Genomic DNA, 91063 nt, shown 5'->3' with positions numbered 1-91063 from the left:
AGGATTCGAACCTTCGAAGTCGATGACGGCAGATTTACAGTCTGCTCCCTTTGGCCGCTCGGGAACCCCACCACAATTTTCGTGGTCTTTACTCTTTTAAAATCATCATGCGCTACATGGATGATTTCTCGTTACAGCGGTTAGCTGCGAACGGGGCGCATAATACCAAATGAAACGGATGTGTAAAGCGCTGAAAGCGATAAAAAAGTTCGTTTGCGGTTTTTTTGCCCTTAACGGTGCTTCTCTGAGCGAAAAGCACCGTCAGGCGCGCGGATTACAGAATAACGGTGCGGTTACCGTAAACAAATACGCGCTGCGCCAGCACGCGGTATAACGCACGGCTGAGCACATTTTTCTCAACGTCCCGGCCAGCACGCATCATATCTTCAGCGGTATAGGTGTGATCGACGTTGATAACGTCCTGCATGATGATCGGACCTTCGTCCAGATTGTCATTAACGTAGTGCGCCGTGGCACCAATCAGTTTCACGCCACGCTCGTAAGCCTGATGATACGGACGTGCACCGATAAACGCCGGCAGGAACGAGTGGTGAATGTTGATCACCTGATGCGGGTAATGCTGGACGAAACCCGGCGTGAGGACGCGCATGTATTTCGCCAGAACCACATAATCAGGCTGGTATTGATCGATTTGCGCAATCATGGCGCTGTCATGTTGTTCGCGGGTCAGGCCATCGTGGCTGACCAGATGGAACGGAATATCAAAACGCTCAACCAGTGTTTGCAGCGTATCGTGGTTACCGATAACCGCGGCAATTTCCACATCCAGACCGCCGTAAGCCGCTTTCATCAGCAGGTCACCCAGACAATGCGCTTCTTTGGTGACCAGAATCACGATGCGGCGACGCCCGGTGCTGTTGAGTTCACGCACTGAACCGGCAGGCAGCGCGCTGTCCAGATCGGCGAGCAACGTGTTGTCGTTGAAGATCCCTTCCAGCTCGGTACGCATGAAGAAGCGTCCGGTGCGGTGATCCACAAATTCGTTGTTTTGCACGATGTTGAGTTCGTGTTTATAGCAAATGTTGGTGATTTTGGCGATCAGACCTTTTGCGTCAGGGCAAATGGTGCGTAACACCTTAGTTTGTACGTTCTGTTGCGGCATGAGGGTGTGGATCCTGTCGAATTCTCGTATTAATTAAGCAGCCGGTTTATTTACCGCAGCACTTCTTATATTTTTTACCCGATCCGCACGGGCAGGCGTCATTGCGGCCTGTCTGCGGTTTAATTCCGTCGATATAGTACCAGCGATCGTTCAAACGAAGAAATCGCGAGCGTTCATGGATGAGATGAACTTTTTCATCATCGGGCTCGGTGAAACGCGCCGCAAACTCGACAAAGCCTTCGTTTTCATCACGTCCGTCCTGCGACGCAATAACCTGCAATCCTTGCCAGTGCGTATTGGCGAAGCCTTCCTGTAAACTGCTGTGCCATTGTTCGGGCTGACAGTCCGGATGCCAGGTGGCGATCAGATAACTCGCATTTTGCATTGCATACGCAGTGTACCGTGAACGCATCAAGGCAGACGGAGTGGGCGCCACTTTTGTCTCGGAAAGGTATGGCTGGCAGCATTCTTCATAGGAAAGGTTGCTGCAACAAGGGCAAAGTTGTGACACGGGAACTCCTGAATCGGCTGCCGGTGCGCAGGTTGCGCTATTGAATGCACCAAAGTGATATGTTACCTAACAAACTTGCCGGGTGACAACGCGCTTCCCGGCCGATTCTTCACTATTGCGCAATATTAAGGTCATCAGATGAGCAGAAAAGTCACCATTGGCCTCGCGTTAGGCTCCGGCGCAGCAAAAGGATGGGCACATATCGGGGTGATCAATGCCCTTAAAGACATGGATATCGAAGTCGATGTGGTGGCCGGATGTTCCGTCGGTGCGCTGGTGGGCGCGGCCTATGTCAGTGGCCGGTTACCGTCGATGGAAAGCTGGGTGCGTTCGTTCAGTTACTGGGACGTACTGCGGCTGATGGATTTCTCCTGGAAACGCGGTGGCCTGTTGCGCGGCGAACGTGTGTTTAACGCCGTCGGGCAGATTATCCGCATCACGGATTTCGAAAAGTGTTCGAAGAAATTCGGCGCGGTGGCGACAAATCTGAGCACCGGGCGAGAACTGTGGCTGACCAAAGGGGATTTGCCTGAGGCAGTTCGCGCGTCCTGTAGCATGCCAGGCCTGCTGGCACCGGTGTGGCATAACGGTTACTGGCTGGTCGATGGGGCGGTGGTGAATCCGGTGCCAATCTCGCTGACCCGCGCTTTGGGGGCGGATATCGTGATTGCCGTCGATTTGCAGCATGACGCCCATCTGATGCAGCAAGATTTACTGACCGTACAACCTACGGGCGAAGCACTGGATACTGAGAAAGATCTGAGCTGGCGTGACAGAATTCGTCAGCGCCTGACCCGGCCAAACGCGCGAAAACCGAATGTCAGCCCGTCGGCGATGGAGATTATGTCCACCTCCATTCAGGTGCTGGAAAACCGGCTCAAACGTAACCGTATGGCAGGGGATCCGCCGGATGTGCTGATCCAGCCTTATTGTCCGCAAATCTCGACGCTGGATTTTCACCGCGCTGAAGAAGCGATTGAGGCCGGACGCCTCGCCGTTGAAAAGCAAAGAGAGCATTTGCTGCCCCTGATAAAAAATAGACAGTTCTGAATGGTTTAAAATGTGATTGCCGGAATCTGACAATTCTGCCAAGCAGAAACAGGCTTTATGAGCCACTATTAGAATAAGAAATTCTGGGGGACCCTGATGGACAAGCCACTTACAAGCAAGCATATTCTCATCGTTGAAGACGAAGCGGTTTTTCGATCTATCCTTGCTGGTTATGTAAGTTCCCTGGGTGCCACCTTTACAGAAGCGCAAAATGGGCTGGAGGCGTTGTCTCTGGTCGAAGATTATCCCCCTGATCTCATCCTCTGCGATTTAGCGATGCCCGAAATGGGTGGCATGGAGTTTGTCGAAAACTTAAGATTGCAGGGCAATAAAATCCCCGTTCTGGTGATCTCCGCGACCGATAAAATGACCGACGTGGCGTCGATGCTGCGGCTTGGCGTCGAAGATGTTCTGCTCAAACCGATTAATGATCTTCAGCGTTTACGCGAGGCGCTGCTCTCTTCTTTATATCCCAAACTGTTTTCTTCGCAGGCGATGGAGGAGAGTTCGCTGGTCCAGGACTGGGAAGCGCTGTGCCGTAATCCCAACGAGGCACAGCGTTTATTGCAGGAGCTGCAGCCACCCGTTCAGCAAACGCTGGCGCATTGCCGGATTAATTACCGGCAGCTGACCACGGCGGATAAACCGGGTCTGGTGCTCGATATTGCGGCGCTGTCTTCGAAAGATTTGGGTTTTTATTGCCTGGATGTGACGCGTGCAAATGAAAATGGCGTTCTCGCGGCATTATTACTGCGCGCTATTTTCAACAGTTTGTTGCGGGAACATTTGAGTAATCAGCATCAGCGTTTACCGCAAATGTCGACGTTACTCAAACAAGTGAATCATGTATTCAAACAAGCCAATCTCGACGGACAATTTCCGTTATTGCTGGGTTATTATCACGCTGAACAAAAAAACCTCATTCTGGTGTCTGCAGGATTACACGCTAATGTAAATACCGGGACAAATATGATACAGCTGAGTAATGGCGTTCCGCTGGGCACCACCGGCGCAACGTATTCCAATCAGATCAGTCAACGTTGTGAGGCGTGGCAGTGTCAGGTGTGGGGATCGGGTGGACGTCTGAGATTAATGCTCTCGGTTGAGTGAGCAAATTCTGACGCATTAATAACAATGTCTTCATAATATTGAGTATTTTTTCCGCAGGTTATTTTGCCTTTCTATTTTATCCCCTTCTTCTAAGACCTATCTTATGCAAAATATGCCTTTCCAGCGGCACGCGCGGCTGAAACTGGTATAATCCTGTTCGGAATTTTGGCTGTCTATTTTGCGTTGATTATAAATAACAAATAGGAATTCGCTGATGAAAGTAACAGTTTTTGGTATCGGTTACGTCGGACTTGTTCAGGCGGCGGTTCTTGCTGAAGTCGGGCATGAAGTATTGTGCATCGATGTTGATGCTAAAAAGGTAGAAAACCTGAAAAATGGGCAGATCCCAATTTTCGAACCAGGTTTAACGCCGCTGGTTCAGCAGAACTATGAAGCGGGGCGTTTGTTGTTCAGCACCAATGCGGCTGAAGGCGTGGCGCACGCAACGGTTCAGTTTATTGCTGTCGGTACACCTCCGGATGAAGATGGCTCCGCAGACTTGAAATATGTGACTGCTGTGGCGCGCACCATTGCCGAGCACATGACTGAACCTAAAGTGGTCATTGATAAGTCCACCGTTCCTGTTGGCACCGCCGATAAAGTTCGCGCCGTGATGACGGAGAAACTAAAAGAACGCGGTGTTGATATCGATTTTAACGTGGTGTCCAACCCTGAATTCCTCAAAGAAGGCGCGGCAGTGGCTGACTGTATGCGACCTGAGCGTATCGTTATTGGCACGGATAATCCGGATGCCATTGACCCTATCCGCGAGCTGTACGAGCCATTCAACCGCAATCACGATCGTATGATCCTGATGGATATCCGCAGCGCAGAGCTGACCAAATACGCTGCAAACTGTATGCTGGCAACCAAAATCAGCTTTATGAATGAGATGTCCAATCTGGCCGAAATGTTGGGTGCAGATATCGAAAAAGTGCGTCAGGGCATTGGTTCTGATTCCCGCATTGGTTACCACTTTATTTATCCTGGCTGCGGTTACGGCGGTTCCTGTTTCCCGAAAGACGTTCAGGCGCTGATCCGTACAGCTGAACACATTGGCTACCAGCCAAAACTGCTTCAGGCCGTTGAGCAGGTCAATTATCAGCAAAAATATAAATTGCCAACGTTCATTCAGCGCCACTTTGGTGATGATCTGAAAGGCAAAACATTTGCGCTTTGGGGCCTGTCATTCAAACCAAATACCGACGACATGCGTGAAGCATCCAGCCGTGTATTAATGGAACAGCTTTGGGCTGCCGGTGCAAAAATCAAAGCGTATGACCCGGAAGCGATGAATGAAACTCAGCGTATTTACGGTCAGCGTGACGATCTGGAATTGATGGGGACAAAAGAGTCCGCATTACAAAATGCCGATGCGTTGATTATTTGTACCGAGTGGCAGAATTTCCGCGCGCCAGACTTTGATGCCATTAAAAAGGCATTGAAAGAGCCGGTCATTTTTGACGGTCGTAATTTATACGATCCGGAACGTTTGGAAAAACGTGGATTTACTTACTATGGCATTGGCCGTGGTGCATCAATCAATCCCGTTTTGTAAGGAGACTTCATGAAATATCTGGTAACCGGCGCAGCGGGCTTTATTGGGTTCTTTGTGTCACAACGTTTGCTGGCGGCAGGCCATTCAGTTGTCGGTCTTGATAATCTGAATGACTATTATGACGTCAATCTCAAACTTGCCCGGCTCGCTCAGCTTGAGAATAAAGACGGCTTTACCTTTATTAAGCTGGATTTGGCTGACCGTGAAGGTATGGCGGCATTGTTTGCAGAACAGCGTTTTGAGCGCGTTATTCATTTGGCTGCGCAGGCTGGTGTCCGATATTCCATCGAAAACCCTTTAGCGTATGCCGATTCTAACCTCATCGGTTTTGTTAACGTTCTTGAAGGTTGTCGTCATAATAACGTCGGGCATTTGTTGTATGCCTCTTCCAGCTCGGTTTATGGCCTGAACAAAAAACAGCCTTTCTCGACGGAAGATTCTGTAGATCATCCGGTTTCATTATATGCCGCGACCAAAAAAGCCAACGAATTAATGGCTCACACTTATTCACATCTTTATGGCATTCCTACGACCGGATTACGATTCTTTACCGTATACGGTCCGTGGGGCCGCCCGGATATGGCATTGTTTAAATTTACCAAAGCCATGATAGCCGGGCAGAGCATTGATGTTTATAACCGCGGCGAAATGTACCGTGACTTCACTTATATCGATGATATCGCCGAATCGATTGTGCGCTTGCAGGATGTTATCCCGCAGCCTGATGCAGAGTGGACGGTAGAAGACGGTTCTCCGGCAAGCAGCTCTGCGCCATACGCTGTTTATAATATCGGTAATAACAATCCGGTTAAGCTGATGACGTATATCAGCGCGCTGGAGAAGGCTCTGGGCACGGCGGCGGATAAAAACCTGCTGCCAATGCAGCCAGGTGATGTAAAAGACACCAGCGCTGATACAGCGCCGTTGTATAAGGCTATTAACTTTAAGCCTGAAACACCGGTAGAGCAGGGCGTGCAGAACTTTGTTGACTGGTATCGCGGGTTCTATCAGGTCTGAGTATGTTTTTTCACTGAAGGCTGCCCGCGGGCGGCCTTTTTTATGAATTCAGCTTATTCTGATGGTTATTTAATCATCCTAATTTACTGCTTAGCATAGTTTTAAAAGCGTGAATTGCGAATGAGAAAACGCGCGATTTTAAAAGTAAAAAAAAGCCCGTCAGTGATGACGGGCTTTTTGTATTAACATTGCTGTTAATAAGGACAATTACAGCAGGAAATCGTCCAGTGATTTACCTTGCTCTTCGATTGCTTTCTTGATTACAGCAGGAGTACGGCCCTGGCCGGTCCAGGTTTTGTTTTCGCCGTTCTCATCAACGTATTTGTATTTAGCAGGACGTGCTGCACGTTTTGCTTTACCGGTTGCTTTAGTAGCAGCCATAGTTTGCAGCAATTCGTTAGGATCAATACCGTCAGCAATCAGCATTTCGCGATATTGTTGCAGTTTACGTGTGCGCTCTTCAATCTCAGCAGCTGCCTGAGAATCTTCTTCGCGACGCTCGTTCACAACAACTTCTAATTTTTCCAGCATCTCTTCCAGAGTTTCCAGAGTGCATTCTCTTGCTTGCGCACGCAGAGTACGGATGTTGTTCAGAATCTTTAATGCTTCGCTCATTATACTAGTCTCGAATTATATTGGTGGGGGGCGTTTGGTTAATAATAGAATGCTCTTTGCTATTCTGCAATAGCCAATTTGTTTGCCTGACCTTAATTTACGCATTTAAAGCAAACAATGTTTATCGTATCAAAATATAGTTGGGGCCAGACCGGCTATTTATCTGGGGGTCATAACCCGCGTTTCAATACTTTGCCAGGGGTTATTGTTGCTTTTCATAAGGAGTTTTATAAGCATGCGATTGTTCACAAAATTAAAGGATAAGTGAAGACATTCAATGTAAAGATATGGCAAAAGAGAGCGCGAAGATCCTGCGCGGTGAATGATCAATACATTGGATCTCCATGGGATCACCCATTAATGTATAGACAATTCAATTATGCCGATCCTGTAACATATAAGGAGTACATCCGCCGGTAATGAGTAACGTTAACTAATTATCATCTAATGCTTTTATAATCTCTGTTTGTAAGTTTCTGTGTTTTTTTCAAATGCAATGTCACATCGACCGGAAGGGGAGAATCCCTTTCTACTTATTGTTATAGGCTGGCTGGCGTGTGGTACAATAGCCGCCGAAATTTTATGCCATCCAATACAATATGGGGTCACTGTTTCATGGCTCAGCTTTATTTTTATTACTCGGCAATGAATGCCGGTAAGTCTACCTCGTTGTTGCAATCTTCATATAATTATCAAGAACGTGGTATGCGTACGCTGGTACTGACTGCTGAATTAGATCATCGTTTTGGCGTCGGGAAAGTCAGCTCCCGTATCGGGCTGTCGTCCGATGCAGAGCTTTATAATAAAGACACTGAGCTCTTTAATCTGATAGCGCAGGAGAACCGCTCACAGCGTCTGAGCTGCGTTTTGATAGATGAGTGCCAGTTCCTTACCAAGTCGCAGGTATCGCAGCTCACAGACGTTGTAGATGATCTGGATGTTCCTGTGCTTTGTTATGGGCTGCGGACGGATTTCCGTGGCGAGCTTTTTGAGGGCAGTGAATATTTACTGGCCTGGGCGGACAAGCTGGTTGAGCTCAAAACGATTTGCCATTGTGGCCGTAAGGCAAACCGTAATCTGCGTTTAGATGAAAATGGCAACGCGCTTCACGATGGCGCGCAGGTTGTTATTGGCGGGGATGAAAGTTACGTTTCAGTGTGCCGTAAGCATTACAAAGAGGCGATGGCAGCTATTGACACGAAGGATGACCTAACGTCCGTCTGAGGCCATTACAGCTCGTCTGGAAAGGGTGATGTCGTCAGGATAAACCGTTTAGCCAACTTTGTTCCCTGAAATAAAAAACCCGCCTTCCGGCGGGTTTTTTATTTCAGAATCTCAGCAGATTATTTTTTGCTGGTTTTCTTCTCAGCTTTAGGCGCTGCAACAACCACTTCTTCAGCAACTTCTTCGCTGAATTCGCGACCGTAGTAGGTATCCATCAGAATCTGTTTCAGTTCTGCAATCAGAGGGTAACGTGGGTTAGCACCGGTACACTGATCATCGAACGCATCTTCAGACAGTTTATCTACTTTAGCCAGGAAGTCTGCTTCCTGAACGCCAGCTTCACGGATAGACGTTGGGATGCCGAGTTCCGCTTTGATTTCATCCAACCAGTTCAGCAGTTTTGCAATTTTCTGTGCAGTACGGTCACCAGGAGCACCCAGACCCAGATGGTCAGCGACTTCTGCGTAACGACGACGCGCTTGCGGGCGGTCATACTGACTGAAAGCAGTCTGTTTAGTTGGGTTATCGTTGGCGTTGTAGCGAATCACGTTAGAAATCAACATGGCGTTAGCAAGGCCGTGTGGGATATGGAACTCAGAACCCAGTTTGTGGGCCATTGAGTGGCAAACCCCCAGGAAGGCGTTGGCAAACGCGATACCCGCGATAGTTGCCGCATTGTGAACACGTTCACGAGCAACTGGGTTTTTAGCACCGTCTTTGTAGCTGGCTGGCAGGTTTTCTTTCAGCAATTTCAGGGCCTGCAGAGCCTGACCGTCAGAATATTCGTTAGCCAGTACAGAAACGTAAGCTTCAAGTGCGTGAGTCACCGCATCCAGACCACCGAAGGCGCACAGTGATTTAGGCATGTTCATGACGAGGTTTGCGTCAACGATAGCCATATCAGGTGTCAGCGCATAGTCAGCCAGTGGATATTTCTGACCGGTTGCATCGTCGGTGACAACAGCGAACGGAGTCACTTCAGAACCTGTACCGGAAGTGGTGGTGACGGCAATCATTTTCGCTTTCACGCCCATTTTCGGGAATTTGTAGATACGTTTACGGATATCCATAAAGCGCAGCGCCAAATCTTCAAACTGAGTGTCCGGGTGTTCGTACAGAACCCACATGATCTTCGCGGCGTCCATTGGGGAACCGCCACCCAGAGCGATGATAACGTCTGGTTTGAAGGAATTCATTTGCTCAGCACCTTTACGAACGATGCTCAGAGTTGGATCCGCTTCAACTTCGAAGAACACTTCAGTTTCAATGCCGTGACCTTTCAGAACGCTGGTGATCTGGTCAGCATAGCCGTTGTTGAACAGGTAACGGTCAGTCACGATGAAAGCGCGTTTCGCTCCATCCGTTGCCACTTCTTCCAGCGCGATTGGCAGTGAGCCACGGCGGAAGTAGATTGATTTCGGAAGTTTATGCCACAACATGTTTTCTGCTCGCTTCGCTACAGTTTTCTTGTTGATCAAGTGTTTAGGACCGACGTTTTCAGAGATGGAGTTACCACCCCATGAACCGCAACCCAGCGTCAGAGACGGAGCAAGTTTGAAGTTATACAGGTCACCGATACCACCCTGTGAAGCCGGGGTGTTGATCAGGATACGTGCGGTTTTCATTTTGTTGCCAAAATAGTTCACACGTTCTGGTTGGTTGTCCTGGTCTGTGTACAGACAAGATGTGTGGCCGATACCGCCCATTTCTACCAGTTTCTCAGCTTTGTTTACCGCATCTTCGAAATCTTTAGCGCGGTACATTGCCAGGGTAGGGGACAGTTTTTCGTGTGCAAACGGTTCAGATTCGTCAACAACACTGACTTCGCCGATTAACACTTTGGTGTTAGCAGGAACTTTGATGCCGGCCATTTCAGCAATTTTCACTGCTGGCTGACCTACGATAGCAGCGTTGAGGCCACCGTTTTTAAGGATGATATCAGAAACCGCTTTCAGCTCTTTGCCCTGCAGCATGTAGCCGCCGTGGGAAGCAAAACGTTCACGAACTGCGTTATAAGCAGAATCAACGACGATAATGGACTGTTCAGAAGCACAGATTACGCCGTTATCGAAGGTTTTAGACATCAGAACAGAAGCGACAACACGTTTGATGTCGGCAGTTTCGTCAACAACAACTGGGGTGTTACCTGCACCTACACCGATCGCTGGTTTACCAGAGCTGTATGCGGCTTTAACCATGCCAGGACCACCGGTTGCCAGAATCAGGTTCAGGTCAGGGTGATGCATTAATTGGTTAGACAGTTCTACACTTGGTTCATCAATCCAGCCAATGATGTCTTTTGGTGCACCTGCAGCGATAGCGGCTTGCAGCACGATATCAGCAGCTTTGTTGGTCGCATTTTTTGCACGTGGGTGCGGGGAGAAGATGATGCCGTTACGGGTTTTCAGGCTAATAAGCGCTTTGAAAATCGCAGTAGAAGTTGGGTTGGTGGTTGGAACAATACCGCAGATCAGGCCGATTGGCTCAGCGATAGTGATGGTACCGAAAGTATCATCCTGACCCAGAATGCCACAGGTCTTTTCATCTTTGTAAGCATTGTAGATATATTCAGAGGCGAAGTGGTTTTTGATCACTTTGTCTTCGACGATACCCATTCCGGATTCTTCAACAGCCAGTTTGGCAAGGAGAATTCGAGAATCGGCAGCAGCCAGGGCGGCGGCAGCGAAAATCTTATCTACTTGTTCTTGACTGAAGTTGGCATATTCGCGCTGTGCCTTCTTGACTCGTGCTACGAGTGCGTTTAGTTCAGCGACATTTGTTACAGCCATAATGCTCTCCTGATAAAGTTAAACTCTTTTAGTAAATAATCTGCCAAAGACTAGTATAGACCTGCTATCAGTCACCGTGAGAAACTAATTAATGCTAAAGATCTCAATGTGTTGTCTTTGTCTCTTTATTTGCTCAAAGAGCTTTCAGTTGTGAAGCACCGGGTAAAGTCGATATCTTTTAAATCGCCTCTATCACTGAACGTTTTGTCTTCAAGTAACGCTGAGTGACTATGTACTGAGCTTACCTATTTGTAGGCAAGGTGAATTTGATCTGGATCACTGAATACCGATGCTGACACCATTCAGCAGTGTGTTGTTGAGAATGATTATCAAATTTACCCATGGATAATACAGTTTAGTAGCTAAAGTTATCAATAAAAAAACTCATTTTTAACAAAAGCCTTATTCACTGCCTTTATTTCTAAATCTGGTGATAAAAACTATGAAACGGCGTGGCGCCTTTACGGGGATTCCAGTACATTAGCGCCCATCAAAACCTTCTTCTGCTGGCATATTTGTGCGGAGTTCTGCGTGAGCCAATCTTTATTAGATTTTTCAGGGTATATCAAATTTTTCGTCGGCCTGTTTGCACTGGTCAACCCGGTAGGGATCTTGCCGGTCTTTATCAGCATGACCAGCTATCAGGCAGCGGCGGGACGTAATAAGACCAACATGACAGCCAACCTGTCAGTGGCCATTATTTTGTCGACGGCGCTTTTCCTTGGCGACGCGATTTTGCACCTGTTCGGGATTTCCATTGATTCGTTCCGTATTGCCGGCGGGATCCTGGTGGTGACGATAGCGATGTCGATGATCAGCGGAAAGCTGGGTGAAGATAAGCAGAACAAGCAGGAGAAATCAGAAACGGCAATCCGTGAAAATGTAGGCGTGGTTCCGCTGGCCTTGCCGCTGATGGCCGGACCGGGTGCGATAAGCTCGACGATTGTCTGGAGTTCACGGTACAACGGCTGGCAGAATCTGCTGGGGTTGACCGTTGCAATCATCTTCTTTGCATTCTGTTGCTGGCTGCTGTTCCGTGCGGCACCTTTATTAGTCCGCCTGTTAGGGCAAACCGGCATCAACGTCATTACCCGTATCATGGGTCTTTTACTGATGTCACTCGGTATTGAGTTTATCGTCACCGGTATTAAAGCTATTTTCCCCGGTTTGCTCTGATTCTTAGCCTGCAAATTCTCGCGGATACATTAACCTTATCCGTGAGAATTATTACTCCTTCTTATAATCCTGTGCATTATTATAGTGCAGCTAATGACTTAATTGAGAGCATTTGCACCCTAATGTGGCGTAAATCTACATTTCACCTTCCTTTTTAATCCAAGTCTCCATTTATTCTAATAAACTTAGCTAATTCTTCGCTAAATACCGTTATTTATTGCCCGTATTGCCGTTAATTTACCCACATCATTCTGTAAGGCTTGTGCAGGCCGTACCGAGATGTTATTAGTGTTAACACAGCAGTTAACAGCGCTTTATCCTTGAAATCATCCGATTGTTAACTGATTGTGTCAGAGCAATTCCTGAACAACCGTCTTTACAAAAAAGTGTGAGAAATACCGTATTAACTCAACATATAACAATGGGTTAAGTGCTATTTCTGATGTGAGGTCGCGGGTGTCCTTCCGGCACGCTTAACGCATAAAAGAGAATTACGTAACAAATTTGCAAAATTTATTGGCGCCCGTATCAGGCTTCTGATAATTTTCAAATCGTCTTCAAAAATGGAATTTTGTTTAGAGTCATGCTCTGAGTGAGAATGAATCTTGCCAGGCGTAGAGAGATTGAAGCAATTTCATTTGTTTTGGAGAGTGTCGTGTCATCATGCGTATCACAAAATTATCCTCGCTCGCTTTCCGTGAAAAGAAAGTCAGGCATTGAGATGACGACAATTAACAACCTTGCGTTGACTCTCCCGATTCAACAAAACAAATCTTCAGTACTTCTTCTGATTAAAATGAATGACAGCGCTTAACTGCGACGGATTTTCTATCGCCTTAATCCGGGTTAAAAGAAAATAATCGGGTGAAGTACAGAAATAACAGAATGTGATTGCCTGGTGTGCGACTGAACATTGTGAAGTTACGTACGGGGTTATCAAATGGAGTGGGATCATCCTTAACGATCCCGGAAACCGCACGGCGAATACAGCCTGACGTTTCATCAAACCTGAGATGTAGCAACATGCAGTAATAGGGGACAGCCATCTGCGGGTGGTACTACATGGGGGGCCTTTCTCGAGCAATTCGTTCCTGCTTTTGAAACCCATTGACCCAGCAAGGGTTTATCTTGCACCCGGGCGTGCAAGTTCATAATAAAAATTGGAGTTAAATAAAAATGACCAACATCACAAAAAAAAATCTGCTGGCTGCATGCATCATGGCTGCGGTGGGAACAATTTCTATCAATAACGCAGTTGCGGCCAATGTGCCTGCCGGCGTAACTCTGGCGGCTAAACAAGAACTGGTGCGTAATAACGGTTCTGAAGTTCAGTCACTTGACCCGCATAAAGTTGAAGGCGTGCCGGAATCAAACGTAATCCGTGACCTGCTTGAAGGCCTAGTTAATACCGACAGCAAAGACGGCAGCGTAATCCCCGGCGTAGCAACCAGCTGGGATAACAAAGATTTTAAAGTCTGGACCTTCCACCTGCGTCCGGAAGCTAAATGGTCAAATGGCGATCCTGTCACTGCAGAAGATTTCGTTTACAGCTGGCAGCGCCTGGCTGACCCGAAAACCGCTTCTCCATATGAGAGCTATCTGCAATACGGTCACATCGAAAACATCGATGACATCATCAGCGGCAAAAAAAGCCCTGATACCTTGGGTGTGAAGGCGATTGATGACCATACCCTGCAAGTGACACTGACCGAACCTGTTCCGTATTTCGTAAAAATGCTGTCTCACACCGCGATGAAGCCGGTAAACAAAAAAGTGGTTGAGAAATTTGGCGACAAATGGACTCAGCCTGAAAATTATGTGAGCAACGGCGCGTACACCCTGAAAGCCTGGACCGTCAACGAACGTATCGTTCTGGAACGTAGCCCGACTTACTGGGACAACGCGAAAACTGTGATCAACCAGGTGACTTACCTGCCAATCTCTTCTGAAGTGACAGACGTAAACCGCTACCGCAGCGGCGAAATCGACATGACTTACAACAACATGCCGATCGAACTGTTCCAGAAACTGAAAAAAGAAATCCCGGCTGAGGTTCATGTTGACCCGTATCTGTGTACTTACTACTACGAAATCAACAACCAGAAAGCGCCATTCACCGATTCCCGCGTTCGTGAAGCTTTGAAACTGGGTCTGGATCGCGACATCATCGTGAACAAAGTGAAAGCGCAGGGCGATCTGCCAGCGTACGGCTACACACCGCCTTACACCGATGGCGCAAAACTGACGCCTCCGGCCTGGTTCAAAGAAACGCAGGAACAACGTAACGAGCAGGCGAAAAAACTGCTGGCCGAAGCAGGTTACACTTCCGCTAAGCCTCTGACGTTTGATCTGCTGTACAACACCTCTGATCTGCACAAAAAACTGGCTATCGCTGCTGCCGCTATCTGGAAGAAAAACCTGGGCGTTGACGTTAAACTGGTCAACCAGGAATGGAAAACCTTCCTCGACAGCCGCCATCAGGGCAACTTCGACGTTGCACGTGCAGGCTGGTGCTCTGATTACAACGAACCTTCTTCCTTCCTGAACACCATGTTGTCTGACAGCAGCAACAACACTGCGCACTATAAGAGCCCGGCGTTTGATAAAGACATCGCTGATACTCTGAATGTGAAAACTGACGAAGAACGCGCTGCGCTGTATCAGAAAGCGGAAGCTCAGCTGGATAAAGACTCTGCTATCGTGCCTGTTTATTACTACGTGAACGCCCGTCTGGTGAAACCTTACGTCGGTGGTTACACCGGTAAAGATCCACAAGACAACGTCTACGTGAAAGATCTGTACATCATCAAACACTAATTAAATAGTGCAGAGCAGGGCATCCCCGAGCTGCCCTGCTCGTTGTATTTTGATGAAGGTAAAGTTTTTAGCGCGAAATTTTCGTGCTGAAGCAAAGAGCCACCATGACGGTAATCACCCGATGGCCGTCGTGATCAAGCCATAAACTATCAAGCTGTAGTGACAGGCTTAGAAACAGGTACGGGCAATGTTAAAGTTTATTTTACGCCGCTGTCTGGAAGCGATTCCGACGCTATTCATTCTGATCACCATTTCGTTTTTTATGATGCGTCTCGCACCGGGCAGCCCTTTTACGGGTGAGCGTAATCTTCCGCCAGAAGTGATGGCGAACATTGAGGCGAAATATCACCTCAATGACCCGATGTATAAGCAGTATTTCCACTACTTAGAACAGCTGGCGAAAGGTGATTTCGGCCCGTCGTTCAAATACAAGGATTACACCGTTAATGATCTGGTTGCGGCCTCGTTCCCGGTTTCAGCGAAACTCGGGCTGGCGGCATTTATCATGGCGATTTTCTTTGGTGTGTCGGCGGGTGTTGTTGCTGCGCTGAATCAAAACACGAAATGGGATTATACCGTGATGGGCGTGGCGATGACCGGGGTAGTTATTCCCAGTTTCGTGGTTGCGCCGTTACTGGTGCTGATATTTGCGATTACCCTGAAATGGCTGCCGGGCGGGGGCTGGAATGGCGGCGGAGCGAAATACATGATCCTGCCGATGGTCGCACTCTCACTGGCGTATATTGCCAGTATCGCGCGTATCACCCGCGGTTCTATGATTGAAATTCTGCACTCCAACTTCATCCGTACGGCTCGCGCCAAAGGTTTACCGCTGCGTCGCATTATTCTGCGTCACGCACTGAAGCCCGCGCTGCTGCCGGTACTGTCCTATATGGGGCCAGCTTTTGTTGGGATCATCACCGGTTCTATGGTTATCGAGAGCATTTTCGGATTGCCGGGCATCGGCCAGCTGTTTGTTAACGGAGCATTAAACCGTGACTACTCGCTGGTTCTCAGCCTGACCATTTTGGTGGGCGCATTGACCATTCTGTTCAATGCAATCGTCGACGTGCTGTACGCCGTCATCGACCCGAAAATCCGTTATTAATGCCGGAGTACGTCAATGATCTTAAGTAAAAAAAATAGCGACGTCGTCGAAAACTTCAGCGAAAAGCTGGAAGTTGAAGGCCGCAGTTTGTGGCAGGACGCGCGACGCCGGTTTATGCATAACCGCGCTGCGGTCACCAGCCTGATTGTGTTGGCCTTTATCGCACTTTTCGTTACGTTTGCGCCGATGTTGTCACAGTTTGCCTACGACGATACTGACTGGAACATGATGTCTGGCGCGCCTGATTTCGCCTCTCATCACTATTTCGGCACCGATTCTTCTGGCCGTGATTTGCTGGTGCGTGTGGCTATCGGCGGGCGCATTTCCTTGATGGTCGGTGTGGCTGCGGCCCTGGTGGCGGTGATCCTCGGTACGCTGTACGGATCTTTGTCCGGCTATCTGGGCGGTAAAATCGACTCCGCCATGATGCGCCTGCTGGAAATCCTTAACTCCTTCCCGTTCATGTTCTTCGTTATCCTGCTGGTAACGTTCTTCGGGCAGAATATCCTGTTGATCTTCGTGGCAATCGGGATGGTGTCCTGGCTGGACATGGCGCGTATTGTTCGCGGTCAGACCCTCAGCCTGAAACGCAAAGAATTCATCGAAGCTGCGCTGGTGAGTGGTGTGAACACGCGCAATATCGTTTTGCGTCACATCGTCCCTAACGTGCTGGGTGTCGTGGTGGTGTATGCGTCACTGCTGGTTCCAAGCATGATCCTGTTCGAATCCTTCCTGAGCTTCTTAGGTTTGGGTACGCAGGAGCCACTGAGCAGCTGGGGCGCGTTGCTGAGCGACGGCGCCAACTCGATGGAAGTTTCACCTTGGTTGCTGCTGTTCCCGGCAGGTTTCCTGGTTGTCACTCTGTTCTGTTTCAATTTTATCGGCGATGGCCTGCGTGATGCCCTCGACCCGAAAGATCGTTAAGGAGTGCGACCATGAGCACAATTGAACATTCCACATTTGCAGCACCTGCCGCAACTGAGGGCACAGCGTCGCCGATTCTTTTAGATGTCAAAGACCTGCGCGTGACCTTCGCGACACCGGACGGTGATGTTACCGCCGTTAACGACCTTAACTTCGATCTGCGTGCTGGTGAAACACTCGGTATTGTCGGGGAATCTGGTTCCGGTAAATCCCAGACTGCCTTCGCCCTGATGGGGTTGCTGGCCAGCAACGGCCGCATCGGCGGGACGGCGAAATTCAACGGTCGAGAGATCCTGAACCTGCCACAAAACCAGTTGAACAAGCTGCGTGCAGAACAGATTTCGATGATTTTCCAGGATCCGATGACGTCCCTCAACCCGTACATGCGCGTTGGGGAACAGCTGATGGAAGTCCTGATCCTGCATAAAAAACTTAGCAAGCGTGAAGCGTTTGAAGAGTCCGTGCGCATGCTGGACGCTGTAAAAATGCCGGAAGCCCGCAAGCGCATGAAAATGTACCCGCATGAATTCTCCGGTGGCATGCGCCAGCGCGTGATGATTGCGATGGCCTTGCTGTGTCGTCCGAAATTGCTGATTGCCGATGAGCCAACCACGGCACTGGATGTGACCGTTCAGGCGCAGATCATGACGTTACTCAATGAGCTGAAAGCTGAGTTTAATACTGCCATTATCATGATTACCCATGATCTGGGTGTGGTCGCCGGTATTTGCGACAAAGTGCTGGTGATGTACGCCGGTCGTACCATGGAATATGGCCGCGCACGCGATGTCTTCTACGAGCCTTGCCATCCGTATTCCATCGGCCTGCTCAATGCAGTTCCGCGTCTGGATGCCGAGGGGGGTGCGATGCTGACCATTCCGGGAAATCCGCCAAACCTGCTGCGTCTGCCAAAAGGCTGCCCGTTCCAGCCACGTTGCCCGCATGCCATGGATATTTGTGCCTCTGCACCGCCGCTTGAGCGTTTCGGTGATGGTCGCTTACGTGCCTGCTACAAGCCGCTGGAGGAACTGATATGACAGACAACACAGTAATGAACAGTGCGGCTATGAATTCGTTCGCGCCCGAGAAAAAAGTTCTGCTCGAAGTGGCGGATCTTAAAGTCCATTTCGACATCAAAGACGGCAAACAATGGTTCTGGCAACCGTCCAAAACGCTGAAAGCAGTAGACGGCGTGACGCTGCGTCTTTACGAAGGCGAAACGCTGGGCGTGGTAGGCGAATCGGGTTGCGGCAAATCGACGTTTGCCCGCGCACTGATTGGCCTGGTTAAAGCCACAGACGGGCGGGTGGCCTGGTTGGGCAAAGATCTGCTGAACATGTCTGACAGCGAATGGCGTCACACGCGCAGCGATATCCAGATGATTTTCCAGGATCCGCTGGCGTCCCTGAATCCGCGTATGACTATCGGCGAAATCATCGCTGAGCCGCTGAAAACCTATAACCCGAAAATGCCTCGTTCCGAGGTGAAAGAAAAAGTGAAGGCGATGATGCTGAAGGTCGGGCTGTTGCCTAACCTGATCAACCGTTACCCTCACGAATTTTCGGGCGGCCAGTGCCAGCGTATCGGTATTGCCCGCGCGCTGATCCTTGAGCCAAAACTGATTATCTGTGACGAACCGGTTTCAGCGCTGGACGTTTCTATTCAGGCACAGGTCGTCAACCTGTTGCAGCAATTGCAGCGTGAAATGGGCCTGTCACTGATTTTCATCGCGCACGATCTGGCGGTGGTTAAACACATTTCTGACCGTGTTCTGGTGATGTATCTGGGCCACGCGGTTGAGCTGGGTACGTATGACGAGGTGTATAACAATCCTCAGCATCCGTATACTCGCGCGCTGATGTCTGCGGTGCCGGTTCCGGACCCGGACAAAGAGCGCAACAAAACCATTCAGCTGCTTGAAGGGGAGTTACCTTCGCCGATCAACCCGCCATCAGGTTGCGTGTTCCGTACGCGCTGCCCGATTGCCGGGCCGGAATGTGCGATAACCCGCCCGTTGCTGGAAGGGAGTTTCCGCCATGCGGTTTCCTGCCTGAAAGTTGATCCGCTCTGATTAACGTGCGGTAAACCTGAAGCATAAAAAAACCTGCCATTGGCAGGTTTTTCTTTTTCAACATTCAACTAACCCTAAATCATTCGAGCTGTATCAAGGCGGCAACTGAATAAATCCCCGGCAGCATACACAAGTATGTGACCGGGGTGAATGAAGGCAGCCAGCGCAGGGACAGCTTAAAGGATGACGGGTGAGATTATTCTTTCCAGAGGATGTGACACAGCTTGTGATCTTTCTCACGGCACAATAATACACGTGCGAAAATATCATTAATCGGCTGGTCTTCCGCATCGGCCAGACCGATGACGACTTCAGCGAAGAAATCCGGGTTTAAGTCGAAATCAACATGCTCAACCCAGTCTTCCGCCGGATCATATAATTCAGCGCCGCCGCGTTCTTCAAATTGCAGATTGAAGATCAGGATATCTGCAGGATCCAGGTTGTCTCCGGCCAGCTCCAGAAAGATGTCATAGGCTTGTTCAAGCGTTTCGTCTTCGGTCAGGCGATTATTCAGGTCCATATTAATTCTCGTTTACAGATGAATGTGTTCAGGCTTATGCAAGCCGGTACTGCGTGTATTACATCACGCCCGACGCGGCTTTTACAGCAGCGGACTGAAAAAGTAGAACAAACGTTCGACGATGCGATGCCAGAACGGGCGCTTAAGCCAGGCTTCAACATCCAGCAGATGAGAGCGGGCAATGTAATCTTCCTGCACACGGCCCAGGTCGTCACCGAATCCGGCGTCATCAATGACCAGTGTTATCTCAAAATTCAGCCACAGGCTGCGCATATCGAGATTCACGGTGCCGACCAGACTGAGCTGACCGTCGACCAGAATGCTTTTGGTATGCAGCAGGCCATCTTCAAACTGATAGATTTTTACGCCAGCCTCCAGCAACTCGCCAAAGAAAGCTTTGCTCGCCCAGTCCACCATCATCGAATCATTTTTCATTGGCAGAATGATACTGACATCGACTCCACGCTGTGCCGCCGTGCAGATGGCATGCAGCAGGTCATCGCTTGGCACCAGATACGGCGTGGTCATCACCAGCTGCTCGCGGGCAGAATAGGTAGCGGTCAGCAATGCCTGGTGGATCATATCTTCCGGGAAGCCCGGCCCGGAGGCGATCACCTGAATGGTATGGCCGCTTTCCTGCTCGAACGGCATCTGATTCAGGTCAGGTTCCGGCGGCAGAATACGTTTCCCGGTCTCAATTTCCCAGTCGCAGGAATACACAATACCCATTGTAGTGGCGACCGGGCCTTCCATACGCGCCATCAGGTCAACCCACTGACCCACGCCGGCATTTTGTTTAAAGAAACGCGGATCGACCATATTCATGCTGCCGGTATAAGCAACATAGTTGTCGATGAGCACGACTTTACGGTGCTGACGTAAGTCCATACGGCGCAGGAACACGCGGAAAAGGTTCACCTGCAACGCTTCCACAACTTCAATACCGGCATTGCGCATCATGGCCGGATAAGGGCTGCGGAAGAACGCCACGCTGCCTGCGGAATCCAGCATCAGACGACAGTGGATACCGCGACGGGATGCGGCCATCAGCGATTCTGCAACCTGATCTACCAGCCCGCCGGGCTGCCAGATGTAAAACACCATCTCGATATTACTGCGTGCCAGCCCGATATCGCGCATCATGGCTTTGAGCACGTCGTCACTGGTGGTCAGCAATTGCAACTGATTGCCTTTGACGCCCGCAATGCCCTGGCGGCGTTCGCAGAGCTGGAAAAGCGACGCGGCGATTTCGCTGTTTTCAGTGGCAAAAATACGTTTGCAGTCTTTGAGATCGTTCAGCCACCGCGCCGTTGAAGGCCACATGGCTTTTGCGCGCTCGGCGCGGCGTTTACCTAAATGCAGTTCACCGAATGAGAGATAGGCAATAATACCGACCAGCGGAATGATGTAAATAATCAGCAGCCACGCCATGGCGGAAGGCACCGCGCGGCGTTTCATCAAAATACGCAAGGTCACGCCGGCAATCAGTAACCAGTAACCGAAAACCAGAAGTCCGCTGATTACCGTATAAAATGTTGTCATAAAGGCGAAAAATCCTGTTCGCAAGCTGTCGAAGTGAGTGTACGGGAAAGAGGGGGACTTTTAACCAACTTTATCCCACCAATCAATCAGCTACCTCTTAAATATGTATCCGATTAATAAAAGTTTCACTGTCCTGACATCAAGGTTAGCTGATAACGCTGAATAAGGGAAAAACAAGACTTGGATCACAACGTCATCGGCCTATAATGTCCCCGCAGTTTTTTACGATGAGAAATTTTCCGGCTAAGAAACGCTTCCGTTAATAACGGTCATCACGGGACACAGGTGAATGAAACGCAGTAAAAATGAAGTCGGCCGCTGGCGCATGTTACGCCAGACTCAGCGCCGGAGAAGCCGCTGGCTGGAAGGTCAGTCGAGACGCTATCGTCACATCTACCGAATTCGTCAGATTCATCATCAGCAACATCAGCGTTTGTCATTGTATGCCGTGAACTACGAATGGAATGCGTGATTAGCGGGATTTAGGCTGAAACAGCGCGCCACATTTTTTACAAACCAGCGTGGAGTTTTTGCGCACTTTTGCGCTCATCTGTTCAGAAACGTAACCGCATTCCGGGCAGGTGACCTTCGTGGTCGTACTGGTTAGAAACTTCAATCCGTCGAAGAATGACATAGTGCTTACCTCGTGGGCAGGGGTAGTCATCCTAACACACAACGGATGAAAGCAATGTGACGGCTTTGGAGAAATGGCGCCAGAGCGTTTCTGCTACGGCGCGCGCTTCCCGTTATTCAGTCGAAAAGCTCTGAAAGAAAACTCTTCTTTTTATACGGTTTTTGTGAGGAATAATGGTCGCGATTGTCATGCCCGCTGTGATGACGGTGATCGTCGCGGCGTGCGGCTTCTGCATAGCGTGGTGCGGAAGGACGTTCCGTCTGCTGGATCACGGCGGATTTCTCGATGATTTTATCCAGCTCTCCCCGGTCAAGCCAGACGCCACGGCAATCCGGGCAATAGTCGATTTCTATACCCTGACGTTCTGACATAACCAGCTGACTTTCTTTGCATACAGGACATTGCATATCGGGCTCTCCGCGCGGTATTTATTAATAAGTGATGCAGTGAATGTTCAGGTAACCGGATATTTAGACAATCAATTGCTGTAAGCAAAAGTAAAGTTGCTTAAAACAAGGGCCGAGGCAGAGATGAAGTGCAGATAAGCAAAAGGCGGGCAGCATGAGACTGCCCGTCGGAAATCAGAATACGCGTTTGAACGGTTTCACCGTCACCGCTTTATAAACACCTGCGGCGACATACGGATCAGCGTCAGCCCACACTTTGGCGGCTTCAAGAGTTTCAAATTCGACGACCAGCAGGGAACCGGTCATTCCCGCAGCGCCCGGGTCTTCGCTGTCGATGGCCGGTGTCGGGCCGCCAATCAGGACGCGGCCTTGTTCCTGCAATTTTTTCAGACGTTCGATGTGCGCCGGGCGCGCAAGTGTGCGTTTTTCCAGTGAGTCGGAAACGTCTTCAGAATAAATAACGTAAAGCATGAGTCACCTTTAATGGGTTTTTATTGAGCAATTTCAGGCCGCCATCGGCAGTCAGATCATTTTGCAGAATTAACATAGCTAAACCTGAAGCCCGGGGAAAGTGCTTTGCGTGGGATCAAAGCAAAGGTTATTTGAGAATAGTTGCCATCTCGGTGTTGAATATGATTGCTATTTACATTTAAACTTGCGGCTTCACGGGGAAAATGAATCATTATGCCGCTAAAAAAGTTTAGATTTATCCGCAAGGTTACATTGCCTGCCGTTCTTTCTGTCACTTTGCACATTGCTGTTATTGCGGGTGTTTTGTACATGGCAGTCGGTGAGTCAATCAAGTTGCCGACGCAGGAACAAAAAGTCATGAGTGTGACGATGGTCAACCCGGCTGACTTTGCGCCACCTCCGCCGCCGCCACAGCCTGAGCCAGCACCGCCGGAACCTGAGCCTGAACCGGAAGTGGTGCCAGAGCCTCCGCCGCCGCCGGAAGCGGTTGTGATCCCGGAACCGCCGAAGCCTAAACCTAAGCCGGTGAAAAAACCAGTCGTGAAGCCAAAAGTGAAACCGGTTGAACGTCCGGTGGAAAAACCAACGCAAACGGTACAAACCGCGCCCGTCACCAGCAATCAGCCGGTCACGAAGCCAGTGAGCCAGCCACCTGCGTCCACCAATGCCCAGAGCAACACCGGGCCGCGACCGCTGCAACGTGGTGAACCGATGTATCCGGCGCGTGCGCTGGCGCTGCGTATCGAAGGACGTGTCCGTGTGCAGTTTGATGTCGACGGTGATGGCCGCGTACAAAATATCCGCGTACTTTCCGCAGAGCCGCGCAACATGTTTGAGCGTGAAGTGAAACAGGCAATGGGGAAATGGCGTTACGAACCGAAGGCCGCCAGCAACTTAGTGGTTAACCTGGTGTTCAAAATCAAAGGCGGCACCACCGTCGAATAAAGCGGCATCGTGCCCCTTGCTCCATAAAAAGGTCGCCTTCAGGGCGACCTTTGTCTTTCATACTGCCGCGTTCTGTTTAATCCTGAGAAACACCACCAGAATCAACACTGAAATTGCTGCGTCCGTCAGGCAACTGGCGCGATTTTCCAGATTCATCCACCGCAACGTACGTGAACACTGCTTCAGTGGCCCTGTAGCGCTGTCCGATAGGCTCAGAGGAGACCTTCTTCACCCACACTTCAACGTTGATGGTGATCGAGCTGTTGCCGGTACGAATACAGCGTGCATAACAACACACCACATCACCCACAGCGACCGGCTTGAGGAACGTCATGCCGTCCACACGAACGGTCACTACGCGGCCTTTAGCGATTTCCTTCGCCTGGATCGCGCCGCCCATGTCCATCTGTGACATCAGCCATCCGCCAAAGATATCGCCGTTTGCATTGGTGTCCGCCGGCATGGCCAGCGTACGCAATACCATTTCACCATTGGGTAAACTCTGTTTTTCGTTCATGTTTGATTGCTTCACAGTGATCAATGTTTTATTCAAAACAACGAAGGCCTTCAAAAGAAGGCCCGTGCAGAAGAATGCTTATTTTTTTTCATCATCCGGCATATGCCGGTAAATATAGATGCCGCTGAGTAGCGTGAAGACCAGCGTCAGAACGGTAAGTCCGAACACTTTGAAGTTAACCCAGACATTCTGTGGCAGCCAGAAAGCCACGTAGATATTTGCCAGACCGCACAGCAGGAAGAAAATCGCCCAGCTGACATTCAGCTTATTCCAGACGTGGTCGGGAAGCGTCAGCTCTTTGCCCAACATGCGCTGAATCAGAGGCTTTTTCAGAACCAGCTGGCTTATCAGTAAAGCGCCGGAGAACAGAACGTAAATGACGGTGACTTTCCATTTAATGAATTCATCATTATGGAAGACCAGCGTCAGGGTGCCAAAAACAGCCACCATGGCGAAGGTGATTAACGTCATTTTCTCAATTTTGCGATACATCACCCAGGTGATGACTAACGCCAGCGCAGTGGCAGCGATCAACGCGCCTGATGCGACAAAAATGTCGTAAAGCTTATAAACCACAAAAAAGACAATCAGGGGAAGAAAATCGAGGAGCTGCTTCATACTTCATTCCATGTTTTATGTATGGGATGACTATACCGGAATCATTTACCGGACAAAAGAAAAGGGCGCCGGAGCGCCCCTGAAAAAGTTATGTCACTATTAAACATGTAATTTCATGTAAAGACGGAACAGATAAATCAGGATAAATGCCGTGATGACATTGCTGAGTGCGCCGAAAATCACCGCGCTTATCATCGGATTCAACGCACTTAACGCGCCGACGAAAAGCATCAGAACCACCTGCGCCAGAATCCACATCAAAACACCCGGCGCAACCAGGCGCACATGGCTGAAGGCCAGACGGGTGCTCAGACGCATGGCTTTAAACATCCCGACCTGCTCTTTACAGGCGATGATTGGCGACATTGACCAGGCAATGGCAATCAGAAACGCAGGCACGAAAAGCAGCGCCAGACCGAGACGGAACATCACGCTGAAGACGAACAGCAAAAGAATTAAGCGCGGCAACACCGGCAAAGAAGCGGTCACCACCTGGGTTACGCTGGCGCGCACGCCCTGTGAAACCAGCTGGATCAGCGTCAGGATCCCGCCAACCAGAATCACATTTCCGGCCAGCGTCGAGAACAGCGCCGCAATGCTGTAGCGGAAAATGGCGCTTTGCTGTTCCGGCGTGACCTGTTGCTCAATGAAACCCATCATATCGGCGACGCTCATGCCCGCCATGTTGTTCATAAGTTGCCCGATAGCATCAAGCTGATCGGCTGACGGGCTTAAAATCCAGCTCAATATGACGGTAATTAATGCGGCCAGCAGGGAAAGCGCGAAAACGCTACTCAGCTGATTACGCAAAAAATTATAACTGTCACGGTACAATGTACTGGCCGTGATAGACATGGACGCTCCTTGGCACAAGCTAAAAATAACAAGGCGGGGATTGTAACCTGTAATAGGCCCCCGCCGATACTTTTGCGCTGACTTCCTGTCAGTCAGCCTGATGAACCTCTGCCAGCTCTGGCGTGAAAGCCCCGACATCAATCATCGGTAAATCCACATCCAGCGGCGGCAGGCCGTAACGCGCACGTGCGCGATCGCAGGCCGTATTGGCGACACCGTTCAGCCCCGACTGATCAAACTCGCGGCAGGGTGTCGGGCGGTTAAGGTAAACAGAACAGGAAACCGATTGTCCCACTTCCCCTTCCAGAGCCACACAGCGAGGCGACTTGCTGTTGGTGCCTTTCATGCAGCTCAAAAAAGGCGTGACTTGTTCTGTCAGTGCCTGCGGAACAACGCCGCCAGCTTCTTCAGATTCAGCCCAATAAAATGAAACACGGAAATAGGCGCAGCACGCGCCACAGGTCATACAAGGATTATTAATTTCGCTCATCTTGGGAAGCTACCGACTCCTTACGGCACCAAACCAAAACCAACAGGGTTCAGGCAAATTACGCAGCGGCATTTTTTTTAGCAACTGAAATTTTTGGGCTTTAATGAAACAGCAAAATCCCCTCGTTTTTGATGCAGATCAATTCCTTTGTTTTTAGAGATTTAGATCGGATTGAGAAAGATGCAATTTATGAAAAATTGTTTTAAAGATGTGATCCCGCTTTGATCAAACCGTACCAAAGAGTAGGTATCATTCGCGCGGCCAATAAATAAACCACACAAAGGGAAGGGACAATGAAAGCAGCATATTGGGCATTAGTGGCAGCAGCGGCATTTCCGGCAATCGCGAGCGCACATGAAGCAGGGGATGTGATTGTTCGTGTAGGGACAGCAACCGTTCGTCCAACCGAAGGTTCAGACAACGTCCTGGGGCTGGGTTCTTTTAACATCAATAACAACACGCAGATGGGTTTGACGCTCGGCTATATGTTTACCGACAACATCGGGATGGAACTGCTGGCCGCGACGCCATTCCAGCATAAAATCGGTCTGAAAAGCACCGGAACAATTGCTGAAGTGAAACAGTTGCCGCCGTCATTGATGGCGCAATACTACTTTGGGGATAAGCGCGACAAACTGCGTCCGTACCTCGGTTTGGGTATCAACTACACCACCTTCTACGATACGAATTTCAACCAGACCGGGCGCGATGCCGGGCTTTCTGATCTGAGCGTAAAAGACTCCTGGGGCGTGGCCACGCAGGCGGGCCTGGATTACAATCTCGATGATAACTGGCTGATCAACATGTCGGTCTGGTGGATGGATATCGATACCGAAGTTAAATTCAAAGCAGGCGGCGAGCAGCAAAACATCAACACCCGGATTGATCCATGGGTCTTTATGTTTGGCGTCGGCTATCGTTTCTGATATTGCCTGTTACGTTGCAAAAAAAAGAGGCGCTTTGGCGCCTCTTCGTATTTCATCAGAAAGATCTCTGATTATTTCAGTCGCATATCGTTCTCGATGGAGCGTACACCCGCCACGCCACGCGTGACTTCTACCGCACGGTTTGCATCTGCCGTTGACGTCACGAAACCACTCAACTGAACGCGGCCTTTGAAGGTCTCAACGCTGATTTCCCGTGATTTGATGGTCTTATCGGCCAGCAGGGCGGATTTGACTTTCGTGGTGACTACGGTGTCATCGATGTAACCACCCGTGCCTTCAGATTTTTTTGTCGGTGCGCAGGCGGCCACGGCCATGACGACCACTGCGGCCATGCAGAAAGCAGACAATGTCTTGAATAGCTTCATAAATAACTCTCCATGCTTTGTTATAAAACCAAAAGTCACCCGATTCAGACTCAGGCAAACAATACTTCGAGCACCCGTATTGTTATTGATTTGCCGAGTGATTTTAGTTTGGATTATTGGCGGGCTTTATACAAATCGAATGGAGAAAAAAAACGTAAGAATTTAAAAGAAACAGAACCTTAGTCAGGCATTGAATAAGGTTCTGTTTGCAGAAGCGCACGCGTTTACGCGCGGGTGGCGGCTTTCATTTCACTGACGAAACGGGAAAGCTGAGCCAGCATTTCTGAAGGCTGATGCTGATTATTCTCTATGATGCGTACCGTCGCGGAACCGGAAATAGCCCCCGCCGCACCGGCGGCCAGCGTTTCTTTCACCTGTGAAGGCTCAGAAATTCCGAAGCCTTGCAAAGGCGGCGCTGCGTTATATTCACGCAGTTTATCCACCAGATGATTCAGCGGCGTCAGGGCGCGTTTTTCCGTCCCGGTCACACCGGCGCGTGACAGCAAATAGGTGTAGCCGCGGCCATGAGAGGAAATCTCGCGCAGCAGATCGTCTGACGCATTCGGCGGGCAGATGAAGATCGGCGCGATGCCGTGACGCAGCGCCGCCGCGCGGAACGGGGCCGATTCTTCAAACGGCACGTCGGCGACCAGCACGGAGTCCACGCCCACGTCAGCGCAACGCTGGTAGAAAGTTTCGATGCCGTTATGGAACACCAGGTTGGCGTACATCAGCAGGCCGATCGGGATATCCGGATGTTTTTCGCGAATGCGCGCCAGCATATTGAAGCATTGTGTTGGCGTCACCCCGGCGGCAAACGCGCGCAGGTTGGCGTTCTGAATCGTCGGGCCGTCTGCCAGCGGATCAGAGAACGGAATGCCCAGCTCCAGCGCGTCGGCACCGGCTTCAATCAGCGTATCGATGATGGACAGGGACAGCTCAACGCCCGGATCACCCAGCGTCACGAAGGGAACAAAGGCACCTTCTTTTTTGCTTTCCAGACGCTTAAATAATTGCTGATAACGTTCCATTAAATTTCTCCCCGGGCAGTCAGGATGTCATGTACGGTGAAAATATCTTTGTCGCCGCGGCCAGAAAGATTCACCACCAGAATTTGTTCTTTCTCTGGCGTTTCCTTGATAAGTTTCAGCGCGTAAGCCAGCGCGTGTGAAGATTCCAGTGCCGGAATAATCCCTTCATGGCGGGACAATTCTTTAAAGGCGTCCAGTGCTTCGTCATCGGTAATCGATACATATTCCGCGCGGCCGATGCTGTTCAGGAAAGCATGCTGCGGCCCGACAGACGGGAAATCCAGACCGGCAGAAATCGAATAAGATTCTTCAATCTGGCCTTCTGAGGTTTGCATCATCGGGGCTTTCATCCCGAAATAGATACCGACGTGACCATGTTTGAGCGGCGCGCCGTGTTGCCCGGTTTCGATACCCAGGCCACCCGGTTCAACACCAATCAGCTTCACGCTGGTGTCATCGATGAAATCGGCAAACATACCGATGGCGTTAGATCCACCGCCGACGCAGGCGATCACCGCATCCGGCAGACAGCCTTCGCGTTCCTGCATCTGCGCTTTGGTTTCTTCGCCAATCATGCGCTGGAATTCACGCACGATGGTCGGATAAGGATGCGGACCTGCCGCGGTACCCAGCATATAGTGAGCGGTTTCATAGCTGCCAGACCAGTCGCGCAATGCCTCGTTACAGGCATCTTTCAGCGTGGAAGAGCCGCTGTGAACCGGGATCACTTCAGCGCCCATCAGACGCATACGAAACACGTTCGGTGACTGGCGTTCAATGTCTTTCGCGCCCATATAAATCCGGCACTTCAGGCCGAGCAGGGCACAGGCCAGAGCGGACGCCACACCGTGCTGACCGGCACCGGTTTCAGCGATGATTTCGGTCTTGCCCATGCGCTTTGCCAGCAACGCCTGACCCAGCACCTGGTTGGTTTTGTGCGCGCCGCCGTGCAGCAGATCTTCACGCTTGAGATACAGCTTGGTTTTAGTGCCTGCGGTCAGGTTTTTACACAATGTCAGCGCCGTCGGACGGCCTGCATAGTTTTTCAGTAAATCGATGAATTCAGCCTGAAACGCCGGGTCACGCTGCGCGCTGACAAAAGCTTCTTCCAGCTGCACCAGCGCAGGCATCAGAATTTGCGGGACGTACTGGCCGCCAAATTCGCCGAAGTAGGGATTAAGTAAAGTCATGTGATTCCATCCTGTCTGTCAATTTTTGCGTCACTGCGGGAAATTAATAAGCCCGCAATGTCTGGAATACGGCGGTAATTTTACCCGCATCTTTAATGCCCGGTTCGCTCTCGACGCCTGAATTGAAATCCAGACCCGCACAACCGAGCTGCGCGGCCTCGACGCAATTATCTGCGCTCAGGCCACCGGCCAGCAGAACATTGCTCAGGTCTTGTCCGGCCAGTTTGCTCCAGTCGAAACGATGCCCTGTTCCGCCTTTACCGTTATCGAGAACGTAACGGTCAACGTGATTCAGATTGCGTGCCGGCATCGTGTCTTTCACGCTCAGCGCTTTCCAGATCTGCACCGCAGAAGGCAACTCTCTGCGCAGGGCGTCGATATACGCCTGATCTTCATCGCCATGAAGCTGCACGGCGGTGAGATTCAGCGCCTGAGCGGTTTGCGCGACGTCAGCAAGTGGCGCATCGCGGAACACGCCGACGTATTTCAGCGGTGCGCCGTTTTGCACTTCTTTCGCCTGCGGCTGTGTCACGAAACGCGGAGAGGCGTCGACAAAAATCAGCCCGCCGTAAATCGCGCCGGCGTCATGGGCGGCTTTCGCATCCTGCGCACGGGTCAGGCCGCACACTTTGTTGTCGCCAAGCAGCACACGGCTGACGGCGGTATTCAGGTCGGGCTCTGACATCAGCGCGCTGCCAATCAGGAAACCGTTAGCAAAACGGCTGAGTTCGCGGATCTGGCCGTAGGTATTAATGCCGGATTCGCTGATGACCGTTACGCCGTGCGGCACGCGGGGCGCCAGTTCACGGGTGCGGTTGAGGTCTATCGACAAATCGCGCAGATCACGGTTATTGATACCGACCACTTTCGCTTTCAGATTCACCGCACGTTCCAGCTCTTCTTCATTACTGGCTTCGGTCAGCACACCCATATTCAGGCTGTGCGCGACGGCGGCGAGTTGCACGTATTGTTCATCGCTGAGTACGGACAGCATCAGCAAAATGGCATCGGCCTGATAAAAGCGCGCCAGATGAATCTGATACGGGTCAATAATAAAGTCTTTGCACAACACCGGCTGCGTGACGGTTTTGCTCACCAGCGGCAGAAAATCAAAGCTGCCCTGGAAGTATTTTTCGTCCGTCAGAACGGAAATGGCCGATGCGTAGTTTTTGTAAACACCGGCAATTTCTACCGGATCAAAGTTCTCGCGGATCTTTCCTTTGGAAGGCGACGCCTGCTTGCACTCGAGAATAAAAGCCGTTCTTGCACCCTGAAGTGCGTCGTAAAAACTGCGCTGGCTTTGCGTTATTTCGTTCTGAAAGCTGGCCAGCGGTTGTTGTTCTTTACGTTCCGCGACCCAAACTTCCTTATCGCGAACAATTTTGTGGAGCACGGTTTCCTGCTGCATCACTTATCCTCTTGCTGCCAATGCAATCACGCGCTGGTAGGGTTCACCGCTGCGCATGACATCTAAAGCCTGTTGAGCGTTTTGCTTCAAATCTTCCTGACCGAAAAGACGCAGTAACATCGCCACATTCACGGCTACCGCAGCTTCATGGGCCGGATCACCTTTACCTTGTAATAAGCGTGCCAGAATGTCACGGTTTTCTTCCGGCTCGCCGCCCAGCAGGGATTCGATCGGATAATTGTCCAGCCCGAAGTCCTGCGGTGTCACTTCATAGGTGGTGATTTCGCCGTCTTTCAGTTCAGCAACCTGTGTTGCCGAGTGAATCGCCACTTCATCCATTCCACCACCGTGAACCACCGCCGCACGCTCGTAACCGAGGGCGCGCAGGGTTTCTGCTATCGGCTTCACCAGTTCCGGGCTGTACACGCCAATCAGTGCCAGCGGCGGACGCGCCGGGTTAATCAGCGGGCCGAGCACGTTGAACAGCGTGCGGGTTTTCAGCGCTTTACGCACCGGCATCGCATGGCGGAAACCGGTGTGATATTGCGGTGCGAACAGGAAGCACACATTCAAATCGTCCAGCGCCGCGCGGGATTCTTCCGCTGGCATATCCAGACGGATGCCGAAAGCGGCCAGTAGATCCGATGAACCTGAACGGCTGGACACGCTGCGGTTACCGTGTTTCGCCACGCGTGCGCCACAGGCCGCGGCCACAAAGGCGCTGGCGGTGGAAATATTGATGCTGTTGGTACCGTCGCCGCCGGTGCCGACGATATCCGCGAACGGATAATCAGGGCGCGGGAACGGTTCGGCGTGTGCCAGTAAGGCTTTTGCGGCACCGGCGATTTCAGCGGGCTGCTCGCCGCGCACTTTCATGCTGATCAGCGCCGCCGCTAACTGCGCGGGTTCCAGCTCACCGTTCACGATGGCGGTAAATAACTGCTGGCTTTCTTCCTGCGTCATCGCCTGAGCCTGATAGAGATTTTCGAGAATGCCGGGGATAGTTTGCGTTTTCATGACAGTTCTCCTTACGCCAAAGCCCAGGCCAGTGTCTGCTCAAGCAGACGAGCGCCCTGTGAAGTTAAAATGGATTCCGGATGGAACTGGAAGCCGCAAACGCGATCTTCTTCGTGACGCACTGCCATCACCATGTCGCCGAAGCGGGCGTTAACGGTCAGCCCTTCAGGGATCTGACTGCCGACCAGCGAGTGATAACGCGCTACCGGCAGCGGGTTATTCATGCCCGCGAACATCGCTTCGTTGTCATGCGTAACAGAAGAGGCTTTACCGTGCAGGATTTCACCTGCCTGACCGACGAAACCGCCGTAGGTTTCCACAATCGCCTGATGTCCGAGACAGATACCGATAATCGGTAACTGACCGCGCAGACGTTTCAGAAGTTCCGGCATACAGCCCGCTTCTGACGGCGTGCCCGGTCCCGGAGAAAGCACCAGCACCGGTTTTTCCAGCTGGCTGAGTTTTTCGATTATCACGTCAGCCGGGATCTGATTACGGTAGATCACCACGTTATGGCCGCTGGAACGCAGCTGATCGACCAGGTTGTACGTAAAAGAATCCACGTTATCGATGAGTAAAATGTCGGCCATCTTAAAATACCTCTTTCGCATTGTGGGCAGTGGCGATGGCACGCAGCACGGCACGGGCTTTATTACGGGTTTCGTCAGCTTCGGCTTGCGGTACGGAATCGAGCACCACGCCGCCGCCCGCCTGAACGGTTGCAATGCCGTCTTCTACATACGCGGAGCGGATCACGATGCAGGTATCCAGATCCCCGTGTGCGGTGAAATAGCCCACCGCGCCGCCGTAACTGCCACGACGTGTTTGCTCAGACGCTGAAATAAGCTGCATGGCGCGGACTTTTGGTGCGCCGGTCAGCGTGCCCATATTCATGACGGCCTGATAAGCGTGCAGCACGTCCAGATCGGCACGCAGCGTGCCGATAACGCGGGAAACCAGATGCATCACGAAAGAGTAACGGTCAACTTTAGTCAGGTCAGCGACATAACGGCTGCCCGGTTCGCAGATACGCGCCAGATCGTTACGCGCTAAATCCACCAGCATCAGATGCTCGGCCAGCTCTTTATGGTCGGTCCGCATTTCCAGTTCGATGCGGCTGTCGAGATCCAAATCCAGTGAACCATCAGCACGACGACCGCGCGGACGGGTACCGGCAATCGGATAAATTTCAATCTGACGGTTAGACGCGTCATATTTCAGTGCGCTTTCCGGCGATGCGCCGAACAGTGTGAAATCGTTGTCCTGCATGAAGAACATGTACGGGCTTGGGTTGTTGTTTTTCAGCGTTTCGTAGGCCGCCAGTGGAGCAGGGCATGGCAGGGAGAAACGGCGTGACGGCACAACCTGGAAGATTTCACCGGCGCGGATTGCCACTTTCATTTTCTCAACCACGGCACCAAACACTTCATCGGTCTGGTTCACGCTCAGCTGCATTTCCGGCACGCTCTGGTGCGGGATGGTATGTGGCGGCAATTGCAGCTGATGTTGCAGCTGTTCCAGACGTTCGTGCAGACGCTGTTTTTCCTCAGAGGACGGCGTAAACAGGCTGGCCTGCAAACGGCAGGTGCGGTTCTGGTGATCCAGCACCAGCAGGGTTTCTGCCAGATAGAAGCAGAAATCCGGGCAACGCTGGTCGGACGCTAACTGCGGCAAATCTTCAAAACCGGCAACCAGGTCATAAGCAAACAGGCCGCCGAGGAACATCGCTTCGCGCTCGTGTGCCGGAGATTCTACCGAGGTCAGAATGCTGCGCAGGGCGTCGAAAACAGAGCGGGAACGCAGACGGGCATCTTCATCCTGCATCTGGTCGATCGCCGGGAAAGTCAGTTCGCGGCCATTCGGGCGAACGTCATTGCGAATTTCAGACGGCAGCGCGCTGTCAATCAGCGGCAGCAACGACGCACCGTTCGGGGTCAGTGCCTGAATGGAAACCCGGGAACCCAGCGCGGTGATGCGCAGGGCGCTGTCGACAATCAACAGGCTCTTCAGGTTTTCCTTGCTGGTGACTTCTGAGGATTCCAGCAGCAGGGTCGCCGGACGCGCGCCGCACAGCTGATGAAAGATGGCCGTTGGATCGCCGCGGTAACATCCTTGTGCGGTCAGCAATTCTAAACGTGGTTTTTGAATAGTCATTTTGCTTCCTGAAATTTTCTGAACGTTTTCAAACAGACGGCCACAAAAAAGCCCGCGTTAAGCGGGCTTCGGAAATCTTGCAGCGTCTGATGACAGCTATGCGTGATTACTCCGCCCGACAAGGGGAAGTACGCCACCAGCTGAGAACCGCCATCATGTGAGTTTTCATCATCAGACACTCTTTTTAAGTTTGGGAAAGTTCGTGTTTATAAGAACTGCGCGTTCTTAAAACCTAAGCTTTCTGAATTCGTTTGTCACGCCGTTCATTACTGAATCATCCCGTGAACTTGCGTACTAGTAAACTAGTTCATGAAGGCAAAGTCAACCCTCAATTTGTCTGATTTCACACCTTTAGTGCGGTCAGATTGTTATCGCACCGTAACCGTGCGTAAAAACCGGGTGAAATCATCCCTAACGTGCACAGCGCTAACGCGTTATGATAAGTGCTGCATTCAGAAACAGGTTAAACCCCCGACGTGACGATGACTTCGCCAACAACAGCTTCACCCTCAGCAGACGATCAGACTTCCGGCACTGCATTCAGGATCTACGATCTCCACAGCCACACGACCGCATCGGACGGCTATTTAACGCCCGAAGCGCTGGTGGTCCGCGCCGTTGAAATGCGGGTTGGCGTTCTGGCGATCACCGATCACGACAGCACCGAAGGGCTGGCGCGTGCGGCGCGGGCGATAGCCAGCCAGCAACTTCCGCTGCAACTGGTGAACGGCGTTGAGATTTCGACGCTGTGGGAAAACCATGAGATTCATATCGTCGGATTAGGCATCGACCCTGAACATCCGGCGATGGTAAGTCTGCTGAAAAGTCAGGCTGAACTCCGCCAGCAGCGCGCGCAGGAAATGGGGCGCCGGCTGGCGAAAGCACGCATCGAAGGGGCGTGGGAAGGGGCGCTGCGTCTGGCGCAGGGCGGTGCAGTCACACGCGCGCACTTTGCCCGGTATCTGGTCGAATTTGGTGCGGCGGATAACATTGCGCAGGTCTTCAAAAAGTACCTCGCCAAAGGCAAGACCGGCTACGTTCCGCCACAGTGGTGTACAATAGAACAATCTATTGAAGCTATTCATCAGTCTGGCGGGCAGGCCGTCGTCGCGCATCCGGGACGTTATGACCTGTCGGCAAAATGGCTGAAACGCCTGCTGGCTTATTTTTCTGAGCACGGCGGTGATGCGATGGAAGTCGCGCAGTGTCAGCAGGCGCCGAACGAACGCGCGCAGCTGGCGGCCTTTGCCCGCGATTATCAACTGCTAGCTTCGCAAGGTTCTGATTTCCATCAGCCCTGCTCGTGGATTGAACTGGGGCGCAAACTTTGGCTTCCCGCAGGTGTGGAACCGGTGTGGAAAAACTGGCCGGTCACAGAAAAAAAGCCAGAAATTGAACGGGTCTGAACCCTGCTTTATGACGTCATTTTTTACGCTGACATCACAGAGGACAGACCTGAAAAGAATTGAGAGGAACAATGAGTCAATATTTCTATATTCATCCTGAAAATCCGCAGCCACGTCTGATCAGTCAGGCGGTTGAATTGCTGCGCAAAGGGAATGTGATCGTTTACCCGACCGATTCGGGCTACGCGCTGGGCTGCCGCCTGGAAGAAAAGAACGCGATGGAGCGCATTTGCCGTATCCGTCAGCTGGACGGCAACCACAACTTCACGCTGGTCTGCCGCGATTTGTCCGAGCTTTCCACTTACGCTTACGTGGATAACCAAGCTTTCCGTCTGATCAAAAATAATACGCCGGGCAACTACACGTTCATTCTGAAAGCGACGAAAGAAGTGCCGCGCCGTCTGATGAGCGAAAAGCGTAAGACGATCGGTTTACGTGTGCCGTCGAACCCGATTGCGCTTGCACTGCTCGACGCGCTGGGTGAACCGCTGATGTCCACCACGCTGATGCTGCCGGGTAATGACTTTGCGGAATCTGATCCGGAAGATATCAAAGATCGCCTGGGTAAACTGGTCGATCTGGTCATTGACGGCGGTTCGCTGGGCCAGCAGCCGACCACGGTCATCGATCTGACCGAGCCATCGCCGGAAGTCGTCCGCGAAGGCGCGGGTGATCCGACGCCGTTCCGGTAACTGCTGTTTGAAAAATAATCAGCCCGCAAATCCTCTGGCAGGATACAAATTGCGGATAAATGTGTATAATGGCGGGCTGACTTTTTTGTAAGTCGTTGTATTAAAGCGCAATAACGAATTTTGGCGGGCAGACAATGGGTCACATTGTGCTGCCGGCTCCCCCCGACGCCTGTGAAGGCGACAAATGAGGCTGCTCAATGAGCGAGAAGTATAATTCCCAGAAGCACACCAGCGATAAATCCAAACCGGCACGTTCGTCTGGTGACAAGCCTAAAAGCGGCAGAAATTCCGGCGCAGCGAAAAGCCGTCCGGAACCGTCGCGGGCTGAAAAGCGTGGCGAAAAGCCACGTACCGATAAGCCACGTTCTGACAAACCGCGTACCGATAAACCACGTGCTGATGCGGGTCGCAGCGATTCACGTTCTGATTCCCGTATTGAAAAACCCCGCATGGGCAAACCGGCACGTCCTGACAACGCGCGCGATGATAAAAAGCGTCCGCTGAAACCGCGTGGCACCAAGCCTAAAGCTGAAGCACTGTTTGATGAAAACGGTGACGAAGAAGAAGTGAAGTACCAGAAGCCGAAAAATGCGCTGGACAGCACCGAAGGGCAAACTGAAAAACTGCAAAAGGTTCTCGCGCGTGCGGGCCACGGTTCACGTCGTGAAGTTGAAGCGATGATCCAGGCTGGCCGTGTCAGCGTTGACGGTAAAATCTCAACGCTGGGCGATCGTGTTGAAGTCACCGGCGGGACAAAAATCCGTCTCGACGGCCACATCCTGTCGGTGATGGAGTCTCAGGACACCGTCTGCCGCGTGCTGGCGTACTACAAACCGGAAGGTGAACTGTGTACGCGCAGTGATCCGGAAGGGCGTCCGACCGTCTTTGACCGTTTGCCGAAAATGCGCGGTTCACGCTGGATTGCCGTGGGTCGTCTGGACGTAAACACCTCCGGTCTGCTGTTATTCACCACCGACGGTGAACTGGCTAACCGCCTGATGCACCCGAGCCGTGAAGTGGAACGTGAGTATGCGGTACGTGTATTCGGTCAGGTTGATGATGAAAAAATCAAACAACTGAGCCGTGGCGTACAGCTCGAAGACGGCCCTGCCGCTTTCCGCTCCATCAAATTCCAGGGCGGCGAAGGCCTGAACCAGTGGTACAACGTGACCCTGACAGAAGGGCGTAACCGTGAAGTTCGCCGTCTGTGGGAAGCCGTTGGCGTCCAGGTGAGCCGTCTGATCCGCGTGCGTTACGGTGACCTGAATCTGCCTAAAGGCCTGCCTCGCGGCGGCTATAAAGAGCTGGATCTGCCGGACATCAACTATCTGCGTACCCTGGTCGACATGACCGAAGAAACCGTCAGCAAACTGCCGGTTGAGCGCGATCGTCGTCGTGTTAAAGCTAACCAGATCCGTCGCGCCGTGAAGCGTCACACGTCTGTGGCTCCGGCACGTCGTACCACCGGACCGGCTAAACGGGGTTAATCGCTGACAAGCGAACGGCTAACCGTTATGCTCATAAACCGCAGCTCTCACCGGCTGCGGTTTTTTTTGCTCAAAAATCAGGGCGAAACGTGATTGTTCGCTTAACCCAAAGGGAGCCGATTATGATGCTGATTACCGGCGGTGCGCGCAGCGGCAAAAGCCGTTTTGCTGAACAGATCGTAGAAATACGGGGCGGAGAGGTGCTGTATATCGCCACGTCGGCGGTGACGGATACGGAAATGGCCGAGCGGATCCGCTTCCACCAGCAGCAGCGTCCGGCGCATTGGCACACGTTTGAAAGTCATCGTGATTTAGGCGACGTTGTGCGCCTGAAGCAGACTGAATTCCCGACGATCGTGATTGAATGCATCACAACGCTGATCACAAATCTGCTGTTTGATATGGCCGGTGAAACTGAGCCGGAAGCGATGGATTTCACCGCTATCGAAGAACATATTCTGGCGCAAATCACTGAACTCGCGGATGCCGCGCAGCATTGTGAAACGGAAGTGATTATCGTCACCAATGAAGTCGGTATGGGGATTGTGCCGGATAACCTGTTGTCGCGGCGCTTTCGTGACATCGCCGGGCGGGTGAACCAGCAACTGGCGGCTGCGGCGGATGACGTATATCTGGTGGTTTCCGGGATCCCGGTGCCGGTAAAAACGTCTGCGTAAAAAAAGGATATTACGATGATGACTTGGCGTCTGTTTCTCGCAACGTTGCAGTTCCTCACCCGCATACCGGTAAAAGAACGCTGGTGCGACGGTATTGAAATGAAGGATTACCCGCGCGGGATTGTGTATTTCCCTTTGGTCGGGCTGGTTGTCGGCCTGCTTTCTGCGCTGGTCTGGGGGATTCTGGTTCAGCACGTTGGCGTATTTCCGGCGGCGGTTGCCGCGGTTATCGCTCATATTATGCTGACCGGCGCACTGCACCTTGACGGGCTGGCGGACACCTGCGACGGGCTGTTCTCGGTGCGCAGCCGGGAACGCATTCTGGAGATTATGCGTGACAGCCGCATTGGCACCAACGGCGCACTGGCGCTGATTGTCGCGGTTTTACTGCGAACGGCGCTGATTTATCAGCTAAGTGCCGAAGGGCTGGCAGTATTTGCAGTGCTGGTCGTAACGCCCGTTATCGGGCGGGGAATGATGTCCGTCATGATGTTCAGACAGTCATACGCCCGTGAATCGGGCATGGGCAATCTGTTTATCGGCAAAATCAGCGAAGGGCGCTTTTATGCGACGCTGCTGCTGATGGCCGCCCTGGTTCTGTTTATCGCCGGTTTCTCCACGCTGTTTGCCCTGCTGGTGACGCTGTGCTTTACCTTCGCCTTCCGCCGTTTTGTCGCCAGCCGTATAGGCGGACAAACGGGTGACACGTTGGGTGCGGCCTGCGAATTAAGCGAACTGGTTTTTCTTATCTTCTTTTTATGGCACTGAGACCCGGAAAAATAAATGAAACTGTATCTGATACGACACGGACAAACTCAGGCAAACGTCGACGGCGTTTTCTGCGGCAGCAGCGATATCGCGCTGACCGCGCAAGGCGAAACTCAGGCGCAGCACGTCGCCCGTCAGCTGGCAGAAACACCGCTCGATTGCGTGATCCACTCCGGCATGCGGCGCAGCCAGGCCACGGCTGAATTTATCGTTAAAGGGCGCGAAATCGCGGTAGAAAGCCAGCCTCTGTTCAGAGAAATGGGATTCGGCGAATGGGAAATGCGCCATCACAAAGAGCTTGAAGCCTCTGAGGCAGAAGGATATCAGCAGTGGTGTCAGGACTGGCAAAAGGCGGCAGTGCCTCAGGGCGAATCCTTCACCGAATTCACCGGGCGGATCCGTCAGGCGTTGCAGCAAATTCACCTGCGTCCGCCGGGAAGCTGCGTGGCTATTGTGGCGCATCAGGGTTCACTCAGCCTGTTGCTGGCGATGATGTTGAAACTCGCGCCTGCTGACATGTGGCGCTTTCCGTTTAAACAAGGCTGCCTGTGTGAGATCGATTTAAGCCCGGGAGCCTGCGTTATCCAACGTTTCAACGACAGCGGTATTTAATTTTTAAATCACGATAAGGAACACCGATGGCTTCGCTGGCAAATATCATCCGTCAGATTGCTGAACCCGACGCAGAGGCCGCACGGGCTGCCGAAGAACGTCTGGACAGCCTGGTTAAACCGTTGGGCAGTCTCGGGCGTCTGGAGCAGTTGGCTGTTCAGCTGGCGTCTATCCGCGGTAAAGCACCGCTGAAATTCCCCAGTAAAGAAATTCTGGTGATGGCTGCCGATCACGGCGTATGGCAGGAAGGCGTAACGCCTTCGCCGCAGGTCGTCACCGCAATTCAGGCGGTGAATATTGTGCAGGGAAAAGCCGGAGTTTCCGTGCTGGCGCGTAACGCCGGTGCGCAGGTGACGCTGGTCGACTGCGGGATACTCGGCCCGGATATTCCCGGCACGCTGAACCACAAGGTCGCGCAAGGCACAGGCAATATTGCGACCGGCCCGGCGATGACCCGTGAACAGGCAGAATCGCTGCTCATTTGGAGCGCAGAACGTGTGATTGCGAAAGCGGAAAGCGGGTTGTCTCTGCTGGCGGTCGGTGAGCTGGGTATGGCAAACACCACGCCCGCGGCGGCGATGGTGGCGGTGCTGACCGGGGCAGCGCCTGCGCAAACGGTCGGGCTGGGCGCAAATCTTCCGCCGGAGCGGCTGGCCCATAAAATCAGCGTGGTGGAAAAAGCCATAGCGGTGAATCAGCCGGATGCTTCGGATGCGCTGGATGTCATGGCGAAAGTCGGCGGGTTTGAGCTTGCCGGTATGGCGGGCGCAATGATCGGTGCGGCGGCGGCCGGAATTCCGGTGGTACTGGACGGTTTCCTGTCTTACGCCTCGGCGCTGGCGGCCTGCCAGATTGCACCGGCCCTGAAACCGTATCTTATTCCGTCACATATTTCTGCGGAGCAGGGGGCGACAATTGCCCTTGAGGCGCTGGGTTTGCAGCCGTATTTTGACCTGAATTTGCGTCTGGGCGAGGGCAGCGGTGCCGCGCTGGCGTTACCGCTGATCGATGCTGCCTGCGCTGTCCATAATGAAATGGCAACACTGGCGGAGTGTCAGATAACGCTTTGAAACTTAAGTTTTAAAGCTTACGTTTCAAAGTAAAGCAGGGCGTTACCAGTCAATGCCCTGCTGCGCCATAATGCCCGCATCAAAAGCATGCTTCACCGGACGCAGTTCGCTGACGGTATCGGCCAGCTCCAGCAGATCCCGATGACACCCGCGGCCGGTGATAATCACCGTCTGGTGCGCCGGACGGGCATTCAGCGCATCAACCACTTCCTGCAAATCCAGATAGCCGAAACTGACCATATACGTCAGCTCATCGAGCACCACGAGATCCAGGGTGGCATCGTTCAGCATCCGTTTTCCATGTTGCCAGACGGCCTGACAGGCAGCAGTGTCGGTTTCTTTATTTTGTGTTTCCCAGGTGAAACCGGTCGCCATCACCTGAAATTCCACGCCGTGTGGCTCGAGCAGATTTTTCTCGCCGTTCGGCCATTCGCCTTTAATAAACTGGATCACCGCTGCGCGCATTCCGTGCCCGACGGCGCGGGTGACTGTCCCGAAAGCCGCGGTGGTTTTACCTTTGCCGTTGCCGGTAAACACAATCAAAATCCCGCGCTGCTCTTTTGCCGCGTCAATGCGCGCATCAACCTGTTCTTTCAGCTTTTGCTGGCGCTGCTTGTGGCGATCTTCAGTCATGTTTGGCTCCGTTATTCGGCTGGACCGGCTTTACGGCCTGGCTGGGCATCAAAGCTGATACCGGTTTTACGACGGCTGTCATCGCCCATCAGGTAGAGATACAGCGGCATGATGTCAGCCGGTGTTTTGAGTTTATCTTTGTTTTCATCAGGGAACGCCGACGCGCGCATGCCGGTGCGGGTTCCGCCCGGATTAATGCAGTTCACCCGCAGACCGGTGTGTTTATGTTCTTCGGCCAGCACCTGCATCATGCCTTCGGTGGCGAATTTCGATACCGCGTACGCGCCCCAGCCGCTGCGGCCTTCACGCCCGACGCTGGACGTTGTGAACACCAGCGACGCGCTGGCGGATTTGAGCAGCAGTGGCAGCAAGGCCTGCGTCAGCATAAACGTCGCGTTGACATTCACCTGCATCACGTTCATCCAGTCCGGCAGCCTGATTTCGGCCATCGGTGTAATCTCTGTCAGCAGCCCGGCATTATGTAAAACGCCGTCGAGATGTGGCACCCATCCGGCAATCTGGCTGGCGACGCGCTGGCAATCCTGCTCGCTGGCGGTCAGTAAATCGAGCGCATAAATGAACGCAGGCCGCAGGTTTTTAGCGGCAATTTCCTGCTGAACGCTGGCCAGTTTGCTTTCGGTGCGTCCAAGTAAAATGACCTGCGCGCCAAAGCGGGCGTAGGTCAGCGCCGCTTCGCGCCCGATGCCATCGCCTGCGCCGGTGATCAGAATAATACGGTTGTTGAGCAGGTCAGATTTCGGATGGTAATGCATGGGCGGTCCTCATAGGTCGGGGCGCGATGTAGCGGCGATGGCCGTCTTCACATCAGGCGCGCTGAGTATCAAAAATGCCGGGTACGGGAGAAGTTGCGCTCGACCGGAGTCCGACATTTTGGTGTGAATTTGGGGTGTTTCGGAGTTGATCACCGGTTATATGCCTTAAATGGGCAGGAGTTTCAATGATTAACCCAAAAACAGACAGCTCTTTTGTAACAAAATTGGAACAATGGCGCACTCACTTTTAGTCTCTGGCATGATGTCATCTTCGAACAAGACGCCGCAGCGCCGATTGTCTAAAATGTTCAGCATCTTTCATAACGGTTTTATTACCACATCGAAAAGGCGGTTTGTGTGGATTTACTTTCTCTTTATGGGCTGTTTTTGGCCAAAGTAGTGACCGTAGTGATCGCCATTGGTGCGCTGGTGGTATTGGTGGTCGGCCTTCGTCATCGCAAATCTCACGGAAAAGGTGAGTTGCAGTTGGTCGATTTAGGGGAGCAGTACCGCGAAATGCAGCGTGAAATGCGCAGCGCGCGTCTGAGTCCTGCGGAGTTGAAAATCCGCAGTAAAGAACTGAAGAAAAAGGATAAAGCTGAAGCTAAACAGAAAAAACTACAGGCCAAAGCGGGGGGAACCCAATCCAAACCGTGCCTGTATGTTCTCGACTTCAAAGGCAGTATGGACGCGCATGAAGTGACTTCGCTGCGCGAAGAAATTTCAGCAGTGCTTGCGGTGGCTACGCCGGAAGACGAAGTGCTGTTACGCCTGGAAAGCCCTGGCGGCGTGGTTCACGGTTATGGTCTGGCCGCTTCGCAGCTGGTTCGTCTGCGGCAGAGCGGGATCCGCCTGACGGTGGCGGTAGATAAAGTCGCCGCCAGTGGAGGATATATGATGGCCTGCGTAGCTGACCGCATTGTCGCCGCGCCGTTTGCCATTATCGGTTCAATAGGCGTGGTTGCGCAGATCCCTAACTTCAACCGGTTATTGAAAAAGAACGATATTGATATCGAACTGCATACGGCGGGAGAATTCAAACGCACCCTGACGCTGCTCGGTGAGAACACCGAAGAAGGGCGCGAGAAATTCCGCGAAGATCTCAACGAAACGCACGTGCTGTTCAAGGAATTTGTGCATCAGAATCGTCCGTCTCTGGATATCGATACCGTGGCAACCGGTGAACACTGGTTTGGTACGCAGGCACGTGAAAATGGCCTGATTGACGCCATCGGCACCAGTGATGATTTACTGATTGCGGAAATGAAAAATCATGAAGTGATTGCGGTGCGTTATGCCCGACGTAAACGCATGATGGACAGATTCACAGGCAGCGCGGCAGCCAGCGCTGACCGTCTGTTCCTGCGCTGGCTGCAGTGCAGTCAGAAGCCGTTGCTGTAAACGCTTTGCCTCATTAAAAGCGCAAAGAAAAAGGGACTTCGGTCCCTTTTTTTATCGGCTCAGTTTTCCCGGAAAGCTAACCGGTTGCGTCTTCTTTTATAGCGGCTTTTTTATCTCAATCTTCGAGATGGTATTTTTCTGAAAAAAGATGAGCCAGGTGTTTAAACATATTAAATACCGCAGTGGTTTTTCGGGTCGGTAAACCGTTTTCATCCATGAAGAATTCACCACGGAAAACCAGCACATTGCCTTTCTGTTCAACTTCTGTCGCAGCCATTCCGCTAAGATACTCATCGTGCTCACGGATAACCTTATTCGCTTCTGCCAGTAAAGCTTCGCGACTTATTGCCGATGTATTTTCGTGCATGATATTTACTCCCCACTATAATTGCTGACGTTATTGTAATCCTGCCGTTGTTAAAACCGCAAATCGGCTGTGGGTAATGGCTTTACATTGTGGTTATTATTTGAACGATTCGCCGAAAGGACTGAACACATTGGCGAAAAGGGCGTTTCCGTGTTAATTAGTTTGCGTGACGATTTTAATCAGGTAGAGTGTGGGATTTTGTGGCTTCAGGTGGAATGTTTTGTTTACGCTTGGTCATTATTTGACATAGGAAAGAGCACATTCTGCTGAACCCTGTCTGGTTAATCCCTCGCAGAATCAGTGTTTTGAACCTCTGGAAGTCAGTTCGCTCCTTCTTTTAAAGAAATAAGTTGACGTTCTGACTCACTGCCGCAATATAAAAAAAGACGTGATATTGTGCCGCGGCATAACTAGACAAAATCTTCTTCAGATGATGAAGAATCATTCAGGTAAAGGTAATTATGGGTAAAGCTCTCGTAATAGTTGAGTCCCCGGCAAAAGCCAAAACGATTAATAAATATTTAGGAAATGACTACGTGGTTAAGTCCAGCGTCGGTCATATCCGTGATTTACCAACCAGTGGATCCGCTGCTAAAAAGACCGCCGACTCAACCGAAGAAAAAACAAAGAAAAAAGTAAAAAAGGATGAGAAAACCGCGCTGGTTAATCGCATGGGCGTCGATCCGTATCATGGTTGGGAAGCGCAGTACGAAATACTTCCCGGTAAAGAAAAAGTCGTTGCTGAGTTAAAAGCGTTAGCGGAAAAAGCTGACCACATCTATCTCGCAACCGACCTTGACCGCGAAGGAGAGGCGATTGCCTGGCATTTGCGGGAAGTGATTGGTGGTGATGACAAACGTTTCAGCCGCGTGGTATTTAACGAAATTACCAAAAACGCGATTCAGAATGCCTTTAAAGAACCGGGCGAACTGAATATTGATCGGGTGAATGCTCAGCAGGCGCGTCGCTTTATGGACCGCGTGGTGGGTTACATGGTTTCCCCGCTGCTGTGGAAGAAAATTGCCCGTGGTTTATCCGCTGGCCGTGTTCAGTCCGTAGCGGTTCGTCTGGTGGTTGAGCGCGAAAAAGAAATCAAAGCGTTCGTGCCGGAAGAATACTGGGAGCTGCACGCTGATTTGCTGGCGAAGAAAGAAACCGCCCTGCAAATGGAAGTGACGCATCACCTCGATAAACCGTTCAAACCGGTCAATAAAGAACAAACCCACGCGGCTGTTTCGCTGCTTGAAAAAGCGCGTTATCAGGTGGTGGATCGTGAAGATAAACCGACCAGCAGCAAACCGGGTGCTCCTTTTATTACCTCCACATTGCAGCAGGCGGCAAGTACGCGTCTGAGCTTTGGCGTGAAGAAAACCATGATGATGGCGCAGCGTCTCTACGAAGCCGGTCACATCACCTACATGCGTACTGACTCCACCAACCTGAGCCAGGACGCTGTAGAAATGGTTCGCGGTTACATTGGCACAAACTTTGGCGATAAATACCTGCCGAAAGCGCCGTTGCAGTACAGCAACAAAGAGAATTCTCAGGAAGCGCACGAAGCGATCCGTCCTTCTGATGTTGCCGTGGTTTCTGAGCAGCTCAAAGATATGGAAGCAGATGCGCAGCGTCTCTACCAGCTGATCTGGCGCCAGTTTGTGGCCTGCCAGATGACACCGGCGCAGTATGATTCCACTACGCTGACGGTGAAAGCGGGCGATTATTCCCTGCGTGCCAAAGGCCGTACGCTGCGTTTCGATGGCTGGACGAAAGTTATGCCAGCGTTGCGTAAAGGCGACGAAGACAGAACGCTGCCAGCGATTGAAGTCGGCACCGACCTCGAACTGCAACAGCTGCTGCCAACTCAGCATTTCACCAAACCGCCTGCACGTTTTAGCGAAGCGTCACTGGTGAAAGAGCTCGAAAAACGCGGTATTGGCCGTCCGTCTACCTACGCGTCGATCATTTCGACCATTCAGGATCGTGGCTACGTACACGTTGAAAACCGCCGTTTCTATGCGGAAAAAATGGGTGAAATCGTCACCGATCGTCTGGAAGATAATTTCCGCGAACTGATGAACTATGATTTCACCGCACGCATGGAAGACGGGCTGGACCAGGTCGCGAACAACAAAGCAGAATGGAAAGCCGTTCTGGATGAGTTCTTCACCGAATTCAGCAAGCAGCTCGAAACGGCCGAGAAAGACCCTGAAGAAGGCGGTATGCGCCCGAATCAGATGGTTCTGACCAGCATCGAATGCCCGACGTGCAGCCGCCCGATGGGGATCCGTACCGCCAGCACCGGGGTGTTCCTCGGATGTTCCGGTTATGCGTTGCCGCCGAAAGAGCGCTGCAAAACCACCATAAACCTGATTGCGGATGCTGAAGTTCTGAACATCCTTGAAGGTGATGAAGCGGAAGCCAATGCGCTGCGCGCCAAACGTCGTTGCGGCAAATGCGGCACGGCGATGGACAGCTACCTGATCGACAACCAGCGCAAATTGCATGTCTGCGGTAACAACCCGGAATGTGACGGCTACGAAATCGAAGAAGGCGAGTTCCGTATCAAGGGATATGACGGCCCGATCGTTGAGTGTGAGAAATGTGGTTCTGAAATGCACCTGAAAATGGGACGTTTCGGTAAGTACATGGGCTGTACCAACGACGAGTGTAAAAATACCCGTAAGATCCTGCGTAACGGTGATGTTGCGCCGCCGAAAGAAGATCCGGTTCCCTTGCCGGAGCTGCAATGTGAAAAGTCTGACGCCTATTTCGTTTTACGTGATGGCGCGGCAGGTGTTTTCCTGGCGGCCAATACTTTCCCTAAATCGCGTGAAACCCGTGCGCCGCTGGTGGAAGAACTGAAGCGCTTTAAAGATCGTCTGCCGGAAAAACTGAGCTATCTGGCCGATGCGCCAGTGGCTGACCCGGAAGGCAATAAATCGATGGTGCGTTTCAGCCGTAAAACGAAGCAGCAGTACGTGTCTTCAGAAAAAGACGGTAAAGCCACCGGCTGGACGGCATTCTATGTTGACGGTAAATGGGTAGAAGGAAAGAAATAGTATTATTGAGCCGGAACCCATTGTTATTCGTTTGTAAAAAACCAGTCCTTCGGGCTGGTTTTTTTATTGTAATAAGATCTATCATCGACAGGTTCTTCGCGAATATCTTCTCAGGGCAGGGCAGGGCTGCCTGCTGTAATCCTTATGTTATCTGGCTATACAATGTGTCAGCTTTTGATATAATTGTTATATAAAATTTGTTTTTATTCACATTTGTAATAAGCTAATGCGTCAGTGACATAAGACGACGCAATACAGACTTCGGGCATTCAATAAAAATCATTTCCAGTCTGTTCAGCCAGCGGGTGAACAGGGATGGTGACAGGGTTTGAAACCAGGGTGGTATGAGATATGAAATTGCAGCAACTGCGCTACATCGTAGAGGTTGTTAATCACAATCTGAACGTCAGTTCGACGGCAGAAGGCCTGTACACGTCGCAGCCAGGGATCAGTAAGCAGGTACGCATGCTCGAAGATGAGCTGGGTATCCAGATTTTCTCCCGCAGCGGTAAACATCTGACGCAGGTCACGCCCGCCGGGCAGGAAATTATCCGTATCGCGCGTGAAGTGCTGTCTAAAGTTGACGCCATTAAAGCCGTCGCGGGCGAGCACACGTATCCCGATAAAGGGTCACTGTACGTCGCCACGACACACACTCAGGCACGTTACGCACTGCCAAACGTCATTAAAGGTTTCATCGAGCGCTACCCGCGCGTTTCACTGCACATGCATCAGGGTTCGCCAACGCAAATCGCCGAGGCCGTATCCAAAGGTAATGCTGATTTCGCGATTGCGACCGAAGCGCTGCATCTTTACGACGACCTGATTATGCTGCCTTGCTACCACTGGAACCGTGCGGTTGTGGTTCAGCCGGATCATCCGCTGGCGGGCAAAGATAAAGTCACCATCGAAGAGTTAGCGGCGTATCCGATTGTCACCTACACGTTCGGGTTCACCGGCCGTTCTGAGCTGGATACCGCGTTTAACCGCGCCGGGCTGACGCCGCGGATCGTCTTTACCGCCACTGATGCTGACGTGATCAAAACCTATGTCCGTCTTGGTTTAGGCGTCGGCGTTATCGCCAGCATGGCAGTTGATCCGATTCAGGATCCGGACCTGGTGACGGTCGATGCGCGTGATATCTTCACGTACAGCACCACCAAAATCGGTTTCCGCCGCAGTACTTTCCTGCGCAGCTACATGTACGATTTTATCCAGCGCTTTGCGCCACATCTGACGCGCGACGTGGTGGACACCGCCATTTCTCTGCGCTCGAATGAAGATATCGAAGAGATGTTCAAAGACATTAAGTTGCCGGTGAAATAAACCGCCACGCTTTGCTGAAAATCTCTGTCCCGCGCCGTCTTACGATGCCGCGGGATTTTTTTTGCCTGATGAACACTTCGTGTTGTTATTAAAATGTTAATTGAATTTTGTGTTATGTTTAACTATGCACTTATAAGCTTGCGGGTTATTCCCTGATAGCCACGCAGGCGCGAGAAATGAGCAGTAAAAGGAGAAGCTATGTCGTCCGATATTCGTGAGAAAAGTCTGGATAAACTGGCAGTCCAGAACAAGGAGTTTCATTACTACAGCCTGCCGCTCGCAGCCCAAACGCTGGGTGAACTCCAGCGCCTGCCAAAATCCCTCAAAGTTTTACTCGAAAATTTACTGCGCCACGTGGATGGCGACACCGTAACGGAAAGTGATTTACGCGAACTGGTTGGCTGGCAGAAAACAGGCCACGCCGATCGTGAAATCGCTTACCGGCCTGCGCGCGTTCTGATGCAGGATTTTACCGGTGTACCGGCAGTGGTGGACTTAGCCGCCATGCGGCAGGCGGTAAAACGTCTCGGCGGTAATGTCGACCAGGTGAACCCGTTATCGCCTGTCGATCTGGTTATCGACCACTCGGTGACGGTAGATGAATTTGGTGATGACGAAGCGTTTGATGAAAACGTCCGGCTGGAAATGGAACGCAACAACGAACGCTATCAGTTCCTCCGCTGGGGCCAGAAAGCGTTCAATCGTTTCCGCGTTGTGCCGCCGGGCACCGGAATTTGCCACCAGGTTAACCTGGAATATCTCGGGCAGACCGTCTGGTACGAAGAACAGAACGGTAAAACGATCGCCTACCCGGACACGCTGGTCGGCACCGATTCGCACACCACCATGATTAACGGTCTGGGGATCCTGGGCTGGGGCTGCGGCGGGATTGAGGCGGAAGCGGCGATGCTAGGCCAGCCGGTTTCCATGCTGATCCCCGACGTCGTTGGCTTCAAGCTGACCGGCAAATTACGCGAAGGCATCACCGCAACCGATCTGGTGTTAACCGTCACGCAGATGCTGCGTAAGCACGGCGTGGTTGGCAAATTTGTTGAATTCTACGGCGACGGGCTGGCGGATTTACCGCTGGCCGACCGCGCCACGATCGCCAATATGTCGCCGGAGTTCGGGGCCACCTGCGGGTTCTTCCCGGTGGATGACGTCACGCTCGGTTATATGAAACTCAGCGGCCGCAGCGACGAGCAGATCGAACTGGTTAAAGCTTATTCGCAGGCTCAGGGGTTATGGCGCAATGCGGGCGACGAGCCGGTATTCACCAGTACGCTGTCGCTGGATATGGGCAGCGTTGAACCGAGTCTGGCTGGCCCGAAACGTCCGCAGGATCGCGTGGCGCTGCCGGATGTGCCGAAGGCGTTTAAAGCGGCCACTGAACTGGAGTTGGGAAACAGTAAACCGGGGCGTAGCGACAAGGAAACCTTCACGCTCGAAGGCCAGCACTACGCGCTCACGACCGGCGCAGTGGTGATTGCCGCCATTACGTCCTGTACCAACACGTCAAACCCCAGCGTGCTGATGGCAGCCGGTTTGCTGGCGAAAAATGCCGCAGAGAAGGGGCTGACCCGCAAACCGTGGGTGAAAACCTCGCTGGCACCGGGTTCCAAAGTGGTGACCGATTATCTGAATGCTGCCGGTCTGATGCCATACCTTGAACAGCTCGGTTTCAATCTGGTGGGATACGGCTGTACCACCTGTATCGGTAACTCCGGGCCGCTGCCGGAACCGATTGAATCCGCCATTAAATCCGGGGATTTAACCGTCGGCGCGGTGCTGTCCGGCAACCGAAACTTCGAAGGGCGCATTCATCCGCTGATCAAAACTAACTGGCTGGCGTCTCCACCTCTGGTGGTGGCGTACGCGCTGGCCGGGAACATGAACGTCAATCTGACCCACGATCCGCTGGGGGAAGATGCAGACGGCAAACCGGTTTATCTGAAAGATATCTGGCCGTCGGCGACAGAAATTGCCCATGCGGTCGGGCAGGTCACCACCGCGATGTTCCATAAAGAATATGCGGAAGTGTTTAACGGTGACGCCAGCTGGCAGGCGATTCAGGTTGAAGGCACGCCGACCTACACCTGGCAGGAAGATTCGACCTACATCCGCCATCCGCCGTTCTTCAGCGACATGAAAGCGGAGCCGGACGCGCTGCAAGACATCAACGATGCCCGAATTCTGGCCATTCTGGCGGATTCCGTTACCACTGACCACATCTCGCCAGCCGGGAATATTAAAGCCGAAAGCCCGGCGGGGTTGTATCTGAAACAGCACGGTGTAGAGCCGAAGGCATTTAACTCTTACGGTTCGCGGCGCGGTAACCATGAAGTGATGATGCGCGGGACGTTCGCCAATATCCGTATCAAAAACGAAATGGTGCCGGGCGTGGAGGGGGGATTTACCCGCCATATTCCGTCGCAGGATCAACTGGCGATTTACGATGCGGCGATGCGCTATCAGCATGAAAGCGTGCCGACGGCGGTGATTGCCGGTAAAGAGTACGGTTCCGGGTCAAGCCGTGACTGGGCGGCGAAAGGGCCGCGTTTGCTGGGTGTTCGCGTGGTGATTGCGGAATCCTTCGAACGTATTCACCGCTCCAACCTGATCGGCATGGGGATTTTACCGCTGGAATTCCCGCAGGGCGTGACGCGCAAAACGCTGAAACTGACCGGCGATGAGCAGATCAGCGTCCGGGGTTTGCAAACCCTGACGCCGGGACAAGATGTCGCAGTACACATCACCTTTGCCGACGGGCATACGGAAACGGTGAACGCGCGCTGCCGTATTGATACGGGCAATGAGCTGACGTACTTCCAGAACGGCGGCATTCTGCATTACGTGATCCGCAAAATGCTCTGAATCTTTTTCCCGTCAAAACTCCATGAAAAAGGGCACCGTTAAGGTGCCCTTAATATTTCTGTCATATCCTGAAAAAATTACTTATCGAGCAGGTGGCCCATTTTGGCCGCTTTGGTCGACAGGTAACGTTCATTTTCCGGATTACGGCCCACGATCAGCGGCACGCGCTCGGTGATATTAATGCCGGCTTCAGTCAGGATTTCGACTTTTTTCGGGTTGTTGGTCAGCAGGCGGACCGAATCAACGCCCAGTAACTTGAACATATCCGCGCACAGGGTGAAGTCGCGTTCATCAGCTGCAAAACCGAGCTGATGGTTGGCTTCGACGGTGTCATAGCCTTTGTCCTGCAAAGCGTAAGCGCGGATTTTGTTGAGCAAACCGATGTTACGGCCTTCCTGGCGGTGATACATCAGGATGCCACGGCCTTCTTCGGCGATGTGATTGAGTGCGGCTTCGAGCTGAAAACCACAGTCACAGCGCAGGCTGAATAAGGCATCGCCGGTCAGACATTCCGAGTGAACACGCGCGAGAACCGGTGTTTCACCGCTGATGTCACCAAAAACTAACGCCAGGTGGTCGTGCCCGGTGGCCAATTCTTCAAAACCCACCATCAGGAAATCGCCCCAAGGTGTTGGCAGATTGGCTTCTGCCACCCGTTTCAGCTGCATTTTACGCTCCAAAAAAACCACAAAGTGTCTTTATTTACAGTGAGTATTTTACTTGTTGATGCGCATCCTACGTTCAGATGCGGCCTCTGGATAGGGAATCGGTGCCTTTCCATCACGACAGGGCGGTATTTTGCCACAGATTGGCGCAGTTTTTAGCGCGAATATTTGAACGATTAGTTCATAACTTATGAATTATAACCGCTTCTTCAACAATCCCCGCTTAGGGAATGTGAAGCGATGACAACGTTGCTACACTCCAACTCTTTTATAAATGACGGAAGGGACGACTATGTTTGATATCGCCAAACGCACCGCACTCGGGGCTGTACTTTTAATGCTGATGCCCGCAGCGGTATGGATAAGCGGCTGGCTTTGGGCACCGGGAGGAAATCCGTCCATTTTGCGCCCGCTGTTCTGGGTGACGGAAACGGTGAGCGAGCCCTGGGGTATCCTCACAACGGTAATTCTTGGCGGCTGGTTCCTGTGGTGCCTGCGCTTTCGTCTTAAACCGGCCATCGGGCTGGGTGTGATTATTGTGGCCGCGCTGCTGGTCGGGCAATACGCGAAAGACTTCATCAAAGGTGAAGTACGTGAGCCGCGGCCCTACGTGGCGTGGCTGGGAACCGATCATCAGATGAACGTGGGTGAGTTTTATGCGCAGAAAAGCAAATTGCGTGGCAAACAGGTCAAAGAAATACTCGGCGAGGACACGCAGATACCTCACTGGCTGAATAAAAGCTGGCAGAACGACACCGGTTACGCATTCCCTTCCGGTCATACTATGTTTGCCGCTACCTGGGCATTACTGGGCATCGGGCTGCTGTGGCGGCGTAAACACTACAAAACGGTCACGTTCCTGATGGTGTGGGCAGTCGCCGTGATGGGCAGCCGTCTGGTTCTGGGAATGCACTGGCCGCGTGACCTGCTGGCGTCCGTGGGTATCAGCTGGATACTGGTGACACTGGCCTGCTGGCTGACTGAGCGTTATGTCGGACCGCTGACGCCGCCGCCGGCGGAAAATCAGGAAATCGCTGAACGCGACGGAGAATAAACACTGGCAATTTCAAAGGGGTTTAACAAAACCCCTTTAATTCATCGCTTTCCGCCCCCATATCTCTTCCATATCGTAGATTGCAGCGATATTTGCTACACACTGCTAAAGTTGCACGAAGTTCCAACAACCTGCATTTAAAGCCTCCGCAATGTTTCCCAGCTTTGTTTGGAAATGCTAACTTATTAGGTCGGGACGAGAGTTTTTGGCATAATTCATCCGGTACATCCGGCATTACAGGAATGAATGTGAAATATCTGCTGATTTTTTTATTTTTGCTGGTCATCGTGGTGATTTCTATCACTCTGGGTGCCCATAATGATCAGACTGTGACCTTCAATTATTTGCTGGCGCAGGGCGACTATCGTGTTTCCACACTGCTTGCCGTGCTCTTTGCTACCGGTTTTATTCTGGGCTGGGTCATCTGCGGTTTGTTTTACCTGCGTGTCCGCTTATCTCTCGGGCGTGCCCAGCGGAAAATCAAACGCCTTGAACAACAAATTGAACCCGCGGCTGCCGTTACGCCGCCAGCAGCATCTTATGATGTCAGCAAGGAATAACCCTCTATGTTAGAACTGCTGTTTCTGTTGTTGCCCGTTGCGGCCGCCTATGGCTGGTACATGGGGCGCAGAAGTTCTCAGCAGGATAAACAGGAAAATGCTAACCGCCTGTCGCGTGAATACGTCGCAGGGGTTAACTTCCTGCTTTCCAACCAGCAGGATAAAGCGGTCGACCTATTCCTTGAAATGTTGAAAGAGGACAGCAGTACGGTCGAAGCACACCTGACTCTGGGGAACCTGTTCCGCTCCCGTGGCGAAGTCGATCGCGCCATCCGTATCCACCAGTCGCTGATGGAAAGTGCCTCGCTGACCTTCGAACAGCGTTTGCTTGCCGTGCAGCAGTTAGGACGCGATTACATGGCTGCCGGTTTTTATGACCGCGCCGAAGACATGTTTAATCAGCTGGTGAAGGAGCAGGACTACCAGCTGTTTGCGCTGGAACAGTTGCTGATCATCCATCAGGCGACCAGCGACTGGCAGAATGCTATCGATGTGGCCGAGCGTCTGGTCAAGCTGGGCAAAGAAAACCGCCGCAAGGAAATCGCGCATTTCTGGTGTGAACTGGCGCTGCTGGCGATGGTTTCTGATGATTTCGATAAGGCCACAGGCCTGCTGAAAAAGGCCGCGGCGGCAGATAAACTTTGTGCCCGCGTGTCTATCATGCAGGGGCGCATTTTTCTGGCGCAGGGCGAATACCGTAAAGCAGTTGATGCGCTGCAACGCGTGCTTGAGCAGGACAAAGAACTGGTCAGCGAAGCGCTGCCGATGATGCAGGAATGCTACCAGAACCTGAAAGATACGCTGGGTTGGGCAGAGTTCCTCAAGCGTTGTGTCGATGAAAACACCGGCGCGACGGCAGAACTGATGCTGGCGGAAATCATCCAGCAGGAAGAAGGGCGTGAAACGGCGCAGAACTACATTAACCGCCAGCTGCAACGTCATCCGACCATGCGTGTGTTCCATCACCTCATGGATTACCATCTGGCCGATGCAGAAGAAGGCAGGGCGAAAGAGAGTCTGGTTTTACTGCGGGACATGGTGGGTGAGCAGATCCGCACAAAACCACGTTACCGCTGCCACAAATGCGGATTTACTGCACATTCGCTGTACTGGCATTGTCCGTCATGCCGTGGCTGGGCAACGATCAAACCTATACGGGGTCTCGACGGTCAGTAATATTCCCGACATACTTCGCGTTGCAGATGTATTTATCATCTTGTTGCAACGCGAATTATTCAGGGAAAGGAGAGAGGAATTACTTCTTCTTACCGGTGGTTTTGCGGGCGTTAAGTAACGTACGCAGTTTCTTGATTTCTTTTGCTGTCAGCGCCGGTTCAGAATCTTCAGCAAGATGCTGGTTATCAATTTCATGCTCGGTGGCTTTCGCCGCCTTTTTCCCCTTGGGTGCTGCCGGATTAAAGCTCTCTTCCAGACGTGCTGCCACTTCCGCACTTAAAGAATGCTCAGCCTCAGCGGCGGCGTTCTTGATCAGTTCCTTCAATTCAACCGGAATTTTGACGGTCAGGGTTGTTATCTCACTCATTTTTCAGCCTTTCCTTAGAGTAAAGTTACAAACTATGCCTGCGTTGTGTCGGCGTCTAGTGCTTCACAAAAATTTAATAAAACTGTCACATTATGTGTAGCTGTGAATTCAGCCTTTTGCCATGTAAAATGCGGGCGGCAGAAAACAGGCTTTCCCTTCCTGAAATGAAAAAACACAAGAGGCTGAAGACATGACGTCAGAAAATAACATTAACAACAACGACTTAAATTCCTCACCTATTGTTGTCGCTCTCGACTATGCCGATAAATCTGTCGCGCTGGCTTTTGCAGATAAAATCGATCCCCGTGATTGCCGTCTGAAAATTGGTAAAGAGATGTTCACGCATTTCGGCCCGCAGATGGTAAAAGATTTGCAGACTCGCGGTTTTGACGTCTTTCTGGATCTGAAATTCCATGACATCCCGAACACCACGGCGCATGCAGTTGCCGCAGCGGCGGAGCTGGGCGTGTGGATGGTCAACGTACATGCCAGCGGCGGTGCGCGCATGATGACCGCAGCAAAAGAGGCGTTGCTGCCGTTTGGTAAAGACGCGCCGTTACTGATTGCCGTCACCGTGCTGACCAGCATGGAAGGCAGCGATCTGGCGGATCTGGGCATCACGTTATCTCCGGCAGATTACGCCGAACGTCTGGCGCGCCTGACCCGTGACTGCGGGCTGGACGGGGTTGTATGTTCCGCGCAGGAAGCGACGCGCTTTAAATCGGCGCTGGGGCAAGCGTTCAAACTGGTCACGCCGGGGATCCGCCCGGCAGGCAGCAAAGCCGACGATCAGCGCCGCGTGATGACCCCGCAGGAAGCGCTGGCGGCGGGTGTGGATTACATGGTGATTGGCCGTCCGATTACGCAGTCCGCCGATCCGGCGCAGACGCTGCGTGATATCCGTGCATCACTGCGATAAGCAGGGGGAATTTATGCCTAATGACAACAACAGCCGGTTAGTGTATTCCACTGATACCGGCAGAATCGATGAGCAGAAAGCCGTCGTCGTACGCCCGAAAGGTGACGGGATTGTTCGTATTGCGCGTCAGACCAGCGGGCGCAAAGGGAAAGGTGTTTGTCTTATTACTGGCGTCGATATGGACGATGCTGCACTGGAAAAACTGGCGGCCGAACTGAAGAAAAAATGCGGTTGCGGCGGCGCGGTGAAAGACGGCGTGATAGAAATTCAGGGCGATAAACGTGATTTACTGAAACAGCTGCTTGAAGCTAAAGGGATGAAAGTCAAACTGGCGGGTGGCTGATAAAACAAGATGCTGCGCCTTTGAAAAGCGCAGCGTCTTACTGTTTTTTTATCTGTTCTTATTTACTGACCTGATGACCCACAATACCACCTACTGCTGCGCCGCCTAACGTACCTAAAGTACTTCCGTCAGTCAGAACCGCACCACCAAGTGCACCGGCACCGGCACCAATCGCCGTGTTACGGTCACGTTTAGACCAGTTACCACACGCGGTAACAGACATCGCAAGAGTCAAAACCAGTGCAATACTGGCAACGCGTTTATTTACGAGCATCATAGTTATCTTCCTCAAAGGATTAACGTTCAGCATCATCGATAAGTATAGGCAACATGCAGCGTTATCACTGTATTTCACCGGGTGATCCTTCACGCAACTTATGAATTTTTGAGCTGTTCCGAACCTTTATTCATAATTCGACTCATCCGGACGCACTTTTGCATCCGTTAACTAAAAATAGTGAAATTAGTATCCATTCACTAGGTGAATAATCTTAATTCACCATCAAGCCGCAGTCTCACCACACAATTAACTAAAGCGTTGCACCTGCGTGCCCTGAATGTGGCACAAACAGGCACTTTTGCGTTTGCAGCAGATCCGTACGCACTCTTTAGCGATTTGCCCCATACCGGCACCCGCCCGCCGACCAGACAATAAAGCATCGATACATGAGGAAACCGAGATGCTTAAACAACTGAAAGAGCAGGTACTGGAGGCCAACCTGGCACTGCCGCGCCATAATCTGGTGACCTTTACATGGGGAAATGTCAGCGCCGTGGATCGCCAGCAAGGGCTGGTCGTCATCAAACCGTCGGGCGTGGAATACGATCATATGGGCGTCGATGACATGGTGGTGGTGGAGCTGGAAACCGGGAAAATCGTGGAAGGCAGCAAGAAACCGTCTTCCGATACCGACACGCACCGCGTGCTCTACCTCAGCTTCCCTCAGGCGGGCGGCATTGTGCATACCCATTCCCGCCATGCGACCATCTGGGCACAGGCAGGCATTGATATTCCGGCCTGGGGCACCACTCATGCGGATTATTTTTATGGCAACATCCCCTGCACGCGCTTAATGACCGAAGCCGAAATCGCCGGGCGCTACGAGTGGGAAACCGGGGAAGTGATCGTTAAAACGTTCGCGGAACGTAACCTCGATCCCGCGGATATTCCGGCGGTGCTGGTGCATTCGCACGGGCCTTTTGCCTGGGGAAAAGATGCCGATAATGCCGTACACAACGCGGTGGTGCTGGAAGAAATCGCCTACATGGGCATTTTCTCCCGCCAGTTAACGCCGCAGTTGCCGGATATGCAGCCGCAACTTCTTGATAAACATTATCTGCGCAAGCACGGCAAGAATGCCTACTACGGGCAGTAATCCGCGCCGTACTACAAATATCACATGAAAAAAGTCAGCCTACGAGGCTGACTTTTATGCCTGAGTTCGTCAGTTGCTGGCGGAACGTATCCGGCAGTGCTTCGTCAGTAATGACATGACTGAAAGCGCTGACAGGGCCGAGCGGATTGAGATTGATCTGGCCGAATTTCGAGGAATCCGTCAGGACGATATTCTCCGCGCCCTTCGCCACGACCGTATTCACCACGTCGGCACGCAACATGTCACGGCCGGTAAAACCGGTGGTGTCAGTAAATCCGTCAATCCCGATAAAGGCTTTGCTGAAATTCATCTGCTGCAAACACAATTTTGTCAGCGGGCCGACCACTGTCTGGCTGGTCTTCTGGTACATCCCGCCGAGCAGCACCACGTCACACGGCATACTTTTCAGCAACGACGCCACATAACTGCTGACGGTAATCACCGTGAGATTCTTTTTGTCCGCCAGATATTGTGCCAGCAGGGCAATGCTGCTGCCGCTTTCGAAAAATACGGTTTCGCCATCCTGGATTAATGACGCCGCGAATTTTGCCAGTTTTTGCTTCTGTGCGAAGTTCGACATCATTCGGGTATCGACGTCATCGGTCTGGATCGCGACGGCAAAACCGTGCGCGCGGCGCAGATAATGGCGTTGCTCCAGCTGATTGAGATCGTGACGGATCGTCACTTCTGAAACCTGACAAATCTGCGACAGCTCACTTACGCTGATCCGCTGTTTATCGTTTACCCATTGCAAAATGACTTGCTGTCTGTCGTTCATAAGTGCCCAAAAATACGGGCAGCGCAGGCTGCCCGTCAGCTGAAGTGAATTCTGTCCCGAAGATTACAACGTATGTTCCGTTCGCGCGATAATATCATCTTGCGCTTCCGGCGATAAAGCGGTGAAGAAGGCCGAATAACCGGCCACACGCACCACCAGATCCCGATAGTTTTGCGGTTCCTCGCGCGCTTTCAGCAACGTCTCGCGAGACACAATATTGTACTGTACGTGCCAGCCTTTGTGCTCCTCAAAGAACGTCCGCAACATCAGCATCAGCGTCTGGCGGTCGGTTTCATTTTCAAGCGATGCCGGATTGAGCTTCTGATTTAGCAGTACGCCGCCGAGGATCGCTTCCGTCGGTAATTTCCCCAGCGAATTAAACACCGCCGTTGGCCCCAGATGGTCTGTACCGGAAGCCGGGCTTGCGCCTTCGGCCAGCGGCGTGAACGCTTTACGTCCGTCAGGTGTCGCTGTGGTCGCTGCGCCAAACGGCACGTTAGCGGAAATCGACGAGGTTCCGGCGTAGTACTTTCCGCCAATCGGGCCGCGCCCGAAACGCGTGTTGTGATAATTCGACAGCTCGTCGATGTAGCACTGATAGGCGCGTACCAGAAGATTATCCACACCGTCATGGTCGTTGCCGTACTTTTCCGCACTGTTGATCAGCCGCTGACGCAAACGCTCGCCGTCCAGCCCCGCGTAGTCGGAAGCCAGCGCATCCGCCAGTTCCTGCTGCCCGACGGAACCTTGTTCGAAGACCAGTTTTTTGACCGCTGCCAGACTGTTGCCGAGATTGGCAATCCCGACCTGCAAGCCGGAAACCCAGTCGTATTTCGCGCCGCCTTGTTTGATGGTTTTGCCGCGCTCGATACAGTCATCGACCAGCGCAGAACACAGAATATCCTGCGCATTTTCCTCCAGAACGGTATCGACAACACATTCGATTTCAATCGATTTACGCGTGTAATAGCGGATTTGCTCATCCCACTGCGCGAAAACCTGTCCGAAGTTTTCAAAGTTGCCTTTAGACAGCCCGCGTTCCTGCGGCAGAAATTGCGTATGGCTTTTGGCGTCCTGCCCCTGTTCGAGCGCAGCCAGCATAACGCGGGCAAAGTTGATGAAACTCATGCCGGTGCAGCGGTAGCCCCATTTTCCGCCGACGGCGGTTTCGATGCAGCCGATGGCGGCGTAATCGTAGGCATCTTCTTTCTCGACGCCGAGTTTGATGAATTCAGGGATCACAATTTCATCGTTATTAAACGCGGGCATCCCGAAACCACAGCGGATCACCTGCACGCAGGCATCCAGAAAATCGCTGCTCATGCCTGCGTGATAACGCACGCTGAGGTTTGGCTGGGTGGAACGCAGCTGACCGCATGATTCAAGAATGGCGTAGGAAAGCGGATTAACCGCGTCGGACGCCACGCCGAGATGCAGCTTCTGGCCGCCGATGGTGACGTTCTGATACAACGGGCTGCCCGCCGACGCTTTGGAGTGTGTACCGGAGCGGATTTTGTTCACTTCCAGCAGTTTCAACCAGCAGCTTTGCAGCAACTCAATGGCGTGACCGCGATCCAGCGTTTGCTCAAGTTCGACGTCACGGCGGTAGAACGGGTAAAGATACTGATCCATGCGGCCAAATGAAACGGAATGCCCGTTGGATTCGATCTGCAAAATCAGCTGGATGAAATAGCACAACTGTAACGCCTGCCAGAAGCTGGAAGGTGGCTGATGGGCGATCGCGTGACAGTTTGCGGCAATCGCCAGCAGCTCATCGCGACGGTTCTCGCGCGGCTCGGCGGCGGCCATTTCCTGCGCCAGATCGCCAAAGCGCACGATATGATCGCTGACGGCAGCCAGCGTGATATCAATGGCTTTCAGCAACTGTTCTTTATGCAAATCTTCCCAGTCGGTCAGATTAACGCGGCTGCGGCGTTCATCGACTTTATGGCGCAGTCCGTCCAGCCCCAGCTCGAGCAGGAGCGGGAAATTGACCGCCAGATGGGCATCGCCGGACGTCATATTGCCTTCGGCTTTTACGATGCCGCTGTCGAGCAGTGCTTTCTGCTCATCAGTGAACATGCCGTAGCAGCGATCCTGCACCGTCTGCCCGCGCCACCACGGGCAAATTTCGTGCAGAACATTCTTATTCTTTTCACTCACCGCGAAACCGGCTCCCGGCCGGTCGGCCAGCGCATCAATTTCGTTTTCAATCCAGCTGACGGTGTATTCCGGGAAAATCGGCGCGGCACGCACTTCGCTGGCCTGATTCCCGACGATCAGCTCGTCATGTTTGATCCAGACAGTCCGCTGCCTGAGATGTTCTGCCAGTGCCAGCGCGCGGCGGACGGCCAGGGGTTTATCCGCATGTTGCTGATAAACCTGCGTGTAGTGCTGTGCGCGTTCGGTACACACCGGCGGTTTTACGATGTGGATCAGCGCGTCTTTATGGGCGCGAATGCGGGCGGAGAGGGTATTCAGGTTCAATGTCGTCATTATTTTTATCCTCTTAACTGTGCACAAAGACCTTTCTCGGCGGCGTATTCTTCAGCAAACGTCAGCAGGTCCGGGTCATTTAATGGCTGGCGCGGGGCCAGATAGGGTTCGCCGAGCAGGACATATTTATTGATACCCAGCGTGTGATAAGGCAAAAAGTGGATGGCATCACAACCGGTTTCCCCCGCAGCGAAATCCACAATCTGGCGGATGGACGCCCGGTCGGCGTTGAAATCAGGGATCAGCGGCACGCGGACAATCAGCTTCTGACCGGCAGCCGCCAGACGGCGAAAATTGTCCATCACCCGTTTTGCTGAGCCACCGGTCAGGCGTCTGAACGGCGCGTCGGCGACGTGCTTCAAGTCGGCCAGCAGCAAATCCAGCGCGCCGAGAGAAGGCTCGATATATTTCCAGGGGACGTGCAGACAGCTTTCCACCGCCGTATGTAAACCCGCGTGGTGACAGCGTTGCAGCAGATTCAGCGTCGTCTGTGGTTGCATAAAAGGCTCGCCGCCGGAAAGCGTAACGCCGCCGCCGGTGCGCTGATAAAACGGCTTATCGCGCAGGATTTGCTGCATCAGGCTTTCCATATCTGCGTCTTCGCCGCAAACGCTCAGCGCACCGGAAGGGCAAACCTGTTCCATCTGACATAAATCTTGCGCAGAGAATGCCTCGCGACGCAGACAGATCCCGTCATTTTCTGCGGTCACTGCACGGGGAAATGCCTGCGCACAATGCTGACACCCGCCGGTACACAGCCGCGAATCAAACAATACATCGGGTTTTTCTGAACGGCTTTCCGGGTTCTGGCACCAGGTGCAACTCAGTGAGCAGCCCTTGAGAAAAACAACCGTGCGGATCCCCGGCCCGTCATGGGTGGAATAACGTTGCACATTAAAAATCATCGCGGCGCCCCCTTAATTTTCTTCTTTCGTAATTTAAATACTTTCATTCGAAAGTCATTTTGATAACGATCAATAAACCCGCCGCTTGCAGAGGTACACTCTCCGATACTTTGCATTCGCTCACAGGTTTAAGGAGAAGGTTATGGAGCTGTATCTCGATACTGCCGATGTTATTGCGGTGAAACGTCTTTCGCGAATTCTGCCGTTGCAGGGGGTCACGACGAACCCGAGCATTGTGGCGAAAGAAGGAAAATCCCTCTGGGAAGTGTTGCCTGCCCTGCGTGACGCCCTCGGCGGAACCGGGAAATTGTTTGCCCAGGTGATGGCGGCGGATGCAGAACAGATGATCGCCGAAGCCCTGCTACTGTCGCAGCGGGTGCCCGGTTTAGTGGTGAAAATCCCCGTCACGGCGGAGGGTCTGGCGGCGATTAAAGCCTTAAAAAGCATGAATATACCAACGCTCGGCACGGCTGTTTACGGCGCAGGTCAGGGGCTCTTATCCGCGCTGGCGGGTGCTGAATACGTTGCGCCTTACGTGAACCGTCTGGACGCGCAGGGCGGCGACGGCATTGCGATGGTCAGAGAATTACAGACGCTGCTGAGTCTGCACGCGCCGCACTCAAAAGTGCTGGCGGCCAGTTTCAGAACGCCGCGTCAGGCGGTGGATTGCCTGCTGGCGGGCTGTCAGTCGATTACATTACCGGTGGATGTTGCTGAACAACTTCTCGGTACGCCAGCGGTTCAGGCGGCGGTGCAAAAGTTTGACGCTGACTGGCAGCAGGCTTTCGGCACAACGTCCATAAGTTAAAAATTCCCGGCATTTCAGAAACCCGCACAGGTAACTGCTGCGGGTTTTTTTTGTTTTTGTGCGGCAGAAAAATCCGGAATTGTGATTTCTCTCCGAAATTAAATATTGACGGAATATTTATTAAAACTACCGATCTATAAAATAGAAACAACGTTTCAATTTATGAGTTGCATCACTTTTATAGCCCTGAGAAATGGATAACGTAGCGGCATTCGGAAGTCCGTTCCTTTTAAATCAGGTGAAAAATAATGCACATTAAACGAGCGATAGAAAAAATCCCTGGCGGGATGATGTTAGTGCCTCTCTCCATCGGTGCCTTGTGTCATACCTTTGCGCCTGATTCCGGTAAGTATTTTGGCTCCTTCACCAACGGTTTGATCACCGGCACGGTGCCGATTCTGGCCGTCTGGTTTTTCTGCATGGGGGCATCCATCAAACTGAGCGCCACCGGGACGGTTCTGCGTAAATCCGGCACGCTGGTGGTCACAAAAATTGCCGTCGCCTGGATTGTCGCGGCAGTGGCTTCGCGCTTTATGCCGGAAAACGGCGTCGAGTTTGGCTTCTTCGCCGGACTATCCGTTCTGGCGCTGGTCGCGTCCATGGACATGACCAACGGCGGGCTATATGCCTCGGTCATGCAGCAATACGGTACAAAAGAAGAGGCCGGCGCCTTCGTGCTGATGTCTCTGGAATCCGGCCCGCTGATGACCATGATCATCCTCGGTACGGCGGGAATTGCCTCATTTGAACCGCATGTTTTCGTCGGCGCCGTCCTGCCGTTCCTGATTGGATTTGGTCTGGGGAACCTCGACCCGGAATTACGCGAATTCTTCAGTAAAGCCGTTCAGACGCTGATCCCGTTCTTCGCATTCGCACTGGGTAACACCATCAACCTGAGCGTTATCGCACAAACCGGTTTGCTGGGTGTGATGCTGGGCGTGTCAGTGATTATCCTGACCGGCATTCCGCTGATACTGGCCGATAAATTCATCGGCGGCGGCGACGGTACCGCAGGCATTGCCGCCTCCAGTTCAGCCGGTGCCGCGGTGGCCACGCCGGTACTGATTGCCGAAATGGTGCCACAGTTCAAACCTGTCGCCCCGGCCGCCACGGCGCTGGTCGCCACGTCAGTGATTGTCACCTCAATACTGGTGCCGATTCTGACCGCGATGTGGTCGCGGAGAGTGAAGAATAAAGCCGTGAAAGGCAAAGTGGCGATGGATCCGCCGATGGCGAGTGTGAAGTAGGCAGAACGGGTGGGCGTTCAATCACCTAAGTGGCCGAGAAAGTTTCGGTTTTTCAATCACTGTGAACACTTAACTCCCTGCGCCGAAACCGACAAAAGAGGGCTATGACGAGCCCTCTTTTGAATCTCCGCGTCTTTTTTACTGCGCGCTATTGCTCGCAGTAAAAAAAACCGGGATTTTCAAGGGGCGCGGCGAAAGGCGCTCCTTGTAGCCAGTCTGGGCTGTAACCCCAAGGTCCTGACCCTCACCGCAAGTGAATAAATTTGCCAATCTTAAAGCACCTTCTCCAGGAAGGCTTTTGTCCGCTTATGCACCGGCCTGTCCAGCACCTGCGTTGCACTTCCGCTCTCGACAACGGCGCCATCCACCATAAACACCACCTGATCGGCGACCTGCCGCGCAAAACCGATTTCGTGCGTCACCACCACCAGCGTCACACCTGACTGCGCCAGTTTTTTGATGACGTCCAGCACTTCGCCGACCAGCTCCGGATCAAGCGCGGAGGTGGGTTCGTCGAACAACATCACTTTCGGATTGAGCGCTAAGGCGCGGGCGATGGCGATACGCTGTTGCTGGCCGCCGGAAAGATGGCGCGGCCAGGCGTGGGCTTTTTCGCGTAAACCGACGGTATCCAGCAACTCATAAGCACGGGCGATAGCTTGTTTGCGGTTCAGCAAGCCGTGAACGACGGGCGCTTCGATGATGTTATCCAGCACCGTCATGTGCGGGAACAAATTGAAATTCTGGAAAACATACCCGACGTGGGTGCGTTGTTTGAGGATTGCGCGTTCTTTCAGTTCGTACAGCGTATCGCCTTTGCGGCGGTAACCGATGTAATCGCCGTCAATCTGGATAAACCCCTCATCGACGCGTTCCAGATGATTGATGGTGCGCAGCAGGGTAGATTTCCCTGAGCCGGACGGGCCAAGGATCACCGTTACCGTGCCGGGTTCGATGCTCAGGCTGACGTTATCCAGCGCTTTATGCGCGCCATAGTATTTGCTCAGGTTATTGATCTCGATGCGCCCGACGGTGGCGGCCAGCGGCTGGCGGGGAAACAACCGTTCAACGGATGCGTCATGAGGCGGTTTTACGAATAAATCAAAGGCTTCAGACATAGATTTCTCCAGAATTATGAACGGGCGATACGCCACTGGCGCAGACGCTGCAACGGCGTAGGCGCAACCTGGCGCACGGTGCCGCGCGAGAAGTAACGCTCGACGTAATATTGCAGCACCGACAGCACGGTGGTAATCAGCAGATACCACACGGTCGCCACCATCAGCAGCGGGATCACCTGCTGCGTGCGGTTGTAAATCACCTGTACGGTGTAGAACAGCTCCGGCATGGAAAGCACGTAAACAATTGATGTGCCTTTCGCCAGACTGATCACTTCGTTAAAACCGGTCGGCAGAATCGAGCGCAGGGCCTGAGGCAAAATGATGCGGAACGTCCGGCGGTAGGCCGGTAAACCGAGCGCGGCGGCGGCTTCGTGCTGGCCGTGTTCGACGCCTAAAATCCCGCCACGGATGATTTCTGCGGTATATGCCGACTGCACCAGCGAAAGCCCCAGAACCGCGACCGAGAACTGATCCAGCAAATTCACGGTTGGCGTGCTGAAAAAGGAAATGGACGTAAACGGAATGCTGAGCGACAGGCTGTCGTAGAGATACGAAAAGTTGTAGAGAATGATCAACACCAGCAACAGCGGTAGCGAGCGGAACAGCCAGATATATCCCCAGGCCAGCGCATTCATCAGATAGGATTTTGACAGGCGGGCGAGGGCCAGCGCCGTCCCTAAAATAATGCCAAAAAGCGTGCCCAGTAAGGTCAGCAGCAGCGTTTTCCCCAGCCCGGATAGGATGACCGGGTCAAAGAACCACTGGCGAAAAACGCCCCATTCCCAGCGGGAGTTGGTGGCAATTGACTCAACGATGCCCAGCAGGATAAAAACTGAAAATATCGCGCCAGCCACCCGCCACGGATAGCGTGCAGGAACCACTTTTAGCGGCGGATGTTTCACGGAAGTCGGGGCATTTTCGCTCATGGTGTTCTCTTTCTTCTGGCAATTTCAGGTAACAGGGACGTCAGCGGTCAGCGCCTTGGTAAACGGCAAACGACCGTCGTACGGCGGGCGGGAATAGACATCCGGGTCGAGACGCGTGTCAAACAATGGCTGATAACCGTGGGACAAATATAATCCGACCGCTTCCGGCTGGCGGAAACCGGTAGTGAGGAAAACCTGCTGATAACCGTAAGCGGCGGCGCGGCGTTCCAGTTCGAGTAAAACCTTCTGTGCCAGCCCCTGGCGCCGCAGTGAGCGGTGCGTCCAGATGCGTTTCAGCTCTGCCGTTTTCTCGTCGTAGCGTTTGTACGCGCCCATCGCAATGGGCGCTCCGTCTCTCAGCAGCACAATAAACGTGCCGTCCGGTTTGGAAAATACGCTGTCATCTTCCGGCGGCTGGCTGGAGAAATACTCACCGTAGCGCTCGCGGTATTCACCGAACAGCCCCTGAATGAACGGCGCAATCAGCGGGTCTTCCGGCACGGTCTGGATAAAAACGTCTTCGCTCATGATGCAATCCTCTTTACTCAGTCGCCCAGTCCTGGCGGATTAATTTCGGAGTGGTCGATTTTCTCAACGCTTTCACCCCAGCGGTTAAGCACCTGCAAATAGGTGCCGTTGGCGATGGCGCTGTTAAGGGATGCCTGAACCGCGTCCACCAGACCGTTGCCTTTTTTCAGTGTCACGGCAATGTTCGCGGTTTTCGGCCAGCCGCCCGGCACAGTGCCGACCAGTTTGGTTTTGCCGGTTAACAGCGCTTTGTAGGCACCGGTGACGTTTGGCCCGAAGGTCGCATCGGCGCGGCCAGATTGGATCGCCAGCGTCGCGGCGGCGTCATCAGTGACGTACTGTGGTTTCAGCGCCGGTAAGCCTTTGGCCTGATTCTCTTTATCCCACGCCAGCAACACGGCTTCCTGATTGGTGCCGGAGCCGACAATAATACGTTTCCCGGCGATATCCGGCGCGGATTGAATCGACGTGATTTTGCTGTCGGATTTCACGTAAAAGCCCAGCGTATCTTCGCGATACGTGGCGAAATCAAACTTGGTTTTGCGGTCTTTCGTGACGGTAATGTTGTAGATGGCGGCGTCGTATTTCCCGGAGGTCACGCCCAGCGGCCAGTCTTCCCAGGAAGCCGGAACCACTTTCAGTTTCAGGCCCAAACCGTCGGCGACCAGACGGGCGATATCCGCTTCACTGCCGATCACGGTCTTGTTATCGCGGGCATACAGGCCAAACGGCGGGGCGCTGCCCAGCACGGCGAGCGCCACGGTCAGCGTGCCGGGTTCAACAAACTTAAAGTTAGCCGGGATTTTTGCCACAGCTTCCGGGCTTTTCGGCGCGTTAATGGGTTTTTCATTCGCAATCAGGTCGATACCCGGTGCAGCCTGTGCCAGTGCAGAAAGACTTAATAAAGCGGCGATGGTGGTTAATTTAAGGCTGTGTTTCATCATTATTTTTATACCCTGCATTCTTATTGTATGTGGTGATGACAGTGAGACGACAATTTCACTATTCCCGAGTGTTACAGGGATGTAAAACAACAAAATTAAATAATGAAAGAGATAAATTGGAAATAAAGGCCTGCCTGAAATAGCCACGCAAAACGCCCGGATTACCGGGCATTTCAACAGGAATGTAATTAAAGAAGGCTATTTTTCGGTTAATTCCCGCAGTGCTTTCTCAACCAGTTGCTGGAAATAGGCGGCTGCCGGATAAATAGCGGATTCGTCAGGATTAAATTGCGGATGATGCAAGCCAAATTCACTGGCGGAACCGATGCTGACGAACGCGCCGGGGACGTGATGCAGATAAAAAGCAAAATCTTCGCCGCCCATTTGCGCCGTCGCGACTTCCGTTTTATAGCCAAATTCAGCCGCTGCTTCCAGGCTGAAATCCGCCCAGCGTGGCGTATTCACCACCGCCGGCGGCCCGCCAAACCAGTGCAGTTCGGCTTTCGCACCCAGTGCCGTGGCAACGCCAGAAATTACCTGACGGATACGTTCCGGAATCTGTTCGCGGACAGCGTCGTTATGTGTGCGTACGGTGCCTTCGAGTTCAACGGTTTGCGGCAGCACGTTCCAGGTATTGCCGCCTTCAATGCGCGTGACGCTGACCACCGCCGCTTCCTGCGCGCTGACGTTGCGGCTGACCACGGTTTGCAGCGCCGAAATGATGTGGCTGGCGGTCACAATACTGTCGACGCCTTCCTCGGGATGCGCGGCGTGTGCGCCTTTGCCGGTGATCGTGATACTGAACCGGTCAACGTCGGCATAGAACGCGCCGCCTTTGGTGGAAAAGGTGCCGACCGGCAGCTCAGGCGCATTGTGCAGGCCGAAAATGACATCAACGTTTTCCAGCGCACCGGCTTTAATCAGCTGCGATGCGCCGCCAAACCGTTCTTCCGCAGGCTGGAAAAACAGACGCACGCGCCCCGGAAGCTGGTCTTCGCGGGCTTTGAGTAAATACGCCGCGCCAAGAATAACGGACGTGTGAAAATCGTGGCCGCAGGCGTGCATCACGCCGGGATGTTGCGAGCTGAAAGGCACGCCGGACGCTTCTTCAATCGGCAGCGCGTCGATATCACCGCGCAGCGCCACCAGCGGGCCATCCGGCGAGCCGATTTCAGCCACAACGCCGGTTTTCAGCCCGAGATCCAAAATCCGTACTCCGGCCGCATTCAGCCAGCCGGTAATTCTTTGCGTGGTCGCAAATTCCTGATTCGATAATTCAGGGTTCTGATGTAATTCACGACGATGGGCGATGAGTTTGCTTTCTAATAAGGATGAACCGGACAGCGTCCCGGTGCGCTCTTCATTGGCAAGTGAAATGCTCATTATAAGTAGCCTTTTATAAGGTGTGGTTGCAGTCATTTCATCGTAGACAGGAAACCCCTTTTCGCTAAAGACTCTGTGGCTATATTTTATAAGCACTTTTCTTCTCAGGGCGCATAGCAAAATAATGGCTATCGATGCGCAATTTAATTATTTAGCTTTGTCCTCACTTCGTGGAACTCTTTTTAAAATGAACTGATTTTTTTCATGAATTGAAATCTGTGGATAAAAGGAATACCCCGAGTGAATTACCGACTGAGCTTATTAGACCAAAGCCCGATAAATGAAGGACAACGTGCGGAGCAGGCACTGGAGGCCACGCTGACGTTTGCGAAAACGGCAGAAAAACTCGGTTATCACCGCCTGTGGGTTTCTGAACATCACGACACAGAAAAGCTGGCAGGCAGCTCGCCGGAAGTGCTGATTGCCTGGCTTCTGGCTCAGACCTCGACGCTGCGGATCGGCTCCGGCGGCGTCATGCTGCAACATTACAGCCCCTACAAAGTCGCGGAGAATTTTCATCTGCTTTCTGCGCTGGCGCCCGATCGGGTGGATATCGGCATCGGCAAAGCGCCCGGCGGTTTACCGCTATCAACCAAAGCGCTGCGGGGCCATGCTCCGGCAGATTCCGCACCCGGTTTCCCCGCGCAGTTACAGCAACTGACGCATTATCTAACTCATCTCGACGACAATCTGGCCGGTGTCGAAGCCCGCGCATTGCCGCAGCCGCCGGTTGCGCCGCAGCGTTTCCTGCTGGGCGCGAGCAAAGAAAGCGCCCGTCTGGCGGCCTCGCTGGGTTGGAATTTTGTTTTTGCCGGTTTCATCAACACGTCTGCAGAAGTGATGACCGAATCGGTGCTGGCGTACCACGAATATTCCGCCGGACAGGGGCAGGTGCTGGTCAGCCTTGCGGTGCTGGCCGCCGAAACGCGGGAACAAGCCGCCGCGCTGGTGGCAGAGCAACATAATTTCCGCGTCACCGTTGGCGATAAACATGTGACCGTCGGCACCCGCGAACAGGCCGAAGCGTTTGTCCGGCAAGCCGGGGCGACGCAATACCGCATTGAACAGCAGCAGATCAGTGTGCTGCACGGCACGCCCGCCGATATTCATGAACAGCTGCGCGACATTCAGCGCCGTCTGTGCGTTAACGAATTTGTCATTCATACCCCACTGACAGATGCCGCCGTGCGTCTGAAGTCCATCGAATTGCTGGCTGGCCAGCTTTAAGGAGATCTCATGAGCCATTCAAAAAGTATCAAGCTCGGTCTGATGTTGCACGGGGCAGGCGGGCATATGAATTCGTGGCGTCACGAAAAAGCGCCTGCCGATGCCAGCGTGAATTTTCCGTATTTTCGCGATTTAGCGTTGCGCGCTGAAGCCGCCGGTTTTGATTTCCTGTTTGTGGCCGACGGTCTGCATATCAACGAAAAATCGCTGCCACATTTCCTCAACCGCTTTGAGCCGGTTGCGCTGCTGTCGGCACTGGCGTCCGCCACCCACAGCATCGGGCTGGCGGGGACGATTTCGACGTCGTACAGCGATCCGTTTACTGTGGCGCGCCAGCTGGCATCGATTGACAACATCAGTCAGGGGCGTGCGGGCTGGAATGTGGTGACGTCGCCGCTGGCCGGTTCGGCGAAAAACTTTGGCAAAGATCACCCCGAGCATGCGCTGCGTTACCAGATTGCGGAAGAGTACATCAACGTGGTGCAGGGTTTGTGGGATTCGTGGGAAGACGGCGCGTTTGTGCGTGACCGCGAAAGCGGCGTGTTTTTCGATGCAGCAAAACTGCACAAACTCAATCATCATGGGCAATTTTTCTCGGTCGAAGGCCCGCTGAATATCCAGCGTTCGCCGCAGGGGCAGCCGGTGATTTTCCAGGCGGGCGCTTCTGATGCGGGTATCGCACTGGCGGGTAAATCTGCCGATGCGGTCTTCACCAATGCGCGCACGCTGGAAGAGGCGCAGGATTACTCCGCCAAACTCCGGGCGCAGGTAGCAAAAAATGGCCGTCATCCGGTGGGAATTTTCCCCGGCATCAGCCCGGTTGTCGGCAAAACTGAAGCAGAAGCGGAAGCCAAATATCAGTACCTGCTTTCGCTGCTGTCGCTCGACGACGCGCTGGCGTATCTCGGCCGCTTCTTTGACCATCACGATTTCAGCCAGTACCCGCCGGATGGCCCGTTCCCTGAGCTGGGAGATTTAGGCCAGAATACGTTCCGTTCCACCACCGACAGCATTAAGAAACAGGCGAAAGAGGAAAACCTCACATTGCGTGAAGTGGCGTATCAGACCACGCTGCCGCGCGGTGAGTTTTTCGGTACGCCGGAACAGGTCGCCGACCGGCTGATCCGCTGGGTGGAAGAGGGCGGTGCGAGCGGGTTTATCATCAGCGGACCGGTGCTGACCGAAGCGCTCGACGACATCACCCGTCTGGTGCTGCCGGTGCTGGCGGCGCGCGGCTACTGGCATCCTTCCGAGGCGCATACGCTGCGCGAGCGTCTGGATATTCCGTTCAAAACCAACCGCTACAGCACGCCGGAAACCGTTCGTGAGGCTGTGAGCGCGAAATAGTTACAACATACTGATCTTTAAAAACAGCTCGCCCGGTTCAGCCTCGGCGGGCTTTTTGCTGTTCAGGGAATGACGGGGTTGCCTGCGCAGAGAATTGGGGGTAGGCTTTTGGCAATTAAAAAACGATCGGTCTAAATTATGAGTGATGCACTGACAATCCCGCCCGAAGCCCCGTCCGTAGCGGCTAAAAAGCCCCGCCGTGGCCGTCCGCCGAAAACTGAACGCGAGTTTGCGGATACGCGTGACGCGCTGATCCGCTCAGGGCTGGAAGTGATCACGGAGATGGGCTATCTGTCGGCGGGTATCGATGCGGTGATTAAAAACATCTCTGTACCCAAAGGATCGTTTTATCACTATTTCGCCAGCAAACAGGATTTCGGCATGGCAGTGCTAACGTCCTACGGTGCGTTCTTCGCCCATAAGCTTGATAAGTTTTTACTCAATGACGCATTGGCGCCTCTGCAACGCATCGGCGCATTTGTCGATCACGCTGGTCAGAGTATGGCGAGATTTGAATTTAAACGGGGCTGCCTGGTCGGCAATTTATTACAGGAATCCCCCCTGCTTCCCGATGATTTTCCGGAAAAGCTGAAAGCGATTTTGCAGGAATGGGAAAGCCGCGTGGCGCGTTGTCTGGAAGAAGCGCAGCGTGCGGGCGGCATAAACTCCGGCACGCCTCCTGCGCAACTGGCGGAGATCTTCTGGTCGGGCTGGGAAGGGGCAGTGATGCGCGCCAAACTGTTCCGTTCAGCTGAACCCTTGAATCAGTTTTGGGCATATTTTCAGAAAAACATTCAATAAGAATTCAAAAATAGCACCTGCAATCATTACGTTAGTCATCGCATTTCTAACGACAACTCTTCGAACTCCTGAATAATTAAGGGAACAAAATGAAAGCACTGGTTCTGGAACAGCAAGACAAAGCCACACTGGCCGAAGTTAAAGAGATCACACTGCCGGAAATGGCGGAAGGCGATGTGCTGGTGGATATCAGCTGGTCCGGTCTGAATTACAAAGACGCGCTGGCGATCACCGGCAAAGGCAAAATCATCCGTCAGTTTCCGATGGTGCCGGGGATCGATTTTTCCGGCCGCGTCAGCCGCAGCAATGACGCCCGCTTTACTGCTGGCCAGCCGGTCATTCTCACCGGCTGGGGCGTGGGCGAAACACACTGGGGCGGTCTGGCAGAACAGGCTTGCGTGAAAGGCGACTGGCTGGTGGCTTTGCCGGAGGGGCTGGCGGCGCGTAATGCGATGATCATCGGCACGGCAGGTTTCACCGCCATGTTGTGCGTGATGGCGCTGGAGGAGGCGGGCGTTAAACCGGAAAGCGGAACCGTCGTCGTGACCGGTGCCAGCGGTGGCGTGGGCAGTACGGCTGTCGCTTTGTTGCATACGCTCGGCTATACCGTTGCCGCTGTAACCGGCCGCGAGTCCACGCACGATTACCTGCGTAAACTGGGTGCCAGCGAAATTCTCTCCCGCGATGATTTCGCCGAAACCCGTCCGCTGGAAAAACAAATCTGGGCGGGCGCGGTGGATACCGTCGGCGACAAAGTGCTGGCCAAAGTGCTGGCGCAAACTAACTACGGGGGTTGCGTGGCGGCCTGCGGGCTGGCGGGCGGTTTTGGTCTGCCGACGACCGTAATGCCGTTTATTCTGCGCAACGTGCGTTTGCAGGGCGTCGATTCTGTTTCCGTGCCCGCTGACCGCCGTACTGCCGTCTGGGAACGTCTGCTGAAAATCCTGCCGCAGAGTTTCTACGAGCAGGCGGCGACTGAAATTACGCTTGAACAGGCTCCGGCTGTGGCGGCGGATTTCCTCGATAATAAAATTCAGGGCAGAACGCTGGTGAAAATCGCCGGTTAACCGCTTTTTCCGGCATCTCCCGGGTGCCGGATATCTTTCTCCTGCTCAATTTCCTCTCTGCACTAAAGAATTTCCCCGTCCGGGCCGATAAATAAGCCGTCCCTCTGAGAAAAAAAGAAAATTAATTTCCTGTTTTTCCGAATGACGCGCACGGCAAACGCACACGAAAACTAATAACGAAGGCATGGGGAAAGTATGGATAATTTTCAGAAAGAAATTGATGAAAGAACAAATCTCACTTCATCAAACCGGTTTGAATTACTGTTGTTCCGTCTGGGCTCATCGCCTGATGAAGAGCAGTCAGAATTATTTGGCATCAACGTTTTCAAGCTGCGTGAAATTGTCCCTATGCCGACGCTGACCAAGGCGGCGGGAATGTCATCGCCGATGATGGGGATGACCAATATTCGCGGTGAAATTATTCCGGTGATAGACCTGCCTGCGGTCGTCGGCTGCGTGCCGAAAACCGGGCTGAATATTTTGCTGGTCACCGAATATGCCCGCAGTACGCAGGCGTTTGCGGTGGAATCAGTGGACGACATTGTTCGTCTGGAATGGAGCCAGGTGCTGGCGGCAGAATCCGGTGTGAAGAGCCGTAACATCACCAGCATTGCGCGTCTGGATAACGATAAATCCAGCAACCGTCTGGCGCTGGTGCTGGACGTCGAGCAAATCCTGCACGACATTATCCCGAACAACAATATCGACATGGACAAGAAGAAAACCAGCTCGTTCAAGATGAAACCGGGCACGGTGGCGATTGTTGCGGAAGACTCCAAAGTCGCGCGCCAGATGCTGGAAAAAGGTCTGAACATGATGGAAATCCCGGCGCAGATGCACGTAACCGGTCTGGAAGCCTGGAATAAAATCCGCAAAATGGCCGAAGAATGCAAAGCCGCTGGCGTGCCAATTTCAGACAAGATCTCCTTCGTGCTGACGGATCTGGAAATGCCGGAAATGGATGGTTTCACGCTGACGCTCAATATCAAACGTGACGAATTCCTGAAGAATATCCCGGTGATTATTCACTCCTCACTCTCGGGCAGCGCCAATGAAGATCACGTCCGCAAAGTCGGTGCCGACGGGTATGTGGCGAAATTCGAAATCAACGAACTCGAAGCCGCAATTCATAAAGCGCTGGACGCGAAAAAAGTCGTTCACGGGTAGGTTAGGATTACAGTTTAAATGCCCGCGCAAGCGGGTTTTTTTATGCCTGCGATCACCGGTATTGCTCGAACTCAATGGTTTCCCGAACCTTGAGTAACGTGGTGCGCAGGACTTCGATGGAAACTGAACCGAGCGCGAGCCGCAGCGCTTGCGGCACATTGACCGACGTGCAAAAAGGTGCGGCGGACGAAACAGAAATATTGCTGTCCATTAACGCACTGACCACCCGTTCGGCTCTGACATCTTCCGCCAGCGGTAGCCAGAGAAAGTACGAAACCGGATGTGTGATGCACGTCAGCGTGCCCAGACACTCCTTCGCCACAACCTGTCGCTGCCGCGCATCTCGCCTTTTCAGCGCTTCAAACCGCGACACGGTCCCGTTTTCAATCCAGCCGCACACCAGTGTGGTCATCAGCGACGGCGTATTCCAGGTTGTCGAGCGGATTGCCCGTTCAATCGCGGGCCGGTGCTGTGCAGGGCAGATCACCGTACCGACGCGTAATCCGGTCGCGACATTTTTTGAAAAACCGGTGACATAAACGGTGCGTTCCGGTGCATAAAACGCGACCGGCGGCGGCGGGCGCTGCACGAGATAGGCATACGCGGTGTCTTCGATAATCAGCAAATCATGCTTTCGGGCAATCTCCGCCAGCATTTTGCGCTGATTGCGATCCAGAACCCAGCCGAGGGGATTGTGCAGCGTGGGCATGGTGTAAACCGCACGCACATGCCGTCTGGCACAAAGCTGGCGCAGTGCGTCAAGATCCGGCCCATCGGGATGAGACGGAATAGCCACAAGTTCAAGGTGATACAGTGCCGCCAGCGCCTTGAATCCGGGGTACGTCAGCGCATCAACCGCCACCACATCGCCGGGGCGGAGCAGCCCCATCACCGTAACCGTCAGGCCGTGCTGCGCACCATTGACGATCAGCACGTTTTCAGCTTCCGGCGTGAAGCCGTTTCCGGCCAGATGACGGGCAATAATCTCGCGGTCGGTCAGCCTGCCGGCGTGCGGCTGGTAGCGCAGATGGGATTCGATATCGCCCGTGGTGGCCATCTGGCGCAGCGCTTCGCGCAGCAATTCACCCTGACCGGGCAGTGCAGGATAGTTGAAGTTCAGATCCGTTACGTCGGTCGCAATAACATGCTGATCGACGCCGTGCCCCGCAGGCAGGGAAATATCACGCACAAACGTGCCGCGTCCGGTTTCGCCGCTGACCAGTCCCATCGCTTCCAGTTCGGTATACACGCGGGTCGCGGTCGCCAGCGAAATGTGCTCTTCCGCCGCCAGAAAACGGTGCGTCGGCAGCCTTGTACCTGCTGCGAGCGTGCCGGAACGGATGGCTTTCGCGAGGTTATCGACGAGGGATTTGTATCGGGCTTTCATGAATTGTATCCATGACAATAATTTGATTGTACCGGATTGAGGAGACTACCATCGCCGCGTTCATTGCTCAAATTCCTACAGTGAGGTCTGCGTGGTTAATTCAGGGGTACCTAAAACAAAAGTGAATAAGACAGGGGGGATTAAATCAGAACCGGGCGCGTTATCCGGTTGGGTGAACGGTTTACTGGGCGTGATAATTTTCAGCGGCTCGCTGCCCGCCACGCGTGTCGCCGTGATGCAGTTGGACCCGTTCTTCCTCACCTTTGCCCGCGCGTCGGTTGCTGGTTTTTTCGCGGTGATACTGGTGTACGTAACCCGCGAGAAATGCCCTAAAGCATCGCAGATTTTACCGCTGATCATCGTTTCACTGGGCGTTGTGACAGGTTTTCCGCTGCTGACGGCGATGGCGCTTGAACACGTTACGTCGGCCCATTCCATCGTTTTTCTCGGGCTGCTTCCGCTCACGACGGCGATTTTTGGCGTGATCCGCGGCGGAGAAAGGCCGGGTGCCGCATTCTGGATTTTTTCAGTGATCGGCAGCCTGCTGGTTGTCGGATTCGCCCTCTCGCAATGCGCTTCAGTTTCGCTGACCGGCGATTTACTGATGCTCGCGGCGGTGGCCGTTTGTGGTCTGGGCTATGCCGAAGGCGCAAAACTCACCCGCGTTTTAGGCGGCTGGCAGGTGATCAGCTGGGCGCTGATCATTTCGCTGCCGTTTATGCTCGTTGCCTCCGTCATTCTGCGGCCCGCATCCTTCAGCGCTGTCAGCGTTTCTGCCTGGATTGCGCTGGGTTACGTGTCGCTTTTCAGCATGCTCATCGGGTTTATCTTCTGGTACAAGGGCCTGGCGATTGGCGGGATCGCCGCTGTCGGGCAATTGCAGTTACTCCAGCCATTCTTCGGGCTTGCGTTATCTGCCACGATTTTGCATGAAACCGTCAACCCGCTGATGCTCGCCGTCACACTCGGCGTCATTGCCTGCGTGGCCGGGTCACGGAAATTCGCGCGTTAACCTGAAAGCGCTATATTATTTTTGCGAATAATAAATAACGTTATTCAAACACCCGCCTAATCTTGCCACGAATAAATACTTAGCAATAATCCATCTAAATAAACCGGCCCGGTCTGAATATACTGGGTCGGCGCTAATTGCTTAATTTATTTACAGGATAATTAGAATGAAAAAAAGTCTCTGCTTATTACTCGCAGCGGGTAGCTTGTGGACGCACGCGACGTTTGCTGCAGCACCGGAAGAAGTACGGGTCGCCTACAGCGGCGGTTCTCAGGTTTTATTACTGGCGAAAGCTGACGGCTCTTTAGACAAAGCATTAAACAGCAAAGTGAAATGGGTCCAGTTTGCTACCGGTGCGGATGCGCTGACGTATTTCGCCAGCAACGCCATCGATATTGCCAACTTCGGTTCAAGCCCGGCGACTGCCGGTATTGTGCGTAAATTACCGGTGGAAATTATTGGTGTTTCCGGCGTAATTGCGACTTATGAACGGCTGATTGGTAAAGACGGCATTCATAATATTAAAGACATTGAAGGTAAGCGCGTGGCTTATCCGCCGAATTCTACGGCGCAATATGCGCTGGAAGCGGCAATCAGCGTCAACAAACTGGATCGCAGCAAAATTACGTTATTACCCCTGCGTCCCGCAGAAATGGTCGCTGCATGGAAACGCGGCGATATTGATGCGGGTTATGTCTGGGCACCGTTCGCTCAGGAGCTGGAGTCTTCCGGCGGTCATCAGGTCTTTGCGACCAAAGATCTGCAAAAAGACGGTTACCTGATTTACAACAACTACGTGGTGCGTAAAGCCTTTGCGCAGCAATATCCGGAAGTTGTCACCGCATTCCTGCGCGTTCATCAGCAAAAAGTGGACGAGTTTAAACGCGATCCGGAGCATGCAGCGGCCATCGTGGCCAAAGAAGTGGGCGCGCCGGTGACCACGGCGGCCAACACGCTGGGCGGGCTGGAATATCCGACGCTGGCGGAGCAGGGCACGGCGGCGTGGTTGGGGAACGGCACGCAAACCAGCGACAGCGGTATCGGCAAAGCGCTGACGAAAACCTCGGATTTCCTCGCAGGCATTGGCGAACTGCGTAAGCGTGATATTCCGGCCAGCTGGGACAATGCCATCAACTCCCAATACATCCGTGATGCGGCAGCCACCGCAAAATGAAGATGGGGCAACACATCACGATCAGCGTGATATCGGTCGGGATTTTCTTTGCCCTCTGGCAAATCGCCGCCACAAGGCAGTGGTTGGATCCGTTGCTGCTGCCTTCGCTGGCCGACGGTTACCGTCAGGTGCCGTTATGGCAGCACGTCGCGGTCAGTCTGGCACGGGCGCTGAGTGCTTTTTCGGTGGCGGTTATTTTAGGCATTCCGCTGGGGCTGCTGATGGGATTATCGGAAGGGCTGTCGGCGGTACTTAATCCGTTCGTTCAGTTTCTGCGTCCTCTGCCTAAGATTGCACTGATCCCGCTGGCCGTCGTCTGGCTGGGTATCGGCGAAGCCTCCAAGTTCTTCCTCATTTTCATCGCCACATTTCTGAGCGTTGTGGTTGGCGCGAATGCCGCCGTCGAGCGCATCGGGCGTTCGCGCATTCGGGTGGCGCAGACGCTCGGGGCATCACGCAGGCAGATTTTCCTGCGCGTGGTGCTGCCCGATGCGCTGCCGGAGCTTTTCACGACGATCAGGTTGTCGGTCGGGATCGGCTGGACGTCGCTGATTGCCGCTGAAATGGTCGCCGCCAGTTCGGGACTGGGCTGGATGGTCATCAACGCCAGTTCATATTTACGTACGGATATTGTCATGCTGGGCATTTTGCTGCTCGGCGGCATTGGGTATTTGCTGGACTTATTACTTCTGGGGCTGCAACGCCTGTTTGTGCCCTGGGCGGGAAAAGAATAATGGCTGAACAAATTGCGCTTAAAGACGTGTCGTTGCAGTTTACCGCAAAACCGCACGCCTTCACCGTGCTGGAAGACATCTCCTTAACGTTGCAAAAGGGCGAGTTTGTCGTTTTGCTCGGGCCGTCGGGTTGCGGCAAATCCACCATCCTTAATCTGGTCGCAGGCTTTCTTCAGCCCGATACCGGTCGTGTGCTTTGCGGCGGCAAGATTGTACAAAAACCCGGCCCGGCGCGGGGCATGATCTTCCAGCAACCGAATTTATTTCCGTGGCTGTCGGTGCTTGATAACGTCACGTTTGGCCCGCGTCTGAGCAGGCATCGTAAGGAGGACGTTAACGCCGAAGCCATGGACTGGCTGGCGCGCGTCGGGTTGCAAGGCTTTGAGCATCATGCGCCGTGGCAGTTATCCGGCGGGATGAAACAACGTGTGGCGCTGGCCCGTGCGTGGTTACCCGGTCCGGAAGTCTTGTTACTCGACGAGCCCTTTGGTGCGCTCGACGCCCAGACCCGCCTGATGATGCAGGAACTGCTGCGCTCAGCGTGGCTGGAAACCGACACCACGCTGTTGTTTGTCACGCATGACGTAGAGGAAGCGCTGTTTCTTGCCGACCGCATTCTGGTGATGTCGGCTAAACCGGGCAAGATCGTCGAAGAAATTGTCTCTCCCTTTGGCCGTGAACGCGATATCGAAACCCTTGCAGAGCATCCGCAGTACAGCGAAATCAAACATCACGTTTTACATCGCGTCCGCCAGGAGGCGAAACGTCATCTGAACACTCTCTGAAATGAATTAACTGTCATCAATAAAAGGTGAAAACAATGAGCAATAGCGAATTAAAAGCCCGGCTGGAACAGAGTATTCATCAGCACCGTGACGACTATATTGCGATATCCAGGGACATTCATGCGCATCCGGAAACCGGGAATAACGAATATTATGCCAACGACGTGCTCACGACGTTGCTGCAAAAACACGGCTTCAGCGTGACGTCCAACGTTGCCGGGCATGAAACCGCGTTTTACGCCGTAAAAGACAGCGGTGAACCCGGCCCGACCATTGCCTATCTTGCGGAGTACGACGCGCTGATCGATATCGGCCATGCCTGCGGTCACAACATTATTGGCGTGAGCAGCATTGCGGCCGCCGTGGCGCTGAGTGATACGCTCAGTGAAACCGGCGGCAAAGTGTTGGTGCTGGGTACGCCGGCTGAAGAAGGCGGATTGCGGGGCAAAGGCGGCCTGAACGGCAACGTAAAAGCGCGCTTTGTCGAGCACGGTTTTCTGGATGATGTGGACGTCGCGCTGATGGTGCATCCGTCCGGAAGAACGCGGCTTTCCGGCCCGTCGCTGGCAAATAATCATCTGTATTTTCATTTTTATGGCAAGCCGTCTCATGCCGGCAGCTCACCGCATAAAGGCGTTAATGCGCTGGATGCGCTGGTGTTGCTCTATAACGGTATCAGCGTCTTGCGCCAGCAACTGCCGGACGGGGTGCGCGTTCACGGCATAATTACCAACGGCGGGCAGGCACCGAACGTTATTCCTGAATACGCCTCAGCGCACTATTACATCCGCGCGGATACGCGGGAAGAAGTGCTGGCGCTTGAGCCACGGATCCGCGCAATTGCCGATGGCGTGGCGCTGGCGACAGGCACAACGGTCAAAATTGAGCATCAGGTCGGGCCGCGGGATTTCAATATCAATCATGTGCTCAATGGCGTGCTGCTGGAAGAATTCACGGCCGCCGGTGAAACCGTTGATCTGAGCGAAAAAGAGGGCAAAGGCTCGACGGATGCGGGTGATATCAGCCACGCCGTACCGACCGCGCACCCGTACATCAAAATCGGACCTGACGATCTTATCGGCCACACCGTCGCTTTTCGCGAAGCCGCCAACTCTGTTCAGGGTTATGACGCACTGATCACCGGCGCGCTGGTGCTGGCCCGCACCGGGCTGCGTCTGCTCACCGAACCTGCGCTTTTGCAGGACGCTAAAGATGAATTTGCCGGGCAAAAAAATCGCTCAAACGCCGCCTGATCTTACCGGAGCTACAACAAAATGAAGATGATGTTTTCTGCCGCCGCACTGTTGCTGGCGGCGGCTTTACCCTGGGATAACGCGCAGGCTGAAACGGTCAACCGGAACGCCACGCTAAACATTGCTTACGGCAACCGCCCTGGCACACTCGACCCTTATCTGACGACCAATAATGCAACGTCAGATGTGGACAGGAACATCTTTGAAGAGCTGTTTACCCTTAACGATAAGTTTGAGCCGGTACCGGAACTGGTGGCGTCTTACACCCTCAGCGACGACCGGAAAACCTACACGTTTGTCTTACGTGATGGCATACATTTCCATGACGGGCAACGGCTGACGGCCGACGATGTGGTGGCCTCGATGAACCGCTGGCTGACGGTTTCCACGCAAGGTAAAGCCAATCTGCCCGGCGCGCAATTTACCAAAATAGACGATAAAACGGTGCAGCTGACGTTGCCAGCGCCGTCGCTGATCACGCTTAACGTGCTGGCGGATGTGAAAAATATCGCTGCTATCATGCCGGAACGGTTGATTGACGAGGCGAACAGCACGAAAAAACCGGTCACCGAACTGGTTGGCACCGGGCCGTACAAACTGGCGGAATTCAAGCAGGGCGAGTATTTGCATCTGACGCGTAATGACAATTACGTCTCACGCAAAGAACCGGCCAGCGGGTTGTCGGGTGAGAAAAAAGCAGACGTCAAAGATATTTGGTTCCGTTATATCACCGATGAGTCAACGCGCCTCGCGGGTGCCATGACCGGGGAATACGACATCGTTTTCAATTTGCCAAAAGACAATATTGAAGCACTCAGCAATCTTCCGGATTTGTCGCTGACGCGGCCGGAAAGCGGCGGTTCATTGATCACATATTTGTTTAACAAGCAGCAGGGGCCGTTTGCAAACGTTAAGCTGCGCCAGGCCTTTAATCTGGCGCTCGACGTGCATCAGACCCTGCTGGCTGGCTACAGCGATCCGCGCTTTTTTGTCGAAGATCCGTCGTTAGGTTTCCCGGAGCAGGTGGACTGGTACAGCGAAGCGGGTAAACCGTACTGGAATCAGCATAACCTCGAAGAAGCCCGCAAACTGGTGAAAGAGTCTGGCTACAACGGTCAGGAGGTGGTGATTATCGCCACTAAAGAATATGCCGAACTTTACAACCTGGCGATTGTTGCACAGCAGGTTCTCAAGCAAATCGGCGTGAAATCTCGTCTGGATGTCTACGACTGGCCGACCGTATTGCAGCGCCGTCAGGATCCGAAAAACTTCGACCTCTGCGCACTGGAATTCTCAATGCGACAGGTTCTGCATCAGTATCCTTTCCTGGATTCCCGCGCCAGATTTCCCGGCCTGAGCAACAGCCCGGAAATCGATACGGTTCTGGATGGCATCAAGCAGGCACACTCGCTAAAAGACGCCAGAGGGCTGGTTGATAAGCTTAACGTACTGACGTGGCAATACCTGCCGGTCATTGTGCTTGGACGAACCACGCCGGAGCCGGTCGCTATTAAGAAAAACGTGCACGGTTACCATGACCTGATCGGGCCAGTGCTGTGGAATGTGACGGTCACCCAGCCCTGACGGGAGAGATTTATGAAGTGGTTTCTGTTTCACCGGCTGATGGCGCTGTTGCCCGTATTGTTTGTGGTATCGCTGGTGGTGTTTTGCCTGGTACATCTGGCGCCGGGTGATCCGGTGCTGGTGATCCTCGGTAACGATGCCAGCCCGCAGGATATCGCAACGCTGCGCCAGCAGATGGGGTTGGATCAGCCGCTGCTGGCGCAGTTTGTGCGCTGGTTTGGTGCGGTGATTTCCGGTGATCTCGGCCACTCTTTGTTTCTCAATGCCAGCGTTACCGACCTGTTTATGCAGCACCTCGCGCCGACGATGTCGCTGGCATTATACGCGCTGGCGATTGCGCTTACTTTCGGGCTGGCGGGGGGCGTGGTCAGCGCCTGGCAACATGGACGGCTGGCAGACAGGGTGATCCGGTCGCTGGCGACGTTCGGAATGTCGGTGCCGGGTTTCCTGCTGGGGCTGTTCCTGATCTTTGTCTTCGCCGTCAGGCTGCGGTGGTTTCCGGTGGTCGGTTATCGTTCCACCAACGATGACGGGTTGCTGAACCTCTGGTATCTGACGCTTCCGGCGATTGCGCTGGGGTTTCGCATTGCGGCGCTGATCTCGCGCATGACACGCGCGGTGATGCTCGACGTTTTGCAGGAGAATTACATCAATACTGCCCGCGCCAAAGGCGTACCGGAATCTCTGGTTTTGCTGCGTCACACGTTGAAAAACGCGCTGATCCCGGTGCTTACTATTTGCGGTGAATCTTTTGCCTCGCTGGTCACAGGAACGATTGTCATTGAAAGTGTATTCGGTATTCCGGGTATCGGTTCACTGATTGTGGACTCCATTGAACGACGCGACTTTACTGTGATTCAGGGGGTGGTTCTGCTGATTACCGTCTGCTACGTGCTGATCAATTTGCTGGTTGATGTGCTCAGTTATCTGGCCGATCCGCGACTGTCCGTTGAAGGAAGTGAAAACTGATGTTGCATAACAATACCAGGCTGTTTTTCTGGGGCGGCGTGCTGGTGGCGATTGTGTTGCTCTCATTTTGCAGCAGCCTGTTTAGCCCTTACGACGCCTACAGTATTGACCCGCTAAGCCGCCTTAAACCGCCGGATGCTGCGCACTGGTTTGGCACAGATAATTTTGGCCGGGACCTGTTTGTACGGGTTGCCGTGGCGGTACGCGTTTCACTGTCCGTCGGGGCGGCAGTGGCGCTGATTGCCGGATTTACGGGGCTGACCGTCGGGCTGCTGTGCGCCTGGTTCCGCCCGCTGGACCTGATTCTGATGCGTGTGTGCGACGGCCTGTTTGCCTTCCCTTCATTACTGCTGGCGATCGCAATTGTCGGCGTGCTGGGGCCGAATATCGCCAATGTGGTGCTGGCGTTATCGCTGGTGTATGTGCCGTCGATAGCCCGTGTTATCCGCGGCGCGGCGATGGTGGTCAAAGAGAAAAATTTCATTGAAGCGCTGCGGGCGCAGGGCGCGTCGTCCGGGCGCATCATCTGGTTGCACCTGCTACCGAATGTCATTTCGCCGCTAATTGTGCAGGTGACGTGGGTCTTTTCGGTGGCGATCCTGACGGAAGCGGCGCTGAGTTTTCTCGGCTCCGGCGTGCCTGCGCCCACGCCAAGCCTCGGTAATTTATTACTGGAAGGCAAAGCGGTGATTTTCACTGCGTGGTGGATGACATTTTTTCCCGGGATCGCCATCGTGCTGCTGATTCTGGCGCTCAATATCATCGGGGATGATTTGCGTGACGGCGCGGAACCGGGCCTGAAAGCCCTGCCTGTGCGCGTTATGCGTCAGTTGAAAAAAGGAGCACAGCGTGGCTGATCCTCTCGACGAACCACACCTGCTGCGGGTGAATAATTTGCAGGTCAGCTTTGCGACGCCAAAAGGCGTGGTGACGCCGGTGCGCGATGTCTCTTTTGACGTTGGGCGCCATGAAACACTCGGCATTATCGGCGAATCCGGCTGCGGTAAAAGCGTCACTGCGCAGGCGCTGATGGGGTTACTGACGCCGCGAACCAGCCGGGTTGATGGCGAAATTATACTTTCCGGCGAACGGCTGGATGTGCTTTCGTCAGGAACCCGCAGGCGGCGCAGCGGTCGTGATATCGCGATGATTTTTCAGGATCCGCTGTCCAGTTTAAATCCGGTTTTCACCATTGGCTTTCAGATTGAAGAAAGCCTGCGTTTGCATACGTCACTGAAGCGGCAGCAGCGTCGGGAAAAAGTTATCAGCCTGCTGGAACAGGTCGGGATCCCCGAACCGGCACGCTGCGCCAGCGCTTATCCGCATGAGCTTTCGGGAGGGATGCGTCAGCGCGTGATGATTGCGATAGCCGTCTCCAATGCGCCTTCGTTGCTCATTGCCGATGAGCCTACGACCGCACTGGACGCGACCATTCAGGCGCAGATTCTGGATCTGCTCGATGACATTAAACGGCAGTCTGCGATGGGTATTGTGATTATCACGCACGATCTCAGCGTGGTGGCGAGGCTTTGCCAGCGCGTCGTCGTGCTCTATGCCGGGCAAGTGGTGGAGGAAACGGACGTTGTGACGCTGTTTCAACATCCGCGTCATCCGTATACGCGGGCACTGCTGGCGGCACGGCCATCTGCCGGTCGGGAACCCAAATCCCGGCTGGATGAAATTCGCGGCAGCGTTCCGGCACTTGACGCTTTACCGCAGGGCTGTGCCTTTGCCGGACGCTGCTCCCGGGCAACAACGCGGTGCCTTGAAGACTCGCCGCCGCTGCGTATGCTGGGTGGCGCGCCCCATCAGGTGCGCTGCTGGTACGCTGAAAACACAGGATCCCCTTCATGAGCCAGCCACTGCTGCGGGTCGATAATTTGTCGAAAACCTTTCACCGGCGCGGGCACAGCGTCCACGCCGTACAGGGTGTCAGTTTCACGATCCATGCCGGGGAAACCTACGCGCTGGTCGGGGAGTCTGGTAGCGGGAAAAGCACCACCGGACGCACAATTTTAGGGCTGACGCCCGCCTCAGGTGGAACAGTCGAGTTTGACGGCGTGCCGCTGCTGACGCGCAACGCCGCACAATGGCGGAGCCTGCGCAAAGACATTCAGATCATTTTTCAGGATCCGCTTTCAACGCTTGACCCGAAACGTACCGTGGGCTACAGCATCGAAGAACCGCTGATTATTCATGGCGTAAAAGATGCCAATCAACGGAAGAAGGCTGTGGTGGAAATGCTGGTACAGGTCGGGCTCAATGCCACCGATGCCGGGCGTTATCCGCAGCAGTTTTCCGGCGGACAGCGGCAGCGTATCGGCATTGCACGGGCGCTTATCCTGCGTCCAAAGCTGATCGTTTGTGATGAACCGGTTTCCGCGCTGGACGTATCGATTCAGTCGCAAATTCTCAATTTGCTGATGTCGCTCCAGCGTGAATACGGGCTGGCCTATCTGTTTATCTCGCATGATTTAAATGTCGTGCGGCACGTCGCGGATCGGGTCGGCGTGATGTATCAGGGAAGAATCGTCGAAGAAGGGGAAAACGGGGCACTTTTCACACAGCCACAGCATGAATACACACGGTATTTGCTGAAAGCCATTTTGCCTGCGGAGCCGGTGGCCTCTGCGCGCTAACGGCGCTGCGTGACGATAAAAAACCCAAAGCCCGCTCAATCTCCTGCGCGGGCTTTTTTCATTTTGCGACACCGGCAAAGTAGCCTTTTACTTTAACTGGCTATTCTATAATCAGTGTCGGGATTCAGAAATTGTGGAAACTCACAGAACGAACGCTGAGATCAGAAGGGAAGGTCTATCAAATGCATAGGATGTTCCAGATGTGACTGGTTTAAATCCGCGTATAGAGTAGCAATGAGACTACATAACAGGAGTGTGAGCATGAGCAGTTCTATTGATGAAGAAGCAAACGACGCAAAACCCATTGTTGAAGCAGAGCGTGAAGCCTCCGGCGGTAAATGTCCTTTTCATGCAGGAAAAACGAATGAAACGTCTGGCGGCGGGACAAGCAATCGCGACTGGTGGCCAAACCAGCTCAGAACCGATTTACTGAACCAGCATTCCGCCCGCTCAAACCCGTTGGGCGAGGCGTTTGATTACCGCAAAGAATTCGCCAAATTAGATTACTCCGCGCTCAAAGCCGATATCAAAGGCGTCCTGACCGAGTCGCAACCCTGGTGGCCTGCCGACTGGGGCAGCTACATTGGTCTTTTCATTCGCCTGGCATGGCACAGCGCCGGGACATACCGTTCCGTTGACGGCCGTGGTGGTTCAGGCCGTGGTCAGCAACGTTTTGCACCGCTGAACTCCTGGCCGGATAACGTCAGCCTCGACAAAGCGCGCCGCCTGCTGTGGCCGGTGAAACAAAAATACGGCCAAAAAATTTCCTGGGCCGATCTCTATATTCTGGCGGGTAATGTCGCGCTGGAGAATTCCGGTTTCCGCACCTTTGGATTTGGTGCCGGGCGTGAAGACGTCTGGGAACCGGATCTGGATGTGAACTGGGGCGACGAAACCACCTGGCTGGAACATCGTCATCCTGAAGAACTTGCCAAATCTCCATTGGGCGCCACCGAAATGGGGCTGATTTACGTCAACCCTGAAGGCCCGAACCACAGCGGTGATCCGGCCTCTGCGGCTCCGGCCATCCGCGCCACGTTCGGCAATATGGGCATGAACGATGAAGAAATTGTCGCGTTAATCGCCGGTGGCCATACGCTGGGTAAAACTCACGGTGCCGCACAAGCCAGCCATGTGGACGTTGACCCGGAAACCGCTCCGATAGAAGCGCAGGGTCTGGGTTGGGCAAACAGCTACGGCAGCGGTGCCGGGCCGGATGCCATCACGTCCGGTCTGGAAGTCATCTGGTCGCAAACGCCAACCCAGTGGAGCAACTACTTCTTCGAAAACCTGTTCAAATATGAGTGGGTGCAGACCCGCAGCCCGGCGGGCGCTATTCAGTTTGAAGCTGCCGATGCGCCGGATATCATTCCTGATCCGTTCGATACTTCGAAAAAACGCAAACCGACCATGCTGGTCACTGACCTGACGCTGCGATTTGACCCGGAATTTGAGAGGATTTCGCGCCGGTTCCACAGCGATCCTCAGGCCTTTAACGAAGCATTTGCCAGAGCCTGGTACAAACTGACCCACCGCGATATGGGGCCGAAAGCGCGTTATATCGGGCCGGAAGTGCCGAAAGAAGACTTAATCTGGCAGGATCCGTTGCCGGTGCCGGTTTATCATCCGACCGTTGCTGATATCGCCGTGCTGAAAGAGAAGATTGCGGCGTCCGGCCTGACGGCGGGCGAACTGGCGTCGGTGGCGTGGGCATCGGCCTCGACGTTCCGTGGCGGTGATAAACGCGGCGGGGCAAACGGTGCGCGTCTTGCGTTACTGCCGCAAAGACAATGGGATGTTAACGCCGCAGCGGTGCGCGTGTTGCCTGTGCTGGAGTCCATTCAGCAGTCGCATCCGAAAGCGTCGCTGGCGGATGTGATTGTGCTGGCGGGCGTCGTGGGTGTGGAAAAAGCAGCGAAAGCGGCTAACGTCGACATCGACGTCCCGTTCACGCCGGGGCGTGTGGATGCGCGTCAGGATCAGACCGATGTTGAGTCGTTTGATTTGCTCAAACCGAGAGCCGATGGTTTCCGCAACTATCGCGGTGATACCGGCAAAACCTCGACTGAAAATCTCCTGATCGACAAGGCCCAGCAACTGACGCTGACCGTACCGGAGTTAACGGTACTGATTGGCGGATTGCGTGCGCTGGGAACCAACTTCGACGGCAGCCAGCACGGCGTATTCACGGATAAAACCGGTGAGCTGAACGCGGACTTCTTCACCAATCTGCTCGATATGCGCACTGAATGGAAAGCCACTGATTCCACCGGTGAACGTTTCGAAGGTCGTGACCGCGTCACGGGGGAATCCAAATTCACCGCCACCCGCGCCGATCTGGTGTTTGGCTCGAATGCCGTTCTGCGTGCCAGCGCCGAGGTTTACGCCAGCAGCGATGCGAAAGAGAAATTCGTGAAGGACTTCGTCGCCGCCTGGACCAAAGTAATGAATCTGGACCGTTTTGATATTTGAGATGGGGTGAGTTGAAGTATTAAGTTGAAAGCCCGCCCGGAAGATTGGGTGGGCTTTTTTGTTTTTTGGCTGAATGATGATGGAATAGAAAAGCGCCGGGGGTAATTCCTGGCACGGAATTGATCAATCGCCAGCGCATAGCGTAACCCGCTGCTACTTGCGGATAGTCCGTTTTTCCCAGCCAGCCGGCGTTGTAGCCTGCAGCAACCGGCGCAGGGTTTCGGGGGCTTGAAGTGCCGCGACGGTATATTTGATAAAAAACTAAAGATTTCAAAGGGGATGCCTATAATAGCTTTTACATAAACTAATTTGAATGCTCTGACTTTATTTAAAGCCTGAAGCCGTCAAAGTTTTGTTAACAGTCAATTATCAACTAAGAGGTTAAGGAATGAGCGAAGACATTGAGCAGAAAATTGAAAATAGCATCTCCGATATAATTACCCTTTTCAATCTAGAGAATGAAGAAAATGAATATCAATTTAGACTTTTTAAGAACCATTTAGTCAGTGAGTTAACTAACACCCTGAGTCTGGAGTTTCTAAAGGAACGTCTGAATGTCATTTACACGTACGAGAGAAACTACCTCGAATTACTCAAAGAATTTAAAGAGGAAATAAAATTTGCCGGCACTTTACAGGAGGACTTAAGAAAAGAACGTGCAAAATTCTTCTCCGGGGTACTTGATGAAGTTTCTAACACGTTAAAGAACTCTCAGGTTGATGACAGGGTCGCAGCTTCATGGATCAAAGAACTGGTAAGCAGCTATACAAAAAGCTTAGATGTCAGTGAGGGACTGGTTGATGAAGGGACCTTAAATAGTCTTGGTAAAATACGAGATATGGCAAAGGAAGAAAAAGATACGTTAGATCAGTGAGGTAAATTATGGCTGATTGCGAATTGATATCAGTTCTTGATCTTTTGCGTCAATCGAGACAAAAACTTATATTGAGAACAACAACTCACTCTGTCGATTTTTTCTCAAATCTTTTTTTATTTGAGAAAAATGAAATGGGTCTGAAACTTCTCTTTGAAAAAGAGAAGACGCAATTTATAAATACTCACTTTCTTTTTCCTGAAGAAGATACCAGTTCAATACATTCTGATTTTTATAATTCAGCCATTAAAAGATTAATATGTTTGCTCTCTGAAGAGGAATCTTCTGTGCATGAAAGTATATCCTCTTCTATTTTCTATAAAAATTTGGCTTCTACGAAGATTGAATTTCTAGACTTGCTTATAAATATGGAAGAGAAATCATCACTCAACCTATCTCAGTTGAAGTACCTTATCATTAAAGATAACCGACTCTTTGAGAGAGAAATGGAAAGACTAACAACAGGAACAAAAGGAGACTTAAATGAGTATGTTTAGTAAATTTGGAAGCGTTATTATAGATTTAGTTAAAGCGCCGTTAGATGCGGTAAGTGATCTGATCAGAGAACCATCGAAACGTTGGGAACATCAACGCAACGAAACTGAAAGGAATTCAGATCACGAAAGAACAATACGGATGAAAGAGCTTGAGGTAGAGCTAAGGATTAAAGAAGAAACGGGCGTAAGAAAAGCGTTAATTGACCTTGAGGAAATTGTAAAAGATAATGATTTCCAGCGCATGATGATGACTACCGATGCTATCAAAAAGTATCAAAAGGAATTAACTATTCTTAATACGGAGACAATAAAGGCTATTGGTGAAATGCATCTTGACCTCAAGAAAAAGGCTCAGGATCTCGTCCATAGTAAAACATTGCAATATAGAGATCTCCAGGATGAGGCCATGAATAGAGCCATGAGCGAACTCCTCGAAATTGAAAATAAGTTCGGTGATAATGTGGCTGCCCAGAATATTCTCATTAAGGCCGTAGATGTAAAACTTTCGAATATTATCAACGCGGCGAATAATTTTTTAATGGAACTTAACAGGGATATTGTAATTTTAAATAATGACATAAGCATGCTGTCAAAACAAGGTCAAAAATTCATTGAAGATCATCTCAACAGGATAGCCATCAACGGTGGCTTAAATGAAAGAAAAGAAAAAATAATAAATCCTAAAGAACTATTGGAATAATTTGATTACGATAGTCACACAGCATAATAAAAGGAGGCTATTTACGCAGGCCTCCTTGTGTAATGAATCTTTAATAGTTCGGGACGGCTAACTTACTGTGGAGTTGTAGACGATTTCGCTGTTATCCTGAAAGCGTTACCTCTGTAGCGTCCGCTTCTCAACGACAAGATACCCGGAGTGTTATCTCTGGAGGTTTTGCCACAAAAGCGGACAGATCTAAAACTACTTCTTCTTATTCAGCATCGACTTTAAATCGGCAAACGGATTGTAGGTTGCCGCATCCACATCATCTTGTGCGTCTTCGCCTGCGACTACGCGGGTGCCGTACTGATCCGCTTCGGTGTATTTTGAATGTTCATGGGGCTTTGTTGAATAAATCGGATTTAGATAAAAGCTCCCCTCGTCGCCGACTTCCTCAGGTAATCCGTA

General features: G+C 52.8%; 86 protein-coding genes, 2 pseudogenes and 1 other annotated feature. Of the genes and pseudogenes, 52 read left to right on the top strand and 36 right to left on the bottom strand.

What is annotated here, in order from left to right:
* Positions 1-274: 274 nt before the first annotated feature.
* Both purU and J8X26_RS06490 read right to left on the bottom strand, forming a co-directional pair.
* Positions 275-1123, bottom strand: a complete 849-nt coding sequence (purU, locus tag J8X26_RS06495) for a formyltetrahydrofolate deformylase (RefSeq protein ID WP_101076920.1) — start codon at positions 1121-1123, stop codon at positions 275-277.
* A 46-nt stretch (positions 1124-1169) separates the two neighbouring features.
* On the bottom strand, positions 1170-1634 hold the full coding sequence (locus J8X26_RS06490) for a YchJ family protein (RefSeq protein ID WP_208950468.1): 465 nt from the start codon (positions 1632-1634) through the stop codon (positions 1170-1172).
* 138 nt (positions 1635-1772) lie between these two features.
* Between J8X26_RS06490 and rssA the strand changes: the two genes are divergently transcribed.
* The 4 genes from rssA (at position 1773) to J8X26_RS06470 (ending at position 6369) form a co-directional block, all read left to right on the top strand.
* On the top strand, positions 1773-2684 hold the full coding sequence (rssA, locus tag J8X26_RS06485) for a patatin-like phospholipase RssA (protein ID WP_152325907.1): 912 nt from the start codon (positions 1773-1775) through the stop codon (positions 2682-2684).
* 96 nt (positions 2685-2780) lie between these two features.
* The gene (gene rssB, locus J8X26_RS06480; protein ID WP_152325908.1) at positions 2781-3794 is read left to right on the top strand and encodes a two-component system response regulator RssB; all 1014 of its coding nucleotides are present in this window, start codon (positions 2781-2783) and stop codon (positions 3792-3794) included.
* A 214-nt stretch (positions 3795-4008) separates the two neighbouring features.
* Positions 4009-5352 (top strand): UDP-glucose/GDP-mannose dehydrogenase family protein, encoded by a 1344-nt coding sequence (locus J8X26_RS06475; protein WP_152325909.1) that lies wholly within the window; start codon positions 4009-4011, stop codon positions 5350-5352.
* Positions 5353-5361: 9 nt separating this feature from the next.
* Complete coding sequence (locus tag J8X26_RS06470; protein ID WP_165057115.1) at positions 5362-6369, top strand: NAD-dependent epimerase; 1008 nt, start codon at positions 5362-5364, stop codon at positions 6367-6369.
* A gap of 207 nt (positions 6370-6576) precedes the next feature.
* Here J8X26_RS06470 and hns read toward each other — a convergent pair whose 3' ends face one another.
* Positions 6577-6984, bottom strand: a complete 408-nt coding sequence (hns, locus tag J8X26_RS06465) for a histone-like nucleoid-structuring protein H-NS (RefSeq protein ID WP_013575950.1) — start codon at positions 6982-6984, stop codon at positions 6577-6579.
* Positions 6985-7599: 615 nt separating this feature from the next.
* Here hns and J8X26_RS06460 point away from each other — a divergent pair.
* Positions 7600-8208: a thymidine kinase gene (locus J8X26_RS06460; protein ID WP_165057117.1), complete on the top strand. Its 609-nt coding sequence runs from the start codon at positions 7600-7602 to the stop codon at positions 8206-8208.
* Between the two features lie 119 nt (positions 8209-8327).
* Here J8X26_RS06460 and adhE read toward each other — a convergent pair whose 3' ends face one another.
* On the bottom strand, positions 8328-10997 hold the full coding sequence (adhE, locus tag J8X26_RS06455; RefSeq protein WP_152325912.1) for a bifunctional acetaldehyde-CoA/alcohol dehydrogenase: 2670 nt from the start codon (positions 10995-10997) through the stop codon (positions 8328-8330).
* Between the two features lie 531 nt (positions 10998-11528).
* Between adhE and J8X26_RS06450 the strand changes: the two genes are divergently transcribed.
* The 6 genes from J8X26_RS06450 (at position 11529) to oppF (ending at position 19093) form a co-directional block, all read left to right on the top strand.
* Positions 11529-12173, top strand: a complete 645-nt coding sequence (locus J8X26_RS06450) for a YchE family NAAT transporter (protein ID WP_104921625.1) — start codon at positions 11529-11531, stop codon at positions 12171-12173.
* Between the two features lie 1176 nt (positions 12174-13349).
* Entirely contained in the window at positions 13350-14990 is a 1641-nt protein-coding gene (gene oppA / locus J8X26_RS06445; protein ID WP_152325913.1) for an oligopeptide ABC transporter substrate-binding protein OppA, read from the top strand.
* A 187-nt stretch (positions 14991-15177) separates the two neighbouring features.
* The gene (gene oppB, locus J8X26_RS06440; RefSeq protein WP_152325914.1) at positions 15178-16098 is read left to right on the top strand and encodes an oligopeptide ABC transporter permease OppB; all 921 of its coding nucleotides are present in this window, start codon (positions 15178-15180) and stop codon (positions 16096-16098) included.
* A gap of 15 nt (positions 16099-16113) precedes the next feature.
* On the top strand, positions 16114-17022 hold the full coding sequence (gene oppC, locus J8X26_RS06435) for an oligopeptide ABC transporter permease OppC (RefSeq protein ID WP_152325915.1): 909 nt from the start codon (positions 16114-16116) through the stop codon (positions 17020-17022).
* Between the two features lie 11 nt (positions 17023-17033).
* A complete protein-coding gene (locus J8X26_RS06430) occupies positions 17034-18059 on the top strand; it encodes an ABC transporter ATP-binding protein (protein ID WP_208950467.1) in 1026 nt (341 codons plus the stop codon).
* Between the two features lie 29 nt (positions 18060-18088).
* Positions 18089-19093 (top strand): murein tripeptide/oligopeptide ABC transporter ATP binding protein OppF, encoded by a 1005-nt coding sequence (gene oppF / locus J8X26_RS06425; protein WP_208950472.1) that lies wholly within the window; start codon positions 18089-18091, stop codon positions 19091-19093.
* 196 nt (positions 19094-19289) lie between these two features.
* Here the strand turns inward: oppF and J8X26_RS06420 are convergent, their stop codons facing one another.
* Together J8X26_RS06420 and cls are read right to left on the bottom strand one after the other, a co-directional pair.
* Positions 19290-19619, bottom strand: coding sequence for an HI1450 family dsDNA-mimic protein (locus J8X26_RS06420; protein WP_195812954.1), 330 nt, complete (start codon positions 19617-19619; stop codon positions 19290-19292).
* 75 nt (positions 19620-19694) lie between these two features.
* A complete protein-coding gene (cls, locus tag J8X26_RS06415) occupies positions 19695-21155 on the bottom strand; it encodes a cardiolipin synthase (RefSeq protein WP_152325917.1) in 1461 nt (486 codons plus the stop codon).
* 289 nt (positions 21156-21444) lie between these two features.
* On the opposite strand from cls, the gene J8X26_RS06410 reads away from it, so the two are divergent.
* Entirely contained in the window at positions 21445-21627 is a 183-nt protein-coding gene (locus J8X26_RS06410; RefSeq protein ID WP_015697085.1) for a YciY family protein, read from the top strand.
* Here the strand turns inward: J8X26_RS06410 and J8X26_RS06405 are convergent, their stop codons facing one another.
* The 3 genes from J8X26_RS06405 to J8X26_RS06395 all read right to left on the bottom strand — a co-directional run bounded on the left by J8X26_RS06405 (position 21628) and on the right by J8X26_RS06395 (position 22667).
* A complete protein-coding gene (locus tag J8X26_RS06405) occupies positions 21628-21789 on the bottom strand; it encodes a YnfU family zinc-binding protein (RefSeq protein WP_015697086.1) in 162 nt (53 codons plus the stop codon).
* A 116-nt stretch (positions 21790-21905) separates the two neighbouring features.
* The gene (locus J8X26_RS06400) at positions 21906-22196 is read right to left on the bottom strand and encodes a zf-TFIIB domain-containing protein (protein ID WP_152325918.1); all 291 of its coding nucleotides are present in this window, start codon (positions 22194-22196) and stop codon (positions 21906-21908) included.
* Positions 22197-22370: 174 nt separating this feature from the next.
* Positions 22371-22667, bottom strand: a complete 297-nt coding sequence (locus J8X26_RS06395) for a YciI family protein (RefSeq protein WP_152325919.1) — start codon at positions 22665-22667, stop codon at positions 22371-22373.
* Between the two features lie 213 nt (positions 22668-22880).
* Between J8X26_RS06395 and J8X26_RS06390 the strand changes: the two genes are divergently transcribed.
* A complete protein-coding gene (locus tag J8X26_RS06390; protein WP_165057122.1) occupies positions 22881-23612 on the top strand; it encodes an energy transducer TonB in 732 nt (243 codons plus the stop codon).
* Positions 23613-23688: 76 nt separating this feature from the next.
* On the opposite strand, the gene yciA is transcribed toward J8X26_RS06390, so the two are convergent.
* From yciA to J8X26_RS06370, 4 genes are all read right to left on the bottom strand, one after another.
* Positions 23689-24129: an acyl-CoA thioester hydrolase YciA gene (yciA, locus tag J8X26_RS06385; RefSeq protein WP_104921632.1), complete on the bottom strand. Its 441-nt coding sequence runs from the start codon at positions 24127-24129 to the stop codon at positions 23689-23691.
* Positions 24130-24207: 78 nt separating this feature from the next.
* Positions 24208-24747, bottom strand: coding sequence for a septation protein A (locus J8X26_RS06380; RefSeq protein WP_208950466.1), 540 nt, complete (start codon positions 24745-24747; stop codon positions 24208-24210).
* Positions 24748-24846: 99 nt separating this feature from the next.
* Positions 24847-25602, bottom strand: coding sequence for a YciC family protein (locus J8X26_RS06375; protein WP_152325922.1), 756 nt, complete (start codon positions 25600-25602; stop codon positions 24847-24849).
* A gap of 88 nt (positions 25603-25690) precedes the next feature.
* Positions 25691-26092 carry a YkgJ family cysteine cluster protein gene (locus tag J8X26_RS06370; protein WP_152325923.1) on the bottom strand — a complete coding sequence of 134 codons (402 nt, stop codon included), beginning with the start codon at positions 26090-26092 and terminating at the stop codon, positions 25691-25693.
* 293 nt (positions 26093-26385) lie between these two features.
* Here J8X26_RS06370 and ompW point away from each other — a divergent pair, with 293 nt between their 5' ends.
* Positions 26386-27018 (top strand): outer membrane protein OmpW, encoded by a 633-nt coding sequence (gene ompW, locus J8X26_RS06365; RefSeq protein ID WP_152325924.1) that lies wholly within the window; start codon positions 26386-26388, stop codon positions 27016-27018.
* A gap of 71 nt (positions 27019-27089) precedes the next feature.
* On the opposite strand, the gene J8X26_RS06360 is transcribed toward ompW, so the two are convergent.
* The 6 genes and pseudogenes from J8X26_RS06360 to J8X26_RS06330 form a co-directional block, all read right to left on the bottom strand.
* On the bottom strand, positions 27090-27404 hold the full coding sequence (locus tag J8X26_RS06360; RefSeq protein WP_152325925.1) for a BON domain-containing protein: 315 nt from the start codon (positions 27402-27404) through the stop codon (positions 27090-27092).
* Positions 27405-27628: 224 nt separating this feature from the next.
* Positions 27629-28435 (bottom strand): tryptophan synthase subunit alpha, encoded by an 807-nt coding sequence (gene trpA / locus J8X26_RS06355; RefSeq protein ID WP_165057130.1) that lies wholly within the window; start codon positions 28433-28435, stop codon positions 27629-27631.
* Positions 28435-29625: a tryptophan synthase subunit beta gene (gene trpB, locus J8X26_RS06350; protein ID WP_152325927.1), complete on the bottom strand. Its 1191-nt coding sequence runs from the start codon at positions 29623-29625 to the stop codon at positions 28435-28437. Before trpB ends, trpA begins: the two co-directional genes overlap by 1 nt.
* Positions 29626-29668: 43 nt before the next feature.
* A complete protein-coding gene (gene trpCF, locus J8X26_RS06345) occupies positions 29669-31033 on the bottom strand; it encodes a bifunctional indole-3-glycerol-phosphate synthase TrpC/phosphoribosylanthranilate isomerase TrpF (protein ID WP_208950465.1) in 1365 nt (454 codons plus the stop codon).
* A gap of 3 nt (positions 31034-31036) precedes the next feature.
* Positions 31037-32640, bottom strand: a pseudogene (gene trpD / locus J8X26_RS27620) (bifunctional anthranilate synthase glutamate amidotransferase component TrpG/anthranilate phosphoribosyltransferase TrpD).
* A gap of 1 nt (position 32641) precedes the next feature.
* Entirely contained in the window at positions 32642-34204 is a 1563-nt protein-coding gene (locus J8X26_RS06330; protein ID WP_165057133.1) for an anthranilate synthase component 1, read from the bottom strand.
* A 42-nt stretch (positions 34205-34246) separates the two neighbouring features.
* Positions 34247-34349: a sequence feature (Trp leader region), on the bottom strand.
* 337 nt (positions 34350-34686) lie between these two features.
* Between J8X26_RS06330 and J8X26_RS06325 the strand changes: the two genes are divergently transcribed.
* The 7 genes from J8X26_RS06325 to cobT all read left to right on the top strand — a co-directional run bounded on the left by J8X26_RS06325 (position 34687) and on the right by cobT (position 40916).
* Positions 34687-35610 carry a PHP domain-containing protein gene (locus tag J8X26_RS06325; protein ID WP_244370389.1) on the top strand — a complete coding sequence of 308 codons (924 nt, stop codon included), beginning with the start codon at positions 34687-34689 and terminating at the stop codon, positions 35608-35610.
* 71 nt (positions 35611-35681) lie between these two features.
* Positions 35682-36302 carry an L-threonylcarbamoyladenylate synthase gene (locus J8X26_RS06320; RefSeq protein WP_208950464.1) on the top strand — a complete coding sequence of 207 codons (621 nt, stop codon included), beginning with the start codon at positions 35682-35684 and terminating at the stop codon, positions 36300-36302.
* A 566-nt stretch (positions 36303-36868) separates the two neighbouring features.
* Positions 36869-37789, top strand: a complete 921-nt coding sequence (gene rluB / locus J8X26_RS06315) for a 23S rRNA pseudouridine(2605) synthase RluB (RefSeq protein ID WP_259228644.1) — start codon at positions 36869-36871, stop codon at positions 37787-37789.
* 122 nt (positions 37790-37911) lie between these two features.
* Positions 37912-38466 carry a bifunctional adenosylcobinamide kinase/adenosylcobinamide-phosphate guanylyltransferase gene (gene cobU, locus J8X26_RS06310; RefSeq protein WP_208950463.1) on the top strand — a complete coding sequence of 185 codons (555 nt, stop codon included), beginning with the start codon at positions 37912-37914 and terminating at the stop codon, positions 38464-38466.
* A 15-nt stretch (positions 38467-38481) separates the two neighbouring features.
* Positions 38482-39234: an adenosylcobinamide-GDP ribazoletransferase gene (gene cobS, locus J8X26_RS06305; protein WP_208950462.1), complete on the top strand. Its 753-nt coding sequence runs from the start codon at positions 38482-38484 to the stop codon at positions 39232-39234.
* 15 nt (positions 39235-39249) lie between these two features.
* Positions 39250-39846: an alpha-ribazole phosphatase gene (cobC, locus tag J8X26_RS06300; RefSeq protein ID WP_165057138.1), complete on the top strand. Its 597-nt coding sequence runs from the start codon at positions 39250-39252 to the stop codon at positions 39844-39846.
* A 26-nt stretch (positions 39847-39872) separates the two neighbouring features.
* Complete coding sequence (gene cobT, locus J8X26_RS06295) at positions 39873-40916, top strand: nicotinate-nucleotide--dimethylbenzimidazole phosphoribosyltransferase (RefSeq protein WP_152325938.1); 1044 nt, start codon at positions 39873-39875, stop codon at positions 40914-40916.
* Positions 40917-40958: 42 nt separating this feature from the next.
* Here the strand turns inward: cobT and cobO are convergent, their stop codons facing one another.
* Together cobO and J8X26_RS06285 are read right to left on the bottom strand one after the other, a co-directional pair.
* On the bottom strand, positions 40959-41549 hold the full coding sequence (cobO, locus tag J8X26_RS06290; protein ID WP_152325939.1) for a cob(I)yrinic acid a,c-diamide adenosyltransferase: 591 nt from the start codon (positions 41547-41549) through the stop codon (positions 40959-40961).
* Between the two features lie 11 nt (positions 41550-41560).
* Complete coding sequence (locus J8X26_RS06285) at positions 41561-42322, bottom strand: YciK family oxidoreductase (protein ID WP_208950461.1); 762 nt, start codon at positions 42320-42322, stop codon at positions 41561-41563.
* A gap of 357 nt (positions 42323-42679) precedes the next feature.
* On the opposite strand from J8X26_RS06285, the gene sohB reads away from it, so the two are divergent.
* Positions 42680-43723 carry a protease SohB gene (gene sohB, locus J8X26_RS06280; protein ID WP_208950460.1) on the top strand — a complete coding sequence of 348 codons (1044 nt, stop codon included), beginning with the start codon at positions 42680-42682 and terminating at the stop codon, positions 43721-43723.
* A gap of 115 nt (positions 43724-43838) precedes the next feature.
* On the opposite strand, the gene J8X26_RS06275 is transcribed toward sohB, so the two are convergent.
* Positions 43839-44090, bottom strand: coding sequence for a YciN family protein (locus J8X26_RS06275; protein WP_152325942.1), 252 nt, complete (start codon positions 44088-44090; stop codon positions 43839-43841).
* A 461-nt stretch (positions 44091-44551) separates the two neighbouring features.
* Between J8X26_RS06275 and topA the strand changes: the two genes are divergently transcribed.
* The 3 genes from topA to acnA all read left to right on the top strand — a co-directional run bounded on the left by topA (position 44552) and on the right by acnA (position 51349).
* Complete coding sequence (gene topA, locus J8X26_RS06270) at positions 44552-47149, top strand: type I DNA topoisomerase (protein WP_208950459.1); 2598 nt, start codon at positions 44552-44554, stop codon at positions 47147-47149.
* A 351-nt stretch (positions 47150-47500) separates the two neighbouring features.
* Positions 47501-48475: an HTH-type transcriptional regulator CysB gene (cysB, locus tag J8X26_RS06265; protein WP_152325944.1), complete on the top strand. Its 975-nt coding sequence runs from the start codon at positions 47501-47503 to the stop codon at positions 48473-48475.
* A 198-nt stretch (positions 48476-48673) separates the two neighbouring features.
* Positions 48674-51349, top strand: a complete 2676-nt coding sequence (gene acnA / locus J8X26_RS06260; protein WP_152325945.1) for an aconitate hydratase AcnA — start codon at positions 48674-48676, stop codon at positions 51347-51349.
* 77 nt (positions 51350-51426) lie between these two features.
* Here the strand turns inward: acnA and ribA are convergent, their stop codons facing one another.
* Positions 51427-52017, bottom strand: a complete 591-nt coding sequence (gene ribA, locus J8X26_RS06255; protein ID WP_101076876.1) for a GTP cyclohydrolase II — start codon at positions 52015-52017, stop codon at positions 51427-51429.
* Positions 52018-52306: 289 nt separating this feature from the next.
* Between ribA and pgpB the strand changes: the two genes are divergently transcribed.
* The 3 genes from pgpB (at position 52307) to lapB (ending at position 54804) form a co-directional block, all read left to right on the top strand.
* Positions 52307-53068, top strand: coding sequence for a phosphatidylglycerophosphatase B (gene pgpB, locus J8X26_RS06250; protein ID WP_208950458.1), 762 nt, complete (start codon positions 52307-52309; stop codon positions 53066-53068).
* Between the two features lie 248 nt (positions 53069-53316).
* Complete coding sequence (locus tag J8X26_RS06245; RefSeq protein ID WP_152326349.1) at positions 53317-53628, top strand: LapA family protein; 312 nt, start codon at positions 53317-53319, stop codon at positions 53626-53628.
* Between the two features lie 6 nt (positions 53629-53634).
* Positions 53635-54804, top strand: a complete 1170-nt coding sequence (gene lapB, locus J8X26_RS06240) for a lipopolysaccharide assembly protein LapB (protein WP_195824565.1) — start codon at positions 53635-53637, stop codon at positions 54802-54804.
* 79 nt (positions 54805-54883) lie between these two features.
* Here lapB and J8X26_RS06235 read toward each other — a convergent pair whose 3' ends face one another.
* Entirely contained in the window at positions 54884-55171 is a 288-nt protein-coding gene (locus J8X26_RS06235; protein WP_152325948.1) for an Arc family DNA-binding protein, read from the bottom strand.
* 190 nt (positions 55172-55361) lie between these two features.
* Here J8X26_RS06235 and pyrF point away from each other — a divergent pair, with 190 nt between their 5' ends.
* Together pyrF and yciH are read left to right on the top strand one after the other, a co-directional pair.
* Complete coding sequence (pyrF, locus tag J8X26_RS06230) at positions 55362-56090, top strand: orotidine-5'-phosphate decarboxylase (protein WP_208950457.1); 729 nt, start codon at positions 55362-55364, stop codon at positions 56088-56090.
* Positions 56091-56103: 13 nt separating this feature from the next.
* Positions 56104-56433 carry a stress response translation initiation inhibitor YciH gene (yciH, locus tag J8X26_RS06225; RefSeq protein ID WP_152325950.1) on the top strand — a complete coding sequence of 110 codons (330 nt, stop codon included), beginning with the start codon at positions 56104-56106 and terminating at the stop codon, positions 56431-56433.
* Positions 56434-56491: 58 nt separating this feature from the next.
* Here the strand turns inward: yciH and osmB are convergent, their stop codons facing one another.
* Complete coding sequence (osmB, locus tag J8X26_RS06220) at positions 56492-56710, bottom strand: osmotically-inducible lipoprotein OsmB (protein ID WP_056780657.1); 219 nt, start codon at positions 56708-56710, stop codon at positions 56492-56494.
* Between the two features lie 403 nt (positions 56711-57113).
* On the opposite strand from osmB, the gene araD reads away from it, so the two are divergent.
* The gene (gene araD / locus J8X26_RS06215) at positions 57114-57809 is read left to right on the top strand and encodes an L-ribulose-5-phosphate 4-epimerase (protein ID WP_152325951.1); all 696 of its coding nucleotides are present in this window, start codon (positions 57114-57116) and stop codon (positions 57807-57809) included.
* A gap of 34 nt (positions 57810-57843) precedes the next feature.
* Here the strand turns inward: araD and J8X26_RS06210 are convergent, their stop codons facing one another.
* From J8X26_RS06210 to J8X26_RS06200, 3 genes are all read right to left on the bottom strand, one after another.
* Complete coding sequence (locus J8X26_RS06210) at positions 57844-58587, bottom strand: DNA-binding transcriptional regulator YciT (protein WP_208950456.1); 744 nt, start codon at positions 58585-58587, stop codon at positions 57844-57846.
* Between the two features lie 63 nt (positions 58588-58650).
* Positions 58651-61083, bottom strand: a complete 2433-nt coding sequence (locus J8X26_RS06205) for a formate C-acetyltransferase/glycerol dehydratase family glycyl radical enzyme (protein ID WP_208950455.1) — start codon at positions 61081-61083, stop codon at positions 58651-58653.
* A gap of 5 nt (positions 61084-61088) precedes the next feature.
* Entirely contained in the window at positions 61089-61988 is a 900-nt protein-coding gene (locus J8X26_RS06200) for a glycyl-radical enzyme activating protein (RefSeq protein ID WP_208950454.1), read from the bottom strand.
* 142 nt (positions 61989-62130) lie between these two features.
* Here J8X26_RS06200 and fsa point away from each other — a divergent pair, with 142 nt between their 5' ends.
* Together fsa and kdgT are read left to right on the top strand one after the other, a co-directional pair.
* Positions 62131-62796, top strand: a complete 666-nt coding sequence (gene fsa / locus J8X26_RS06195; protein ID WP_165057160.1) for a fructose-6-phosphate aldolase — start codon at positions 62131-62133, stop codon at positions 62794-62796.
* 248 nt (positions 62797-63044) lie between these two features.
* Complete coding sequence (gene kdgT, locus J8X26_RS06190) at positions 63045-64043, top strand: 2-keto-3-deoxygluconate transporter (RefSeq protein ID WP_208950453.1); 999 nt, start codon at positions 63045-63047, stop codon at positions 64041-64043.
* 272 nt (positions 64044-64315) lie between these two features.
* Here kdgT and J8X26_RS06185 read toward each other — a convergent pair whose 3' ends face one another.
* From J8X26_RS06185 to J8X26_RS06165, 5 genes are all read right to left on the bottom strand, one after another.
* Positions 64316-65161: an amino acid ABC transporter ATP-binding protein gene (locus J8X26_RS06185; protein ID WP_244370381.1), complete on the bottom strand. Its 846-nt coding sequence runs from the start codon at positions 65159-65161 to the stop codon at positions 64316-64318.
* Between the two features lie 14 nt (positions 65162-65175).
* Positions 65176-66090 (bottom strand): amino acid ABC transporter permease, encoded by a 915-nt coding sequence (locus J8X26_RS06180; protein WP_208950452.1) that lies wholly within the window; start codon positions 66088-66090, stop codon positions 65176-65178.
* A 24-nt stretch (positions 66091-66114) separates the two neighbouring features.
* Positions 66115-66618, bottom strand: coding sequence for a GNAT family N-acetyltransferase (locus tag J8X26_RS06175; RefSeq protein WP_208950451.1), 504 nt, complete (start codon positions 66616-66618; stop codon positions 66115-66117).
* Positions 66619-66635: 17 nt separating this feature from the next.
* A complete protein-coding gene (locus tag J8X26_RS06170; protein WP_195812951.1) occupies positions 66636-67559 on the bottom strand; it encodes an ABC transporter substrate-binding protein in 924 nt (307 codons plus the stop codon).
* 201 nt (positions 67560-67760) lie between these two features.
* Positions 67761-68945 carry a M20 peptidase aminoacylase family protein gene (locus J8X26_RS06165; protein WP_208950450.1) on the bottom strand — a complete coding sequence of 395 codons (1185 nt, stop codon included), beginning with the start codon at positions 68943-68945 and terminating at the stop codon, positions 67761-67763.
* A gap of 240 nt (positions 68946-69185) precedes the next feature.
* Between J8X26_RS06165 and J8X26_RS06160 the strand changes: the two genes are divergently transcribed.
* The 5 genes from J8X26_RS06160 to J8X26_RS06140 all read left to right on the top strand — a co-directional run bounded on the left by J8X26_RS06160 (position 69186) and on the right by J8X26_RS06140 (position 74554).
* Positions 69186-70172 (top strand): LLM class flavin-dependent oxidoreductase, encoded by a 987-nt coding sequence (locus tag J8X26_RS06160; protein ID WP_208950449.1) that lies wholly within the window; start codon positions 69186-69188, stop codon positions 70170-70172.
* A 9-nt stretch (positions 70173-70181) separates the two neighbouring features.
* Complete coding sequence (locus J8X26_RS06155; protein WP_152325962.1) at positions 70182-71519, top strand: LLM class flavin-dependent oxidoreductase; 1338 nt, start codon at positions 70182-70184, stop codon at positions 71517-71519.
* Between the two features lie 138 nt (positions 71520-71657).
* Positions 71658-72320, top strand: coding sequence for a TetR/AcrR family transcriptional regulator (locus J8X26_RS06150; protein ID WP_152325963.1), 663 nt, complete (start codon positions 71658-71660; stop codon positions 72318-72320).
* A gap of 89 nt (positions 72321-72409) precedes the next feature.
* Positions 72410-73387: an oxidoreductase gene (locus J8X26_RS06145; protein WP_152325964.1), complete on the top strand. Its 978-nt coding sequence runs from the start codon at positions 72410-72412 to the stop codon at positions 73385-73387.
* A gap of 195 nt (positions 73388-73582) precedes the next feature.
* Entirely contained in the window at positions 73583-74554 is a 972-nt protein-coding gene (locus tag J8X26_RS06140; protein WP_208950448.1) for a chemotaxis protein, read from the top strand.
* Between the two features lie 52 nt (positions 74555-74606).
* On the opposite strand, the gene J8X26_RS06135 is transcribed toward J8X26_RS06140, so the two are convergent.
* Positions 74607-75941 (bottom strand): PLP-dependent aminotransferase family protein, encoded by a 1335-nt coding sequence (locus tag J8X26_RS06135; protein ID WP_208950447.1) that lies wholly within the window; start codon positions 75939-75941, stop codon positions 74607-74609.
* Positions 75942-76062: 121 nt separating this feature from the next.
* Between J8X26_RS06135 and J8X26_RS06130 the strand changes: the two genes are divergently transcribed.
* The 11 genes from J8X26_RS06130 (at position 76063) to katG (ending at position 88563) form a co-directional block, all read left to right on the top strand.
* A complete protein-coding gene (locus J8X26_RS06130) occupies positions 76063-76953 on the top strand; it encodes a DMT family transporter (protein ID WP_152325967.1) in 891 nt (296 codons plus the stop codon).
* A gap of 166 nt (positions 76954-77119) precedes the next feature.
* A complete protein-coding gene (locus J8X26_RS06125; RefSeq protein ID WP_152325968.1) occupies positions 77120-78127 on the top strand; it encodes a glycine betaine ABC transporter substrate-binding protein in 1008 nt (335 codons plus the stop codon).
* On the top strand, positions 78124-78861 hold the full coding sequence (locus J8X26_RS06120) for an ABC transporter permease (RefSeq protein WP_208950446.1): 738 nt from the start codon (positions 78124-78126) through the stop codon (positions 78859-78861). Before J8X26_RS06125 ends, J8X26_RS06120 begins: the two co-directional genes overlap by 4 nt.
* The gene (locus tag J8X26_RS06115) at positions 78861-79646 is read left to right on the top strand and encodes an ABC transporter ATP-binding protein (RefSeq protein ID WP_208950445.1); all 786 of its coding nucleotides are present in this window, start codon (positions 78861-78863) and stop codon (positions 79644-79646) included. The genes J8X26_RS06120 and J8X26_RS06115 overlap by 1 nt, the downstream gene beginning before the upstream one ends.
* A 35-nt stretch (positions 79647-79681) precedes the next feature.
* Complete coding sequence (locus J8X26_RS06110) at positions 79682-80899, top strand: M20 family metallopeptidase (protein WP_208950444.1); 1218 nt, start codon at positions 79682-79684, stop codon at positions 80897-80899.
* 21 nt (positions 80900-80920) lie between these two features.
* Positions 80921-82483: an ABC transporter substrate-binding protein gene (locus tag J8X26_RS06105; RefSeq protein ID WP_208950443.1), complete on the top strand. Its 1563-nt coding sequence runs from the start codon at positions 80921-80923 to the stop codon at positions 82481-82483.
* Positions 82484-82495: 12 nt separating this feature from the next.
* Entirely contained in the window at positions 82496-83452 is a 957-nt protein-coding gene (locus J8X26_RS06100) for an ABC transporter permease (protein ID WP_208950442.1), read from the top strand.
* Positions 83452-84309, top strand: coding sequence for an ABC transporter permease (locus tag J8X26_RS06095; RefSeq protein ID WP_208950441.1), 858 nt, complete (start codon positions 83452-83454; stop codon positions 84307-84309). Before J8X26_RS06100 ends, J8X26_RS06095 begins: the two co-directional genes overlap by 1 nt.
* Positions 84302-85306, top strand: coding sequence for an ABC transporter ATP-binding protein (locus tag J8X26_RS06090; protein ID WP_208950440.1), 1005 nt, complete (start codon positions 84302-84304; stop codon positions 85304-85306). The genes J8X26_RS06095 and J8X26_RS06090 overlap by 8 nt, the downstream gene beginning before the upstream one ends.
* The gene (locus J8X26_RS06085; RefSeq protein ID WP_208950439.1) at positions 85303-86091 is read left to right on the top strand and encodes an ABC transporter ATP-binding protein; all 789 of its coding nucleotides are present in this window, start codon (positions 85303-85305) and stop codon (positions 86089-86091) included. The genes J8X26_RS06090 and J8X26_RS06085 overlap by 4 nt, the downstream gene beginning before the upstream one ends.
* 261 nt (positions 86092-86352) lie before the next feature.
* Positions 86353-88563 carry a catalase/peroxidase HPI gene (katG, locus tag J8X26_RS06080; protein WP_206738744.1) on the top strand — a complete coding sequence of 737 codons (2211 nt, stop codon included), beginning with the start codon at positions 86353-86355 and terminating at the stop codon, positions 88561-88563.
* Between the two features lie 19 nt (positions 88564-88582).
* Here katG and J8X26_RS06075 read toward each other — a convergent pair whose 3' ends face one another.
* Positions 88583-88837 carry a hypothetical protein gene (locus J8X26_RS06075; RefSeq protein ID WP_208950438.1) on the bottom strand — a complete coding sequence of 85 codons (255 nt, stop codon included), beginning with the start codon at positions 88835-88837 and terminating at the stop codon, positions 88583-88585.
* A 114-nt stretch (positions 88838-88951) separates the two neighbouring features.
* Between J8X26_RS06075 and J8X26_RS06070 the strand changes: the two genes are divergently transcribed.
* The 3 genes from J8X26_RS06070 to J8X26_RS06060 are packed head-to-tail and all read left to right on the top strand — an operon-like array spanning position 88952 to position 90634.
* Positions 88952-89437 (top strand): nickel transporter, encoded by a 486-nt coding sequence (locus J8X26_RS06070; RefSeq protein ID WP_152325977.1) that lies wholly within the window; start codon positions 88952-88954, stop codon positions 89435-89437.
* A gap of 8 nt (positions 89438-89445) precedes the next feature.
* Entirely contained in the window at positions 89446-89934 is a 489-nt protein-coding gene (locus tag J8X26_RS06065; RefSeq protein ID WP_208950437.1) for a hypothetical protein, read from the top strand.
* A complete protein-coding gene (locus J8X26_RS06060; protein ID WP_208950436.1) occupies positions 89921-90634 on the top strand; it encodes a hypothetical protein in 714 nt (237 codons plus the stop codon). Before J8X26_RS06065 ends, J8X26_RS06060 begins: the two co-directional genes overlap by 14 nt.
* Positions 90635-90856: 222 nt before the next feature.
* Here the strand turns inward: J8X26_RS06060 and J8X26_RS06055 are convergent.
* A pseudogene (locus J8X26_RS06055) lies at positions 90857-91063 on the bottom strand (hypothetical protein); the annotation flags it as partial.

Source organism: Rahnella sp. ChDrAdgB13, assembly GCF_017655185.1.
In the GTDB taxonomy this organism is placed as follows: Bacteria; Pseudomonadota; Gammaproteobacteria; order Enterobacterales; family Enterobacteriaceae; genus Rahnella; species Rahnella contaminans.
This window is presented reverse-complemented; position numbering and strand designations above follow the sequence as displayed.

What these genes read in the sequence shown, in the direction of transcription:
- J8X26_RS06135 (WP_208950447.1), bottom strand. Translation starts at nt 75,941, where the DNA reads ATGAAAGCCCGATACAAATCCCTCGTCGATAACCTCGCGAAAGCCATC.
- cobS (WP_208950462.1), top strand. Translation starts at nt 38,482, where the DNA reads ATGATGACTTGGCGTCTGTTTCTCGCAACGTTGCAGTTCCTCACCCGC.
- cobC (WP_165057138.1), top strand. Translation starts at nt 39,250, where the DNA reads ATGAAACTGTATCTGATACGACACGGACAAACTCAGGCAAACGTCGAC.
- J8X26_RS06325 (WP_244370389.1), top strand. Translation starts at nt 34,687, where the DNA reads ATGACTTCGCCAACAACAGCTTCACCCTCAGCAGACGATCAGACTTCC.
- osmB (WP_056780657.1), bottom strand. Translation starts at nt 56,710, where the DNA reads ATGATGCTCGTAAATAAACGCGTTGCCAGTATTGCACTGGTTTTGACT.
- J8X26_RS06180 (WP_208950452.1), bottom strand. Translation starts at nt 66,090, where the DNA reads ATGAGCGAAAATGCCCCGACTTCCGTGAAACATCCGCCGCTAAAAGTG.
- J8X26_RS06475 (WP_152325909.1), top strand. Translation starts at nt 4,009, where the DNA reads ATGAAAGTAACAGTTTTTGGTATCGGTTACGTCGGACTTGTTCAGGCG.
- J8X26_RS06060 (WP_208950436.1), top strand. Translation starts at nt 89,921, where the DNA reads ATGAGTATGTTTAGTAAATTTGGAAGCGTTATTATAGATTTAGTTAAA.
- J8X26_RS06145 (WP_152325964.1), top strand. Translation starts at nt 72,410, where the DNA reads ATGAAAGCACTGGTTCTGGAACAGCAAGACAAAGCCACACTGGCCGAA.
- J8X26_RS06470 (WP_165057115.1), top strand. Translation starts at nt 5,362, where the DNA reads ATGAAATATCTGGTAACCGGCGCAGCGGGCTTTATTGGGTTCTTTGTG.
- J8X26_RS06410 (WP_015697085.1), top strand. Translation starts at nt 21,445, where the DNA reads ATGAAACGCAGTAAAAATGAAGTCGGCCGCTGGCGCATGTTACGCCAG.
- J8X26_RS06395 (WP_152325919.1), bottom strand. Translation starts at nt 22,667, where the DNA reads ATGCTTTACGTTATTTATTCTGAAGACGTTTCCGACTCACTGGAAAAA.
- cysB (WP_152325944.1), top strand. Translation starts at nt 47,501, where the DNA reads ATGAAATTGCAGCAACTGCGCTACATCGTAGAGGTTGTTAATCACAAT.
- adhE (WP_152325912.1), bottom strand. Translation starts at nt 10,997, where the DNA reads ATGGCTGTAACAAATGTCGCTGAACTAAACGCACTCGTAGCACGAGTC.
- J8X26_RS06095 (WP_208950441.1), top strand. Translation starts at nt 83,452, where the DNA reads ATGTTGCATAACAATACCAGGCTGTTTTTCTGGGGCGGCGTGCTGGTG.
- J8X26_RS06120 (WP_208950446.1), top strand. Translation starts at nt 78,124, where the DNA reads ATGAAGATGGGGCAACACATCACGATCAGCGTGATATCGGTCGGGATT.
- J8X26_RS06165 (WP_208950450.1), bottom strand. Translation starts at nt 68,945, where the DNA reads ATGAGCATTTCACTTGCCAATGAAGAGCGCACCGGGACGCTGTCCGGT.
- cobO (WP_152325939.1), bottom strand. Translation starts at nt 41,549, where the DNA reads ATGACTGAAGATCGCCACAAGCAGCGCCAGCAAAAGCTGAAAGAACAG.
- rssA (WP_152325907.1), top strand. Translation starts at nt 1,773, where the DNA reads ATGAGCAGAAAAGTCACCATTGGCCTCGCGTTAGGCTCCGGCGCAGCA.
- J8X26_RS06100 (WP_208950442.1), top strand. Translation starts at nt 82,496, where the DNA reads ATGAAGTGGTTTCTGTTTCACCGGCTGATGGCGCTGTTGCCCGTATTG.
- J8X26_RS06390 (WP_165057122.1), top strand. Translation starts at nt 22,881, where the DNA reads ATGCCGCTAAAAAAGTTTAGATTTATCCGCAAGGTTACATTGCCTGCC.
- purU (WP_101076920.1), bottom strand. Translation starts at nt 1,123, where the DNA reads ATGCCGCAACAGAACGTACAAACTAAGGTGTTACGCACCATTTGCCCT.
- J8X26_RS06285 (WP_208950461.1), bottom strand. Translation starts at nt 42,322, where the DNA reads ATGCATTACCATCCGAAATCTGACCTGCTCAACAACCGTATTATTCTG.
- J8X26_RS06320 (WP_208950464.1), top strand. Translation starts at nt 35,682, where the DNA reads ATGAGTCAATATTTCTATATTCATCCTGAAAATCCGCAGCCACGTCTG.
- oppB (WP_152325914.1), top strand. Translation starts at nt 15,178, where the DNA reads ATGTTAAAGTTTATTTTACGCCGCTGTCTGGAAGCGATTCCGACGCTA.
- J8X26_RS06175 (WP_208950451.1), bottom strand. Translation starts at nt 66,618, where the DNA reads ATGAGCGAAGACGTTTTTATCCAGACCGTGCCGGAAGACCCGCTGATT.
- trpA (WP_165057130.1), bottom strand. Translation starts at nt 28,435, where the DNA reads ATGGAACGTTATCAGCAATTATTTAAGCGTCTGGAAAGCAAAAAAGAA.
- hns (WP_013575950.1), bottom strand. Translation starts at nt 6,984, where the DNA reads ATGAGCGAAGCATTAAAGATTCTGAACAACATCCGTACTCTGCGTGCG.
- J8X26_RS06105 (WP_208950443.1), top strand. Translation starts at nt 80,921, where the DNA reads ATGAAGATGATGTTTTCTGCCGCCGCACTGTTGCTGGCGGCGGCTTTA.
- fsa (WP_165057160.1), top strand. Translation starts at nt 62,131, where the DNA reads ATGGAGCTGTATCTCGATACTGCCGATGTTATTGCGGTGAAACGTCTT.
- oppC (WP_152325915.1), top strand. Translation starts at nt 16,114, where the DNA reads ATGATCTTAAGTAAAAAAAATAGCGACGTCGTCGAAAACTTCAGCGAA.
- acnA (WP_152325945.1), top strand. Translation starts at nt 48,674, where the DNA reads ATGTCGTCCGATATTCGTGAGAAAAGTCTGGATAAACTGGCAGTCCAG.
- J8X26_RS06360 (WP_152325925.1), bottom strand. Translation starts at nt 27,404, where the DNA reads ATGAAGCTATTCAAGACATTGTCTGCTTTCTGCATGGCCGCAGTGGTC.
- ribA (WP_101076876.1), bottom strand. Translation starts at nt 52,017, where the DNA reads ATGCAGCTGAAACGGGTGGCAGAAGCCAATCTGCCAACACCTTGGGGC.
- J8X26_RS06430 (WP_208950467.1), top strand. Translation starts at nt 17,034, where the DNA reads ATGAGCACAATTGAACATTCCACATTTGCAGCACCTGCCGCAACTGAG.
- J8X26_RS06210 (WP_208950456.1), bottom strand. Translation starts at nt 58,587, where the DNA reads ATGAACGACAGACAGCAAGTCATTTTGCAATGGGTAAACGATAAACAG.
- J8X26_RS06405 (WP_015697086.1), bottom strand. Translation starts at nt 21,789, where the DNA reads ATGTCATTCTTCGACGGATTGAAGTTTCTAACCAGTACGACCACGAAG.
- pyrF (WP_208950457.1), top strand. Translation starts at nt 55,362, where the DNA reads ATGACGTCAGAAAATAACATTAACAACAACGACTTAAATTCCTCACCT.
- J8X26_RS06205 (WP_208950455.1), bottom strand. Translation starts at nt 61,083, where the DNA reads ATGACGACATTGAACCTGAATACCCTCTCCGCCCGCATTCGCGCCCAT.
- J8X26_RS06330 (WP_165057133.1), bottom strand. Translation starts at nt 34,204, where the DNA reads ATGACTATTCAAAAACCACGTTTAGAATTGCTGACCGCACAAGGATGT.
- J8X26_RS06200 (WP_208950454.1), bottom strand. Translation starts at nt 61,988, where the DNA reads ATGATTTTTAATGTGCAACGTTATTCCACCCATGACGGGCCGGGGATC.
- oppA (WP_152325913.1), top strand. Translation starts at nt 13,350, where the DNA reads ATGACCAACATCACAAAAAAAAATCTGCTGGCTGCATGCATCATGGCT.
- cobT (WP_152325938.1), top strand. Translation starts at nt 39,873, where the DNA reads ATGGCTTCGCTGGCAAATATCATCCGTCAGATTGCTGAACCCGACGCA.
- J8X26_RS06400 (WP_152325918.1), bottom strand. Translation starts at nt 22,196, where the DNA reads ATGCAATGTCCTGTATGCAAAGAAAGTCAGCTGGTTATGTCAGAACGT.
- oppF (WP_208950472.1), top strand. Translation starts at nt 18,089, where the DNA reads ATGAATTCGTTCGCGCCCGAGAAAAAAGTTCTGCTCGAAGTGGCGGAT.
- J8X26_RS06150 (WP_152325963.1), top strand. Translation starts at nt 71,658, where the DNA reads ATGAGTGATGCACTGACAATCCCGCCCGAAGCCCCGTCCGTAGCGGCT.
- J8X26_RS06140 (WP_208950448.1), top strand. Translation starts at nt 73,583, where the DNA reads ATGGATAATTTTCAGAAAGAAATTGATGAAAGAACAAATCTCACTTCA.
- yciA (WP_104921632.1), bottom strand. Translation starts at nt 24,129, where the DNA reads ATGAACGAAAAACAGAGTTTACCCAATGGTGAAATGGTATTGCGTACG.
- topA (WP_208950459.1), top strand. Translation starts at nt 44,552, where the DNA reads ATGGGTAAAGCTCTCGTAATAGTTGAGTCCCCGGCAAAAGCCAAAACG.
- J8X26_RS06375 (WP_152325922.1), bottom strand. Translation starts at nt 25,602, where the DNA reads ATGTCTATCACGGCCAGTACATTGTACCGTGACAGTTATAATTTTTTG.
- rssB (WP_152325908.1), top strand. Translation starts at nt 2,781, where the DNA reads ATGGACAAGCCACTTACAAGCAAGCATATTCTCATCGTTGAAGACGAA.
- kdgT (WP_208950453.1), top strand. Translation starts at nt 63,045, where the DNA reads ATGCACATTAAACGAGCGATAGAAAAAATCCCTGGCGGGATGATGTTA.
- trpB (WP_152325927.1), bottom strand. Translation starts at nt 29,625, where the DNA reads ATGACTTTACTTAATCCCTACTTCGGCGAATTTGGCGGCCAGTACGTC.
- J8X26_RS06170 (WP_195812951.1), bottom strand. Translation starts at nt 67,559, where the DNA reads ATGAAACACAGCCTTAAATTAACCACCATCGCCGCTTTATTAAGTCTT.
- cobU (WP_208950463.1), top strand. Translation starts at nt 37,912, where the DNA reads ATGATGCTGATTACCGGCGGTGCGCGCAGCGGCAAAAGCCGTTTTGCT.
- trpCF (WP_208950465.1), bottom strand. Translation starts at nt 31,033, where the DNA reads ATGCAGCAGGAAACCGTGCTCCACAAAATTGTTCGCGATAAGGAAGTT.
- lapB (WP_195824565.1), top strand. Translation starts at nt 53,635, where the DNA reads ATGTTAGAACTGCTGTTTCTGTTGTTGCCCGTTGCGGCCGCCTATGGC.
- yciH (WP_152325950.1), top strand. Translation starts at nt 56,104, where the DNA reads ATGCCTAATGACAACAACAGCCGGTTAGTGTATTCCACTGATACCGGC.
- ompW (WP_152325924.1), top strand. Translation starts at nt 26,386, where the DNA reads ATGAAAGCAGCATATTGGGCATTAGTGGCAGCAGCGGCATTTCCGGCA.
- J8X26_RS06235 (WP_152325948.1), bottom strand. Translation starts at nt 55,171, where the DNA reads ATGAGTGAGATAACAACCCTGACCGTCAAAATTCCGGTTGAATTGAAG.
- J8X26_RS06155 (WP_152325962.1), top strand. Translation starts at nt 70,182, where the DNA reads ATGAGCCATTCAAAAAGTATCAAGCTCGGTCTGATGTTGCACGGGGCA.
- J8X26_RS06370 (WP_152325923.1), bottom strand. Translation starts at nt 26,092, where the DNA reads ATGAGCGAAATTAATAATCCTTGTATGACCTGTGGCGCGTGCTGCGCC.
- J8X26_RS06110 (WP_208950444.1), top strand. Translation starts at nt 79,682, where the DNA reads ATGAGCAATAGCGAATTAAAAGCCCGGCTGGAACAGAGTATTCATCAG.
- J8X26_RS06070 (WP_152325977.1), top strand. Translation starts at nt 88,952, where the DNA reads ATGAGCGAAGACATTGAGCAGAAAATTGAAAATAGCATCTCCGATATA.
- J8X26_RS06115 (WP_208950445.1), top strand. Translation starts at nt 78,861, where the DNA reads ATGGCTGAACAAATTGCGCTTAAAGACGTGTCGTTGCAGTTTACCGCA.
- J8X26_RS06380 (WP_208950466.1), bottom strand. Translation starts at nt 24,747, where the DNA reads ATGAAGCAGCTCCTCGATTTTCTTCCCCTGATTGTCTTTTTTGTGGTT.
- J8X26_RS06185 (WP_244370381.1), bottom strand. Translation starts at nt 65,161, where the DNA reads ATGTCTGAAGCCTTTGATTTATTCGTAAAACCGCCTCATGACGCATCC.
- cls (WP_152325917.1), bottom strand. Translation starts at nt 21,155, where the DNA reads ATGACAACATTTTATACGGTAATCAGCGGACTTCTGGTTTTCGGTTAC.
- katG (WP_206738744.1), top strand. Translation starts at nt 86,353, where the DNA reads ATGAGCAGTTCTATTGATGAAGAAGCAAACGACGCAAAACCCATTGTT.
- J8X26_RS06275 (WP_152325942.1), bottom strand. Translation starts at nt 44,090, where the DNA reads ATGCACGAAAATACATCGGCAATAAGTCGCGAAGCTTTACTGGCAGAA.
- araD (WP_152325951.1), top strand. Translation starts at nt 57,114, where the DNA reads ATGCTTAAACAACTGAAAGAGCAGGTACTGGAGGCCAACCTGGCACTG.
- pgpB (WP_208950458.1), top strand. Translation starts at nt 52,307, where the DNA reads ATGTTTGATATCGCCAAACGCACCGCACTCGGGGCTGTACTTTTAATG.
- J8X26_RS06125 (WP_152325968.1), top strand. Translation starts at nt 77,120, where the DNA reads ATGAAAAAAAGTCTCTGCTTATTACTCGCAGCGGGTAGCTTGTGGACG.
- J8X26_RS06460 (WP_165057117.1), top strand. Translation starts at nt 7,600, where the DNA reads ATGGCTCAGCTTTATTTTTATTACTCGGCAATGAATGCCGGTAAGTCT.
- J8X26_RS06065 (WP_208950437.1), top strand. Translation starts at nt 89,446, where the DNA reads ATGGCTGATTGCGAATTGATATCAGTTCTTGATCTTTTGCGTCAATCG.
- J8X26_RS06085 (WP_208950439.1), top strand. Translation starts at nt 85,303, where the DNA reads ATGAGCCAGCCACTGCTGCGGGTCGATAATTTGTCGAAAACCTTTCAC.